The following is a 109,790-nucleotide window of genomic DNA, read 5'->3' on the forward strand; positions in this document are numbered from 1 at the left end:
CGGCGGGCGCCGGGGGGGGGCCGGGGGGGGGGGCGGGGCCGGCCCCCCCCCGGGCCCCCCCCCCGCGCCCGTGGCCGGCTTCTGCGGCCGGTTACGCTCCGGCCGGTGCCGGACCTACCCGGCGGGGACGGCTGAGCAGCGCCGCCCCGGCCAGTCCCGCACTGACGATCGCCAGGGCCACCGCCAGCATTTCGGGCCACATCCCGGTCTCGCCGAGACCGCTGCCCAGGGGGGTCAGCACGCCCGCCCGGGACAGCGCGTGCAGCGCGATGATGACCATGGCCGCGGCGGCACTGACCGTCCAGACCAGAGCGGTGTCCCGCATCGCCAGCCAGCCGGCCAGCAGCAGGTACACCACGGCGATGGCCATCGACAGCCCGGCGGCCGCCTGGGCGCCCTGCATGTGCCCGGCGTGCACCGGCAGGTGGCTCAGCCCGCACAGCGCCAGCGCGGCCGCGGCCGGCCAGCGCAGCACGGACCGCAGCACACCGGGGAACGCGTAGCCCGGCTGCCGGGGCTCGTCGTGCCCGGCGTGCTGCTGGGCCCACGCCGGCTGCCCGCCCTGCTGCTGGTTGGCGGCGGGGCGGGACCAGGGGGTGCGCTGCGGCGGCTGCTGGTGCGATGCGTTGTCGTACCGGCCGCCGGCGCCGGCCGGCTGGCCGGTGGGGCCGAGGGGGCGGACGTCCGGGTCGAGGAACGGCATGGCGGCGGTGGGCTCGGGCTCCCCCGGGCCGCCGCCCGGACCGCCGGAGCCGCCCGGACCGCCGGGACCGCCGGGGCCGCCGGGACCGCCGGGGCCGGGGTCCGACGGGAAGTGCGGGGGCATGCCGTACGGGTCGGTGCCGCCCGCCTTCGTCCGGTCGAACAGCTCGATGAGCTGCGCGACCTCCTCGACGGACCGGCCGACGGCCGCCGCGCGCAGCGCGTCGTGCCCGGCCTCCGCGGTGTGCGGGTCGGACCGGAGCAGGTCGAAGAGCTCCGCGACCTCGCTCACCGGACGGGAAACGACCGCCAGCCGGAGGGCTTCGTCGCCGGGATTGGGAACGTCGCCGCTCCGGCGGAGCAGTTCCACGAGGGCGGCGACTTCCTCCAAGGGCCGATGGGTGACTGCCTCCCACAGAATCGTGCGGGCCGAGTTCTTCTCAGGGGTGAGGGGCGGAATGTGCTCGCCGTGTTCTGTCGATGACAGTTCGGCGTCGCCCCCACAAATAGCTGGTTCGGATGTCATGGAGGACTCCACTGAACGATGGGAGCGTCAAACACCAGGAGCGCTGACACTCGGCGGACGTTGTGCTGCTGTGCTTCAGCCAACGTCCCTCTTCGGCGCGGTCGCCATTCAGGAAGGCCATCCGGTGGAGACACGCCGGGACGCCCGGGCGCGCCGCGCCCGCGGGCCAAACCGCGGAGGGCGTCATGGCGGCCGGCCTTTCCGTCCGCGGGGGCGGCGGGATTTTCGAGGTGCCGTGGGCCGCCGGGCCTGATTCGCTGGTATCGGGCAGCTTCCCTACACAGTGCGAGGACAGACCATGGACGCAACCGGAGAATCCCGTGCACGCATTCAGCAGATGCGGGACAAGGCGAGGGAATTGCAGGAGACCGCGGAGCGCACCAATGATCCGGAGGAGCGGAAGCGGCTCCAGGAGAAGGCCCGCCGGCTGCAGTCGCAGAGCGAGCAGGAAAGCCTGATGCGGGGCGGTGACATCTACCCCTCGGAGTGAGCGGGACGGCAACGACGGGACGGGACGCGGCCGGCGGGCCGCGTCCCGTCCGTGTTTCCCCGGCAGGACGGCGGGGGCCGTCACACGGTGAACGGCTGCTGCTCCAGGAATGCCGGGTCGGGATTTCCGGTCGTGTAGAGATTGGGGCTCTGGGTGGGCGGCATACCGCGCTGGATGTCGCGGTGGAACGTGCGGTAGCCGCCGCGGAAGGTGCCGCCGTTCCAGACGTCCAGGAGGGTCCCGGTGAATTTCCCGTTGGTGTCGCCGTCGGAGGCCAGCTGATTGTCCTGGCAGGCGGCGAGGAGCACGGCGTCGGCGGCCGGTTCGCGGCTCTTGCGGGCGCCGAGTTCCCGCTGGATCTCCTGGAAGAATTCCCGGTCGCGCCGGTAGATCTCGTACTGCCGGTCGGGCGGCATCAGCCGGGCGGCGTATTCACCGTCGCCCTGGTCCGGCACTTCCACGGCGGTGCCGCTGTGGCAGCAGTCGAGGACGACGAGGAGGCGGACGCCGCGGGCGAACCGGCCGAATTCCCGGTGCAGCTCGTCGTCGAGGAATTCCCGGTCGTACAGCACCAGCGTTTCGTCGAACCGGTCCGCCTCGGCGTCGCCTCCGGTGGTGTTGGGGACCTGGCCGCCGTGCCCGGAGTAGGTGAGCAGCAGGATGTCGCCGCTCTTGAGCGTCTTGGCGGCCTTGCGCAGTTCGGCGGTGACCCGCTCGACGGTGCCGTCGGTGGTGAGCAGGGTCGTCGGGGCGAAGCCGGCGCCGCGGGCCAGCGCGGCCATGTCGTGGGCGTCGTTCTCGCAGGCGACGAGCCGGCCGTCCCAGCCGCCGTACCGGGCGGGATCGACCTGGTTGAGTCCGACGTGGAGGGAGAGGCCGATGGGCATCGCGGGCTCCTTGGCAGCGGCGGGGGTCGGGGCAACGCCTGGATGCGTTCCGTGGCCGGCCGGCCGGTGAACTCGCCGGCCCGCCCAACCGCCTGAACGGTCCCCTGCGCGCACGCCGGCGGCCGCCGCGGGCCGGTGCGGGCGGCTGTTGGAGTGGCTTCGCCGGGGACGCCGGTCGGCGGACCGTACCACCGGGAAGCGGTTGTCATATGACCACATCCGACGCGTCCCGGGCCGGCCGTGCCACCACCGGCCCGGCGTCCGGGGACGCCCTGGCGGGCCGCGCGGGCTACGACGAGCACTTCCTCGGCGTGCCCGTGCCGCTGCCGGTGCCGGCCGTCCCCGGGACGGAGACCGTGGTCCTGCCGTACACCCACTTCACGGTCCTGCTGCGCCCGGACCGGCGGCTGGCGGCGGCCACCGGCGTCTGCGTCGACGGCCGGCTGCTGCGGGAGCACGTACCGCGGGAGGGCGGCTGGCAGTTCGACCCCCGGCTGCCCGAGGACCTGCAGGCCGGCGACGCGGTCTACCGCGACAACTCCCTGGACAAGGGCCATCTGGTGCGCCGCCTCGACCCGGTGTGGGGCGACGTCGCGGAGGCCGGCCGGGCCAATGCCGACACCTTCCACTACACCAACGCCGCCCCGCAGGCCGATGTGTTCAACCAGGGCAGACGGCTCTGGGCCGGGCTGGAGGATTTCCTGCTCGACCACGCCGCCGCCCACGACCGCAAACTGGCCGTGCTGACCGGGCCGGTGCTGCACGACTCAGACCCGCCCTACCGGGGCATCCAGGTGCCGCTGCGCTTCTGGAAGGTGGCCGCGTTCGTCCAGGACGGTGCGCTCGCGGCCACCGCGTACGTCCTGGACCAGAGCCCGGACCTGACCCGGGACGCCGACCGGGCGCTGGCCGGCGCGGTGCCGGGCGCACCGCCGCCGCTGGGCGCCTACCGCACGTTCCAGGTGCCGGTGTCGGACGTCGCCGAGCTGACCTCACTGGACCTGGGCCCGCTGCCGGCCGCCGATCTGATGCCGGTGACGCGCGCCCCGAAGGAACGCTGGAAACGACTCACGTCGCACGACGACATCGTGCTGCGGCGCGACTGAACGGCGAGGGAACACACCATGCGACCGAGCGTCGTCTACGTCCACGGCAACGGCAACAAGGTCCGCCCGGACCTGCTCAAGTCCCAATGGGACACCGCCCTGTTCGGCCGGGACATGGGCGCGGCGTCGCGGATGGCCTACTGGGCGCCGGTGCGCTACCCCGCCCCGCTGCCCGACCACCGGCCGGACCCGCTGGACGGCGGCCCGCAGCCGGCCAAGGGCTCCCCGGCCGGCCTTCAGGAGCGCGCCACGAACTCCTCGGCCGCCGTCCCGCCCCCCGACGAGTTCGTGGCACGGACCCTCGACGAGGCCCGGCAGGAGGCCGGCGGCACCACACCGGAGCGGCGGGCGCGCCCCGACGAGGACGCCCTGGCCGACTGGCTGCGGGACATGACCTACCTCGCGGACACCCTCGCGCACACCGAGGCCGCCCCGGAGCCCGGGCCGGCCGACGCACTGCCGCTGGAGGTCGTGCCGTTGCCCCGGCCCGGCCGCACCGCGCTGTTCCGGGCGCTGGTGCAGCACGCGTTCAAGGACGTGTACGCGTACTTCTTCGGCGGTGCGGGGCCGGCGATGCGCGCCGTGATGCAGGAGGCGCTGGACGGCCTGGACGGCGGCCCGCTGGTCGTGGTCGGGCACAGCCTGGGCACGGTCATCGCCTACGAGGTGCTGCGGGAGCAGCAGCGCGACGTCGCGCTGCTGGTCACCGTCGGCTCACCGCTGGCGATCACCGAGATCCAGGACCGGCTGGCCCGCCCGCCGGCCGTACCGGACGGCGTGGCGGCCTGGCGCAACGCCTCCGACCTGCGGGACCTGGTGGCGCTGGACCACACCCTGCGCCCCGAGTACGCGCCCGAGGACCGGGTCACCGACGTGCTGGTCACCAACGACAGCCGCAACCACCACAGCATCGACGCGTACCTGTCGCAGCACCCGGTGCGCGAGCCGGTGCTGCGCATCTTCGGCGACGGTCCGGGGTAGGCCGGGCATGCCGCTGACCGAAACCGAGTGGGACCTGGTCACCACCTGGGTGCAGAACCATCTGGTCGACACCACCGAGCCGCACGACCGGCTCGCCGAGTACGGATTCCCCGAGGACTTCGTCGCCGCGCTGCCGCTGACCCACATCAGCTCCGACAACGCCCGGACCCTCGTGCACCGCTCGCGCACGGACATCGAGCGGCAGCTGCGGCTGATGGAGGCGCTCACCACGGTCGACGAACTGGCCGTGCTGCCCGACATCGTGAAGGTCCGGGAGTTCCGCGACCGGCTGCGGGAGGACTGCCGCGCGCACGCCGCGCAGGACACCTTCCGCACCTGCGTGCTGAAGAACGGCGCCGAGGCCTTCATCGACCGGCAGGGCCTGCGGGAGACGCTGCGCCGGTTCATCGCCGACCCCGACAAGTGCATCCTGCTGGTCGACGGCGAGCCGGACAGCGGCCGCTCGTACACCTACACCTTCCTGCGCCACATCGGCCAGCACAGCGGTTTCCGTCCCGTCCGGGTCACCCTGTCGCGGACCTCCACCGCGGCGAAGGTCGTCCGGCGGCTGGCCGACTTCGTCGCCGAACCGGGCACCGGCCCCGCCCCGCTCAACCCCACCGGCCTCAACGACCCGCTGCCGTCCGTCGAGGAGGCCGCGCACTGGGTCGCCGGCCGCGCCACCGCCGCCGAGGAGCGGCTCTGGCTGGTGCTCGACGAGTGCGACCGGCTCGACCCCAGCTCCGACGTGTGGGACTTCATCGGGCAGCTCGCCACGGCCGTCTACGAGCACTCCGCGGTCCACGGCGACCAGGCACCCCGGCTGGTGCTGCTCGGCTACGGGCGGGCGATGCGCCAGCTCCCGTACGACCTGCGCGGCAGCGTGTCCTGGGACACCGCGCGGATCGTCGAACCGGGCGATCTGCGGTCCTTCTTCCACCAGGTCTTCCACGAATCACCGCCACCGGCGCTGGCGGCCGGCGACCCGCGCGGGTCCGCCATCGACGAACTCGTCGAGGTCGCCGTGGAAGAGGTGCTCTACGCCGCGGAATCCGGCGGCGGGGCCGGCGAGAGCTATATGCGCCGGGTCAGTACGGCGGTGGAGGGAGCGGTCCGTGTCTACCGGTCCCTCTGAGCGTCCGGCCCCGTCGGGCCTGCGGGAGGTGTTCGCGGCCCGCCTGCGCGAGGCGCTGCACACCGGCGGGGAGCGCCGCGGCGGCGTCTCCCCCACCCGCCGCGCCTACCGGGAGGCGGCCTGTCTGCTGGCCCGTTTCGACCCCCGCGAGCTGCGGCTGCCCGACGAGAAGCACGCCACCGGCCGGGCGGTCCTGGAACTCGTCGACGACTGCACGACCCTGGGCATGCAGGACCAGGCCGGCTGGGCGCTGAAGGCCGAGGTCCGGGAGGAGGCGCTGGTCGGGCTGGCCGGGCCCGAGGCCGCCCGGCGGCTGCTCGCCGCCAACATCGGCCAGCTGCCGGCCGAGCCCGGGCCCGAACGGTTCGCGCTGGCCCAGCTGTTCGGCACACCGCTGGCGATCGACCGGCTGACCGCCGGTGAACTGGCCGACGCGCTGCAGGCGGTGCTGTGGCTGTCCCGGGTGCCGGGCATGACCGGTCTGCCGGACACCGGCCGGCTGCAGCGCGCCCTGGAGCGGGCCCGGCTGCTGGAGCCGCTGGAACGCCTGGTCCGCCGCCCGTTCCAGGGCCGGGCCGCCGAACTCGCCGAGCTGCACGCCTACGTCGCGCTGCCCAGGGCCGCCGCACCGCCCGGGCCGCCGGCGGCCCCTCCCGGCGGCGGTCCCGGGCCGGTCCCCGCGATGGTCATCCACGGGCCCGGCGGCATGGGCAAGAGCACCCTGCTCGCCAAGTTCCTGCTCGACAGCGTCCACGACCCGGCCGGCGGCATCCCGTTCGCCTACATCGACTTCGAGCGGCCCACTCTCTCCGTCCACGAGCCGATCACGCTGATCGCCGAGGCGGCCCGACAGCTCGGCATCCAGTACCCCGCCCACCGCGCCGAGCTGGACGCGCTGGCCGAGGAGTGCCAGCAGGTCGCCCGCAGCCAGCGCGAGGGGCAGGAGCGGGTGACCCAGCTGCACGAACTCGCCGCCACCCGGGCGGTCCTCGGGCGCAGCTACTCGCAGCAGTTCCAGTCGGCGGCCATCGGCCGGGAGACCGGGCTGGTCCGGCGGGTCGGCGAGGTCCTGACGCGGGCGGTCGCGGAGGCGAAGTCCCGCCCGGACGACCCGGATCCGCCGTTCGTGGTGGCCCTGGACACCTTCGAGGAGGCGCAGTACCGCGGCTCACCGGCCCTGGGCCGGATGGTGGCGGTCTACATGGCGTTCCAGAGCGCCTATCCGCGGCTGCGGTTCGTGGTCTCCGGGCGCGCACCGGTCGAACACCCGGCGAAGCAGGTGAAGTCGCTCGACATCGAACTCGGCGAACTCGACCCGGAGGCGGCGGTGGGCCTGCTCGCGTCCTGCGGCGTGGACGACCCCGAGGTGGCCCGGGAGCTGGCCGCCCGGGTCGGCGGGCATCCGCTCAGCCTGAAGCTGGCGGCGCGGGCCGCGACCCTCGCGGGCCTGGCGGGCGAACCGACCGGTGAGCTGATCCGCAGCCTGCCCGAACGCCGGCGGGAGGTCTTCCGCCGGGTCGACCAGCTCCTGGTGCAGGGCATCCTCTACGACCGGATCCTCAGCCACATCGCCGACGAGGACATCCGCCGGCTCGCCCACCCCGGCCTGGTGCTGCGGGTCATCACCCCGGAGATCATCCAGGACGTGCTCGCCGGGCCGTGCGGCCTCGACGTGCCGGGCCCGGAGCGGGCCCGGGAGCTGTTCGACGAGCTGAGCCGGCTGGACATGGTCGAGCCGGCCGCTCCCGACGCGGTGCGCTACCGCGGCGACGTCCGGGCCATCATGCTGCGGCTGCCCGGCGGCGACCGCACCGCGGTGATGCGGGAGGTCGAACGGCGCGCGGTGGCGCACTACGCGGCCCGCGACGGACTGGAGGCGCGCGCCGAGGAGATCTACCACCGGCTGCGGCTGGACGAGAACCCGCGCTCGGTGGAGGAGCGCTGGCTGCCGGGCGTCGAACGGTTCCTCGCCGGGGCCGGGCAGGAGATGTCGCCGCGGGCCGCGGGGCTGCTCACCGCCCGGCTCGGCGGCGGTGCCCCCGACCACGTGGCGGCCGGCGCGGACCAGGAGGACTGGGAGCGGATCGCCGCCCGGGAGGCCGAGGACCTGCTGGCGCAGGGCTTCGCCACGGCGGCCCTGGAGCGGATCGGCCGGCGCCGCCCCTGGACCCCGTGCAGTCCGCTGCACGCGCTGTACGCCGAGGCGCTCAGCCGCGTCGGGCGGCGGGACGAGGCCCGGCGGGCGGTCGCGGACGCCCTGGTCCCGGCCGGGCGCGCGGGATGCGGGGAGCGCCGGCTGGAGCTGCTGCTGCTCTCCGCGCGGCTCGCGCAGGAGGACGGCGATCCGGTGCACGCCGACCGCGCGCTGCGGGCCGCGGAGGACGTCGCGGTGGGCCTCGGGCAGGACCTGGAGGCGATGGGCGCACTGCTGGCCCGGGCCCGGCTGACCGCCGACGAGGGGCGCGCGGAGCCGGCCACCGGCCGGCAACTCGCCGAGCGGCTGCGGAAGTTGCCCGACGACGTGCTGACCGAGCAGCCGGTGCTGGTGCGCGCGGTCGCCTCGCAGATCTACACCCAGGCCCCCGGCGCGCTGGAACACGCCGTGGAGGTGGTGGGGCTGCCGTCCGACGACGAGACGCTGGACGCGCTGGGCGCGGCGATGCGCCGGGCGACCCGCCGGCAGCCGGCCCTGCTGGGCAAGGTGATGGAGATCCTGGACGAGGCCGCCGGGCCGTCCCGCCCGGAGCCCGGGGCCGCACCGACCAGCATCGCCGGGATCCTGCGGCTGGCCCGGGACCGCGGCACCCTCGACGCGCTGGCCCGGCGCCTGCTGGCCGTACCGGACCGCAGCGGGGAGATCGTCGCCGGAGTGGCCGCGGCGATGGGAGTGGGCAGCGGCGCACGGACCACCACCGGCGAGCACGTCCGCGCCGCCCCGGCCCCCGAGCAACGACACGCGCGCGAAAGGCGTGATGACCGGTGAACGGCTACCTCTCGCCGGACGAGATCCGGGCGGTGCTCGACGCCGCGGTGGAGACCGGGCTCGCCGACCCGTCGGTGCGGCCGCTGCTGATGGACGGGATCATGCCCCGCTACCGGGGCACGCTGCCGCTGCACCCCGCGCCGGGCCGCCAGGTGCACTCCGACCTCAGCCAGATGAACCGGGTGGAGCGGCTGGTCGACGGCTCGGTGCCGCTGGAGATCTGGCTGCGCAACGCCGTCGCCGAGACCACCGAGGCCGAGCCGCTCACCGTCTTCCAGCGGGCCCTGGACGACGTGGCGCGGCAGGCGGGCGGCGAGCCGGACGTCCTGGCCACCATGCCCGCCCCCGGGGAGATCAAGGAGGAGATCGTCCACCGGGACGACACCGTGCCGATCGGGTTCCTGCGCGGCGGGGAACTGGCCGGCGGGGCGGTGGCGCGCCTCAAAGTGCCGCCGTACCAAGGCGGTGCGCCGCTGCAGCCGAACGGCTTCCCGCACTCCGGCACCGGCTGGCTGATCGCCCCCGACCTGCTCGTCACCAATCACCACGTGGTCAACGCCCGGGCCGGGACCGGCGCCGGACGGCCGGTGGCCGACCCGGAGGACCTGCACCTGCAGGCCCGGCACACCCGCGCCCGGTTCGACTACGACACCGACGACATCGAGACCGAGGAGGCCGCGGTCGCCGAACTCGTCGCGGCGGACGCGGCGTTGGACTACGCGCTGCTGCGGCTGGCCGAGGCGCCGGCCCGGCCGGTGCTGCGGCTGGCGGAACGGCCGCTGACGGTCGGCCGGGGCGACTACGTGGCGGTCAACATCATCCAGCACCCCGGCGGCCTGCCGAAGCGGGTCGCGCTGCGCAACAACCTCGTCTACGAGGCGGACGAGAACGACGTGCGCTACTTCACCGACACCCGCGGCGGGTCCTCGGGCTCACCGGTCCTCACGGACGACTGGAAGGTGGTGGCCCTCCACCGGGGCACCCGGCGCGTGGAGAACGTGCTGTTCCAGGGCCGGACCACGGCGTTCGTCAACGTCGGCACCCAGATGCGCAGCGTGCTGCGCCATCTGGAAACCACCAGTCCCGGCATCCATGCCGAGATCCAGGCGGCACAAGCGGCGCCGTAGCGCGAGGCGACGGCACCATCGAGGAGGCAAGATGCCAAGGCGGAACAGATCACCGGTCGCGGCCGGCCCGGAGCAGGTCTTCTCGGACCTGCACGAGGTCGCGGCGCGGGTGCGGGACGGACTGTCGTCCGAGATCCCCGAATCCCTGGAGGAGCTGCCGGCGGAGCAGCAACCCGCCGGCCAGATCGCGCAGTTCGCGCAGGCCGAGCGGGCCCGGGTGCTGACCGCGGGCGCGATCGGCCTGGAGAAGCTCGCCGAGGGGCGCACCGACGAGATCAGCGACGACGAGTCCTTCGGCATGGAGGCGATCGTCCTGCTGGAGGGCCGGCCGGCGATCCTCGTCCAGAACCACGACTTCGCGCCGCAGCAGGGCGACTGGGCGGTGCTCGACGGGCACCGGGCGGCGATCCGGGAGTCGTTCGCGCGGGTCGGCCGGGTCGAACTGTCCGGCCACATCAGCCTGGACTGGCTGGGGACCGCGTTCCTGGTCGGCCCGGACACCGTCCTGACGAACCGTCATGTGGCGCAGGAGTTCGCCCGCGGCGACGGCCGCGGCTGGACCTTCCAGCAGGGCATCAGCGCCAACGTCGACACCGGCGAGGAGTACGTCGACCCGGTACTCGCCGGCGGCGGCCCGGCACCCGGCGCGGCGAGCCCCTCGTTCGACGTCGTCGAGGTGGTGGGCGTCCACGAGGACGTCGACCTGGCCCTGCTGCGGGTCGCCCCGCCGCCCGGCGGCAGCGCGCTGCCCCCTCCCCTGGCGGTGGCCGCGGACGCCCCGGCCGACCTGCCCGGCCGCCCGGTGTACTGCGTGGGCTACCCGGCGTACGACGGCCGGCGCAACGAACCCGAGTCGATGCGCCGGATCTTCATGGACATCTACAACGTCAAACGGCTGCAGCCCGGCACCACCACGGGGCTGGTGCCGGACCGGAACGTCATCGGGCACGACTGCTCGACGCTGGGCGGCAACAGCGGCTCCCCCGTCATCGACCTCACCGACCACCGGGTGCTCGGCCTGCACTTCGGCGGCCGCTACGGCCTCGGCAACTACGCCGTGCCGCTGTGGCAGCTGGTCGAGGATCCGCTGCTGGCCCGGGCGGAGATCAACTTCGTCTGAGTCCGGCCCGGGCCGCGCCCTGCCCGCGGGTCAGCCGCCGTTCTTGACGAACTCGGTGGTGTAGGTCTTCTTCAGATCCACCGACGCGTTCTTGAGGTTCGGGTTGAAGGACTTCAGCACCCGCTCCACGGTCGCCGGGCCGTCGGCCGGCATCACACCGTCCTTGGTGAACATCGGCAGGGTGTCCTTGATCGCCTGCACATAGAGTTCCTTGCCGCCCTGCGCGTAGTCGGCCGGCATCTTGTCGGCGATCTGCTCGGGCGTGTGCGTGGACATCCACTTCAGGGTCTTCACGAAGGCCTTGGCGAGCTTGCGCACGGTGTCCTTGTGGCTGTTCACCCAGTCGGTGTTCATGTAGAGGCTGGACGACGGGTACGGGCCGCCGAGCGCCTCCTTCGACCCCTCCGGCGTGCGCATGTCGATGAGCACCTTGCCCAGGTTCTTGTCGAGGACCTGCGCGACGGTCGGGTCGGTGGTCATCCCGCCGTCGATCGAACCCTGCTTCATCGCCGAGAGGAAGGTCTGCCCGGCGCCCACCGCCACCGGGGTGAACTCGCTGGTCTGCACCCCGTTCTTCACCGCGAGGTACTTGGTCAGGAAGTCGGTGGACGAGCCGAGCCCGGTGACGCCGAGCTTCTTGCCCTTGAAGTCCTTGGCCGAGGTGAGGCCTCCGGCCGCCTTGGTGGAGACCACCTCCACCTCGCCGGGAGCGTGCGCGAACTGCACCACCGACTCCACCTGCTTGCCCTTCACCTGCAGGTCGAGGGTGTGGTCGTAGAAGCCCACGACGCCCTGGACGTCACCGGCGAGGAGCGAGGTGGTGGCCTGCACACCGGCCGGTTCGGTGAGCAGCGTGACGTGCACGCCCTCGTCCTCGAAGTAGCCCAGCTGCTGGGTGAGTCTGGCCGGCAGGTAGATGACCTTGTCGAGACCACCCACCATGATCTTGATCTTGCCGTTGTCGCCGCCGGCCGCGGCGTCCTGGGATCCGTTGTCACCACAGGCCGTGAGGGTGGTGAGGGCGAGCAGGGCGGAGGCCGCCGCGGCGGTCAGCTTGACGGACGTACGCATGATCAAATCCTTGAATTCATGAGTGGGTTGACGGGAAAGGGAGCACGGCCGGTCAGCGGCCGTCCGAGGCGTCGGCCGGCTTCCAGCGGAACAGCCGCTTCTCCAGGAACGCCAGCAGCCCCTCGGCGACCAGGGCGACCAGGGCGAGGATCGCCATGGCGGCATACACACCGGCCGCGTTGAACGTGCCCTGGGACGCCGCGACCAGCAGGCCGAGGCCCTTGGTCGCGCCGATGTACTCGCCGACGATCGCGCCGATCAGCGCGAAACCGAAGCTGACGTGCAGGCTCGTGAAGATCCACGAGGTGGCCGACGGGATCACCACCTGCAGGGTCACCTGACGGTTGCTCGCCCCCAGGATCCGGGAATTGGCCACCAGATTGCGGTCCACCTCCCGCGCGCCCTGGAACGCGTTGAAGAACACCGGGAAGAACACCAGGACCACGGCGGACGCCACCTTGGACGCCGGGCCCAGGCCGAACCAGATCAGGAAGATCGGCGCCAGCACGATCCGCGGCAGCGCATTGAGCACCTTGATGTACGGGCCGAGCACATCGGCCAGGAAACGCACCCGGCCCAGCGCGATGCCCAGCACCACCCCGGTGAGCACACCGATGACCCAGCCGAGCAGCGCCTCGTAGAGCGTGTACCAGATCTGCTCCCACAACGGGCCCTGCGGAGTGCCGTTCAGCGCCCACTGGCTCATCTGGTCCCAGATCCTCGACGGCATCGAGAAGTTGAACGGATCGATGACCGCGGCCCGGGCCAGCCCCTCCCACAGCCCGAGCAGCCCGACGAGCAACAGCACCCGGGTGCCGTACACCAGCAGCCGGCGCCGGCGCGCGGCCCGCGCCCGCTCCCGCGAACGGTCCGCACGGGCACCGGACTTGACCACCGCGACGGGCGCGTGGACGGTCTCAGGCGGCATCGACGGCACCCCTCTCGCGGGTGATGCGGACCTCTTCGCCGAGCGAGGACCAGATCTCCCGGTAGATCTCGATGAACCGCGGCTCCAGCCGCACCGACTCGACCCGCCGGGGCCGCGGCAGATCGATCTCGAAGACCTCCTTGACGGTCGCCGGCCCGGCCGTCATCACCACCACCTTGTCGGCGAGCGCGATCGACTCCTCCAGGTCGTGCGTGACGAACACGACGGAGGCACCGGTGCCCGACCACAGCTCCAGCAGCTCGTCCGACATCAGCGCCCGGGTCTGCACATCGAGCGCCGAGAACGGCTCGTCCATCAGCAGGATCCCCGGATCGTTGACGAACGTCGCGGCCAGCGCGACCCGTTTGCGCTGGCCACCGGAGAGCTGATGCGGATAGCGGTCCTCGAAGGCCGCCAGCCCGACCCGGGCCAGCCACTCCCGCGCCCGCGCTCTGGCCTCCGCCTTAGGCACACCGCGGAACCGCGGCCCGGCCATCACGTTCGACAGCACGGTGCGCCAGGGGAAGACCGCGTCCTGCTGGAACACGAAGCCGACCGAGTCGCCGATGCCGCGGACCGGCTCCCCGGCCACCAACACCTCGCCCCGGGTGGGCTCCTCCAGCCCGCTGATCAGGGTGAGCGTGGTGGACTTCCCGCATCCCGTGGGGCCGACCACGGCGACGAACTCACCGCGCCCGACCACCAGATCCAGATCCCGTACGGCGGTGTGCAAGCCCCCCGACGGGGTCCGGAACGTCTTGCTGGTGCCCCGTAGTTCGATGGCGGGGCTCAGGTGGCTGTTCATGGGCCCGGACGCTAGGTGTGATCCGGCACACCGACACGCTTCTGGCCACAACCCGCCTTTGTGCGCGCAAACCCTGTTGTGCTCGTTTTGCTCACGCTAGAACAACAACAACATCACCAGGGGGTGCGCGGATGCTCACGCACGGCATACCGTTGCGAGCATCACGCGTAAAGAGAATGTGTCGGTTCCGCGCACACGCGGCAGGGGCCAAGGACGAGGAGAGCATGCGGATCCACTGGCCCCGGCGCGTCTTCGCCCAGGTGCTGACCGCCCAACTCACCCTCACCACCGGTGTGATGGTGCTCGCCACCAGCCTGTTCCTCGCCCCGCTCAGCTCCGAACTCGACGACCAGGCGATGCGCCGGGCCCAGTCCATCGCCCAGACCACCGCGGCCGACCCCGACCTCCCCCGCGACATCACCACCACCCCGCCCGACCGGCACGGACCGGTTCAGACCGCCGCGGAGCGCATCCGCCGGGCCACCGGCGCCCTGTACGTCGTCGTCATGGACACCCGCGGAGTGCGCTGGTCACACACCAACCCCGCCGAAATAGGCCGGCACGTCTCCACCGACCCCAGCCGCACCCTCGCCGGACGCGAGGTACGCCAGATCGACACCGGCACCCTCGGACGATCGGCCCGCGCCAAGGTCCCGCTGCGCGACCCCCGCGGCCGCATCGTCGGCGCCGTCTCCGTCGGCATCGCCTACGACAGCGTCCACAGCCGCCTGATCGGCACCCTCCCCGGCGTACTGCGCTACGCGGCCGCCGCGCTCGCCGTCGGCGTCCTGGCCGCGGTCGCCCTCGCCCGCCGGCTCCGCCGCCGTACCCACGGCGTCGCGTTCACCGACATCTCCGCACTGCTCGACGAACGCGAGGCGATGCTGCACGGCATCCGCGAAGGCGTGGTCGCCTTCGACCGGCACGGCCGGATCCGGCTGGTCAACGACGAGGCCGGACGACTGCTCGGACTCGACGCCGGGGCCGCCGGACGCCCCCTGGAGGAGGTGCTGCCGCCGGGCCGGACCACGGAAGTCCTGGCCGGGCGGGTGGCGGGCACGGACCTGCTGGCCGTCTGCAGCGGCCGGGTGCTGGTCGCCAACCGCGTACCCACCCGGGACGGCGGCGCCGTGGTCACCCTCCGGGACCGCACCGAACTCGAACTGCTCGGCCGCGAACTCGACGGCACCCAGGGCCTGTTGGACGCCCTCCGCGCCCAGGACCACGAACACGCCAACCAACTGCACACGGTACGCGGCCTGCTCGAACTCGGCCGGTACGACAAGGCCGTCGAATTCGTCACCGAAGTGGCCAGCGCCCACCGGGCCTCCGCGGAACAGATCGCCGAGCGGGTGCACGACCCGCTGCTGTCCGCACTGCTCGTCGGCAAGGCCGCCATCGCCGCCGAACGCGGGGTGTCCCTGCGGATCTCCGACGCCACACTGCTGCCGCACGCCGTGGTCGACCCGCGCGACCTGGTGACCGTCCTCGGCAACCTGATCGACAACGCACTCGACGCCACCGCCGAACGCCACCGCCGACAACCCTTCGTCGAGGTCGAGTTGCGGGCCGAACACCGCACCGTCGTCCTACGCGTCGCCGACACCGGCCCCGGAGTCCCGCCCGCCCTGCGCGAGCAGATCTTCGCCGAGGGCTGGTCCACCAAGACCCCCCGCCCACCGGCCACCGGACGGCCGTCCACGGCCCCCGTGACCTTCCACCGCGGCCGCGGCATCGGCCTGGCACTGGTGCGCCGGCTCGCCGAACGCTACGGCGGAATGGCCCGCGTCACCGCCCGCGCCGGCGGCGGCGCGGTCTTCACCGTCGTCCTGCCCGAAGCACTCCAGGAAGAACGCCCCACCACATCGCCCACCACCTCACCCAGCACCTCACCCCTGCCCACGCCCACCACGTCGCCCACCACGTCGATCGGAGAATCACGATGACCGCCGGAGCGGACGATGGATGATCGGCGGAGCGTCGCGACGGATGGCCGTCGGAGCGTCGCAATGGACGACCGTCTGTGCCTCCCGATGAACGACCGTCGGAGCGGCGCGATGGAGGATCGGCGGTGCGTCCCGATGAGCGACCGTCTGTGCCTCCCGATGAACGACCGGCGGTACCTCCCGATGAACGACCGTCGGAGCGGCGCGATGGATGACCGTCGGTGCGTCCCGGTCACCGACGGTTGGAGCGTCCCCCTGACCGGAGGCCCCCGGTGATCGACGTACTCGTCGTGGACGACGACTTCCACGTCGCCGAGATCAACGCCGCCTACGTCTCCCAGGTGCCCGGCTTCCGGGTCGCCGGCTGCGCCCACACCGCCGCCCAGGCACTCGCCGCCCTGGAACGCACCCACGCCGACCTGGTGCTGCTCGACCACTACCTGCCGGACGAGAACGGGCTGTCACTGCTCCGGCGGCTGCGGCAACTCGGCCACCGCACCGATGTGATCATGGTGACCGCGGCCCGCGACGTGACGACCATCCAGGACGCGATGCGGTCCGGCGCGCTGCAGTACCTCGTCAAACCGTTCGGCTTCTCCGGACTGCGCGCCAAGCTCGACGGCTATGTCGCGCTGCGCCGCACCGTCGAGGGGGTGAGCGGCCGCGGCGAGGCCGGCCAGGAACAGGTCGACCGGATCTTCGGCGCCTTCCGCACCGCCGAATCCCCGCACACCGAACTCCCCAAGGGCCACTCCGCGGCCACCGTCGGGCTGATCCGCCGCGTCCTGGATGCGGCCCGGGTACCACTGTCCGCCCACGAGGTCGCCACCCGCGCCGGCGTCAGCCGCTCCACCGCCCAGCGCTACCTCAAACACCTGGAACGCAGCGGTCACATCATCCTGACCCTCAAATACGGCGACACCGGCCGCCCGGAACACCGCTACCGCTGGGCGGCGGCGGGCTGACCCGAGCCCCCAGCGCCCCTGGCTGCCGGAAACACCTCCCCCGCCGGACGGCCACGTGCCGGCCCGGGACCACGCCCCACCGGGCAGCCACGGGCCGGGCCGAGACCACGTCCCACCGACCGCCAACGGCCCACCGGCCGGCCGCCTCCCACGTCGCACCGCCCGGCCACCCGGAACACTCCCACCGCCGGGCGGCTACGGGCCGGCCCGAGACCACGTCCCACCGATCATCCCGAAACCTGGCGAAACCGTAGTCCAACCCCGGGCGGCTACGGGCTTCGCTTCCCCGGTCCGGATCGCCTCCCTGGGCATTTCTCCCGTCCGGGCCCCGGCGGGGAGACGCACCTCCTAGCCTCCCAATCATGGACATCTCGACGACCGGCAGGGGTGACACGGACCCGACCCCCGCCCTCCTCGACGCAGCGCAACTGACCGCCGACCCGGACTTGGCGGCCCGCTTCCCCGCCGAGGCCCACCGCGTGCTGGCCGACCTCGTACGCGCCGGCGCGCCCCTCGGCTGGGACGACCCGCCTGCGCCGGACGAGGTGGCCGACCTCATCGCCCGGGTCCTGCGAGCCGCACGGCACGGCGATGCGGCACTGCGCGCCGCCTACCTCGGCCGCCGGCTGGTCGGGCTGGGGTACTGGCTGCGCTACACCCAGGCGACCAACCGCCAGCACGCCGATCTGGTCAAGATCGCGGTGTCCGCCGAGGCACACGGCCGCGGCATCGGCAGGTCGCTGACCAGCACTTTGGTCGCCGATGCCCGCAAGGCGAAGATCGAGGTCCTCACCCTCGACGCCCGCGCCGACAACACCCGCGCACTCCGCCTCTACCGCTCCCTCGGCTTCCGCGAGTACGGCCGCCTGCCCGCCTTCGTCGCCATGGGCGGCCGCCGCTACGACAAGGTCTTCTACATGCTCGACCTCCGCACGTACACGCTCGACCTCCGCACGGAAAACCCCGCCGACCACCCTCCGCCTCCCCCCGCGCCTTGACATCCCCTCCCGCAGGACTCAGGATCCCTCCGTGACGTCCAACCTGTCAGACAGCCAGACAGCCTCCACCGGTCCCGGCGCTTCCGGCGGTCCCGGCGCCGGTGGTCCCGGCGCTACCGGCGCTCCCGCCGGCGCCTCCGTCGCCTCCGCCTCTTCCAGCACGTCCGTCACTTCCGTCACTACCGGCGGTGTGCCCCGCCGCGTCAGCGCGATGGAAGCGGTCCTGCACCATCTGCGCGGCGCCATCGAACGGGGCGAGTACGCGGTCGGCGACAAGCTGCCCTCGGAGGCGGAACTCTGCCGCCGCCTGGAGGTGAGCCGACCCGTACTCCGCGAGGCCCTGCGCGCCCTACAGACCATGGGGCTCACCGTCTCGCGCACCGGCAAGGGCACCTTCGTCGTCTCGGACGGAGCGGTGGCCGACCCCACCTTCGGCGACTACGCGGCGAGCGACCTCCTGGAGGTCCGCCGCCACGTGGAGATCCCGGTCGCCGGGTACGCGGCGCAGCGCCGTACCCCGGAGGACCTCGACCACCTCACCCACCTGCTGGAGCGGATGGAACGGGAGACCGACACCACCGCCTGGGTGGCCATGGACACCCTCTTCCACCTGGCGGTCGCCCAGGCCGCCCGCAACCCGGTCTTCCGCCGCGTCATCGAGGAGATCCGCGACGCCCTGGCCCGCCAGTCCGCGTTCCTCAACGAGCTCGGCGGCCGCCGCGAACAGTCCAACCGCGAGCACCGCGCCATCGTCGAGGCCCTCATCGACAATTCCGCACCCGACGCCGAACAAGCCATGGCCCACCACCTCACCCGCGTGGAAACCACCCTCACCCAAATCGTCGCCGCCGCCCCCGGCCCCTCCCCCGCCCCCGGCGCGGCCCCCACCCCGAATCCCGAGCCCCAGCCGTGACCAAGCACCCCCTCCACCAGCCGTCCCCTACCGGCAACCCCTCGCAGGAACACCACCTGCCCACCACCCCCTCCCCCGCCGGTTCCGCACCCGTCCCCCTCTCACCCGCCGGTTCCTCATCCATCAGCGAACCGTCACCCTCCGGCGACATGGCGCCGCCGATGGAGGCAATGAGGTCGATGACGGCAAGGAACGCAATGAGAGACAGCGCGGTCCCCACCCCGCCCGAGATGTCGACCCCGCCCGAGATATCGACCTCACCCGAGATGTCGACCCCGCCTGAGGTGTCGAACCCGCCCCAGGCGTCGGTCCCGCCTGAGGTGCCGAACCCGGCAGAGGTGCCGAACCCGGCAGAGGTGTCGAACCCGCTCCAGGTGTCGACGCCGCCCGAGATCCGCGAACCCGCCCACGCCCCTCTCGCCCACGTGGTGCGCGGCGGCATCATCGAGGGCGTCCACCACGGCTCGGTCGTGGTGCTGGCCGCCGACGGGAGCGTGCAGTTCCAGGCCGGCGACATCGAGGCCGCCTTCTACCCGCGCTCGGCCCTCAAGCCGCTCCAGGCCGTCGGCCTGCTCCGCGCGGGCCTGCCGCCCCTGGACGACGAGGCACTGGCCCTCGCCGCCGCCAGCCACTCCGGCGACGAACGCCACCTGGCCACCGCCCGTCGCATGCTCGCCACCGCCGGCCTGACCGACGACGCCCTGCGCAACGTCCCCGACCTGCCGTACGGGCCCGCCGAACGCGACGAGTGGCTCCGCCGCGGCCTGGGCCCCACCCGCCTCACCCAGAACTGCTCGGGCAAGCACGCCGCAATGCTGTTGACGACCCTGGCCCGCGGCTGGCGACCGGACACCTACCTCGACCCGGACCACCCGCTACAGCGGGAGATCGCCGCGACGGTCGAGGACCTCACCGGCCAGCGCATCGCCCGCGTCACCGTCGACGGCTGCGGCGCCCCGCTCTTCGCGGTCTCCCTGCATGGCCTGACCCGGGCCGCCACCCGGCTCGGGACGGCCGCCCCCGACACCCACGAGGGCCGGGTCGCGCACGCCATGCGTACCCACCCCGAGATGGTCTCCGGTGCCGACCGGGACACCGCCCGACTGGTGCGCGCGGTCCCCGGGCTGCTCGCCAAGGACGGCTTCGAGGGCGTTCAGATCGCGGCACTACCGGACGGGCGGGCCGTCGGCGTGAAGATAGCCGACGGCGCCGACCGCGCCCGGATGCCCGTGACGGCGGCTGCCTTGGCGCGCTGCGGTGTCGACCCGGACGTCCTCGCCGACTTCGCGGCCACACCGGTCATCGGGGGCGGCGCACCGGTCGGGGCGCTGCGGGCGGCGGGGGCCCTGTCCATGCCCGCTTCGCCCATGCCCACCTAGCCCATGCACGCTTCGGCTTCCGCTCCGGCTTCCACTTTCCCCTCCACCTCCATCTCCGCTTCTACCTCCGCTTCCTAGACCTTGTCCGCTGTCCCTGCACCCCCTGTCCCATTGGTGCCCGCTCTCTGGCTGTCTCCTGCTGCGCCTGCCTGCGCCCGCCTGCTCCTGCCTCCTGACGCCTCCTCATACCCCGGCAACGATTACGGAGCGTGATTCGTTCCCGAATCGGTCACTCTCTGTGATGAAATCCTCCCCCGGTCCTGCCTGGTTTACGCCCGCGGCGGCCTGGGTCCGTACATCCCTGCTTCCCTACTCCACTCCGCCCTGCTCCCCTGCTCCACTCCGCCGAAGGACGTTTTTTCGTGACTGCCGTGACTGCTGCTACTGATCACCGTTGGGAACACGATCTGTTGGGGGATCGGGAGATACCTGTTGAGGCCTACTGGGGTGTGCATACGTTGCGGGCCGTGGAGAACTTTCCGATCAGTGGGATGGCGATCTCTGCCTATCCGCATCTGATCAATGCGCTGGCTGCCGTCAAGGAGGCTGCGGCGCGGGCCAACCAGGATCTGGGGCTGCTCGATCGGGAGCGGGCGGAGGCGATTGTGGCTGCCTGCCGCGAGATTCGGGTGGAGGGGCGGCTGCATGAGCAGTTCGTGGTTGACGTGGTGCAGGGGGGTGCCGGGACCTCGACGAACATGAACGCCAATGAGGTGATCGCCAATCGGGCGTTGGAGATCCTCGGTCATGCGAAGGGCGATTACGCCCGGCTGCACCCGAACGAGCATGTCAATCTTGGGCAGTCGACGAACGATGTGTACCCGACCGCGGTCAAGGTCGCCACGATCATGGCGGTGCGGGAGCTGGTCGATGCGATGGGTGTGTTGCGGGCGAGCTTTGCCGCCAAGGCGGACGAGTTCCGCGAGGTGCTGAAGATGGGGCGGACGCAGCTCCAGGATGCGGTGCCGATGACGCTGGGGCAGGAGTTCTCCGCGTACGCGGTGATGCTGGAGGAGGACCAGAGCCGGCTGGCGGAGGCCGTGCTGCTCATCCACGAGATCAATCTCGGTGCGACGGCCATCGGTACCGGCCTCAATGCGCCCCGGGGGTACGCCGAGGCGGCTCGCGGGCACCTTTCGGCCATTACCGGGCTGCCGCTGGTGACCGCGGCCAATCTCGTGGAGGCGACGCAGGACTGCGGGGCGTTCGTCCATCTCTCCGGCGTGCTGAAGCGGATCGCCGTCAAGCTCTCCAAGAGCTGCAACGACCTGCGGCTGCTGTCGTCCGGGCCGCGGGCGGGCCTGGCGGAGATCAACCTCCCGCCGGTACAGGCCGGTTCGAGCATCATGCCGGGCAAGGTCAACCCGGTGATCCCGGAGGTCGTCAACCAGGTCGCCTTCGAGGTGATCGGGAACGACGTCACCATCACGATGGCCGCCGAGGCCGGGCAGCTCCAGCTCAACGCCTTCGAGCCGATCATCCTGCACTCGCTCTCCGAAAGCATCACCCACCTCGGGGCCGCCTGCCGGACGCTGGCCGAACGGTGCGTGGACGGGATCACCGCGAACACCGAAACGCTCCGGGCGAGCGTGGAGAATTCGATCGGGCTGGTCACCGCGCTCAACCCGCACATCGGGTACACGGCGGCGACCGCGATCGCCCAGGAAGCCCTCGCCACCGGGCGCGGGGTTGCCGAACTCGTACTGGAGCAGGGCCTGTTGCCCGCCGAGCGGCTCGCCGCTCTGCTGCGGCCGGAGGAAGTGGCGGGCACGGGACGGCTGTGAGGCGCAGCCCCCGTCGACGGCGATGACGACGGCGACAGCGACAGCCACAGCGATTGTGAGGGTGACGGTGACCAGCGCGTCCGGCCCAGCCTGACCTGGCCCAGCCTGACCTGGCCCGGCCCGGCTCCGGCCCGGCATCGTCGGCGACGCCCGTACGGTCGCCCGCCGGCCGCGGCCCCATTGCGGGCTGCAGCCACATCACCCGCGCGGCCACATCACCCGCTCGGCCACCTCACGGCCGGCCCGCCCGGCACCCGGAACCCCACCCCGGAATCACCCCGTACCCGGAAGAACCCCGTCCCGGAGCCGCGCTCCCCGGGTGCGTGGATCAGAATCGTGTACAGGGGTCCTGCGGGGCTCCGTACACGAGATGCTTCGGAGAGTCGGAGAGAGGGATCGCATGCGTATCGCGCTGTGCCAGATGACGGCGTCCACCGAGCCGAAGGAGAACCTCGCGGCCGTGCAGGACCACGTGCGGCGGGCGGCGCGGGAGGGGGCGCGGCTGGCGGTGTTGCCCGAGGCGTCCATGGTGCGGTTCGGGGTGCCGTTGGGGCCGGTGGCGGAGCCGCTGGACGGGCCGTGGGCCGAGGGCGTGCGTGCGGTGGCCCGGGAGACGGGGGTGACGGTGGTGGTGGGCATGTTCACCCCGGCGCCTGAGGGGCGGGTCGCCAATACGCTGCTGGCGACCGGGCCCGGGGTCGAGGAGTCGTACGACAAGATCCATCTGTATGACGCGTTCGGGTTCCGGGAGTCCGACACGGTGGCTGCGGGCAGTCGGGTGGTGACCATCGACGTGGAGGGCGTCCGGGTGGGTCTGGCGACCTGCTACGACCTGCGGTTCCCGGAGCTGTTCCGGGCGCATGCGGATGCCGGGGCGACGGTGTCGGTGCTGCCCGCTTCCTGGGGTGCGGGTCCCGGCAAGCGTGCGCAGTGGGATCTGCTGGTACGGGCCCGCGCGCTGGATGCGACGGTGTGGCTGGCGGCGGTCGGCCAGGCCGCGCCCGACCCGCAGGCCGACCCCGAGGTGCCGACGAAGGTGCCGACCGGTGTCGGGCGCAGTGCGCTGGTCGGTCCGGACGGTACGGTGCGGGCCCAACTGGGCGGTGCGCCCGAGCTGTTGGTGGCGCAGCTGGACACGGAGGAGACGGCGCGGGTGCGGCGTGCGGTCGCGGTGCTGGACAACCGCCGGCTGTAGCGGGGGTCGGTAGCAGATCCGTAGCAGGTTCGTAGCAGTCGGTGGCAGGTCGGTAGCAGGCCCGTAGCCGTCGGTAGGTGTGGCAGCCGCCTCCCACCCGCTCGCCGGGGGGCGGCTGTCAGGCCGAAGGCCCACGGCCGCGGCCCCCTCCTCCTCTTGGCCCGCACCCCTCGCCCCGCACGCGCACCCCGGACCCGCACCCCGCCCCCGTACGCCCTCGCCCGTCCCGGCTCGGGCCCGGGCGGACCCCCCTCCGTTCACCCGAAAGGTCGGGCCCATCTCCTCATCGCACAATGGCAGTTGACGGGCCGTCACGCAGCCCCAGTCGGAGGTGTTCGACGTGGTAGAGGGCTTGGTCGAGGAGTTCGGCGACGTGGTGGTCGTAGAGGGCGTAGACGATGGAGCGGCCGTTGCGTTCGCCGGTGACGAGGCCGAGGTTGCGGAGCAGGCGGAGTTGGTGGGAGCAGGCGGACTGTTCCATGCCGACGGCGGTGGCGAGGTCGCCGACGGCGCAGGGGCCTTCCTGGAGGCGGGCGAGGATGCGTAGCCGGGAGGGGGTGGAGAGGGCCTGGAGGGTGGCGGCGACGTCGGCGGCGCCTACGGCGTCGAGTCGTTCGCGGGTGGTTGTGGTGCTTTTGTCGTCCATTCCGTGACCCATGGGGTCATCCTAGCGATGAGACATGAAGACCTCTTCATTCGTTTCTGGTGGCCGGCACGAGGTTCAGCCCGCGTCCTCCCGCACCATGTCCGCGCACTTCTCGCCGATCATCATGGTGGTGATGCAGGGGTTGACGGTGACGAGTTCGGGCATGACCGAGCCGTCCGCGACCCTGAGGCCGGTGACGCCCTTGACCCGCAGTCGGGCGTCGAGGGGTGCCGTGGTGTCGTCGGCGGCGCCCATCTTCACCGTGCAGGAGGGGTGGTAGACGGTGTTGTGGGTGGTGCGGATGTAGTCGAGGAGTTCGTCGTCGGTGCGGACGTCGGGGCCGGGGGCGAGTTCGGCGCCGGTCCAGTCGGCGAGTGCGGGGCGGGCGGCGATCTCCCGGGCCAGCCGCAGGCCGTGGGTCATGACCCGGATGTCGTGTTCGTGGGTGAAGTAGCGCGGGTCGACCCGGGGCTTGTCGCGGAAGTCGCGGGTGCGGAGCCGGACGGTGCCGCGGGAGCGGGCGCGGGTGACGTTCGGGGTGAGGCAGAAGGCGTTCTCGGAGGTCGGGTAGCCGTGCCGGGCGGTGTTCAGGTCGAAGGGCACCGAGCCGTAGTGGAACATCAGGTCCGGGCGGTCGAGGCCGGGTTCGGTGTCGGCGAAGATGCCGATCTCCCACCACTGGTTGGAGGCGGTGACCATGGGCTGCTGTGCCTGCCACATGATGACGCCCTCGGGGTGGTCCTGGAGGTTCTCGCCGACGCCGGGTGAGTGGACGCGGACGTCGATGCCGAGGTCGCGGAGGTGGTCGGCGGGGCCGATGCCGGAGAGCATCAGCAGTTTGGGGGTGTCGATGGAGCCGCAGGAGACGATGGTTTCGCGGCGGGCGCGGACCGTGCGGGTGTGGATCAGGTCGGGGTCGAGGTAGGCGACGCCGGTGCAGCGCCGGTCGTCGTCGATGAGGAGGTGCTTGGCGCGGATGCCGGTGCGTACGGTGAGGTTGGGGCGGTTGCCCATGACGGGGTGCAGGTAGGCGACCGAGGAGGACTGGCGGATGTTGTTCTCGTCGGAGTTGATCTGGAACCAGTGGGCGCCGCGGAGGACGGTCCGGCCGGTGTTGAAGGGGGTGGTGGGGATGCCGCTCTGGGCGCAGGCTTCGAGGAGGGCGGTGCCGCAGGGGTCGGTGGGTTTGATGGTGCGCAGGGTGACGGGGCCGGTGCGGCCGTGGTGGTCGCCGGGTGCGTCCTTGTTCTCCAGGCGCCGGTAGAGCGGGAAGGTGTCGCGGGCGCCCCAGCCGGTGCATCCGTTCGCCTCCCAGCCGTCGAGGTCCTCGGCGGGGGCCCAGAAGGCGATGCAGGAGTTGTGCGAGGAGCAGCCGCCGAGGACCTTGGCGCGGGCGTGCCGCATGAAGCTGTTGCCGTTCTCCTGGGGTTCGACCGGGTAGTCCCAGTCGTAGCCGGATTCCAGCAGTGCCATCCAGCGTTCCAGGCGCAGGATGTTGTCGTCGCCGACGTCGCTGGGGCCGGCCTCCAGGACGCAGACGGTGACGGTGGGGTCCTCGCTGAGGCGGGCGGCGACGACGTTTCCCGCGGTGCCGCCGCCGACGACGACGTAGTCGAACTCCGCGTTTTCCATGGGGTGTTGTCCTCCCGGGGCAGGGCGGTCAGTCGGTGGCGGTGACGGTGAGGTGGGGGTCGGTGGCGTCGGTGGTGCCGGTCGCGGTGCGGTCGGTGGTGGCGGCGTGTTCGGCGAGGACGCCGGTGCGGTGGCGTTGGACGCCCCAGTAGTAGGCGAAGCCGCCGACGGCGACGGCGCCGACGAACAGCACGGCTCCGTAGCGCAGGTACCAGTGGTGCGGCGGGGTGGCGTTGTAGACGGCGTCGCGGGGCCAGGCGAGGTTGACGATCATGCCGGCGCCCCAGAGGACGGCGAGGACGTTGACCGGCAGGCCCCAGCGGCCGAGGGTGAACCGTCCGCCGCCGGCCGGTGTCCAGCGGCCGCGGAGTCTGGCGATCAGCATCGGGCCGGTGACCAGCAGATAGGCCAGGTAGATCATGATGATGCCGATGCTGGTGACGACGGAGAAGATCTGCGGCTGGCGGATGTTGAGGAGCAGTACGCCGAGGGAGAGCACCCCGACGATGACCGCGGGCAGGACCGGTGTCCGGAAGCGTGGGCTGACCTTGGCCATGAGGGAGGCGGCGGGGAGGTTGTTGTCGCGGGCCATGGCGAACGCCAGCCGGATGGCGGCGGTGTGCACGGCGAGCGCGCAGACGGTGACCGCGATGAGGACGCACCACAGCATGGCCTTGCCGCCGGTGTCGCCCAGGACGTCGAGGACGACGTACTGGAGCCCGTCGGTGGTCAGTCCCTTACCGTTCAGGCTGCTCACGCTCATCATGGCGAGCAGCAGGATGAGTCCGCCGAGTACGAACGAGGCGATCAGGGCGCGGAGGATGGCGCGGGGGGCGTTGCGGGACGGGTCGAGTGATTCCTCGCCGAGTGAGGCGGCGGTGTCGAAGCCGTACATGACGTAGGCGGAGGCCAGCGAGGCGGTGAGGAAGGCGCCGAGGTAGCCGAGGGGCTGGCCGGCGCCGGCGTGGTGGGTCTGGAGGACGACGTCCGGGCCGCGGACGACGTGGACGGCGAACAGCACGATCAGCACGACGGTGGCGATGAGTTCGATGAAGACGCCGGCGGTGTTGATGCGGGCCATGAGTTTGACGCCGAAGGCGTTGACGAGGGTGGTGAAGAGGATCAGTACGGCGGCGAGGAGGACGCCGTTGGTGGCGGTGTCGTAGGTGCCGGTGCCGTCGCCGATGAACTGGAAGGCGGCGGAGATCTTCGGCAGGGTGAGCTGGTAGGCGAGTGCCACGGCGGAGAGCGAGACGATGGAGGCGACCAGCATCATCCAGCCGGCCAGCCAGCCGATGTGCGGGTTGCCGAGTTTCTTCGCCCAGTTGTAGACGGAGCCGGCGACGGGGTGGCGGGCGGCGAGTTCGGCGAAGGACAGGGCGATCATCAGCTGGCCGGCGAAGACGAGGGGCCAGGACCACCAGTAGGCGGGTCCGCCGATGCCGTAGCCGAAGTAGAAGAGCTGGAAGGTGCCGGTGAGGATGGAGATGTAGCTGATGCCGGCGGCGAAGGTGTGGAAGTTGCCGAGGGTGCGTTGGAGTTCGGGGCGGTAGCCGAATTCGGTGAGTCCGGTGTCGTCCGGTTCGGTGCCGGTGGCCTGCGGTGCGGTTTGCGGCTGTGCGGTGGTTCTTGCGGATGGTGCGTCGGGTGAGCTCAAGGGCCTTCCTCCTCAGTCGAACCAGTGCGCCGGCGCGGGTGCCGTGTTGCGCCAGATGTGTTTGGTTTCCCGGTACTCCGCCAGGCCGCCGGGGCCGAGTTCGCGGCCGGTGCCGGACTGTTTGAAGCCGCCCCATTCCGCCTGCGGGAGGTAGGGGTGGTAGTCGTTGATCCATACGGTGCCGAGGCGCAGGGCGGCGGCGACGCGGTCGGCGCGGGCCTGGTCGGTGGTCCAGACGGCGCCGGCGAGTCCGTAGACGGTGTCGTTGGCGAGCCGTACCGCTTCGTCCTCGTCGGTGAAGCGTTCGACGGTCAGCACGGGGCCGAAGGACTCCTCGCGGACCACGGTCATGGCGGACCGGCAGTCGTCGAGGACGGTGGGCAGGTAGTAGTGGCCGTCGGCGAGGTGGGGGTCGTCGGGGCGGGTGCCGCCGCAGCGGAGCACCGCGCCTTCGGCGATTCCGGTGGCGACGTAGGCCTCGACCTTGGCGCGGTGGGCGGCGGAGATCAGCGGTCCGGTGCGGGCGTGGGTGTCGAAGGGGCCGCCGGGGCGGATCAGCCGGGCGCGGCGCACGATCTCGTCGACGAAGCGGTCGTGCAGGGTGTCCTCGACGAGCAGCCGGGCGCCCGCCGAGCAGACCTGTCCGGAGTGCAGGAAGACGGCTGTCAGGGCGTGGTCGACGGCGGTGTCGAAGTCGGCGTCGGCGAAGACGATGTTGGGGTTCTTGCCGCCGAGTTCGAGGGCGACGCGTTTGACGGTGCCGGCCGCGGCGGCCATGATCCGCCGGCCGGTGAGCAGTCCGCCGGTGAAGGAGACCATGTCGACGTCGGGGTGGTCGGTGAGCGGGGCGCCGGCTTCGGGGCCGGTGCCCAGGACGAGGTTGGCGACGCCGTCGGGGAGGCCGGCCTCCTGGAGCAGCCGCATCAGGTGGAGGGCGGTGTGCGGGGTGAGTTCGCTGGGTTTCAGTACGAAGGTGTTGCCGGCGGCCAGGGCGGGTGCGACCTTCCAACCCGTCTGCAGCAGGGGGTAGTTCCAGGGGGTGATCAGGGCGCAGACGCCGATGGGTTCGTGGACGATGCGGCTGTCGATGCCGGGGGTGCCGGGGTCGGGCAGCCGGCCGTCCTCGGTGCCGGCCAGCCGTCCGAAGTAGCGGAAGCAGGCGGCGACGTCGTCGATGTCGGTTTCGCTCTCGGCCAGGCGTTTTCCGGTGTCGAGGGATTCGGCGCGGGCGAGCGCGGCCCGGTCGCGTTCGAGGTGGCCGGCGACGCGGAGCAGCAGGTCGCCGCGGGTGGCGGCCGGGGTGGTGGGCCAGGGGCCGTGGTCGAAGGCGTGGCGGGCGGCGGCGATCGCGTCGGCGGTGTCCTTGCCGCCGCCCTCGTCGACGACGGCGACGAGGCTGCCGTCGGCGGGGCAGCGGATCTCGCGGGTCCGCTCGTCCCGGGGGGTGGTCCAGCGGCCGCCGATGAACAGGTCAGGCACCGTCGGCCCCCAACTGCTCAAGGAGCCAGCTGTGGAAGATGCCGATGTGGTGTTCGGTGGGGACGAGGACGCCGCCGGAGCGGTAGGCGCGGGACGACATGGCGGGCTGGGTGCGTTCGCAGGCGGCGAAGTCCTGGGCGTTGACGCGGTGGAAGAGTTCGACGGACCGGGACACGTCGGCGCCGGAGGCGATGACGTCGGGTGCGTAGAGCCAGTCGCATTCGACGACCGTGCGGTCCTCGGCGAGCGGGAACATGCGGTGCACGATGACGTGGTCGGGCACGAGGTTCACGAAGACCGTGGGTTTGACGGTGAGGGCGTAGTAGCGGCGGTCCTGGTCGTCGGGGACGTCGGGGAGTTTGCCGAAGCCCTCGCTGCCGTCGACGGTGAAGCCCTTGACGCCGTCGCCGAACTCGGCGCCGTGGCCGACGTAGTACTGGGCGGCGTAGCCGTCGGCGAACTCCGGGAGGACTTCGGTGAGTTCGGGGTGGATGGTGGCGCAGTGGTAGCACTCCATGAAGTTCTCGACGATGAGTTTCCAGTTGGCCCGTACGTCGTAGGTGAGGCGTTTGCCGAGGGCGAGGCGTTCGGTGCCGTAGTGGTCGATGGCGGCCACCTCGCCGAGCCGTTCGACGGCCGCGCCGATCACGGTGTCCTCGAAGGAGGGGGGTTCGTCGGCCAGGCACACCCAGGCGTAGCCGAGCCATTCGCGCAGGGCGACCGTGACGAGGCCGTAGGTGGTGCGGTCGACGTCGGGCATCTTGGTGAGGTTGGGGGCGGCGATCAGCTTGCCGTCGAGGTCGTAGGTCCAGGCGTGGTAGGGGCATTGGAGGGTGCGGCGGACCTGGCCTTCGGTTTCGGTGCAGAGGCGGGCGCCGCGGTGCCGGCAGACGTTGAGGAAGGCGCGCAGTCGGCCGGTGCGGGAGCGGGTGATCAGGACGTTCTCGCGGCCGACCTGGACGGTGCGGAACGCTCCGGGCCGGTCGAGGTCGGCGGAGCGGACGGCGCAGAACCACATGCGCTCGAAGATCCGCTCCTGTTCGGTGCGGAAGAGCGCGGGGTCGGTGTAGTAGTGGCCGGGGAGCGTGGCGATGAGGCTCGGTGGCAGGGGGAGCGTCGTCACGGGCGGACTCCTCAGACGGCGGGCGCGGCGGGATGGCGGCGCGGGTCGAACGGCTCGGTGGGGTTCGTGGTGGTGCGGTCGAGGACGCGGGCGTGGTGTGTGGGAGACGCTGCGGGCAGCGGTGTCTGCTAGCGGCGGATGCGGGTCATCTTCGGGTCGAACAGCGGTTCGTCGGCGACGGTGGCGGGGAGCTTCTCGCCGAAGTACTCGATGTGTACGCCGGTGCCGGTGGTGAGGTGGGCGGGGAGCCAGGCGTAGGCGACGCAGCGGCCGAGGGTGTGGCCGTAGGCGGCGCTGGTGACGTAGCCGGCGGGTGTGCCGTCGACGAGGACGGGTTCCTTGCCGAGGACGACGGCGGCCGGGTCGTCGAGGAGCAGGGCGGTCAATGTCCGTTGTGGGGGCGGGAGTTGTTCGAGGGCGGTGCGGCCGAGGAAGTCGCCGCGGTCCATCCGGACGGCGAAGCCGAGGCCGGCTTCGTACGGGGTGTGCTCCTCGGTCATGTCGTGGCCCCAGGAGCGGTAGCCCTTCTCCAGGCGCAGGCTGTTGAACGCCGCCCGGCCGGCCGCGATGACGCCGTGCTGCGCTCCGGCTTCCCAGAGGGTGTCCCAGAGGCGGAGGCCGAGGTCGGCGGTGGTGTAGAGCTCCCAGCCGAGTTCGCCGACGTAGCTGAGGCGCAGGGCGGTGACCGGGACGTGGCCGAGGTAGGTCTCCTTGGCGCGGAAGTAGCCGAACGCCTCGTGGGAGAAGTCGTCGCGGGTCAGCGGCTGGACCAGGTCGCGGGCGAGCGGGCCCCATACGCCGATGCAGCAGGTGCCGGAGGTGATGTCACGCAGGTGCACGTCGGCGGGTGCGTGGCGCTGCAACCAGGCGAGGTCGGCGGGTGAGTTGGCGCCGACCTGGAAGCGGTCGGGGGCGAGCCGGGCGACGGTGAGGTCCGAGCGGATGCCGGCCTTCTCGTCGAGGAGCAGGGTGTAGGTCACCGCGCCCGGCTTCTTCGCGAGGTTGTTGGTGGTCATGCGCTGGAGGAAGGCGAGCGCGCCGGGGCCGGTGACCTCCAGGCGGCGCAGCGGGGTCATGTCGTACAGGGCGACCCGCTCGCGGGTCGCCCTGGCCTCGGCGGCGGCGATGGGTGACCAGTGGCGGGCCGACCAGGGGTCGCGTTCGGGGGTGTCGGTGACGAGGTGGGCGTTGGCGTGGAACCAGTGCGGGCGTTCCCAGCCGCCGCCTTCGAGGAAGTGTGCGCCGAGTTCCTGCTGGCGGGTGTGGAAGGGGCTGACGCGCAGCGGGCGCGGCTGCTCCATGGGCTGGAGGGGGTGGATGACGTCGTAGACCTCGATGAACTGCCGGGAGCCGCGGTCGTGGACGTAGGCGGGGGAACGCTGGGCGTCCTCGAAGCGGTGCAGGTCGCATTCGTGCAGGTCGGTCGTGGCGTGGCCGTCGACCATCCATTCGGCGACCGCTTTGGCGACGCCGGCGGAGTGGGTCACCCAGACCGCTTCGGCGAGCCAGAAGCCGCCGAGTGTGCCGGCTTCGCCCAGGAGCGGCATGCCGTCGGGGGTGAAGGAGAAGACGCCGTTGAAGCCCTTTTCGATGTCGGTGTGGCGCAGGGCGGGCATCAGCCGGCGGCTGTCCTCCCAGCTCGGGGCCCAGTCGTCCGTGGTGAACGGGAACGAGGACGGCATGTCCATGTTGCGGGCGCGTGCCTCGTCGTAGGGGAGGACGGTGAACGGGTCGACGGGCAAGGGTCGGTGGGCGTAGCTGCCGATGCCGATGCGGTCGGTGTGCTCGCGGAAGTACAGGTCGCGGTCCTGGAAGCGGAGGATGGGCTTCGAGGCTTCGGTGCGGGGGTCGTTGGCGCCGGCGAGTTCCGGCAGCGGCTTGGTCCTCGCGTACTGGTGGGCGAGCGGGAGGAGGGGGACGTCGACGCCGGCCATGCGGCCGATCACCGGGCCCCAGAAGCCGGCCGCGGAGACGACGTGGGTGGCGGGGAAGGTGCCGCGGTCCGTGATCACGCCGGTGACGCGGCCGTCGGCCTGTTCGATGCCGGTGACGGTGTGGCGGTCGAGGAAGCGGGCGCCGCGCTGCTGTGCGCGGTCCATCTGGGCGCGGGCGGCGAGGACGGCGCGGGCCAGGCCGTCGTCGGGTGTGTGGAAGCCGCCGAGGATCATGGCTTCGTCGAGGAGGGGCCAGAGTTCCTTGCAGCGGCGTGGGGAGACCAGTTCGCCGTGTACGCCCCAGGAGGCGGCCCAGCCGGCCTTGCGGTGCAGGTCGGCCCAGCGTTCGGGGGTGGTGGCGAGTTCCAGGCCGCCGACCGGGTTGAAGCAGGACAGGCCGTCCACCTGTAGGGCGGAGAACTTCTCGACGGTGTAGCGGGCGAAGGTGGTCAGGGTCTTGGAGGGGCTGGTCTGGAAGACCAGGCCGGGGGCGTGGGAGGTGGAGCCGCCGGGGGCGGGCAGCGGGCCCTGGTCGAGGACGGTGACGTCGGTCCAGCCGCGGGCGGTGAGTTCGTCGGCGAGGGAGCAGCCGACGATGCCGGCGCCGATGATGACGACGCGGGCGTCGGTGGTGGGGTGGGCCGGGGTCACAGGATCACCACCGATCGCAGGACCTCGCCGCGGTGCATCTTCTCGAAGGCGGACTCGACCTCGTCGAGGGTGATCCGCTCGGTGACGAAGGCGTCGAGGTCGAGGCGTCCGCCGAGGTGGCGGTCGATGAGGACGGGGAAGTCGCGGCTGGGCAGGCAGTCGCCGTACCAGGAGGACTTCAGGGCGCCGCCGCGGCCGAAGAGGTCGATGAGCGGCAGTTCGATCGTCATGTCCGGTGTGGGGACGCCGACCTGGACCAGGGTGCCGGCCAGGTCGCGCATGTAGAAGGCCTGCCGGTAGGTCTCGGGGCGGCCGACGGCGTCGATCACGACGTCCGCGCCGTGGCCGCCGGTGAGTTCCCGTACGGCCTCGACGGGGTCGGTGCGGCGGGAGTTGACGGTGTGGGTGGCGCCGAAGCGGGTGGCGCCGTCGAGTTTGCGTTCGTCGATGTCGACGGCGATGACCCGGCGGGCTCCGGCGATCGAGGCGCCGGCGATCGCGGCGTTGCCGACGCCGCCGCAGCCGATGACGGCGACGGTGTCGCCGCTGCCCACCTGCCCGGTGTGGACGGCGGCGCCGTAGCCGGCCATCACGCCGCAGCCGATGAGTCCGGCCGCTTCGGGCCGGGCGGCGGGGTCGACCTTGACCGCCTGTCCGGCGGCGACCAGGGTCTTCTCGGCGAAGGCGCCGATGCCGAGGGCGGGGCTGAGCGGGGTCCCGTCCACCAGGGTCATGGGCTGGGTGGCGTTGCGGGAGTCGAAGCAGTACCAGGGGCGGCCGCGGCGGCAGGACCGGCAGGTGCCGCAGGGGGCGCGCCAGGCGAGTACGACGAAGTCGCCCGGGGCAAGATCGGTGACGCCGGGGCCGACGGCTTCGACGATTCCGGCGGCCTCGTGGCCCAGGAGGAAGGGGAATGCGTCGTTGATCGCGCCGTCCCGGTAGTGCAGGTCGGTGTGGCAGACTCCGCAGGCCTGTACGGCGACGAGTGCCTCGCCGGGGCCGGGATCCGGCACCAGGATCGTCCGGAGCTCGACGGGTGCGCCTTGTTTCGCCGCGACGACGGCATGGACTTCGTGTGGCATGCCCTACCCCTCAGTGTTGCGCAGTGCACGACTGGTTGCGCGATGAGAGACATAGTGGGAACGCCGTCTCGGCACCGTCAAGGGGTGCGGGCCAGCTGTTCGTAAAAGGCTCCTCAGGCGTCCGGAAACGGCGGCGGGGCCGGAGCTGTGCGCTCCGGCCCCGCCGCCGTCCGCTGCCCGTCAGCGGCTCAACAGGCGTATCCCATACGGCGGGAGAGCTCCTCGGCCGCGGAGACGGTGCCCTTGACGACCTCGGGCAGCCGCTCCTCGTCCAGCCGGTACGCGGGCACGGACACGCTGATCGCCCCGATCACCGAGCCGTCGTGCGCGCGCACCGGTGCCGCGACCGCGCGCAGTCCCAGCTCCAGCTCCTCGACCGCCGTCGCGAACCCGCGCTCGACGACCTCCTTGAGCTGGCGGCGCAGTTCCTCGGGCGAGGTGACCGTGCGCTCGGTGAGCCGGGGCAGTTTCCGGCCCAGGACGGCGTCCTGGACCGGTGCCGGCTGGTAGGCCAGCAGCGCCTTGCCGCTGGAGGTGGCGTGCAGCGGGGTGCGCCGGCCGAGCCAGTTCTGCGCGGTGACCGAGGCCGGGCCGCGCGCCTGCATGATGTTCACCGCGGCATCGCTCTCCAGCACCGCGATGTTGACGGTCTCCCCGAGCTCGTCGGCCAGTTGCCGGCAGACCGCGGCGCCCTCCTGGGAGATGTCCAGCCGGACGGCGGCCGCGCCGGCCAGCCGCAGCACCCCGGCCGCGAGGAAGTACTTGCCGCGCTCCTGCTCCTGGCCGACCAGGCCGCGGCTCTCCAGCACGCCGAGCAGCCGGAACGCGGTCGATTTGTGGACGCCCAGTTCGTCGGCGACCTCGGTCACCCCGGCCTCGCCGTGCCGGGCGAGGATCTCCAGAACGGTCACCGCGCGGTCCACCGACTGCACGGCGCTGGCGGGTCCCTTCGACGGCTTGCCGTCCGTCAGCCCCTCCACGATGTCCGTCATGTGTTGGTTCTCACCACCTGGCCACCCGGTCGCGGGTCCGAAATTGAACGGTCGGCAATTCCGGGGAGCGCTTGACGCGCCCGTCCCCGGTCTGGATTCTGTTGCGCATAGCGCTCCATCGTGCGCAACACGAAACTCGATGATACCGAAGAGTAACAGGGGGGTCCTGTGATTCCTGTCTGCCACCTTGCCGACCTGCCCGCAGGCGAGTCCGTACGCATCGACACCGCACCTCCGATCGCCGTCTTCAACGCCGACGGGCAGCTGTACGCCATCGACGACACCTGCACCCACCAGGACGCCTCGCTCGCCGACGGCTGGCTGGAGGGGTGTCTGGTCGAATGCCCGCTGCACGCCGCTTCATTCGATCTCCGCACCGGTGCGCCCACCTGCCTGCCCGCCCGCCGGGCCGTACGGACCCATCCGGTCACCGTCGAGGACGGCATGATCTACGTGCACCACGTCGCCGAGGAGGGCACCGCCGCATGAAGTCGGTCGCTGTCATCGGGGCCTCGCTGGCGGGTCTGTACACCGCCCGGGCCCTGCGCGCCGAGGGGTTCGACGGTCGGCTGGTCATCGTCGGGGACGAGCACCACCGCCCCTACGACCGGCCGCCGCTGTCCAAGGACTTCCTCACCGGCACCACCGGCCAGGACCAACTCGCCCTGACCGACGCCGAGGAGAGCGCCGAACTCGACGCCGAGTGGCTGCTCGGCACCCGGGCCACCGGCCTGGACACCGCCGCCGGCGCGGTGCTGCTGGACCACGGCCGGCCGCTGACCACCGACGGCGTGGTCCTGGCCACCGGCGCCGCCCCGCGCCGCCTCCCCGGCCCGGCGCCCGCCGGAACCCACACCCTGCGCACCCTCGACGACGCCCGCGCGCTGCGCGCCGACCTGACCCGGGGCCCGGTCCGCGTCGTCGTCATCGGCGCCGGATTCATCGGGGCCGAGGTCGCCTCCTCCTGCGCCGCCCTCGGCCATGACGTCACCGTGGTCGAGGCCGCCCCGCTCCCGCTCCTGCCGCAACTCGGCGCGGAGATGGCCCGGCTCTGCACCGCACTGCACGCGGACCACGGCGTCACCCTGCTGACCGGTACGGGCGTGGCCGGGCTGCCCGGTGCCGGCGCCGGCCCCCGCGTCACGTCGGTCGAGCTGTCCGACGGCCGCCGGCTGCCCGCCGACGTGGTGGTGGTCGGCATCGGCGTCCGACCGCACACCGACTGGCTCGCCTCGTCCACATTGCCCCTCGACGACGGCGTGGTCTGCGACGCCGGCTGCGTCACCGCACTGCCCAACGTCGTCGCGGTCGGCGACGTCGCCAGGGTGGCCGGCGTCCGGGCCGAGCACTGGACCAGCGCGACCGAACAGGCCACGGTCGCCGCCCGCAACCTCCTCGCCGGCCGCACGGTCACCACCCACCGGGCCCTCCCCTACTTCTGGTCCGACCAGTACGGCGTCCGCCTCCAGTTCGCCGGCCGCCGCGGACCCCAGGACACCCCGCGGATCCTCGAAGGCTCCCCCGACGACCGCAGCTTCCTCGCCTGCTACGAACGCGACGGCCGCACCACCGCGGTGCTCGCCCTCAACCGCCCGCGGCCCTTCATGCGACACCGCGGCGAACTCGCCCGCGCCGCCCAGCCGCTGTGACACCGGCGCGAACTCCCTGGTCGCGCTGGTGCGCCTGTGGCGCACGAGGTTAGGTTTCCCCTACCAACCGTGACGTATGGAGGAGCAGGCCTGTGATCGCGCACGACGAGGTGTTCATCCAAGGACGCTGGCGACCTGCCGTCGGGACGGATTCCATCGAGGTCGTCAACCCCGCCGACGAACAGGTCATCGGGACCGTTCCGGCCGGTTCCGCGGCCGACGTCGACGCCGCGGTCGACGCCGCCCGTTCGGCCCTTCCCGGGTGGGCGGCCACCGCCCCCGCCCGACGTGCCGCCTTACTGACGGCGCTGTCCGACGAACTGGCCGCCCGGCAGGACGACATGGCCGCGCTCATCACCGCTGAAGTGGGCACCACCATCGGCTTCTCGCGGAGGGTGCAGGCCGGTCTTCCCGTCACCGTGACGCGCCTGCACGCCGAGCTCGTGGCCGGCTTCGCCTTCGAGGAGCAGGTGGGCAACTCCCTGGTGCTGCTGGAGCCCGTCGGGGTCGTCGGCGCCATCACCCCGTGGAACTACCCGCTGCACCAGATCGTCTGCAAGGTCGTGCCCGCCCTCGCCGCCGGCTGCACGGTCGTGCTGAAACCCGCGGAACTCACCCCGCTGTCGGCCCAGATGTTCACCGAGTGCGTCGCGGCCGCGGGCTTCCCCGAGGGGGTTTTCAACCTCGTCACCGGCACGGGGACGGACGCCGGGGAGGCACTGGTGCGCCACCCCGGGGTCGACATGGTGTCGTTCACCGGTTCCACCGCTGTCGGCAGGCACATCGGGTCCGTCGCCGGCGCCGCGGTGAAACCCGTCGCCCTTGAGCTCGGCGGGAAGTCCGCCAATGTCATCCTCCCCGGAGCCGACCTCGCCCAGGCCGTCCGCGCCAACGTCGCCGACGTCATGCGCAACGCCGGGCAGTCCTGCAACGCCCTGACGCGCACGCTGGTGTGCGCCGAGGACTACGAAGAGGCGGTGCGCATCGCCGTCAAGGAAATCGCCGCCTACCGTCCCGGTGATCCGGCCGATCCCGATTGCCGCCTGGGTCCGGTGGTGAGCGGCGCCCAGCGGGAAAGGGTTCGCGACCACATCCGCAGGGGCCTGGCGGAAGGCGCCCGACTTGTCGCGGGTGGCCCTGAGGCTCCCGAAGACCTCGACCAGGGTTTCTACGTCCGTCCCACCGTCTTCGCCGACGTCACTCCCGAGATGAGCCTCGCGCGGGAAGAGATCTTCGGCCCCGTGCTCTCGTTCATGAAGTACGAGGACGAGGAGGAGGCCCTGCGCATCGCCGATGACTCCGACTACGGCCTCGCGGGGTCCGTCTGGGCGGCCGATCAGCAGCAGGCGATCGCCTTCGCGCGCGCGATGCAGTGTGGCCAGGTGACCGTCAACGGCGGCGCGTACAACCCCCTCGCCCCCTTCGGCGGATACCGGCAATCGGGCATCGGCCGAGAACTCGGCACGCACGGCCTGCGGGAATTCCTGCAGACGAAGTCGCTCCAGCTCTGAAACCGTTGACCGGGCGAACGCCTGCCTCGTACGGCGCACGGAGCGCCGTGGGCGACTGCGAGGCAGGCGGTTCGGAGGGGCCACCTCCGGCCGGGCGGACCGGCCCCCGGGAGGTTCCCGCGGTCAGGCGTCCTTGAGCTGGCGGGTGGCGGCGTCGACGGTCTGGGTGAGGAGGGTGGCGATGGTCATGGGGCCGACGCCGCCGGGGACCGGGGTGATCAGGGAGGCGCGGGTGGCGGCCGAGTCGAAGTCGACGTCGCCGATGTTGCCGGGGTTGTAGCCGGCGTCGATGACGACCGCGCCGGGCTTGATGTGGTCGGCGGTGAGGAGGCGGGGCCGGCCGACCGCGGCGATCAGGACGTCGGCCTGGCGGGTGAGGGCGGCGAGGTCGGTGGTGCGGGAGTGGCAGTACGTGACGGTGGCGTTGCGGCCGAGCAGCAGCATCCCGACCGGCTTGCCGAGGATCGCGCTGCGGCCGACCACGACGGCGTGCTTGCCGGCCAGTTCGACGCCGTAGTGGTCGAGCAGCCGGAGGATCCCGCCGGGCGTGCAGGAGGCGAAGCCCTCGGCGCCGAAGCTCATGGTGGCGAAGGAGTGGTAGGTGACGCCGTCGACGTCCTTCTCGGGGGCGATGGCCTCGAAGGCGGCGCGCTCGTCGATGTGCGGGCCGACCGGGTGCTGGAGGAGGATGCCGTGCACCTCGGGGTCCTGGGAGAGCGCGGTGAGGGTGTCGACCAGTTCGCCGGTCGTGGTGGTGGCCGGCAGGGCCACGTGCCGGGAGCGGATGCCGGCCTTCTCGCAGCGGTTGCGCTTCATCCGGACGTACGTCACCGAGGCGGGGTCCTCCCCCACCAGGACGGTCGCCAGGCACGGGGTCCGGCCGGTCTGCTCGGTGAGGGCGGCGGCGCGCTCGGCGGCCTGCTCGACGATCCGGCGGGCCGGCGCGGTGCCGTCCATGAGGCGGGCGGTCGGGGACATCGGGTACTCCTGGGCGTCGTCGTGGATCGCCCAGGCGCGCGGCAGTGGCCGTGACGGCCGGGCCGCTCCCCGGTGGTACTCCACCCAAGCGCCAGTCACGGCCCGCCGTCCACTCTAGACGACGTCCCACCCGTACGGGTGAGGAGCCGCGGGGGGCCGAGGCTCGGCGGGTCAGGTGGCTCCGTGTCCCGGGGCGGACAGGGGCGGGGTGGTGGGCGTGGTGGCCTCCCACTGGCTGAGGATGCCGTCCCAGTCGTGCTGGGCGGCGGTGATGGCGTTGGCGTCCCAGGTGGGGGGCGCGGAGGACGCCGGCGGGGGCTCGTACCCGGGGTACTCCTGGACGTCCTGGTATCCGGTGTAGTGCTCGTGCCCGTGCTGGAGCTGCTGACCGTGCTGACCGTGCTGGAGGGTCTGAACGGTCTGGGTGGTCTGGGTGTCGTGCGGGTGCTGGTGGGCCTGGTGGCCGTGGTGATTCTGGTGGGGCTGGTGGGTGGGGTACTGGTGGTAGCCGGTGGACGTGCCCGGGGCGGCGTACTGGGCGGGGTGGGGGTGGGCCGTCGCGTAGGACTGGTACTGCTGGTACGGCTGCTGTTTCCAGGTGTCGTGTTCGTACTGCTCCCACGCGGGCCGGTCGGCGCGTTCGCGCCAGGCGGTCGGGCCGGTATCGGTCGGCGGGGAGGGCTGGAGGGTGGCCATTCTCCGGTGCCGGCCGGTGCGGTCGGGCGGCGCGGCCGGGGCGGGGCGGGTCTCCGTGGACAGTTGCTGGGCGCGGGCGACCAGGAGCCGTACGTCCAGGCCGAGTTCGGTGGCGAGCGCGGTGAGGTCGACCCCGGTGTGCCAGCTGGTCATCAGGACCGCGTCGAGGGCCGGCGCCCAGGCCGGGTCGTGGGTGACCGGGGACGCGCCGGTCTGTCCGGCGGTGGTGCCGGGCGTGGTCCCGGTGGGTGCGGGCCGGTCCGCCGCGGGCCGGTCCGTGGCGGCCTGCGCCGGGGCGGGGCGGGTGGCGGTCGGCGCGGCGGCCGGCTGGGCGGGGGACGGCTCGCGTACCGTGGTCTGCTCCCGCGCCGGGGTCTGTTCGGCGAGCAGGCTCTTGGCGACCGCGCGGGCGTCGTCCTTGCCCACCGTGCGGCGGGCCAGCCGCACTTCGCGCTCGTCCAGGCCGAGCAGGTCCGCCACCACCGCGTCGCTGCCGACGGTCACGGCGAAGGCGGCCAGGGTCCGGGACCGGCGGGCCTCGGCCTCGTCGAGGAGTCCCTGCGTCCGGCGGACCTCGTCATCGCTGCTGCAAAACGCCTGTGCGAGTACCGCGTGGCGCTCCCACAACTCCCTCGGTTCCATGACAGCGACAACGTTTTTTCGTCCGGATTGGACCGCTTCCCGGCCATAGATCACTGCATGAGGTGATATTCGCGGGGTTTAACCCCATGCCTGCGGGACTCCTGTGCGGGCAGCCGCAAAAATACGCAGTGACCCCAGGCCGGAAGAATCGTTTCTACGGCCATGAGCGCACCCACCTCCGGCACCGTCGCAGGTCACGGTCACACGTTCCTCCCCCGTCCCGCGGCCACGCCACGCTGGATCACCGCGGAAATCGCCCGGCAGACCCCCGTCTACGCCTCGCTGGTGCGCCTGTGGACGGAGCGCGCGGCCACGGTACCCGGAGTCGCCGATCCGGAGTGGCAGCGGCTGATCTCCTACCGGGCCCTGATGGAGGAGACCGAGACCGCGCTCACCGCGCTGCGGCCGCACCGTGCGCCCGACGTGCTGCCGCCCCGGCGGTCGGTGCCGGCGGCCCGGCCCGCGCACCAGGACGCCTGAGCCACCGCGGGCGGGACGCCGGGCGGGCGGAGAGCGCGTGCGATCCGCGGTGTTGACGCCGGATCCCGCGCGGCCGCCGGGCCTCACCGCAGGGTGTAGCCCCCGTCCGGGTAGAGCGTCGAGCCGGTCATGTAGCGGTTGGTGAAGAGGAACAGCACCGCGTGCGCGATCTCGTCCTCGGTGCCGAGCCGGTGCAGCAGGGTGTCCCTGGTGTACTGCGCGAAGGCGGCCTCGCGGTCCTGGGCCGGGCGCCCGGCCCAGAGATTGCCGTCGACGGTGCCGGGCGAGACGACGTTGACGCGGACCGGGGCGAGTTCGACGGCCAGGCCACGGGCGAGTCCCTCGATCGCGGCGTTGCACGCGGCGTAGGCGGGCGCGGGCGCCGGGGGCCGGGCGCCCGCGGCGCCGGACATCAGCACCACCGAGCCGTCCTGGGACAGCAGCGGTGCCGCGTGCTTGGCGACGTGGTACTGGCCCCAGAACTTGGAGGTGAAGGGGCTCGCCGCGTCCTCGTCGCTGAGCTCGCGCATCGGGCCGACGCGGTAGTCCGCGGCGGTGGTGAAGACGTGGTCGACGCGGTCGAGCGGGCCGAAGAAGGCGGCGACGGAACCGGGGTCGGTCACCTCGACCGGGTGCCAGTCGGCGGCGTCGCCGAGCGCGTCGGCCGCGGCGGCGAGCTTGTCGGGCGTACGGCCGCCGAGGACGACCCGGGCGCCGGCCGCGACGGCCCGGTGGGCGACGCGCAGTCCGATGCCGCTTGCGCCGCCTATGAGGACGACGACCCGGCCGCGCAGCTCGTCGCCCCGTGGCGGCTCGCCCGGGGGCGGCGGTGCGGCGCCGGGGGTGGTGGACGGGAGCGGCATGGGCGGTCCTTTCCTCATCGGGTCCGGGGCCGGACCGGGCAGACGCATGATCAGGAATCCGAACGCCGCCCGCCTCCGGAACATTCCGCTCCGCTCACGTCATGATTCCGCCAGGAGCCGGAGCGCCGCTGCACGGCGTCCGGGACGGCAGCCACCACGAACTGATGAGGGCTTGAGATGTCGAAACCACCGCTTCCCGCTTCCGCCACCACGATGCTGGCCAAGCGCAACCCGTCGGTGATCACCACCCTGCGGTCCGACGGCCAGCCGGTGTCCACCGCGACCTGGTACCTCTGGGACGACGGCCGGGTGCTGGTCAACATGGACGAGGGCCGCAGGCGGCTCCAGCACCTGCGCGACGATCCGCGGGTGACGCTGACCGTGCTCGACGAGGGCAACTGGTACACCCATCTGACCCTGATCGGGCGGGTGGCCGAGCTCCGCGACGACGAGCAGCTGACCGACATCGACCGGCTGGCACAGCGCTATCTGGGCAAGCCGTATCCGCAGCGGGACCGGCGCCGGGTCAGTGCCTGGATCGAGGTCGAGCGCTGGCACGGCTGGGGCAGTCTGAAGGACAGCAGTCAGGCCGGTTGAGGGCGCGGCCGGTCGGCCGGCCCGGTGGGTCCGGCCGTCAGCCGGTGCGCTGCTCCTGGAGCCGGGCGGCGACGGTGGCGACGTCGTCGGCGATGGCCAGGACGCCGTTGATGTCCGGTGCCGAGGCGCCGTTGACACCGGCGAAGAAGACGTCGAACCGGCCCTTGCCGCGGTCCAGATAGCCGGCGACGGTCTCGGCCCCCACGGCGATCCGGTCGTTGAGGTCGTCGGCGCCGGCCACGGTCCCGGTCTTGGCGAAGACCTTGCCGCGGGCGGGGCAGTGCCGGCAGTTGTCCGCGAGGGAGCCGTCGACGCCCAGGACGGGCAGCGCCTCGCGGAAGCGCCGCGCCTCGGAGGTGCGCTGCCAGTACGTCAGGATCTGGGCCAGGGCACGGGGGGTGGTCCGGTCGGCCGGGTTGCCGCCCCGGCCGTCGGCGAGCTGGACGGCCCGGCGGTCGACCCCGGCCCGGTCGAGGAACGCGGCGAGCACGGGGAACCCGTCCTGGCAGTCGGTGCTCCCCTTGTGGATGGCCATCAGGCAGATCGCGAGGTTCGCGCCGAGGTTGTGGCTGACCTTGAGGATGAGTTCGGCGTACTCGGCGTAGGGCGGGGAGGTGTAGCGGGCCACCGCGGTGGCGCCCCGGTAGGAACGGGGCAGCCGGGCGGCCGGGTTGGGGCCGACGGACGGAGCGGTGACCTGGACACCGGCCCGGGCCAGCGCCTCGATCAGGGCGGTGCGGCCGAAGGCGTCGGGGTCCTTGACGGGGGCGATGCGCAGGACGGGCGCGGAGCCGGCGGGGATGGTGCCGGTCAGCCGGATGCGGGTGCCGTCGGGGGAGGTCGTGACGGTGATGTCGGCGGGCCGGCCGGCCGCGACGGTGCGGACGGCGGAGGTGACCCGGTAGGGCGCGACCTTGGGGCGCACCTCCAGGCCGGCGGGGGCGCCCGGGCCGCTGCCGGGAGTGGTGAGCAGGTCGATGACGTTGTCGTTGACGATGAGCGGGGTGGGCACGGGGTCGAGTGCGGGGTCGGGGCGGAACAGCCGCGGGTCGACGACCACATCGCCGACGACCCGCCGGATGCCCGCCGCCCGTACCTGCCGGGCGAGTTGGTCGAGGCCGGCCAGCGGGTTCTGCGGGGTGAGGGTGGCTCCGGGGATGTCGTTGGCGTAGGTGTGGTCGATGGTGGTGTAGGCGACGGTGCCGTTCCTGCGGGTCCGGCCGCCGAGGGTCAGATCACCCTGGGCGACCAGGTCGAGGTCGCCCCGGAGGGTGCCGTTGCGGCGCTGTCCGACGGCGTACACCGGGGTGACGAAGCGGTGGCCGCTGCCGAGGGTGTGCCAGGCGCCGCTGACACTGAAGAGCTTCGCGGTGGATCCGGGCAGGAAGAACTGGTCGGCGTAGCGGGACCGGATCACCTTGCCGGTGCGCGGGTTCTGCTGGAACAGGCCCCACCGGGCGTGCCGGTAGGGGGGTTTGCGCAGGACGGCGGCGCTGCGCGGGTCGAGTCCGCCCTGGTCGGCGGGGGCGCGGGTGACGGCGCCGGTGGGCCTGCCCGTGGGCGTCGGCGGTGTCTCCCGGACGAGACCGGTGAGGACGATGCCGGCGGACAGCAGGAGGGCGGTGGCGACGAGGGTGCGCCGGCGGTTCCTGCTGCGGATGGCGGATGGTGACATGCAGACTCCGTGGACAGGGGCGCGGACCGCCGCCGGTTGGGCATGCAGGAGGCCCGGGAGGTGTGTTTCCCGGGCCTCCTGCGCGTGACTGCCTGAGGGGGGTCAGAGGAGCCCGAGCAGGCCGAGGCCCAGCAGGCCGCCGCGGCCGTAGCCGTCGCGGCCGTAACCGTCGCGGCCGTAACCGTCGCGGCCGTAGCCACGGTCGAAGCCGTCGTATCCGTCGTTGCGGCCGTAGCCGTAGCCGTCGCGGCGGCCGTCGCGGCCGAAACCGTCGTAGCCGTCGTGGCCACCGTGCCCGAGGCGGCCCTTGCCCTTGTGCGCGCCCTTGTGGACGCCCTTGTGCCCGCCGTGGTGTCGGTTGTGGTGCCGGTTGTGGTGCCGGTTGCCGTGGTGGCCCTCCTCGCAGCGCTGCGGGGAGCACAGGGGGCTCTGGGCGCTGCTGGGGGGCGCGGTCATGGCGGTGGCGGCGCCGGCCGTCGGTACCACGAGGGCAGCCGCGGTCAGGCCGGCCACTGCGAGGCCGCGAGGGATCGAACGGAGCATGTTTCCACCTTCACTCGACTCTGCAGAAAATGAATATTCTCTGCATACGCGACGATAAGGAGGGTTTTGCCCCTTGACCTGCGACTCGCCGAGGAATCACCGGAACGCCGTACAAAATGGGTCAAACGGTACGACCAACTTCGGGTGCATTCCGGGCGCGCCCCCTCGCATCCACGCCCTCGCGACCGACCCCTCCGCGCGCCGCTCCCGTCAGCCCGTCGCCCGTCAGCCCGTCGCCCGTCAGCCCGTCACCCCGGCAGTCCGTGGCCCGTCAGTCCGTCACCCCGTCAACCCGTCGTCCCGTCAGCCGGCAGGTGCTCCAGCAGGTGTCGCAGTGCTCCGGCGGTGAGCGTGCAGACCGTGTCGGGGTCGGCGCTCGCCAGCGGCTCCTTGCCGACCACCACCCGCATCAGACCGATGCCCAGCAGCCAGGACAGCGCCAGATCGCCGCGCAGTCCGCCGTCGTCGGACGCCGAGAGGGTGGCCAGCACCTCGGCGTACTCCTCCCCCAGGCCACGCAGCGCGTCCGCGATCTCGTCGCTGCCGCCGATGGAGCGCAGGCACACCTCCAGGGAGCGGTCGGCGCCCGGCCCGCCGCCGCCGGCGAGCATGCCGCGCAGCGCGACCTCGAACAGCCGGTCGGCGGGGGTGGTCCGCAGCTGCTCCTGTCCGCCGCGCGCCATCACCTCACCGAACAGCGCCTTCTTCGTGCCGAAGTAACGGAACAGCAGGGCCTGGTTGGCACCCGCGCGGGCCGCGATGTCCCGTACCGTCGCCCGCTCGTACCCCCGCTCCGCGAACAGCTCCGCCGCGGCGTCCAGCAGTCGCCGCCGGGTGCCCTGAGCATCCCGGCGGCAGGTGCCGTCCGTGCCGTGCTGGGAGGTCTCCCCCATCGTCGCGTCACGCTCCTTTCCGTCGGCCCGTCACGATGACGGCGCCGATGCGTCGTTGACCGCTCCGGGGGAGCGGCATACCTTGTGTAAGCAGGTGCTTACACAAGGGAGGCCACCTTGACCACAGCCGACACAGCACCCCTTTCCTACCCCTTCAATGTCGCCGAGAGCCTCGACCTCTCGGACGTGTACGAGCAGGTCCGCGACCGCCCGGGGCTGCTGAAGGTGCAGCTGGCCCACGGCGAGCCGGCCTGGCTCGTCACCCGTTACGCGGAGGCCCGGTTCGTCCTCGGCGACCAGCGTTTCAGCCGTGCGGAGAGCGCCAAGCACGACGAGCCCCGGCAGTCCGAGGGCCGCCGGGACAGCGGGATCCTGGGCATGGACCCGCCGGACCACACCCGGCTGCGCACCCTGGTCGCGAAGGCCTTCACGGTCCGTCAGGTCGAGAAACTCCGGCCGCAGGTCAAGCAGTTGACCGGCGAACTGCTCGACGAGCTGGAGGCCGCCGGGCCGCCGGCCGACCTCGTGGACCGCTATGCGCTGCCCCTTCCCGTCGCGGTGATCTGCCGCCTGCTCGGCGTACCGGAGCAGGACCGCCCGAAGTTCCGGGTGTGGAGCGATGCCGCGCTGTCGACCAGCTCGCTGACGACCGAGGAGTTCGACGCCAATCAGGAGGAACTGCGTGCCTATATGCGGCAGTTGGTCGAGGAGCACCGGCGCGCTCCGCAGGACGACCTGATGACCGCGCTGATCGACGCCCGGGACACCGGCGACCGGCTCTCGGAGCTGGAACTCGTCGACCTGTGCATCGGGATCCTGGTCGCCGGGCACGAGACCACCGCCACCCAGATCCCCAACTTCGTGCTGACGCTGCTGGACCACCCGGACCAGCTGGCGCTGCTGCGCGAGCGGCCCGAGCTGATCGGCGGCGCCGTCGAGGAGTTACTGCGGTTCGTCCCGCTCGGCAGCGGCGCCGGCCAGGCCCGCTACGCGACGGAGGACATCGATGTCGGCGGCACGCTGGTGCGGGCCGGTACACCCGTGCTGGTCGCGGTCGGCGCCGCAAACCGCGACGCGCTGCGCTTCGACGCGCCCGGCACGCTGAACATCACCCGGACCGGCAACCAGCACCTCGGCTTCGGGCACGGCGTCCACCACTGCCTCGGCGCCCCGCTGGCCCGGCTGGAACTCCAGGAAGCGATCGGTGCCCTGATCACCCGCTTCCCCGGGCTCCATGTGGCCGGCGATGTCGAGTGGAAGACCCAGATGCTGGTGCGCGGCCCCCGGGTCCTGCCGGTGGGGTGGTGAGTGCGCCGATGACGTGGGAGATCGAGATCGATCCGCAGCTGTGCATGGCGTCGGGCTCGTGCGCCGCCATCGCACCGGACCTCTTCGCCCTCGACGGTGCGCACGCCCGGCCGCTGCGCGACCGGATCGAGGAGGACGAACGCGCCCTCGACGCGGCCGACGTCTGCCCCGCCATGGCGATCACCGTACGGACCCAAGGAAAGGTCCTCGGACCGCGCCCCTGAGGCGGTGGCCGCCGCACGGCACCGGTGGGGCACGGCCGGCTGCCATGCCCCACCGGTGCCGCACGGACGATGCCTCAGCCGGCCGGCGTCCACGTCGTCTCGATCCGGGCTATCTGCCCGGTTTCCAGGGCCACATAGAGCGCACCGTCGGGGCCGAACGCCAGGCCGTGCGGCTCGGCCTTGCGGTCCGGCAGGTCGTACTCCTCGATGCGGCCGTCCGGGGTGAGGTGGCCGATGCGGCCGGCGGCCCATTCGGTGAACCAGCAGCCGCCCGCGGGGCCGGCGGTGAGGGCATGCGGCCGGGCCGCGCGGTCCGGGAGGGGGAACTCGTCGATCCTGCCGTCCGTCGTGATGCGGCCGATCTGCCCCGCGCCGATCTCGACGAACCAGAGGGCGCCGTCCGTACCGCAGGTGATGCCGACCGGTCCGGCGGCCTCGGTCGGCAGCGGGTGGAGGGTGATCGCACCGTCGAGGCCGATCCGGCCGATGGCGTTGGCCTGGTGGAGCGTGAACCACAGCGCCTCGTCCGGCCCGGCGGCGAGCGCCGACGGGAACGCCCCGGTCACCGGCAGCGGGAACTCGGTCACCCGGCCGTCGCCCGGGGTCAGGCGGCCTATGCGGTCGCTGTGCATCTGCGTGAACCACAGCGCGCCGTCGGACCCGGCCGCGATGCCGAACGGGCCGCTGTCCGGGGTGGGTACGGCGAACGACGTGGCCTCGCCGGTGACCGTGATCCGCCCGATCCGGTGGTCCCGGGCCCGGGTGAACCACAGGGCGCCGTCGGGTCCGGGCGTGATGAGCGACGGCCCGCAGTCCGGCGCGTCGAGGGCGTACTCGTCGAGCCGGCCGTCGAGCGCCAGCCGCCCGATCCGGCCCGCGTGGACCAGCGTGAACCACAGCGCACCGTCGGGGCCGGCGGTGATCGCGTACGGACCGGCGGTGGCGTCGGAGACGGAGGCGACGACCGAGATGCGAGTGAGGGAGGGGGCGGGGAGGTGAGGGCTGGGGGTGGAAGGTCGGGGCACAGGTCTCCTGTTGTTGCTCATTGCTGCATGACCGCCTGGCAGTTACTGCTACTTCAGTTGCGTTAACAGCAGGATGTCATGAAGCAGCCCGCCCGGCAAGGCATTTCGAGAACCGGCCCCGGTCGCCAGTTCTGACGACCCGTCATAACGCTGACCCAGGCGTTCCCTGTCGAAGGCGGGGTGCGACGATGGGCCCGTCATGGTTGCGGGGCAGGTACTCAGGGGGCTTCGGGCCGCGGTGTTCGCCGTGGTCTGTGTGCTGCTCGCCGCGCTGGGTCACTCGGTGATGTCCGGTACGGCGGTGCCCGGGTGGATGCTGCTCACCGCCGGCGCGGCCACCACGGCCGGCGCCTGGTGCGTCGCGGGCCGGGAACGCGGGCCGCTGCTCGTCGGCCTGCTGACCGTCGGCACCCAGGCCGCCCTGCACAGTGCCTTCTCCTTCGGCCAGGCGATGGCCGGTTCGGGCGCGGGGCAGCTGCCGCTGGTCCGGCAGTGGGCGGACAGCCTGCTGTGCGGCGCCGAGGAACTGCCGGTCTCCGGGGGCGATACCGCGGAGATGATGCGGCTGATGCACCGCCAGATGGCCGCGGTGCCCGGGACGTCCGGCGGCACGCACGACATGGCCGGGATGGCGGGCATGCCGGGGATGCCGGGCATGGCGGGGATGGCGCATCCGGACGGGGCGGGGCACGGCAGCGCGGCCGGCATGCTGGCGGCCCACCTCCTCGTGGCGCTGCTCAGCGCCTGGTGGCTGTGGGGCGGTGAGCGGGCCGCCTTCCGTCTCGTCCGGAGCGTGTCGGCCCGTGTGTTCGCGCCACTGGCGCTGGTGCTGCGGATCGTGCTGCCCGACGCGCCGCCCGCCGTACGTGCCGTCCGTCAGGAGCCGCGCCGGGCCGTGCGCACGCTCCTGCTGGCCCACGTGATGTCGCTGCGGGGCCCGCCGCATGAGCCGGCTGTCCGCTGACAGCACGGTCGAATTCCCGAGCCGGGGACGGGCGCCGGGCGCTCAGGTCCCCGCTCCGACTTCACCGGTCACCGCCGCGTTGCGGTGACCGGGTCATGCGAAGGACTCCAGATGATCAATCGTGTCCGGATGCCGGTGGCGACGCCGCCCGTGTCCATGGCCGTCGCACGGGGCGCCCAGGCGGCCTCAGCCCGCGGCCGCTCCTCCGTCACTCCCCTCCTGGTGGGCGCGTGCGGCCCCGCCCGGCCGTACGGGCCGCGACCGCAGCCCGGCGAGCAGCGCCTCGACGGTCGCCGGGTCGCCCCCGGCCGCCGCGCTCGCGTGCGCGACCCGCACCGACAGGGCACGCGCCTGTGCCTCGAAGCGCCGGCAGTCGGCGCAGCCGGCGAGATGCTCGTCGAGCAGGCGTGGCGTCAGGCCGGGTGGCAGCTCCTCCCCGTCGAGACGGGCGGAGAGGGCCGTACGGAGGGGCGCGCAGTGCATACCGCCATCCTCTCCGACGCGCGGACCGGCGGCGAGGGGCGGTCGCGGAATGCGGGATGACGAGGCGGTGACCGGCTGGGCGCTGGCCGCCCGGACCGGTGACGAGCGGGCCGTCGAGCAGTTCGTCCGGGCCACCCAGCTCGACGTGCGGCGCTATGTGACGCATCTCAGCGGCGATCCACAGGCCACCGACGACCTGGTACAGGACACCTATGTGCGGGCGCTGCGCAGTCTGCCGCGGTTCGAGGGCCGGTCGTCGGCCCGGACCTGGCTGTTGACCATCGCCCGGCGGGTGGTGGCGGACCGGTTCCGGTCGCATGCGGTGCGGCCCCGGCTGGCCGCGACCGACGACTGGCAGGCGGCGGCCGAGCGGGTGCAGCCGCGCGGGGTGCCCGGCTTCGACGAGGGCATCGCGCTGACCGGGCTGCTGGCGGCGCTGGCACCGGAGCGGCGGGAGGCGTTCCTGCTCACCCAGGTGCTGGGCCTGCCGTATGCGGCGGCCGCCGGGGTGATGGGCTGTCCGGTCGGGACCGTGCGGTCCCGGGTGGCGCGGGCCCGGGAGACGCTGGTGGCGCTGCTGGCGGAGGCGGAAATGCCGGAGCCGGCCGAACGACCGGGGGCGCTCGCGGGCGCGGTGGCCTGAGGCCGGGCCGCGCCCGCCACGCCGAGGGGGCTCAGGGACGGGCGCGGCCGGTCCCCGGGCCCCCTTCCGTGCGGAGTTCACCGGGGCGTACGGCGGTGGCCCGTACGGTCCGTGGGGGGCTGTCGCGGAAGTGCAGGGTGAGGGTGAGCCGGTCGCCGGGGGTGAGCCGCGGCGGCGGGCTGATCATGATGTCCAGGGTGGTCGGCGTCATCCGCAGGGTGCCGCCGGCCGGGACGGCGGCGGTGGGGACCATGGCCATGCTGCGGGCGTTGTGGCCGATGTCGACGGAGCGGCCGAGCATCGCCCGGTGCCCCTCGGGGCCGGTGACGCCGGTCAGTACGTCGTCCGCGCCGCCGGTGTTGCGGACGGTGACGAACGCGGCGGTGGCCTCGGGGCCGGACGGGACCAGCACCCGGCCGTCGGTGACCGTCAGCCGGGCCGGGGTGCCGGCCCGGCCCGCCGCCGTCCAGGCGGTGAGGGCGCCGAGGGTCGCCAGGCAGGTGAGCAGCGGTACGGCGACGGTGGCCGCGGGCAGCCGTGTCATGCGGTCTCCCGGTGTGCGGTGGGGGTGCGGCGGCCGGTGCCGCCGGGGCCCGGCCGGGCCGGGCCGCCGCCGGGCTGCCAGGCGCGCAGCCGGAGGCTGTTGCCGACGACGAGCAGCGAGCTGGCGGACATCGCGGCGGCGGCGAGCATCGGGTTGAGCAGGCCGACGGCGGCGAGCGGCACGGTGACCAGGTTGTAGCCGAAGGCCCAGACGAGGTTGGCCCGGATGGTGCCCAGGGTGCGCCGGGCCAGGCGTACCGCGTCGGCGACGGCCTGGAGGTCCTCGCGGACGAGGGTGACGTCCGCGGCGCCGATCGCGGCGTCGGTGCCGCTGCCCATGGCGATGCCGAGGTCGGCGAGTGCCAGGGCGGCCGCGTCGTTGACGCCGTCGCCGACCACCGCGACCCGGGCGCCCTGCTGCTGGAGGGTGGTGACGAGGGCGGCCTTGTCCTCGGGCGTCACGTCGGCGTGCAGTTCGGTGATGGCGAGGTGGCCGGCGACCGCGCGGGCGGTGGCGGCGCGGTCGCCGGTGGCCAGGACCGGGCGCAGGCCCAGCCGGCGCAGGTGGTCGACGGCGCGGTAGCTGTCGGGGCGCAGGGCGTCGCCGACCGCGAGGACGGCCTCGGGGGTGCCGTCGACGGTGACCAGGACGGCGGTGTGACCGGCGGTTCCGGCGTCGCGCACCGCGTCCGCGAGCGGGGCCGGCAGGCCGGCCGGGTCGCCGGGCCGGGCGACCTCGACCCGGTGCCCGTCCGTGGTGCCGCGTACGCCGTGGCCGGGCAGGGCGGTGAACTCGCGGACGGCGGGCAGGGGTTGGCCGGGGTCCCGGTCGTGGGCGCAGGCGGTGACGGCGCGGGCCAGCGGGTGTTCCGAGCCCTGTTCGACGCCGGCCGCCAGGCGCAGGGCGGTGTCCGGGCCGAGTCCGTCGGTGCGGGCGGTGACGGCGGTGACGGTCATCCGGCCGGTGGTCAGGGTGCCGGTCTTGTCGAGGACGACGGTGTCGATCCGGCGCAGCCGTTCCAGCGCCTGCGGGCCGCGGACCAGGATGCCGAGCTGGGCGCCGCGGCCGGTGGCCGCGAGCAGGGCGGTCGGGGTGGCCAGGCCCAGGGCGCACGGGCAGGCCACGACGAGGACGGCGACCGCGGCGGTGACCGCGGCCTGCGGGTCGGCCCCGGCGCCGAGCCAGAAGCCCAGGACGCTGACCGAGACGGTCAGCACCGCGGGGACGAAGACCGCGGCCACCGCGTCGGCCAGCCGCTGGATCCGGGTCTTGCCGGTCTGGGCGTCCTCGACGAGCCGGGTGATCCGGGCGAGTTGGGTGTCGGCACCGACCGCGTCGGCCCGTACCTCCAGCAGGCCGCCGGAGTTGACCGCGCCGCCGACCACCGTCGAGCCCGGGCCGACCTCGACCGGGCGGCTCTCGCCGGTGATCAGGGCCAGGTCCAGGGCGGAACCGCCCTCGACGACGGTGCCGTCGGTGGCGACCCGCTCCCCGGGCCGGACCAGGAAGTGGTCGCCGGCCCGCAGTTGCTCCACCGGGATGCGGCGCTCCTCCCCCGCCACCCGTACCGCGACGTCCTTGGCGGCGAGTTCGGCCAGCGCCCGCAGCGCGGCGCCGGTGCCGCGCCGGGCCCTGGCCTCCATGTGCCGCCCGGCCAGCACGAACAGCGGTACGCCGACGGCGGCTTCGAGGTAGAGGTGGGCTTGGCCGTCACCCGCGGCGGGCAGCAGGCTGAACGGCATCGTCATGCCGGGGGCGCCCGCCCCGCCGAGGAACAGCGCCCACGCCGACCAGCCGAAGGACGCGGCGACGCCGAGCGAGACCAGGGTGTCCATGGTGGCGGCGCCGTGCCGCAGTCCGCGCAGCGCACGGGCGTGGAAGGGGGCGGCGCCCCATACGGCGACCGGGGCGGCGAGCACGAAGCACAGCCACTGCCAGTGGCGGAACTGCCAGCCGGGCACCATCGACAGGACGAGAACGGGCAGCGAGAGCACGGCGGTGACCAGCAGCCGGTGGCGGGCACCGGGGGCGTCGGCGTCCGGCGGGGTCGGCCGGTGCTCGCCGTCCGGGGGTTGCGGCAGCTCCGGTTCCGGTGGCTGCGCGGTGAAACCGGCCGCCTCGACGGTGGTGATGAGGTCGCCGACGGACACCGCTTCCGGGTGCTGGACGGTGGCCCGGCCGGTCGCCAGGTTGACCGAGGCCGCGACGCCGTCCAGCCGGCCGAGTTTCCGCTCGACCCGGCCCACGCAGGCGGCGCAGGTCATCCCGCCGATGGTGAGGGTGGTCGTACGGGCGGTCATCGCGGTGCCCCCACGATGAGCGGGCGGGGCGCGGGGGCGCCCATCCCGGGCATACCGCCCATGTCTCCGTGGTCGGCGGGAGGCTGGTCGCCGCCGCGGGTGCCGCCGGCCGGGTGCAGGCCCGGGGCGACCGGGCCGGCGAGCGTACCGGCCGCGTAGGACAGGGCGAAGAGGACGGCCAGCAGGGCGATGAATCCGAGCACCGGCCGGGCGGGCAGCGAACGGGCGGCGGCGGTGCGGTGCGGGGGCCGACGGCGGTCGGCCGGAGAACGGGACATCGCGTCATCGTGGCAGGTGGACGCGGCGTGCAGCGGCCGATCGGGGGGCCTTTGGCACGTGAGGTTCGTCCTGTCCCGGCACCGGAACCCGGTGGTGTCGCCGGCCGACTAACTGGGTTTGCGCGCACCCCCGTTCGCCCTCCGCCGCTCCCCGCTTCCGCCGGATTCGTCGGCGTACGACGGGAACTCGACGCGTCCGGCGACCGACCTCTCCCACGCCGTGCCGTTCGCGCACGGCGGTCACCGGTCAGTGCCGTGGAGGAAACACCCATGTCCAGATTGCCCGAGCCCGTCGAGCTCTACGGGGCGGACCACACCCGAGATCCGTATCCGCTCTACGCCGAGCTGCGGGAGCGCGGCCCGGTGCACCGGGTGCGGTTCCCCAGCGGGGTGTGCGCCTGGCTCGTCACCGGGTACGAGGCCGCCCATCAGGCGCTGACCGACCCGCGGTTGGGCAAACACCACTCCCGGGGCAACGCGGCCTGGCGGGCCCGCGCCTCGATCATGCCCGAGCCGCAGCACTCCCAGCTCCAGGTGCATCTGCTGCACCAGGACCCGCCCCGGCACACCGCGCTGCGCCGGCTGCTCACCGACACCTTCGCCCCGTCGCGCGTCGAGGCGCTCCGGCCCCGGTTCCAGGAGCGGGCCGAGGCCCTGCTCGACGGGCTGCCGGAGAGCGGCACCACGGACCTCGTCGAGACCTTCGCGGCCCGCTTCCCCTTCCAGGACCTCGCCGAAGTGATCGGCCTGCCGGAGGAGTTGGCGAACGGCTTCGACCGGGACTGGGGGAAGGTGGTCCAGCCGGTGGGGCCCACGGACCCGGGCCGGCCGGCGTACGAGGCGCGGCTGCGCGGGCTGCAGCGGTACATCGCCGGCCTGGTCGCGCACAAGCGCCGGGAGCGGGGCACGGATCTGCTGTCCCGGCTGGTGGCCGCGTGCGACGACGGCCGGATCGAGCCGGCGGAGCTGGATTCGATGATCTTCCAGCTGCTGGTGGCCGGGCAGGAACCGGTCACGAACCAGATCAGCACGGCCCTGGTCGCCCTGCTGCGCCATCCGCGGCAGCTCGCCGAGCTGGCCGCCCGTCCGGAGCTGCTGCCGCGTGCGGTCGAGGAACTGCTGCGGTACGACAGTGCCTTCGAGCTGACGACCTGGCGGTTCTTCGCCGAGGACGCCGATCTGCACGGGACCCGGGTGCCGGCCGGCGACTCGGTCATCGTGTCGCTGTGCGCGGCGAACCGGGACCCGCGCCGGTTCGCCGACGCCGACCGCCTCGATCTCGGCCGCTCCCCCCGGTCGCATCTGGCCTTCGGCCACGGCATCCACTTCTGCCCCGGTGCCGCGCTCGCCCGGATCGAGCTCGGGATCGCCCTGGAGACGCTGCTGCGACGGCTGCCCGGGCTCCGGCTCGCCACCTCGGACGACCAACTGGCCTGGATCCCGGCGGTGTTGGCGCGGGGCGTCGACCGGCTGCCGGTGGCGTACGGGGCCGGCGAGGACACCGGCGGGGCGGCCTCCGGGGGCGGTTGCCCGTTCACCGCGGGGCGGTTCGCGGGCGGGGCGGCCGCCGCGTGCTGACCCACCCCGAGGGTGTGCTGCCCGCCCGGCCCGACGCCGCCCCGCCGCCCGCCGACCCCGGGGCGGTGTGCGCGGCGGTGCTCACGGTTCTCCTGCCGTACCGGCGGATGCTGGACCCCGCGGGCGGGGACCGGCCGGAGGCGTTCCCCGAGCAGCACCGGCAGCTCATGGGCCCGGTGGCGGCGGGCCGGCCGATCGTGTTCACGCTCCCGGGCTTCCCCTGCAAGTCGCCGAACCCGGCCAAGGTGCTCGGCCCGCTCCCCGACGAGGGCGAGCGGCTGGCCCTGCGCTTCCTGGACGCGCTCTGCGCCCGGATCGAGGCCGTCCACCCGCCCGGCGCGCGGGTGATCATCTGCTCCGACGGGCATGTCTTCAGCGACCTCGTCCACGTCCCCGACCGCACCGTCGACGCCTACGGTGACGCGCTGCGCGCCCTGATCCGGGCCGAGGGACTGACCCGGCTGGACGTGTTCGACCTGCGGGCGGTGTACGGCCCGGGGCTGTCGTACGACGCCCTGCGGGCGCTGGTCGACGAACGGCACGCCCCCACGCTGGAGGCGCTGCGCGCGCAGACCCGCAGCCACGAGCCGACCCGCCGGCTGTACCAGGGCACCACCCGGTTCCTCTTCGAGGACACCGCCGCGTTCGCCGGCACCCGTTCGGCCCTGCAGCGCGACTGCCGCCGGCGCGCGTACGGCGTGATGCGGCGCAGCCGGGCCTGGGGCGAGCTGGTCGGCCGCCATCACCCGGGCGCGGTCCGGCTGTCGATCCATCCGCAGCCGCGCGGCTCGGCGAAGTTCGGGATCCGGCTGCTGGCGGCGCCGGACGTCTGGCTGACGCCCTGGCACTCGTGCGTGCTGGAACACCCGGACGGCAGGCGGGAGTTGCGGCACCGGGTGGAGGCCGAGCGGCTCGGGCGGCCGGTGCTCCGGGACGGCCGGCCGAGCCACTTCGTGGCGGCGGGGTGAGGGGAGGGGAGGGCGGTCGGTGCGACCTCCCTCCCCCGTCTGTTGCCCCTGCCCCGTCAGCCGCACTCCGCGGGCAGCGGCGCCCGGTGGTCGTAGGCGATCAACGGGTCGCCGGTGAGGGGGTGTTCGGTCACCGCGGCGCGTACGCCGAAGACCTCGGCCAGCAGGTCCGGGGTGAGCACCTCGCGCGGGGTGCCGGAGGCCACCACCCGGCCGCCGTGCAGCACGTGCAGCCGGTCGCAGAGGGCGGCGGCGGCATTGAGGTCGTGCAGCGAGATCAGCGTGGTGCGGCGGCGGTCGCGCAGCAGGGTGAGCAGTTCGACCTGGTGGTGGATGTCGAGGTGGTTGGTGGGTTCGTCCAGCACCAGCACCTCCGGGTCCTGGGCGAACGCCCGGGCCAGCAGGGCGCGTTGGCGTTCACCGCCGGAGAGGGCGGAGAACCTCCGGGCCTCCTGCCCGGCGAGTCCGACGGCGGCCAGCGCCTGCGCCACCCGTTCCCGGTCCGCGCCGTCGTCCCCGGCGAAGGCCCGCTTGTAGGGGGTCCGTCCCATCATCACGACCTCGCGGACGGTCAGTTCGAAGTCGCTGCCGCGTTCCTGGGGCAGCGCGGCGACCTGCCGTGCGGCCCGGCCGGGCGTGAGCGTGCGCAGGTCGGTGCCGGCCAGCAGGACGCGTCCGGCGGTGGGCCGCAGATGGCGGTAGACGGTCCGCAGGACGGTGGACTTGCCGCTGCCGTTGGGGCCGACGAGCCCGGCGATCTCGCCGGCGGCGGCCATCAGGTGCACTCCGGCGACGACGTCGCGGCCCGCGTAGCCGACGTGCAGGTCCTCGATCGCGACGTTCACCGGTCGGCCGCCGTCCGCCGGTCCAGCACGAACAGCAGGGCGGGCGCGCCGATCAGCGCGGTGACCACCCCGACCGGCAGTTCCTGGGTGTCCATGGCCGTACGGCACACCAGGTCCACCACGACCAGCAGCAGCGCCCCGGTCAGCGCGGACAGCGGCAGCAGCCGGCGGTGGTCGCCGCCGATGACCAGCCGGCACAGGTGCGGCACCATCAGGCCGACGAAGCCGACGGCGCCGGAGACCGCGACCAGGACGCCGGTCAGCAGGCTGGTGACCACGAACAACTCGCGGCGCAGCCGGGTCACCGGCACGCCCACGCCGGCGGCGGTCTCGTCGCCCATGAGCAGGGCGTTCATGGCGCGGGCCCGGGCCTGGAGGGCCAGCATCCCGGCCGCGACGGCGAGCAGCGGCAGCCCCAGCAGGCTCCAGGTGGCGCCGCTGAGGCTGCCCATCAGCCAGAACAGCACGCTGCGGGTCTGCTGCTCGTCGCCGGCCTGCAGGACCAGGTAGCTGGTGAACCCGGAGAGGAACTGGCCGACGCCCACTCCGGCCAGCACCAGCCGCAGCGGCGAGAATCCGCCGCCGCGCCGGGCCAGGCACCACACCAGCGCGAACGCGGCCAGTGCGCCGGCGAAGGCGGCCGCGGACAGCCCCAGGCCGAGCAGTCCGCCGGTGCCCGCGCCCAGCACGATCGCGGCGACCGCGCCGAGCGAGGCGCCGTTGGAGATGCCCAGCAGGTACGGGTCGGCCAGCGGGTTGCGGACCAGCGCCTGGGTCGCGGTTCCCACCAGGCCGAGGCCAGCGCCCACCAGGGCGGCCAACAGGGCGCGGGGGACGCGGAGTTGCCAGACGATGAGGTCGTCGGTGCCCGGCCTGGGCGGCGCGCCGCCCAGCCGTCGCAGGACGACCGACCAGACCTCCGCGGGCGGGATGGCGGTGGCGCCTACGGAGACCGCGGCGGTCAGGGCCGCCAGCAGCGTGACGCCCAGGGCGAGGGCGAGCAGCCCGGCGCGCGGGGTCCGGCGCGCGGTCCGGTCGTCCGCCTCCGTGCGGCCGGGGGCGTCGGTGAGGGCGGGTGTCACCGGCGGGCCCCCTGGAACCGTTCCGGGTAGAGCGTGTGCGCGATCTCCTGGACCGTGTCGGCGGTGCCGACCCCGGCGATCGTGGTCCGCTCCGAACCGATCCGCAGGAAGTGCCCCTTCTTCACCGCGGTCAGTCCCTTGGTGGCGGGGAAGCTCTTCAGGAACGCCGCCGCGTCGTCGAAGGCGCGGGAGGTGGCCGCGGCGTCGCCCCGGTTGCGCACCCCGAGCTGGATCCAGTCCGGGTCCTTGGCGACCACGTCCTCCCAGGAGACCGGCCGGAAGTCGCCGTCGCAGCCGGCGAAGACGTTGCGGGCGCCGGCCTGGGTGAGGACGGCGTGGGCGACCTGCTTGCGGCAGACCGCGAGGGGCTGTTTGGTGCCGGCGTCGTAGTCGAAGAAGAAGTACGTCGGCCGCTGCTGCTCGGGGACGGTGCCGACGGCCTTCCGCACGGCGGCGACCTTGGCCCGCATGCCCGCGACGAGCTGCTCGGCCCGGTCGGCGGTACCGGTGACCGCGCCGAGCCGCCGGATGTCGCCCTCCACCCCGGTAAGGTCCCGCTGCGGCTGCTTCGCCATGGGCGCGCAGGCGGTGGAGGCGAGGTAGAGGTGCTTGATGCCGGCCGCCGCGAACTCGTCGTCGGTGGGTGCGTCACCGGCGCCGCCCATGTGGCCCATCGAGGCGAAGGTGTCGATGTAGAGGTCGGCTCCCGAGCCGAGCAGTTTCTCCTTGGGGATGAGGTGCTTGCCGAGGACGGGCACCTTGCGGGCGCGGGCGTCGAGGTCCGCGGGCAGGGTGCCCTTGCCCGGGGGGAAGCCGGTGCCGATGACGCGGTCGCCGGCGCCCAGCCGGAGCAGCATCTCCAGGGCGGAGGCGTTGCTGGTGACGATTCTGCGCGGCGGGGCGGTGAAGGTGGTCTTCGTGCCCTTGCAGTCGGCGATCCGCACCGGGAATCCGGCGCCGCCGCGGCCGGCGGCGTCCGGGCGGGTGTCCGCTCCCCCGCCGCCGCACGCGGTGGCGGTCAGTGCCACCACCACGGCCAGACCGCACAACTTCCCAGGACGCATGGTGCTTCTCCCCTACGCTTTTGCGGCCGGTCCGCCCGGCCGGGGCGCCGTGGACACGGCCCGGCACAGGTAGTCGGCCGGTTCCGGGGTGCGGTTCCGGGGCGCGGGGCTTTTCGCGTGGAGGGTGGGTGCGTTTCGCGCGGCCCGGCCCGTTCAGTCGTCGAAGCCGCTGCCCTGGGGGCCGTAGAGGTCGAGCAGCCGGGTGCGGGTGCCGTGCAGCCGGCGGGAGACGGTCTCGGCGACGTAGCGGTACACCGCGCGGCCGAGGACCGGGTCGCGGTCGCACAGCTCGCGGACCGCCGCGGCGTCGAACTCGACCGCCTCCACCGGGCCGACGGTCCGTGCGCCGAGGTGCCACAGGTAGGGCGGGAACAGCCAGGACCAGCCGAGCAGTTCGTCCCGGCCGAGGGTTTCCACGACGGCCGGCTGGCGGCCGGGTACGTGCTGGTCGAGCGCGACCTGGCCGCTGCGGACGATCCAGAACCGGTCCGCCCGCCGGCCCTCCTCGAAGATCCGGGTCGCGCGGGGCAGCGCCACCTCGCGGGCGAGCTCGGTCAGCATCCGCCGCTGCTCGGGGGGCATCGCGTCGAACAGGTTGCGCGCCGTGGCCATCTCATCCTCCGTCCGATGCCTGGCACGATATGCGGTGGACGGCGGGGAGAGCGGGAACGGCTCGTCCGGCGGTGCGGCCGTTCCCGGACCGGCGGTGCGGTCCCGGGTCGGGTCAGGTCAGCTGGCGGCGCACCAGGTCGTGCAGATGGCCGCCGGTGTCGGCGAGGAGTGCGGCCGGGGCGCCCTGCTCGACGATCCGGCCGTCCGCCATGACGATCACCCGGTCGGCGTCCATGACGGTGGAGAGCCGGTGGGCGATCACCAGACGGCTGGCGCTGAGCTTGCGGGTGCTGTCGATGACGATGCGCTGGGTCTCGTTGTCCAGGGCGCTGGTGGCCTCGTCGAAGAAGAGGATCCGCGGCCGCCGGACCAGGGCCTGGGCGATCATCAGGCGCTGCCGCTGTCCGCCGGAGATCGCGCCGCCGCCGGAGATCATGGTGTGCAGGCCCATCGGCATCCGCTTGATGTCCTCGGCCAGGCCCGCCATCTCGGCGGCCGCCCAGGCCTCCTCCTGGGTGAAGGACTCGGCACCGCAGATGCAGTCCAGGATGGAGCCGGTGAGCGGCTGGGCGTTCTGCAGGACGACGCCGCACTGGCGGCGGACCGCGGCCTGGTCCAGGGCGCCGAGGTCCTGGCCGTCGTAGAGGACGCTGCCGGAGGTGGGTCTGTCGAAGCCGATCAGCAGCCGCAGCAGGGTGGACTTGCCGCAGCCGCTGGGGCCGACGACGGCGACGAATTCGCCGGGGCGGACCTGGAGGGAGATGTCGTCGAGGACCAGCGGTCCGTCGTCGGTGTAGCGGAAGGAGAGCTTCTTGGCCTCGATGGCGCCGGTGAGGGTGCCGGGCTGGGCGCTGGCGCCGCGTACCTCCGGTGCCTCGTCCAGCACCGGCCGGATCTCTTCGAACATCGGCAGGGCGGCGGCGGCCGAGACGAAGGCGCCGGTGATCTGGGTGACCGAGGTCAGCAGCATGGTGACCGAGGTGTTGAAGGTGAGGAACGAGCCGGCCGACATGGTGCCGCGGGCCGGGCCGGCCAGCAGCATGAACAGGGTCAGCGAGCACAGCGGCAGGTAGACGGCGTTGAGGACGGTGGTGAGGTTCTTGATCCGGCCGGCCTTCTGCTGGAGCTCCCGGGACCGGGCGAACTCCCGGGCCCAGGCGGCGTAGGCGAAGCTCTCGGCCGCGGCGACCCGCAGCTTGGGCAGTCCGCGCAGGGTCTGGAACGCCTGGTTGTTGAGCTTGTTGGACAGCTTGATCAGCCGCCGTTGCCAGCGCAGCTCCCACAGCCCCATGGTGAGGAACACCGCCCCGATGACGAGCAGCATGCCGAGCGCGGCGAGCGCCAGCGGCACGCTGTAGACGAGGAGCAGGACGTAGTTCATCGCGCCGATGGTCGTGGACTGCACGGCCACCGGGCCGATGCCGGACAGCACCCGGCGGATGGCGCTGATGCCCATCGCGGCACTGGCCAGTTCGCCGGTGGAGCGTTCGGTGAAGAACCTGGTCGGCAGGCGCAGCAGCCGGTCCCAGACGGCCGGTTGCAGGGCGCTCTCGATGCGGCCCTCCATGCGCAGCACGGTGAGGCTCTGCAGCAGCATGAAGGCGGCGGAGACCACGCTGCTGATGATGACGGCCAGCGCCACCTGCACGATCAGGCCCTTGTCGGCGGCCGGGACGTACACCCCGAGGACCTTGCCGGTGGCGATCGGGACGAGGGCGCCGAGGGCGACCGTCACCAGTCCGCTGAGGGCCAGGTTGCGTACGTCGGTGCGGGTGCCGCGCAGGCTGAAGCGCATCAGCCGCCACATGGTCATCGGCCGCTCGGGCAGCGGGCGGTAGAACATCACGGCGCGGGCCTCGAACTCGTCGGCGTTGTCCTTGCCGATCCGCATCCGCAGGCCGGAGACGGGGTTGACCGCCTCGTAGCGTCCGCGGCGCCACAGCAGCGCCACGGGGGCGCCGGACTTGGCGCGGTGGCCGACCAGGGGGCCGGTGTCGGTCCGCCACCAGGTGCCGGTGAGCCGGACCGCGCGGGTGCGGACCCGGGAGCTGACCGCGATCCGTTCGACGGGGCTGATGCGGTCGTTGACGGCGCCGCCCCTGGGGGGTTCGGTCAGGGTGATCCCGGCGGCCTCGGCGACCGTGCGGCAGACCGCGAAGGTGGTGTCGTCGCCGGCCCGGTCCGTCCCGGCGCCGCCCCGCCCGGCGCGGTCCTGGCGGCCGATGGAGGCCAGCAGTGCCTGGTCGGCGCGTTCGCGGACGGCCTCACCGGCCTTGATGCCGGCCGCCGTACGGTCCTCGTGGGCGCGCTCCAGCTGTTCGATCCAGCGGTCGACGGCGGACAGCAGCCGGTACTGCTGGTTGACCATCCGCTGCCACAGCTCGGGGTCGACGAGCAGGTCCGCGGCGGCCTCCGCACTGTAGGAGGCGCCGTACTGGACGCTGCCGGGCGGGACCGGCATCCACAGGACGTCGTCGTCGGCCACCGCCTCGTCACCGGGCCGGCCGTCCAGCGGGGCCTCGAAGAGCACGCCCAGGCTGCGGGCCGTGCCCAGCGCGAAGGCGTGCTCCAGCGGGCCGTAGGCCGCGGGGTGGCCGTAGCCGCCGGGCGCGCCGTACAGGGGCTGCGCGCCGGTGTCGGTCTGCTCGCCGTACCCGCCGTAGTCCCAACGGGGCAGCTCGCGCAGCGGTATCCGGCGTACCGCGCAGTCCTGCGAGGGGCGGCCGAGCAGGGTGTGCTGGGGGCCGTCGACCGGGCCGAGGAGCAGGGCGCCGGGTTCGAGCCGGCCGAGGAAGTGCCAGTGGCCCTCGGCCGCGGCGTCGACCGCGAACAGGTCGAGCGCGCCGGCGGTGACCAGCCACAGCACGTGCGGCCCTTCGAGGGGGACGCTGCGCAGTCCGGCGCAGTCGACGTGCGTGCCGAGGCCGCCCAGGGCCTGCGTCACCGCGTCGGTCTCGCCGGGTCCCGCGTGCGGGAACGGGGGCAGGGCTGACACCTCAGTGCTCCTTGACCAGCTCGGCGTACGCGCCTCCGGCGGCGACCAGGTCCTCGTGCCGGCCGCGTTCGACGACCACGCCGTGGTCGAGGACGACGATCTCGTCGCTGTCGCGGACGGTGCTGAGCCGGTGGGCGATGACGACGCAGGCGCAGCCGCGCCGCCGCAGGTTGTCCATGATGATCTGTTCGGTCTGCGCGTCGAGGGCGCTGGTGACCTCGTCGAGGACGAGGATGCTGGGGCGCCGGACCAGGGCGCGGGCGATCTCCAGGCGCTGCCGCTGGCCGCCGGAGAAGTTGCGGCCGTCCTGTTCGACCCGGCTGTGGATGCCGTCCGGGCGGCGGGCGATGACGTCGTCGTAGAGGGCGGCGTCCTTGAGGGCGGTGATGACGGCGTCGTCGGGGATGGAGGGGTCCCACAGCGCCACGTTGTCCCGGACCGTTCCCTCGAAGAGGAAGACGTCCTGGTCGACGAAGGAGACGGAGCCGGCGAGCGCGCTGCGGGAGAGGTCCTCCAGGCGCTGTCCGTCGATGCGGATGGTGCCTTCCCAGGGGCTGTAGAGGCCGGATATCAGCCGGGAGACGGTGGACTTGCCGCTGCCGGAGCCGCCGACCAGGGCGACCTGGCGGCCCGGGCCGACGGCCAGGGAGAAGCCGGTGAGCAGCGGTTTGTCCAGCGGGCTGTAGCCGAAGGTGATGTTCTCCAGCGTCACATGGCCCTTGAGCCGGCGGGTGTCGCCGTCCGGGCCGGAGCGGGTGTAGAGGCTGTCGGCGGGGAAGGACTCGACGTCCTTGAGGCGGGCCACGTCGGCGGCGAAGTCCTGGATGCGGCCGGCGACGCCGTTGAGGCGGGTGATGGGCGCGGTGAAGCGGGTGACCAGTGCCTGGAAGGCGACCAGCAGGCCGATGGAGATGTGGCCCTCGACGGCCCGCAGTCCGCCGATCCAGAGGATCAGGGCGCTGTTGAGGGTGGCGAGGGTGGGCGCGACGACGGCCAGCCAGGCGCTGGGGACGCCGAGCCGCTGCTGTTCCTCCAGGGTGGCGGCGTGCTGGCCGGCCCAGCGGCGGAAGTAGCCGTTCTCCCCGCCGGTGGCCTTCATGGTCTCGATGAGCTGCAGGCCGGTGTAGGCGGTGTTGGTGAGCCGGGCGGTGTCGGCGCGGAGTTTGGCGGTGTGGGTGGCGCGCAGCCGGATCACGATCCGCATGGCGACGACGTTGAGCAGCGCGATGCCGACGCCGATGACGGTGAGCTGGGGGTCGTAGGTCCACAGCAGCACGGCGTAGAGGACGACGACGATGCCGTCCACGCCGGCGGCGGCGAGGTCGCGGGCGAGGGTTTCGGCGACCGCGTCGTTGGACTGCAGGCGCTGGACCAGGTCGGCCGGGCTGCGCTGGGCGAAGAAGGTGACCGGGAGCCGGAGCAGATGGCGCAGGAAGCGGGCGCTGGTGAGGGTGGAGGAGATGATCCGGCCGCGCAGCAGGTTGGCCTGTTGCAGGCCGGTGAGGACGGCGGTGAGCGCGACCATCGCGGCCATCGACGCGAAGAGCGGCCCGAGCAGCGAGGTCTGGTTGCCGATCAGGAACATGTCGATGTACGTGCGGCTCAGCGCGGGTACCGCGGCGCCGACCGCGACCAGCAGCAGGCTGGCGAGCAGGGCGGCCAGCAGGGTGCCGGTGGTGCCGCGCATCCGGGCGGGCACGGCGCCGAGGACGCCGGGCTTGCGGCCGCCCTTGCGGAAGGACTCGGACGGTTCGAAGACCAGGGCGACGCCGGTGAAGCTGGTGTCGAAGTCCTCCGTGGGCACGAAGCGGCGGCCCTTGTCGGGGTCGTTGATGTGCACGCCGCGGCGGCCCATCCGGCGGCCCATGCCGTCGTAGACGACGTAGTGGTTGAACTCCCAGAAGAGGATGGCCGGGGCCTGGACCTCGGCGAGCGCGGCGGTTTCCATCTGCATGCCCTTGGCCTGCAGGCCGTAACTGCGGGCGGCCTTGAGCAGGTTGCTGGCGCGGGAGCCGTCGCGGGAGACGCCGCAGGCGATCCGCAGCTCCTCCAGGGGGACGTGGCGTCCGTAGTGGGCGAGCACCATCGCCAGGGAGGCGGCGCCGCATTCCACGGCCTCCATCTGGAGGACGGTGGGGGTGCGGACGGCCTTGACCTTCTTGGCCGGCGGGGGCGGGGCGGCGCGGCGGCGGCGCGCGCCGGGTGCGGCCTCGGGGCGGTGCCGGCCGCGGCCGGGCGGCGGCAGCCGGTCCTGCGGGGGTGCGGAGTCCTGGGATGCGGTCACGGCAGCAGCCAATCGATCGGGTGCTGCGCGGCGAGGTGGACGGCGCCGCTGGCCAGCGTCATGGAGTCGACGGTGTAGGGCGGGCCGTCGGAGGTGGACCAGGCGTAGCCGGACCTGTTCCGGGGGGCGCGGTCGAGCTGTACCAGGACGGCGACCGGCGGGCCGGTTTTGGAGAACTGCTCGCCGAGCTGGCTGTTGCCCAGGTAGGCGCCGATCCGCTGGCGGGTCTGGGCGGTCCGGCCGACGGCCTTGACCCGGCCGCGCAGCACGCCGTACTGCTGGTTCGGCACGGACTGGACGGTGAGGTCGACGGAGGCGCCGACGGGGACGCTCGCGCCGTTCTCGGCCGGTACGTACAGCGTGGCCGTCAGGGGGTCCCCGGCGTGTGCCACGCGTTCGACGGAGGCCACGTCCGCGCCCGTGGTGACGACCGAGCCGATGGTGGCGACCATCGAGGTCAGCCGGCCGGCCGCGATCGCGCGGACGACGGCGGTGCCGCGGGCGGTGCGCACCTTGAGGACCGGGGCGCCCGCGGCCACCTGCCGGCCTTCCTGGGCGAGTACGGCGGTGACCTGTCCCGCCACGGGGCTCTGCAGGACGTAGCTGCCCTGGCCGTGGGTGAGGATCCCGGGTGCGGTGAGGGTGGAGGAGACGGTGCCGGTGACCGCCCATACGGCGGCGGCGAGCACGCAGAGGACCGTGACGATCAGGACCAGCAGTCCCTGGGGCCGGGCGAAGCGCACCGGCAGATCGATTTCCTCGGGCGACTGCAGCTTGGAAAGGGCCTGTTGGCGGAACTGCACGACACTCTTCCCTCAACTGCAAAGGACTGTCAGGACGTAACGGACACGGCCGCTCGTCGGGGCCGCCGCGGTGGGGCCGAGCGTACGGTGTCCGGTCCGGGGCTCGGCAGCCGGGTGCCCCGGAACCCGGCGAAGGCCTGGCGGTTCCGGGGCATCCGGCCGGCATGTCGGCAAGGAGGGGACGCCGACCTGCCGTGCGGTCTCAGAGACCGGCGACGAGGCCCGTGACCTGGCCGGTGTTGACGCCGGTCAGACCCTCGACGGTGCCGGTGACGGTGCCCAGGGTGCCGCCGACGTTGAGGCCCGTGGCGCCGTCAACGGTGGAGGTGGCGGTGCCGGCCAGGCTGCCCACGAGGCCACCGGCCACGTTGTCGAGCTCGCTGTCGGCGATTTCCTGGGTCTGAATCTCGCGCATGATGATTCCTTTCGGATGCATATCTCAAATAGCTGCGGCCGAGCCGTCCGCAGGGCGGTCCGGCCGCGGTAGCGGTCGCCGGGGCCCTCGAAATCGAGAACCTCTGCGCGACTTCCGCAGTGCGAAGGATCAAAGCATGCAGGTGGGTTGTGCTGCTAATCGAACTACGGCCGATCCGGACCGCTTCGAACCTCTCAATTACCTGACGTGGACGCACGTCCATGATTTAGTGGCAGCTTCTTCACAACGTCTGCGGTTTGCGTTCCCCCAGCCTGTCGACGGCCCGTCAGGCGAACGGGACATTCCCCCATCAAACCGCTTACGTGCAGGTCAGCGCCGGGGAGGACAGCGGGAGGCGGTGTGCCGGCTGCGCCGTCGGTGTGCAGATTCCTTGGAGACACACAGTTTTTACGGCACCGATCGGCGGGCGCCCGCAGAACTCCGGCGAGCACCCGAGGAACCCTCTGCCGAATGTTGCGCAAGCTTTAACGGCGCCCGATTTACCCGGAGTTACGGGGGTGGTATCGCGCCCGTTGAACACTGTGCACGGATTCTTCGGCACTATCCGTACGGCATTCCCATGGAATCGGATCGACCACCCCGAGAACGGACATAACCGCATAACGGCACGCCGTCCGACTCGGCGGGAATGGGCGATTTACCGCCTAACCGCCCCCGGGCGGCGGCCCGGCCGGCGGGCCCGGTGGCAGCCGGTGTCCGGTTGCGGCACCGTGAAAGGGACCCGTGGGGAGCGGCGCACCCGGAAGGAGCCGTACGTGGAGCCCGTCGACGCGCTGGAGCGGATCGCGTTCCTGCTGGAACGGCAGGGCGCGGCGACCTACCGGGTACAGGCGTTCCGCGGGGCGGCGGCCGCCCTCGGCGCGCTGGCGGACGACGAGGTGCGCGAGCGGGCGCGGCAGGGCACGCTGGTCCGCCTCAAGGGGCTGGGGCCCAAGACCACCCGGGTGGTCGAAGAGGCGCTGGCGGGCGTGCGGCCCACCTATCTGGCGCACCTGGAGGACGAGGCCGGCGCCCCGCTGGTCGAGGGGGAGCAGGGGCAGCGGCTGCGGCGGGCCCTGCGCGGCGACTGCCATCTGCACTCGGACTGGTCGGACGGCGGCAGCCCGGTGGAGGTGATGGCCCGGGCCGCCCGCGACCTGGGGCACGAGTGGTGCGTGCTGACCGACCACTCCCCCCGGCTCACCGTCGCCCGCGGGCTGTCCCCGCAACGGCTGCGGGAGCAGCTGGAGCTGGTGGCACAGGTGAACGCGCAGCTGGCGCCGTTCCGGCTGCTGACCGGGATCGAGTGCGACGTCCTCGACGACGGCTCCCTGGACCAGGAACCGGAGCTGCTGGAGCGGCTCGACGTGGTGGTGGCCTCGGTGCATTCCAAGCTCCGGATGGACAAGGCGCCGATGACCCGGCGGATGGTGGCCGCGGTGCGCAACCCCCTGGTGGACGTCCTCGGGCACTGCACCGGGCGGCTGCTGACCGGGCGGGGCCGCCCGGAGTCGGAGTTCGACGCGGACGAGGTCTTCGCGGCCTGCGCCGAACACCGCACCGCGGTGGAGATCAACTGCCGCCCCGAGCGGCTGGATCCGCCGCGCCGACTGCTGCGCCGGGCGGTTGCGGCCGGCACGCTGTTCTCCGTCGACACCGACGCGCACGCTCCGGGCCAGCTGGACTGGCAGATCTACGGCTGCGCCCGCGCCGAGGAGTGCGGCGTACCGGCGGACCGGGTCATCAACACCTGGACGGAGCGCCAGTTGGCCACCTGGACGACCACCGGAGGCACCCCGCGCTGAACGGCCCGCCCCTCAGGCCGCCGACGGCGCCGGGGCGGTGCGGCCGGGCGCGGCGGGGGCCGGGGTGAGTCGCAGCGTCACCACGTAACCGACCACGACGGCGACGATCACCAGCGGCATCACGGTGAGTCCGCTGCGGCCCATCAGCAGCGTCGCCATCAGCACCGATGTCATCGGCAGCCGGAGCATGGCCACCGCCATCGCCCCGACGCCCATCGCGAACGCCGGGGTGAGCGACAGGCCCGGCAGGTGCGACAGCACCACCCCGCCGGCCGCGCCGAGGAACAGCGCCGGGAAGATCGGGCCGCCCCGGAAGGCGCTCAGCGACACGCAGTACGCCAGGCCCTTGCCCAGGAGCAGCAACAGCAGTGCCGCCATCGAGTATCCGGCGCTGTCATGGAACAGCGTCCCCAGCGCCGACTGGCCCGAGAAGAGCAGCTCTTGGGCGGGCTTGCCGGTGGCGGCGGAGAAGCCCACCGCCAGCGCGGCCACCACCAGCCCCATCAGCACCGTGGCCGGTACCCGGTGGCGGGCCACCCGCTCCTTGAGCCGGAGCGCCAGCCGCCGGACCCCGGTGCCGGCGAACGCGGCGGCCACCCCGAGGACCAGGGCCCAGCCGAATTCCGGGAGGGTGGGCCCGGCGGCCCGGGGGACGTCGTGCAGCGCGAGGGAGTACGTACCGAGCCCGGTCCAGTCCCCCAGCCCGGTGAAGACCAGCGCCCCGATGCCCGACGCGAGCAGGCCGGGCACCAGCATCATGCCCAGCATCGGGCCGGCCAGCCCGGAGACCTCCATCAGCAGGAACGCGCCCAGCAGCGGCGACCCGAGCAGCGCGCTGATCGCGGCGAAGCTGCCGGCCGCGCCCACCGCGGCCACCGTCCCGGCATCCGTCCGCCGCCCGGTCAGCCGGGCGGCGCCCGCGGCCAGCCCGCCGCCCAAGGCGATCAGCGGTGCCTCCGGGCCGAGCACCGCGCCGAACGCGAGCGAGGCAAGGGCGGCGAGCGCGACGCCGGGCAGTGCGGACAGGGTGGGCGGGCCGCCGAGCGCCAGTCCGTCGGCCGGTTCGTGGCCGCCGTTGCCGGGCAGGTGGCGGACGGCCAGCCCGGTCACCAGCCCGGCGACCGCGAGCAGCGGCAGCGGCCACCACAGCGGTGTACCGGCGAAGCCCAGCGCCCGCGGCAGGTCGTCGTAGAGCAGCGGTTCCAGGGCGTGGACGACGGCGAGGAAACCGAACGCGACCAGGCAGACCGGGAACCCGATCACCGTCGCGGTCAGCAGCAGCTTCGGATAGCCGCGGGTGCGCACCGGTGCGTAGGGATCGGGGGGCGCGGCGGCCGGCGGTGTGCCGCCCGGGCCGGTGGAGCCGCCCGGGCCGGTGGAGCCGCCCGGGCCGGTGGAGCCGCCCGGGCCGGTGGAGCCGCCCGGGCCGGTGGAGCCGCCCGGGCCGGTGGGGCCGACCGACATCGCCTCGCCTCCTCGCCGCAGCCGGGACGAGCCTGCCACGGCCGGGCCGGGCGGCCCGGAAGGACGCCGTCCGGAGCAGCCCGAAGCACCCGAACGCCGGTCAGCCCTGCGCGGCCGCCGCCTCCCGCAGCGCGGTCAGGACGGGGCGGAACAGGGGATGGTCCTCGGCCCCGCGGCGTACCGCGGCGAAGACCCGGCGGGTGGGGGCGACATCGTCGAGGGGGCGGACGACGACGCCGGTCAGGTCCATGTCGCGCAGCGCCGAGCGGGGCACGAGCGCCACCCCGGCCGCGGCCGAGGCGAGCGCGACCACCGCCCGGAAGTCGTCGGAGGAGTGTTCCAGCCGGGGCTGGAAACCGGCGTACTCGCAGGCCAGGACGACCACGTCGTGGCAGGGGTTGCCGGGGTAGGGGCCGATCCAGGGGTCGCCGGCGAGGTCGGCGACCGCGACCCGGTCGGCCTCGGCGAGGCGGTGGCCGGGCGGGAGGACCGCGTCGAAGGGTTCGGCGTAGAGCGGGAGCCGGGTGAGCCGGGGATCGTCCGCGCGGGGCGCGCCCCGGTATTCGACTGCCACCGCGACGTCGACCTGCCGGTCGAGGACCATCCGCAGGCTGGCGTCGCCCTCGGCGTCCTGGACGCGGACCCGTATGCCCGGTGCGCAGCCGGCCAGTGCGGTCAGCGCGGGCGCGACGACCAGGCCGATGCCGGTGGCGAAGGACGCGACGGTGACCGTGCCGGCCTCGCCCGAGCCGTACGCTGCGAGTTCGGACTCGGCGCGCTCCAGCTGGGCGAGGACGGCGTTGGCGTGGCTGAGCAGGATGTCGCCCGCGGGGGTCAGCCGGACGCCGCGGGCACTGCGCTCCACCAGGCGGTGGCCGGTCTCCTGCTCCAGCGCGGCCAGTTGCTGGGACACCGCCGAGGGCGTGAGGTAGAGCGCGGCGGCCGCGGCGGTGACCGTGCGGTGGTCGGCCACCGCACGGAGGATGTGCAGCCGGCGTGCTTCGATCATGCGGTCAATTATCCCAAGCCGGACGCGCCGGTCAGGACTCCAGTTCCGCCCGGGCGGCCACGAAGGCCTCCACCGCGCGGTGGACGTCCTCGGTGGAGTGCGCGGCGGACAGCTGGACGCGGATCCGGGCCTGGCCCTGCGGCACGACCGGGTACGAGAAGCCGATCACGTACACCCCGCGCTCCAGCAGCAGCTCCGCCAGCCGGGCCGCCCGGGCCGCGTCGCCGATCATGACGGGCGCGATGGCGTGGTCGCCGGGGAGGACGTCGAAGCCCTCCTCGGTCATCCGGGAGCGGAACAGCGCGGTGTTGGCGTGCAGCCGCTCGCGCAGGTCACCGGCCGACTCCAGCAGGTCGAGCACCTTGAGCGAGGCCGCGGCGATCACCGGGGCGAGCGAGTTGGAGAAGAGGTACGGCCGCGAGCGCTGGCGCAGCAGGGCGACGATCTCCGCGCGGGCCGCGACGTAACCGCCGGAGGCGCCGCCCAGCGCCTTGCCGAGGGTGCCGGTGATGATGTCGACGCGGTCCATGACCCCGTGGAGTTCGGGGGTGCCGCGGCCGCCGGCGCCGACGAAGCCGACCGCGTGCGAGTCGTCGACCATCACCATCGCGTCGTAGGCGTCGGCCAGGTCGCAGATCTCGCGCAGCGGCGCCACATAGCCGTCCATGGAGAAGACGCCGTCGGTGACGATCAGCTTGCGGCCCGCACCGCCCTCGGTGGCCTCCTTCAACTGCCGTTCCAGATCGGCCAGATCACGGTTGGCGTAGCGGAAGCGGCGGGCCTTGCACAGCCGGATGCCGTCGATGATGGAGGCGTGGTTGAGGGCGTCGGAGATGACCGCGTCGTCCGGGCCGAGCAGGGTCTCGAAGACGCCGCCGTTGGCGTCGAAGCAGGAGGAGTACAGGATGGTGTCCTCCTGGCCGAGGAACGCGGACAGCCGCGCCTCCAGCTCCTTGTGCACCTCCTGCGTGCCGCAGATGAAGCGCACGGACGCCATGCCGTAGCCCCAGCGGTCCAGCGCCTCGTGGGCGGCCGCGACGACCTCGGGGTGGTCGGCGAGACCGAGGTAGTTGTTGGCGCAGAAGTTGAGGACCTCACCGGGGTTGCCTCCGGCGGTGACGCCGACGGTCGCCGACTGGGGCGTGCCGATCACCCGCTCGGGCTTGTGCAGGCCGGCGGCGACGATCTCGTCGAGGGTGCCGCGCAGTTCGTCGCGTACGGAGTGGAACATCAGGGGTTCTCCAGGAGGGTGGGGGTGGTGACGGGGCGGGGCGGGCGCGGTGCGGCCGTGATCAGGCGGTCCAGTCCAGGATGATCTTGCCGCTGCGGCCGCTCGCGGCGTCGTCGAAGGCGGCCTCGAAGTCGGTGTACGCGTACCGGCCGGTGATCACGGGGGCGAGGTCCAGCCCGCCTTCGAGCAGGACGGACATCGCGTACCAGGTCTCGAACATCTCCCGGCCGTAGATGCCCTTGATCGTGATCATGGAGGTGACGATCCGCGACCAGTCGACGGGGAAGTCCTGGGCGGGCAGGCCGAGCATGGCGATCCGGCCGCCGTGCGTCATGTTGGCGATCATGTCGCGCACCGCCTCGGGCCGCCCGGACATCTCCAGCCCGATGTCGAAGCCCTCGCGCAGACCGAGCGCGCGCTGCCCGTCGGCGATGTCCGCCTCGGCGACGTTGAGCGCCAGGCTGACGCCGATCTTGCGGGCGAGGGCCAGCCGTTCCTCGCTGACGTCGGTGATCATGACGTTGCGGGCGCCGGCGTGCCGGGCCACCGCCGCCGCCATCAGGCCGATCGGCCCCGCGCCGGTGATCAGGACGTCCTCGCCGACCAGCGGGAACGACAGTGCGGTGTGCACGGCGTTGCCGAACGGGTCGAAGACCGCGGCGATGTCGAGGTCCACCGGGACGCGGTGCACCCACACGTTCGTCGCGGGCAGTGCCACGTACTCGGCGAAGGCGCCGTCCCGGCCGACGCCGAGCCCGACCGTGGCGCGGCACAGGTGGCGGCGCCCGGCGAGGCAGTTGCGGCACTTGCCGCAGACCAGGTGGCCCTCGCCGCTGACCAGGTCGCCGGCCGCGATGTCGGCCACGTCGCGGCCGGTGGCGACCACCTCGCCGACGAATTCGTGGCCGATCGTCAGCGGGGTGGCGAGCGCCTGCTGCGCCCAGCCGTCCCAGGCGCGGATGTGCAGGTCGGTGCCGCAGATGCCGGTGCGGAGCACCTTGATCAGTACGTCGCCCGGGCCGATGGCCGGTTCCGGCACCTCCGTGAGCCAGAGCCCCGGCTCCGCCTTCTGCTTGACCAGTGCCTTCACCGCGACGGCTCCCGTACGTAAGAGTGCATGACGTGTCGGGGGCAGTGATGTTCCGGCCACCCGATCTCCGCCGGAAAATCTTCCGTACGACGGGCGCCGGGTCCATCGAGGTTTTCTTAAGCGCGGTGACAGCTGATCTTCACGCCCCGCCGCGGGCCCGCGGCGGGGCGGGCGGGCCGGGCCCGGGTCAGGAGAAGATCGCGTGGACCTGGTCGACCGCCTCGGGCCCGTACCCGACCGTGCCGACCGGGACCGCGCCGTCGATCGCGTCGATGATCCGGCCGGCCCAGACCGGCCCGAAACCGCCGCACAGCTCGATCAGTTGGACCCCGTCGGCCACCAGCTTGCGGGCGGCCTCGACGCCCTCCTCGGGCTTGGTCACCCCGATGAACACGCTGCGGCAGGCGCCGGTGTCCACGACGTTGACCTCGCCGCCGGCGGCGCTGCCGGCCGCCGTGTAGATGAACCCCCAGTGGGTGAGTGCCATGCCGGGACCTCCCGTGGTCGTGGCGATCGCCCGGTCGTGGTGATCGCCGAGGGCACCAGCCAAGCAGAGCCGGGGCGCCGAGGGCACGGATTCGGTCACGCCCCGCCGGTCCCGCCCCGCCGGTCCCGCGCGGGCCGGGCGCGGGAGTGTAGGGCGCCGGGGAGGCGGCCGGCGGAATTCATCACAGGTTGAGCGGGCCTGAGCCGGGGGTGCGGCGGACTCCGTAGGACTGGATGCAACCACACACGGGGCGCGCCGCGCCGCACCACGGCGCTCCGTGTGCTCCGTTCCTGTGCGGCCCCTGGAGGTCAGTGAAGTGAGCCACCGACATGTGAACAAGCGGACCGGCGTCGTCATCGGCGCCGCCGCGGCCGCCGTCATGGGCGCGGCGATCCTGCTCCCCAACGCCAACGCGAGCACGGACCGGCCGCCGGCCCCGCACACCTTCAGCGCCTCCGCGGCGACCCGGCTGGCGACGGCCCTGAAGTCGGACCTCGGCGGTGACAACGCCGGCTGGTACCTGGACGGCGCCAACGGACACCTGGTGATGAACGTGCTGTCGCAGGACGCCGCCGAGCGGGTGCAGGCCAAGGGGGCGGTCGCCAGGGTCGTGCACAACAGCATGACCGCGCTGAAGGCGGGGACGAAGACGCTGCGCGAGACCGCCTCGGTCCCCGGCACCGCCTGGTCGATCGACCCGCGGACCAACAAGATCGTGGTGGTCGCCGACAAGACGGTCACCGGCGCGAAGATGGCCACGCTCACGAAGGCCACCCGCGGGATGGGCGCGGGCATGGTCACCGTCAAGCGGTCGCAGGGCGAGTTCCGGCGGTTCGACGGCGGGGGGACGGGCGAGGACCCGGGGACCCCGCCGGGCGGCGACGGACAGAACGGGGGCCAGGGGGCCAACGGCGGCCAAGGAGCCAACGGCGGCCAGGCGAACGGCGGACAGCAGAGCGGCGGCCAGGGCAACGGCGGTCAGGGCGGTGGGCAGGGCGACGGCGGACAGGGCAACGGCGGGCAGCAGGGCGGCGGTTCGGCCGCGGGGCCGATCGGCGGCAGTGCCATCTTCGGTGGTAACGCCCGCTGTTCGCTGGGGTTCAACGTCACGGTGAAGGGCGCGCCCGCCTTCCTGACGGCGGGCCACTGCGGCAACGACTCCCCCACCTGGTCCGCGGACCAGGGCGGCAGCCAGCCGCTCGGCAGCGTGCAGGACTCGCAGTTCCCCAAGACCGACTTCGCGATCGTCACCTACGACGACAAGAGCGCCCAGCCGCAGAGCGCGGTGGACCTGGGCAACGGCTCCACCCAGCAGATCACCAAGGCCGCGGAGGCCGCCGTCGGCATGAAGGTGCAGCGCTCCGGGTCCACCACCGGGGTGCACGACGGCACCGTCACCGGGCTTGACGCCACGGTCAACTACGGCAACGGCGACATCGTCAACGGCCTCATACAGACGGACGTCTGCGCCGAGCCGGGCGACAGCGGCGGCTCCATGTTCGCCGGTGACGCCGCCGTCGGACTGACCTCGGGCGGCAGCGGCGACTGCACCCAGGGCGGCGAGACCTTCTTCCAGCCGGTCACCGACGCGCTCCAGGCCACCGGCGCGGAGATCGGCGCCGGCGGAGGCGACGGCAGCGGAGGCGCCGCGGGCGGTGCGGGCGGCGCCGGTGGCGACCAGGGCGCGGGTGGTGACCAGAGCGCCGGTGGCGATCAGGGGGCCGGAGGTGACCAAAGCGCTGGAGGCGACCAGAGCGCCGGCGGGGACCAGAGCGCCGGCGGGGACCAGAGTGCGGGTGCCGACCAGGGTGCCGGCAGTGCTCAAAGTGCCGGGGGTGATTCGCTGACCGATTCGCTGAACTGACCACGACGTCCGGCCAGGACGTCCGGCAACAACACCCGAGAGCACCGTCCGACAAGGACGTCCGACAACGACATCCGACAGCAACGTCCGACGGCAACATCCCACAGTGACGGCGCAGATGACGCCCCGCCCGCCCCCATCCCCAGGGCGGGCGGGGACGTTGGTGGCGACGGGATCCCTGAGTGCGGCGGAACCATAGCGACCGCCTGGGGCGCGGTGTCAGAATACCGGCCCTACTCCGACCCGTCCTCAGGGGCACCATGGCGTCGAACGAACTCGATTCCCAGATCCCCGTCTTCCGCGGAGCAGGCCATCTGCTCCGTCTGATCGCCGACCTGACCCGCAGGCCACGCCGGCGGGAGTGTCCGGAACCGGTGCGGCACCGCGGCGTGGCGCAGGGCCGGGAGGGCCTGCCGGTGCTCTGCCTGGTGGCCGGTCCGGACCACACCGCACTCGCCAAGGGCATCGGCTACTTCCTCAGCCACGCCGATCCGCGCCGGGTGCCGCACGTGCTCCACGACCTCGCGGCCGGCGCGCCGCGGTCCGAGCCGGAGTCCGTCGAGGCGGTGCGGCGGACCCTGGAACGGCTGGCGCAGGGCTTCGCCCGAAGCGTCAACGGCAGTGACGGCCGGGTCCGCTTCCGCCGGTTCGGCCTGGTCAACTGGCTGACCCAGGTGGGCACCGGCAATCGCCCGGACGACCTGGGCGACATGGAGGGCACCGACCACACGCTGTTACAGGGGCTGCGGGAGCGGGAGTTCCGGCGGCGGCGGTTGTTCGGGCTGCTGCGCTCCCCGGAGACCGAGCTGGCGGTCGACGGCAAGGTGCCCTGGTGGGTGTGGCTGTTCGCGGTGCACGTCTTCCCGCTCGCCTGGTTCCGGGTCCGCCGCGGGCTGGGCCGGGAGTACCGCTGGCTGCTCAACCAGCCCTACCTCGCGCCGCGCGACCCGGGCACCTTCATCGGCTTCGCCGAGCGGCTGACCGCACCGCACAACCAGGTCGAGGACCCGGAGCAGTTGCGCAAGCTGATGGTCAACGCGTTCCTGGAGGATCTGCGGGTCGCCTTCCGCCGCCGTCCGTGGCGGCCCCGTACGGCCCGGCGCACCGCGTACTGCGTCGCGCTGCTCGACGGGGTGGGCCCGGACACCTGCGGTCATGCGCTGCTCCAGGCCGTCATCGACGTCCGCAACGAGACCGGCGCCTTCGACCCGCTGCTGATCATCGCCTGCGGGGCCGAGCCGCCTGCCGAGGGCAGCCGGGCCCGGGCGGACTGGGGCCGCAGCGAGCTGTGGGAGCTGACCGACCGGCTCTACGGCGGCTGGCGGGACACCTTCCTGCACCAGGGCCGGGCCCGCAACCGCGCCCCCTGGTACCTGCCGGTCAGCGTGCCGCGGCTGATGCCGCCGTCCGAGGAGAGCTATGAGCTGACCCGGCGGCTGGAGGTGGCGCAGGACGCCCGGCTGCGGATCCCCGAACCGCCGTTGTGGGCGCGCCGGGCGGTGTCCGTCGTGGCGGTCTGCGCGGTCACCGTCGCCCTCCTGGGCGCGGGCGGTCTGGTGCTGGGCGCGGAGCGCCGGTACCGGCAGGCGCACTGCGGTCTCGGCCGGTTCAACGCCGACGCGGAGACCCTGCGCACCGCGGAGACCGGCGAGTGCATCGGGGTGGCCCGGCACGGTTTCACCTTCCACTCCCCCGATCCGTCGCTGGACCGGACCCTGCAGAAGATCTACGACCAGAACGCCCTCGCCGAGCAGGCGCATGCGGCGTCCCCGGAGCGGCCCTTCGTCACCCTGGTGCATCTGTCCGCGCTGCTCAGCGTCTCGGGCAAGCTCACCGGTCAACTCGCCTACGGGCGCGAGGCGTTGCAGGGGGCGGCGAGCGCGCAGTCCCGGCAGCTGCGCAGCAGCGGGGCCACCGAGCCGATCCTGCGGATCTTCCCCGCGAACGCCGGGTCGGGGATGCGGTTCGGCACGCGGGTGGTGGAGATCCTGGACCGCCTCAAGCAGCAGGACGCGTCCCTGGTGGGGGTCACCGGGCTCGACCAGAGCCGGGAGGCGACCAACCGGACGATCCGGAAGCTGACCGCGGTGGGGCTGCCGATGGTGGCGACGACGCTGTCCGCGGACTCGCTGGTGCGCCAGTCCCCGATGTACTTCCAGGTGTCGCCGCAGAACACCCGGGAGGCGGAGGTCGCCGCGGCCTACGCCGACCACGTGGTGCGGACCGGTGCGGGCAGACCGGCCCGGCGGGTGCGGATCATCGCGTCCGCCGATCCCAGCGACACCTACAGCCGGACGCTCAGCGACGACGTCGAACGGCGTTTCCGGGCGCGGGGGTTCGCGGTGGAGCGGACGTCGTTCACGCCGCCCCCGCCGCCGGGCAAGGAGCCCTCGTCGGACGCCCCGGGCCCCGGCACGGTGGGGCAGCGGAGCTGTTCGTACCCGGGGGTGGTGTTCTTCGCGGGGCGTTCGGAGGACTTCGAGTCGCTGCTCGGCGGGATCAACGAGTCCTGCAACTCCGCTCCGCCGGTGCTGATCGGCGGTGACGACGTGGCCCGGCTGGCGGCGGACGCGGACCGCCGGGGGCACTATCCGGGGATCCCGTACGACTTCCTGGACTTCACGCTCGGATCGGCACACTGCGACGGCACCAGCGAGCTGTACGCGGAGCTGAGCCGGCTGTTCCCCGAGGACTGCGCGAAGGTCCCCAACTCCTCGCTCGACGGGCATGCCGCGCTCGGGTTCGACGCGGTGAAGCTGTACGTCAACGCGGTCAAGCAGCTGCGGGAGGAGGCCGCGCAGATGCCGCTGACGCCGCCCGCGGTGTGGCATGCGATCAGCGGGGTGCACGGGGACGAGGCGCTCGACGGGGCGAGCGGGATCATCAGCTTCGGCGGTGAGGTGGACCGCCAGGTCCCGCTGGACAAGCTGCTGTCGGTGCAACGCATCGACAAGAGCGGACGGCCGGTCCAGGCGGGGTTCTGCGGCCGGGTCGGCGGGCGGAAGCAGGCGGCGTGGTGTCCCGCACTGGAACCGGAGGCGGGCTGACGCACCGGCCGGCCGCCCGCGAGCGCGGTCCGGCAGCGGGTCAGGGGGCTTCGGACGAGGTGACGGTGAACAGGCCGCCGTCGGGGTCGCGGACGACGGCCTGGCTGCCGTTGCCGTCGGCGGTCGCGGTCACCGGGGTGACGGTCCCGCCGGCGGCGACCGCGGCGGCGGTCACCTTCTCGATGTCGTCGACCGGGAAGTGCACGTGCCAGCGCGGCCGCACCCGCGGGTCCGGGGCGGCCTCCACCCCGCCGCCGCGCAGGGTGGCCACGGTGTGGGTGCCGTCGTGCACGACGACCTGGTCGTGTTCGTAGGTGACCTCGCAGCCGCCGGGCCGGCCGGAGGCCCATTCGAAGACCTCGGCGTAGAAGATGGCGGCCTCGAAGGCGTCGCGGGTGCGCAGTTCCAGGCAGGCGGGGGCGCGGCCATGCCCGACCGACCAGGCGAGCGTCTGGCCCTCCCAGAAGCCGAAGGTGGCGCCGTCCCGGTCGGCGGCCAGCGCGGCCCGTCCGGGGCCGAGCTTGAGCGGGCCGACGGCGACGGTCGCGCCGCGCTCGCGGATCCGGTCGGCGGTCACATCGGCGTCCTCCACCGCGAAGTACGACGTCCAGGCCACCGCGACCTGGAAGCTCTGGGCGAGGGCGCCCATGCCGGCCACCGGCTGCCCGTCGGCCATCGCGACGGAGAACTCCTGGCCGAGGCTGGCCGGGCGGAACCGCCAGCCGAGGACGGCGGAGTAGAACTCCTGCGCCGATTCGAGATCGCGGGCCATCAGGCTCACCCAGCACGGAGCCCCGCGCACGGGGGTCGTGGGGCCATGGGCCGACATGACATCTGCCTCCTGTCGCTTCGCACCCCCACCGGACCCCCTCCCACTGTGCCAGCGACGCAGCGGGGCCGCACCGGGGCGGCCCGCGCGGGGCAGCGCAGTTGTGCCGGTCTTGATCAGGCTCGATGCTGTAGGTACGAACCGGGCTGGGTTGATGCCATGAACGCATGGAACGCGGCGGAGATCGCCGACTTCCGTGGTCCCCTCGACGTCACCAGGGCGGCCACAGCGGTGCTCGACGCCCAGGACCTGGTCATCGGGTGGAGTCCGGCGGCCCAGCGGCTGCTCGGCTACCGGCCGGAGGAAGTCATCGGGCGCCCCCGCGAGACGTTCTTCCCGGCCGCCGAGGCGGCCGGTGGCGCATGGTCCGGGCAGTCGGCCCCCACCTCGCTGAGCAGCGGCCGGCCGGGGGCGGCACGGCACCGGGACGGCCGGCTGCTGCGGGTGGCGGTCACCACCTGTGCGCTGGAGACCGCGCCCGGCGGCTCCGCGCCGGGCGCGCCGGCCTGCATCCTGGTGGCGACCGCCCTGGACGCGCAGCAGGAGTGGGAGTCCCGCCAGGCGATGCTGCACGGACTGGCCACCCAGTCGCCGGTGGGGCTGGGCATCTACGACACCGATCTGCGGGTGACCTGGGGGAACTCCGCGTTCGTGCGGGAGATCGGGCTGCCGCTGCGGGAGTTCCTCGGCACCCGGGCCGAGGCGCTGTACCCGGGCGGCGAGTTCGTGACGGAGGGGTACCCGCGCACGCTGGACGCGGTGATGCAGCAGGTCCTGGACACCGGGGAGCCGGTCCTCGACCTGCACTTCGTCGGCCAGCAGCCGTCCGAGCCGGGCCCGGACCACGTGTGGTCGTGCTCCTACTACCGGCTGCACGACGCCCACGGGCAGGTCCTCGGGGTGTGCGAGGACGCCTTCGACATCACCGACCGCTACCAGGCGCAGCGCCGGCTGAACCTGCTGGTGGCGGCCGGCACCCGGATCGGGACGACGCTCGACATGACGGTCACGGCCCGGGAGATCACCGAGGTCGCGGTGCCGGACTTCGCGCGGACGGTCACCGTGGACCTGGTGCGCCCGGTGCTGGAGGGCGAGGAGCCGGCGCCGGGGGACGGTACGGTGCCGCCGCTGGTGCGGGTGGCCACCCGCAGCGCCGGTGACCCGCCGGACGCGGTGCCGCACGGCCCGTACGGCATCGAGTATCCGCCGGGGTCGCTGCCGTACCGCAGTCTGTCCTCCGGGGGGATGGTGCGGGCGGAGAACTCCATGGTCGTGCCGCTGCGGGCGGGTGGCGCGCCGATGGGGCTGGTCACGTTCACGCGGGGTGCGCATCCGTCGGTGTTCGACAAGGGCGAGATCGAGCTCGCCGACGAGCTGGTCACCCGGACGGCGGTGTGCCTGGACAACGCCCGCCGCTTCACCCGGGAGCACGCCGCCGCGCTGGCCCTGCAGCGCAACCTGCTGCCGCAGCACGTGCCGGAGCAGTCCGCGGTCGACGTGGCGTACCGCTATCTGCCCAGTGACGACCGGGCCGGGGTGGGCGGCGACTGGTTCGATGTGATCGGGCTGTCCGGCACCCGGGTCGGGCTGGTGGTGGGGGACGTGGTGGGCCACGGCCTGGAGGCGGCGGCGACCATGGGGCGGCTGCGGACGACGGTCCGCGCGCTGGCCCAGCTGGACCTGTCGCCCGACGAGCTGCTGAGCCGGCTGGACGACCTGGTGGGGCAGCCCGCGGAGGAGGGTGCGGGCCAGGTCGGCACGCACACCGGCCCGGACGACGTGGCCACCGGCGTGACCTGCCTCTACGCGGTCTACGACCCGGTGTCGCGGCGCTGCACCATGGCCCGGGCCGGTCATCTGCCGCCGGCCGTGGTCGACCCGTCGGGCACGATGTTCTTCCCCGAACTGCCGGCCGGTCCGCCGTTGGGCGTGGGCGGGCTGCCGTTCGAGTCGCTGGATCTCGAACTGCCGCCGGGCAGTCTGGTCGCGCTGTTCACGGACGGGCTGGTGGAGACGCCGCACCGGGACGTCGACGAGGGGCTGGAGGTCCTGGGCCGGGTGCTGGGCGAGCACCACCGGCCGCTGGAGGAGCTGTGCGACCGGGCGATGGCCGAGCTGCTGCCGGACGGGCCGGCCGCCGACGACTCGGCGCTGCTGCTGGTGCGCACCCGGGAGCTGGACGCGCGGCAGGTGGCGGCCTGGGAGCTGCCGGCCGAGCCGGCCGCGGTGGGCGCGGCCCGGGAGCTGGCGACCGCGCAGCTGCGGGAGTGGGGCCTGGAGGAGCTGTCGTACGCGACCGAGCTGGCGGTCAGCGAGCTGGTCACCAATGCGGTGCGGCACGCCTCGGGGCCGCTGCACCTGCGGCTGCTGCGCGATCTGACGCTGCTGACCGAGGTGTCCGACACCGGGCACACCTCGCCGCACCTGCGCCACGCGGCCAGTGAGGACGAGGGCGGGCGGGGGCTGTTCATCGTCGCGCAGCTGGTGCAGCGCTGGGGTACCCGGTACACGCCGTACGGCAAGACCATCTGGACCGAGCAGGCCTTCCCGGCGCGGTATCCCGGGGCGCCGCGGCCGGTGGCCTGAGCGGGCGCGAGGGCCGCGGCCCGGCGTCGTCGTGCGGGTGTTCGGTACCCGCCCCATCATGGAACCAAGCGAGGTCCCGGCGACCCGGCGGGCGCGGACGAAGGAGGACCTGTGACGACCAACGGCAAGGAGCAGCCGGCCGAGCACCGGCCGGCCGAGCTGTACACCGGCAGCGAGCGGCCCTACGACCCGGAGGACCTGGTACGGGCGTCCGGGCGCGAGCCGACCCCGTCGAGCCTGGCATGGGCCAGGCGGCTGATGGACGAGGAGGGGCCGGGCGTCATCGAGCGGTATCTGCCGTGACGGCCGCGCGCTCCGGGGGACGCTCCTGAGGGTCTTCTTCCGGATCTCCCCGACGACCCCGCGCCGGCGGCTGCTGCTGCGGCGCGGGATTGCGGAGGCGCAGGGATGGACATCGAGATCCTGGCGGCCGGTGCGCTCGGCGGTGTCCGGGCCGAGCGCTGGGCGCGGGCGCTGTCCGCGCCCGGCCGTCCGGCACATCCCGTGCTGTCCCCGGACTTCGCGCGGGCGGTCGGCGGGATCCGGCCGGCCGCCCGGGTGGCGGTGCTGGAGAGCGACGGGCGGTGCGGCTGGCTGGGCTTCGAGGAGCGCGGGCACGGCGTCGGCGAGGTCATCGGCAAGGGCTTCACGGACGTGGGCGGGCTGCTCTGCGAGCCCGGGCTGCCGCGGCCCGACTACCGTGCCGTGCTGGCCGCCTGCGGGCTGGCGGTGTGGCGGTTCGTGCAGGCCGAGCCGGCCGGTCCGCCGCTGGGCGGGGCGGGTACCGCGGTGCCGCCCGGGGTCCGGCTGCTGGGCCGGGTGCCCAGTCCGCTGGCCGATCTGAGCGAGGGCTACGAGGCCCACCGCGCGGCCGTCCGGCGGCGTTCGCCCGCCTCGGCGAAGACCCTGCGCAAGCACGAGAACCGGCTGGCGCGCGGCGAGGTGCCGGTGCGGTACGTCTTCGACGAGCGCGATCCGCGGCTGCTGGGGACGATGCTGCGGTGGAAGTCGGCGCAGTACCGGGCGAGCGGCTGGTCCGATCCGCTGGCCGCGGAGCGCGGTACGGAACTGGCGCGGGTCCTGGCGGGGCTGCGCACACCGACGTGCACGGGCGCGCTGTCCGTGCTGTACCTCGGCGACGAGCCGGCGGCGATGCAGCTCACGCTGCGTTCGGCGACCGTGCTGACCTGTTGCGTCACCGCCTTCGACCACCGGTACGCGGCGCATTCGCCGGGGACGGTGCTGCTCGGCCGGGTGATCGCGACCGCGGCGGAACTGGGGGTGACCACCGTCGACCTGGGCACCGGCGACTCGGAGTACAAGCAGGCGTTCACCACCGAGGAACGCACCCTGCCCCAGGGCCTGTTGTGGCGGCCGACGCTGGTGGCGGGCGGCGCTCTGCTGCACGACGCGGCCGAGCGCACGGCGCGGGACTTCATCACCGCCCGGCCGTGGCTGCGGTCCCGGGTGCGGGGCGCACTGCGGCGCTACGGGGCACTGCGTGGCTGAACGGGCAAGCGTCCGGGGAGAGTTCGCCGGGCGCCGGGCGGGTCATGCGGCGACGGCGGCGTCCTCGGACAGCAGGAACGCCGTGTTCACCAGCGCGACATGGGTGAACGCCTGCGGGGTGTTGCCCAGTTGGCGGCGTTGCGCGGGATCCCATTCCTCGGAGAGCAGTCCGACGTCGTTGGCCGCCGACAGCACCCGGGTGAAGAGTTCCCGGGCGGCGTCCCGGCGGCCGGTCGCGGCCAGCGCGTCGGCGAGCCACAACGAGCAGGCCAGGAAGGCGCCCTCGGTGCCGGGCAGTCCGTCGACCGCGGTCCGTCCCACGTAGCGGCGGAGGAAACCGGCGTCGTCGAGGCCGTCGCGCACCGCGTCGACGGTGCGCACGACCCGGGGGTCGTCGGGCGGCAGGAAGCCGGTCTTGACGATGAACAGGGTGGCCGCGTCCAGTTCCCGGCTGCCGTAGTGCTGGACGAACACCCCGCGTTCCCGGTCGTAACCGTGCGCGCAGACGTCGGTGTGCACCGCGTCGCGCATCGCCCGCCAGCGGTCGACGGGGGCCGGGAGGCCGGTCAGCCGCGCCATCCGGACCGCCCGGTCCGCGGCGACCCACGACATGACCTTGGAGTGCACCCAGTGCCGGCGGCCGCCGCGGCCCTCCCACAGACCCTCGTCCGGGTCCTTCCAGTGCGCCTCGATGAAGGACATCAAGGTCCGCAGCAGGCCCCAGACATGGCGTTCCATCGGGATGCCGGCCCCCAGCGCCAGGTAGAGGGTGTCGACGACCTCGCCGTAGACGTCGAGCTGGAGCTGGTCGACGGCGGCGTTGCCGAAGCGGACCGGGGCGGAGTGCTCGTAGCCGGGCAGCCAGGCGGCGGTGGTCTCGGGCAGCCGCCGTTCACCGGCGACGCCGTAGACGCTCTGCAGGTCCCGCGGGTCGCCGGCGATGGCCCGTACCAGCCACTGCCGCCAGGCGGCCGCCTCCTCGCGGAAGCCGCCGCGCAGCAGGGCGGACAGCGTCATGCTGGAGTCGCGCAGCCAGCAGAAGCGGTAGTCCCAGTTGCGGACGCCGCCGAGGTGTTCGGGCAGGGAGGCGGTGGCGGCGGCGACGATCCCGCCGGTCGGCCGGTAGGCGAGTGCCTTGAGGGTGATCAGCGAGCGCAGGACGGCCCCGCGCCAGGCGCCGTCGTAGCGGCAGCCGGCCGTCCAGCGCCGCCAGGCGTCGGTGGTCTCGCGCAGGGCCCGGTCCGGGTCGATCCGGTGCGCGTTGGGCAGGTGGGAGGGCTGCCAGGTCAGGACGAACGGCACCCGCTCGCCGGCCCGTACGGTGAACTCCGAGCGGGTGCTGGTGTCATGGCCGTAGGTGTGCACGCCGGGGGCGAGCCGCAGCCAGGCGGAGTCCGGGCCGGCGACCGCGATGCGGTGGTGCTCGGTGCGCCGCACCCAGGGCGCGATCCGGCCGTAGTTGAAGCGGAGCCGCAGGTCGCCGCGCATGTCGACGCTGCCGCGCAGGCCCTCGACGAGGCGGACCAGGCGCGGTGACTGGTCGCGCTGCGGCATGAAGTCGACGACCCGGACGGCGCCGTCCGGGGTCCGCCAGGTGCTCTCCAGAACCAGGGTGTCGCCGCGGTAGGCGCGGCCGTCGCACGGTCCGCCGGACACCGGGGCGATCCGCCAGTGGCCCTGCCGCTCGTCGCCGAGGAGGGCGGCGAAGCAGCTGGGCGAGTCGAAGCGGGGCAGGCACATCCAGTCGATCGAGCCGTCCCGTCCGACCAGGGCGGCGGTCTGCAGGTCGCCCAGCAGGGCGTAGTCCTCGATGCGTCCGGGCATGGCGTCCCCTCGGAGGTTTCCATTCTGCGCGCGACGGCGGCGGGGCGCGCGGTCCGCCCGTGCGGCGTACACCGCACGGTGCCCGATTGGCCCGCTTGCGGCGCATATGAGATCGTAGGAGGCTTTTTTCTGCAGCGTGGGATCCCTCTCGTGCGGGAGGAGGGACGCTCGATGACGCGGCGACGGTGGGTGCCCGAAGGCACCGACCAGGACGTTCCGAACGTCGCCCGGGTCTACGACTGCTACCTGGGCGGTTCGCACAACTTCGCGGCGGACCGGGAGCTGGCCCGGGAGGCCGTCGAGATGTGGCCGGACCTGCCGCTGATCATGCGCGCGAACCGGGCCTTCATGCGACGGGCCGTGCAGTTCCTCGCCGGGGAGGGCATCACCCGCTTCCTGGACATCGGCTCCGGACTCCCCACGTTCGGCCCGGTCCACGAGGTGGCGCGGGTCGTGCAGCCGAAGGCGCGGGTGGTGTACGTGGACATCGATCCGGTGGCCGTGCAGCACAGCAGACTGCTGGTGGCCGATGACCCGCTGTGTGCGGTGGTCGAGGCCGACATGCGGGATCCCGCGGGGCTGCTGGGGCGGCCCCCGGTGGCGGAACTGCTGCGTCCGCGCGAGCCGGTGGCGGCGCTGCTGCTGGCCGTGCTCCACTTCGTGACGGACGAGGAGGACCCGGCGCGGATCGTCCGGGAGCTGACCGCCGCGCTGCCGCCGGGCAGCGCACTGGCGCTGTCGCACGGCTCGCGGGAGGGCCGGCCCGATCTGGTGGAGAAGCACGAGGACCTCTACGCACGGGCGTCGGCGCCGCTGACCATGCGTACGCGGGAGCAGATCGTGGCGCTGTTCGAGGGATTCCGGCTGCTGGATCCCGGGGTGGTCTACCTGCCCGAGTGGCGTCCGCAGGATCCCGCCTCGGTGGGACCGCATCCGGAGCTGTTCAGCGGCCTGGCGGGAGTGGGGCTGAAGCCGTGAGTTTCCTGGCCGGGGGGCGCATGGACGCCGCCGCGGTCCGCTTCCGCGACTCCTGGTCCCGACTGTTGCGGCAGGGCCACGGCGCCGCGGTGAGCCCGGGGGTCCTGGGCCCGCTGGTGTACCGCACGGCCGAGCTGCTCAGCCGGGCCCACGGGGAGGAGCCGTTCGATCCGGGGCCGGCCGAGCGGGCCGGGGCGCTGCTGGTGGAGGCCCAGTTCACCGATCCCGTGGTGCTCGCCAACGCCGTCGAGCTGCTCCAGGAGTGGCCGGCGTCGGACGGCCGGGGGCCCGCGCTGACCGGGGCGTTCGCGGCGGGCTGGTCGGCCGCGCTGCGTGACCGGACGCTGCGTGAGCAGGAGGCGATCCGGCGCGCGGTGGACCTGGCGCGGCGGGACGCGGAGCGGGCGCTGTACGCGTCGGAGACCCGGTTCCGGGCGATGTTCGAGCGCGCGGCGATCGGCATCGGCTTCGCGGACCTGGACGGGAAGCTCATCGCGGTGAACGGCGCGCTGCAGGAGATGTTCGCGGCCACCGCCGAGGACATGCGCGGGCTCAACGTCGAGTCGCTGGTCCACCCCGACGACTCGGCCGGTGTCTGGGAGACCTACCACGCGCTGGTCAGGGGCGAGCGGGAGCACTTCCAGTGCGACAAGCCGTACTACCGGCGGGACGGCGAGGTGATCTGGACGCATCTGACGGTCTCGCTGATCCGCGACGAACAGGGCACGCCCCGTTACCAGGTGGCGATGCTGGAGGACATCACCGACCAGCACCGGCTGCAGGAACGGCTGCGCCATCAGGCCACGCACGATCCGCTGACCGGGCTGCCGAACCGGACGGCCTTCTTCGAGCGGCTGGAGGCGCTGTTCGACGATCCGGGGCCGGGGGCGCGGTTCGGGCTGTGCTCGTTGGACCTGGACGGCTTCAAGAACATCAACGACAGCCTGGGCCATGACGCGGGCGACCAGCTGCTGGGGGCGGTCGCGGACCGGCTGCACTCCGGGGTGGCGCCGCTGGGTCACCTGGTGGCACGGCTGGGCGGGGACGAGTTCGCGGTCCTGATGGAGGGGAGCCAGGGGCCGCAGGACGGCATCGCGGTGGCCCAGCGGGTGCTGGGGTCGCTGGCGCCGCCCTTCCTGATCGGCGATCAGCAGCTGGTGGTCAGGGCCAGCATGGGGGTGGTGGAGCAGCCGGTCTCCGCGACGACGGCGAGCGCCGCGATGCGCAGCGTGGACCTGACGCTGTACCGGGCGAAGAAGGAGGGCCGCGGCCGCTGGACGCTGTTCGATCCGCAGCGCAACGCGGTGGCGGTGAGTCAGTACGCGATGTCGGTGCGGATTCCGATGGCGCTGGACCGCGGGGAGTTCTTCCTCGACTACCAGCCGCTGTGCGCGCTGGACGACGGGGCGATGGTGGCGGTGGAGGCGTTGGTGCGCTGGCGCCATCCGGAGCTGGGGGTGCTGGGGCCGGACGAGTTCATCACCACGGCCGAGGACAGCGGGCTGATCATCCCGCTGGGCCGCTGGGTGCTGCTGCACGCCTGTGAGCAGGCGGCGCGCTGGGCGGCGCGGTTCGGTGACGCGGCGCCGCGGATGAACGTCAATCTGGCGGTGCGGCAGGCCCGTAACGCCGGGCTGATCGCGGACATCGACCGGATCCTGCGGTCGAGCGATCTTGATCCGGGCCGGCTGCAGCTGGAGATCACCGAGAGCGCGATGCTCGGCCCACGGGACCCTGCGCTGCAGGCGCTGCACGAGCTGGTCGGCATGGGGGTGTCGCTGACCGTGGACGACTTCGGCACCGGCTGGTCGAACCTGGCGTACCTGCGGGACCTGCCGGTCTCCGGGCTGAAGATCGACGGATCGTTCGTGTCCGAACTGCACGCGTCCGGAGAGGATCCGGTGGGCTGGCGGATCATCGGCGGCATGGTGTCGCTGGCGCATTCGCTGGGTCTGTCGGTGACGGCGGAGGGCGTGGAGACGGCCGCGGACGCACAGCGGCTGCGGTCGATCGGCTGTGACTGCGCGCAGGGCTGGTACTACGGCCGGCCGGTGCGGCCCGGGGAGATCACCCGGCGGATCGTCGAGGCGGCGGGCGGCACCCGCGGCGACGGGGAGGGCTGAACGGCCCCGCGAACCCCCGAAGATAATTTCTCCGGCATTTTGGACATATCCCCTTGACGCGGTGCCGCGGACCTGCCCATGATGGGGCCCTGGCACCCCCGTAGGCAGCGCGGGCAACGCCCCGCAAGCCCCAACGGACAGCACATTCGCCAGTTGTGGTGGTCGACGCTTCCAGCGTCCGAGAACGACCGGCGCCTCATCGCCCGGGCACAGCGACCGAGTTCCTCCGCGAGGCACTCCTGCGTCGCGTCCCCGCAGCTCGTTCTCCTTCGGTTCGCGGGTGTACCGCGCCTTCTCGAACAGGCCCCGGCGGCCGCGCCGCCGGTGTACGCCCCTCATCTTCCGGTACGTCCTGCGGCTTTCCGGCCCGGGCGTCCGTTGCCGCTTCGTGAGGCACGCTCATGAGTACCACCCTGCCCTCGGGCATGATCCAGCGCACCGTCGACGGCGGGCGTCCGCTGCGCCGCTCCAGCGACCGCATCACCAGTCCGCTCCCGATGCGGCGCGACAGCGACCTCCCACCGATCTCACACACCGTCAGTTTGGTGATCCCGGCGCACAACGAGGCCCGCAACGTCCCGTGGGTGTTCAACCAGATCCCGCCCTCCGTCGACGAGGTGATCCTGGTCGACGGCGCGTCCGACGACGCGACCGTGCGGATGGCCGCGCACTGCCTGCCGTCCGTCCACGTGGTCCAGCAGACCGGCCACGGCAAGGGTGACGCACTGCGCACCGGCTTCCTGGCCGCGACCTGCGAATACATCGTCATGATGGACGCCGACGGCAGCATGTGGCCCGGCGAGATCCCGCACTACGTGCACTTCCTCGACAACGGCTTCGACTTCGTCAAGGGCTCCCGCTTCATCGCCGGCGGCGGCTCGCTCGACCTGACCCCGGTGCGCTCGCTGGGCAACCGTGCGCTGCTCACCGTCGTCAACCGGGTCTACCACGCCACCCTGACCGACCTGTGCTACGGCTTCTGCGCCTTCCGCCGCACCTTCCTCGACGACCTGCACCCGCAGGCGCCCGGGTTCGAGATCGAGGCGGAACTGATCGCCCACGCACTGCGGCTGGGACTCCGCATCGCCGAAGTGCCCAGCCTGGAACTTCCCCGCCGCAGCGGGCGCTCGCATCTGCACGCGGTCTCCGACGGCCGCCGGGTGCTGCGGACGCTGCTCGCCGAACGCCCCGGTGGCCGGCGCTGCGCACCCCTGGGAGCGGGGAAGCGATGAACGGCCTCGGCCCGCGCACCGCAGCGGCCTGCCCCGGTCTCGCCGCCCACGATTCGCTCTACACCCCCGCTCATGTCGTCGAGCTGGACCTGGCGGCGCCCGGTGAGCTGCGCTCACCCGGCGGCGCACCGGCCGCCGCCCCGGGTGGACGCGTGTTGGCGTTGGTGCGGCTGCAAGGACACCCGCTCGGCATGGTCAGCGCCCACGGTGTGCTCGGGGACACCACCGGCCTGTACCACGCGCTGGCCGAAGCCGCGCATCGCCAACTGACCACCACGGTTGCCCCGGAGGCAGCCCGGACCGGTCCCGGTCGTCCGGTCCGGGCCCCGGGAGCGGCCGCACCGCCCGTGGTCACCGTCATCGTCGCCACCCACAACCGTCCCGGGATGCTGCGCCAGTGCCTGGACTCGCTGCTGCGGAGCCGGCACCCCTCGTACGAGATCGTGGTGGTCGACAACGCGCCGCGCGACGACGCCGCCGAGCGGCTGGTGCGTGACAGTTATCCGTCCCGGGTCAGGTATGTGAGGGAATCCATGGCGGGCCTGGCCCGGGCGCACAACCGCGGACTGCGGGCCGCCCGCGGCCGGATCTGCGCCTTCACCGACGACGACACCCTGGCCGACCCCGGCTGGCTGGACGCCCTGGAGCACGCCTTCGACGACGGCGGGGCACGCGACGGCGGGGCAGGGGTCGGCTGCGTCACCGGGCTGATCGTGCCCGCCGAGCTCGCGACCGCGGCGCAGTCCGCGCTGGAGTTCCACGGCGGCTTCGGCAAGGGATTCGCCCCGCGCAGCTGGTCGCTGGCCGACCCGCCCGCCGATCCGCTCTTCCCGTTCACCGCCGGGCAGTTCGGCTCCGGCGCCAACATGGCCTTCCGCACCGACGTGCTGCGGGAGCTGGGCGGCTTCGACCCGTCGACCGGCACCGGCACCCCGGCGCACGGCGGCGACGACCTGCTGGCGTTCTTCCTCGTCCTGGCCGCCGGGCACCGCATCGTCTACCAGCCGGACGCCGTCATCTGGCACCGGCACCGCCGCGAGGCGGCCGCCCTGCCGGCCCAGGCGTTCGGCTACGGCGCCGGGTTCGGCGCCTTCCTGGCCGCCGCGCTGCGGCACCGCCCCGGGGCGCTGCCCGCCCTGCTGCGCCGGCTGCCGGGCGGCATCCGGCACGCCGTCGGCCGGGCCCAGGACCGTTCGGCGCCGGCCGGCGCCTGGCCGGCCCGGCTGTCCCTGCTGGAACTGCGCGGCATGCTCTACGGACCGGTCGGCTATCTGCGCAGCGTCCGCGCCACCCACCGTGCCGCGACCGCCGGAACGGGACCGTCATGACCCCGCACACCGCTCCCCCGGGCGTCGCGGACCTGCCCGCCGCGCCCTACCTGGTCGTGCTGCGCCGGCGGGTCGGCCAGACGCTCCACTACGAGCCGCTGCTGCGCAACGGCCATGTGCTGGTGGCCAGTTCGCTGATGACGGCCGCGGTCGGCGCGTTCTACTGGGTGCTCGCCACGTCCTGGTACCGCCCGGAGACCGTCGGCCGCTCGTACGCCGTGATCTCCGCGGTGACCCTGCTCGCCGGCTTCGGGCAGCTCAACCTCTCCGACGTGCTGGTGCGGTTCGTCCCGTCGGCCGGCCGGCACACCCGGCGGCTGCTGCTGCGCAGCTACGCCGCGGCAGGACTGTGCGCCGGGCTGCTGGCCGGCGCCTTCCTCGTCCTGGTGCCGCTGATCGCACCCGGACTGGGCTTCCTGCGCGGCCCGTTGGTCGCCCCGTTCTTCGTGGCGGGCACGATGGGCTATGCGCTGTTCATCGTGCAGGACGGGGCGCTGACCGGCGTCCGCCGGGCCCACTGGGTGCTCGGCGAGAACGCGGTGTTCGCGGTGGTCAAGGTCCTGGTGCTGACGCTGGCCGCGGGCTGGGCGGTCAGCTCCGGCATCCTGCTGTCGTGGGCCGGGGCGCTGGCCGTCTCGCTCCTGGTCGCCAACTACGTGCTGCTGCGGCGGGCGGTGCCGGCCCACGAACGGGCGCACGCCGACGGGCGGATGCCGCCCCGGCTGCTCGGCTACGCCGCCACCGACTACGGCGGCGCCCTCTTCCGGCTGTCCGCCTACAACATCGTGCCGCTGATCGTGCTGGACACCCTGGGCGGCGCCCGCAACGCCTACTTCTCCCTGTCGTGGGTGATCGCGTACACCCTCTACCTGGCGACCTACAACATGGGCAGTTCGCTGCTGGTCGAGGCCGCGCACGACCCCGCCCGGATCAGCGAGCTGGGCCGCCGGGTGCTGCGGCACACCGGTCCGCCGCTGGCCGCCGCGGTCCTCGCCCTCGTCGTCATCGCCCCCTGGCTGCTGTCGGTGTTCGGCGCCGAGTACGCCGACCAGGCCACCGGCGTGCTGCGGCTGCTGGCCCTGTCCGCCCTGCCCAACCTGCTGCTCAACGTGGCCATCGACGTGGCGCGCGCCCGCCGCCGGCTGGCCTGGGCCGTCGCGCTCCAGGCGGCACTGTGCGCCCTGGTACTGGGCCTGACCGTCCGGCTGATCCCGCCCTTCGGCATCACCGGGGTCGGCGCCGCCTGGCTGCTGGCCGAATGCGCACTCGCCCTGCCGCTGCTGATCACGCTGCCGCGCTGGCTGCCGTCCCCCGCAAGGAGCCCGCGATGAACGCGATCGGCTTCCGCCTCGTCGTCTCCGGTCTGCTCCAGGCGGTCCGCTTCGTGCTCGGCACGCTGTGCGGCCACGCGCCGGCGACCGTGCCCGCGGGCGGGGAGCGGACCGCGGAGGCGGCCCGCGCCGGACCGAGCCTGACCGTCGTCATCTGCGCCTACACCCTGGGGCGCTGGGAGCAACTGCTGGACGCGGTCCACTCGGTGCAGCTCCAGCACCACCCGGCCGACGAGATCCTGCTGGTCGTCGACCACTGCCCCGAGCTGGCCCGGCGGGCCGAGCCCGCACTGCCCGGCGTACGGGTGCTGCCCAACGCCGAGGCACAGGGGCTCTCCGGTGGCCGCAACACCGGGGTCGGGGCCGCGCACGGCGACATCGTGGCCTTCCTCGACGACGACGCGGCGGCCGACCCGGAGTGGACCGCCCGGCTGCTCGCCGCCTACCACGACCCGCGGGTGCTCGGCGTCGGCGGGCTGGTCCGCCCGCTGTGGGAGACCGGCCGGCCCGCCTGGTTCCCCCACGAGTTCGACTGGGTGGTCGGCTGCTCCTACCAGGGGCTGCCCGAACACCGCGCGCCGGTACGGAACTTCATCGGCGCCAACATGTCCTTCCGGCGCGCCGAGATCGTGGCCGCCGGCGGCTTCCGCACCGACCTGGGCCGGATCGGCACCCGCCCGCTGGGCTGCGAGGAGACCGAACTGTGCCTGCGGGTCGCGGCCCGCAACCCCGACGGGAAGCTGCTGTACGAGCCGGCCGCCGGGGTCCGCCACCACGTGCCCGCCGCCCGCACCACCCGCGCGTACTTCCGGGCCCGGTGCTACGCGGAGGGCCTGTCGAAGGCGGCCGTCGCCCGGCACGCCGGTGCCGGCCCGGCGCTGGCCAGCGAACGCACCTACCTGCGCCGCACCCTCCCGGCCGCGGTCGCCGACGGGCTGCGGCCGGGCGGCGGGGCACCGCCGCGCACCGTGCCGGCGCTGGCGACCGGGGTGACCGCCACGGTCCTCGGCTACGCCGTCGGCCGGCTGCGCCGCCCCGTGGAACGCACCCGCGCCCAGGCCGCCCTGCGCGCCCTGGCGCTGCTCGCGCTGCCCGCCGCGCTGCTGCTGTGGCTGTTCTCCCTGCGCGGGGTGGACCTCGGCGCGATGAGCGACCTGGGTCTGGTGCAGGTCCTGCCGGTCACCTACTGGGCCGGGCTGGTGCTGCTCGGCCTCGGCTTCTGCGCCGCGCTGTCCGACCGGCGCACCCGCGCCCTGCACCACGCCGGTTACGTGCTGGCGCTGATCACCTTCCTGCACGCCACCCCGCTCGTGCTCTACCCCGAACTGCGCTACTCCTGGGCCTGGAAGCACGTCGCGGTCACCGACGTCCTGCTGGACACCGGCACCCTGCCCACGGCGGCCGGCCGGCTGTCCATCTACGCCCGCTGGCCCGGCTTCTTCTGGGCCAACGACCTCTTCGTCAGCCACATCGGCCTCAAGTCGCCCGGCTCCTACGCCAGTTGGTTCCCGCTGCTGATCAATGTGGCGCTGGTGGTCCCGCTGGTGGCGCTGTACCGCTCCTTCACCCGCAGCCGGCGGCTGGTCTGGGGCGGCGTCTTCCTCTTCTTCAGCTGCTCATGGGTGGGCCAGGACTACTTCTCACCGCAGGCGTTCGCCTTCCTGCTGTACGTCTGCGTCATCGCGGCCGTCGTCCACCGCCTCCCACGGCCCGGCCGGGCGCGACCGGGCCGGCCACCGCTCGGCTGGGCGGTGCTGGTGCTGCTCGCGATCGTCACCATCGTGGTGTCGCATCCGCTCACCCCGGTGATGCTGATCGGCTCGCTGCTCCTGCTGTCCCTGCCCCGCCGCAACCGCCGGGTGGCGCTGCCGGTGCTGCTGGTCGCGCTGACGCTGACGCTGGCCTGGGACATGACCGCGGCCCGGCCGTATCTGGAGGAGAACCTCCACAACCTGATCAGCGGCCTGACCACGCCCGAGTCGAACGCCGGGTCCGGGTTGATCGGCCTCTCCGGGGCCACCAGCGGCCAGGTGATGGTCGCCTGGGCCGACCGGATCCTGTCCGCGGTGGTCTTCGTGTTCGCCGGGCTGGCGGTGCTGGTGCGGCCCTCGTTGCGGCGCACCGCCCTGCCGTGGCTCGCGGTGGCGCCGCTACCCTGGGCCGTGGCCAACAGCTACGGCGGCGAGATGATCTTCCGGGTGTACCTGTTCGCGCTGCCCGCGACCGCGTTCGGCGCCGCGGCGCTGCTGCTGCCCCCGCTGCTGAGCCCGTCCCGCGGCCGCGGCCTGCGCCGCGCGCTGCGGCGGGTACGGGCCGCGGCGGTGCCGGTGGTGCTGGTGGCGCTGTTCGGCGCGCTCTCCCTGGCGTACTTCGGCAAGGAGAACGTCAACTACTTCACCACCTCGGAGACCTCGGCCGCCAAGTGGCTCGCCACGCACGCCCCGGAGGGCTCGCTGATCATCGGCGCCTCGGACAACTTCCCGTACGCCTACCACGATTACGAGTACCACGACCGGATCTGGCTGTCCGAGGCGGCGCCCGGCGACCAGTGGCAGGTGCGCGACGACCCCGCGGGCGAGCTGCACGTGCTGGCCGGGGCGGGACCGCCGCGCCCGGCCTACCTGATCCTCAACCGGGCCCAGGAGGCCCAGGTCACGGCCACGGGAGCGCTGCCGCCGAGCACCCTGGCCCATCTGCGGAGCGCACTGGCGCACCGCTCCGACTACCCCGTCATCCACCGCACCGCCGACGCGGTCATCTACCGCATCCTGCCGGAGCGCACTGCAGGAGGTTCCTGAGAGCACTTCCGGATCCACACGGGGGTCCCGAAAGGACACCGGTCATGAGCGCCGTGCCCGTCTTCCTCTACCACTCGGTGACCAGCGATCCGCCGCCCTGGATCGCGCCGTACACGGTCACCCCGCGGGCCTTCACCGAGCAGCTCGACCGCATCGCGGACGCCGGGCTCACCGTGGTCCCGTTGCGCCGGCTGGTCGCGGCGATCCGCGGCGGGCCCGCGCTGCCCGCCCGCTGCGCGGTGCTGACCTTCGACGACGGCTTCGCGGACTTCTACTGGTCGGTGGCACCGCTGCTCACCGAACGTGCCCTGCCCGCAACGGTGTTCATCACCACCGGTGCCGTACATCCGCCCGGCGGCGCCCCGGAGGGCAGTCTGCTGCCGCCCGCCGCCATGCTGAGCTGGCGGCAGATCGCCACCCTGGACGCGCTCGGCATCGAGATCGGCGGCCACACCGTCACCCACCCCCAGCTGGACGCCGTGCCCGCGCAGCGCGTCTGGCACGAGGTCGTCGACTGCAAGCGGCGGCTGGAGGACGCGCTCAGCCACCCCGTCTATGCCTTCGCCTATCCGCACGGCTACTCCAGCAGTGGGGTCCGCCGCACGGTACGGGAGGCGGGCTGGACCTCGTCCTGCGCGGTGCGCAACGCCCTCGCCACGGCCGACCGCGACCCGATGCGCATCCCCCGCCTGATGGTCCGGGCGGACACCCGGCCGGAGCAGTTCACCCAGTGGGTGCACGGCGGCGGCGCGCCGGTGAATCCCGCCGGGGAGTCCTTCCGTACGACGGGCTGGCGGCTGTACCGCCGTACCCGCGCCCTGCTCGGCCGGCCGGTCGGCGGGCCGTCGGAATCCGGCACCCTGCGGCGGGAAACGGCATGACACCTGAGGGGTGACGTACCTCACATAGTCCAAAGTGGATGATTGCCTCCCCGCGGAGCGTGTTCAGCGGTTGGCTGGAGCCGACATCGTCGCCCGGCCCTCCGGGCCCCGCACGGGAAGTGTTTTCATGTCACGTCACTTACGCGCGTTACGCGCCCTCGGCCTCGCCCTCCTCCTGGCCACCCTGTCCCTCGTCACCGCCCCGTCCGCGAGCGCGGACACCCGTACGGCCGTCGGGGGCGGCACCGGCATCATCTTCCGGCTGCAGCCGACCCCGCAGGAGCCCACCGGCTTCTACGTCTGCACGCTCACCGCGGTCGGCCGGGACGCGGCCGGCAATCTCGTGGCCCTGACCAACGCCCACTGCTTCATCGACGAGGCGGGCAACAAACTGGTCGGCGAGAAGGTCTACCGGGACCGCTCCCCCGCCGGGACGGCCTTCTCCCCCGCGCCGCTCGCCGACAGCCGCCCCGACCTGGACACCGGCGTCATCGGCACGGTGACCTACGTCAGCACCCCCAACAACCTGCTCAACTCCGGCCCCAAGGGCCTGGACTACGCGGTGATCAAGCTGGACGAGAGCCGGGTCGCGCCGGCCAGCACGGTCGGCGGCGTCACCATCACCTCCCTCGGCGCCCCGCCCGCCAACGGCACCCGGATGTGCAAGGAAGGCCACCGCACCGGCCTGACCTGCGGCATCAAGCTGGGCACCCACGACATCTGGTTCACCCACCTCATCTGGACCGACGGCGGTGACTCCGGTTCCCCCGTCGTCGACGGCCACACGCTGGTCGGCAACGCCTGGGGCGCCCAGCACAGTTCGCCGATCCTGGGCATCCTCGACGAGATGAACGCCCACGGCGGCGTCGGCGCCGGTTTCCACCTCGCCACCTGAGTCCGTCCGAAGCGCACGGGCCCGCCCGGCAGGTGTCGTGGGTCCGGGCCCGTGCCGCCACCGGCTCAGTGCTGCCAGACCCGCACCCAGTCCACCGACATCCGGGCCAGGTGCACGTCCGGCGGCGGGAGCTCGGGAAACCCGACCGCGAGGGTGAGGAGCAGCTCCATCGGCACATGCGGGATCTTCGCGGGATCGGTCACCCGGAACCTGAGCTCACCGTCGATATACCAGCTGAGCGCGTCACGTTCCCAGTTCAGCGCGAACACATGGTGACCGGCCGGGAAGTCCACCGGCCCGAAACTCCCCGCGGTCGCCCGTTCCCCGCCGTCCGGCCCCCGCCAGTGCACCGTCATGTCGATCCGCCGGGGCGTCTGCAGCACCTCTGCGATGTCGATCTCGGGGGGTGTGAACCGCGAGGCCGGCATCAGCCAGAAGGCCGGCAGCATCCCGCCCTGCCCCGGGATGCGCACCGAGGCCTCGAAGTAGCCGTAGGTGAAGACGGCGCGCGGGCGGGCGTTCCAGGAGCTGCGGCCGGTGGAGACCATGCCGGAGGTCCAGGGGTAGTCACGGCCGTCCGTCCCCCGGGTCGTCCGCCGCCGGGCGGTCAGGGTGAGCCGGCCGCCGCCGACCGAGACCTGCCCGGGTCGGTACCACTCCAGCTCGTCGTTGCCGCGGTTGGTGCACCCGCCCCGGTTCCAGTCGTAACACGTGGTCCACCTGGCCGGGTTGAGCCGGTCGCCGCTGAAGTCGTCGGCGAAGACCCGGCGCCAGGGCCCGGGGCCCCGCGGGCCCGGCGGCGGGGCGGACGTCTCGCCGTCCTGGGCGCAGCCCGCGGCGGCGGCGAGCACCAGAAAAAGGCTTGCGGCGGCCCGCACCACTCGGGAAGATCCCATCGGCCGCCTCCCCGGCGCGCTACGGAGCACTCACGAAGATCGTCCCCCAGACCGGGACGGTCCGCTACTTTCCCGCTCCGCCGCCCGGAGGCTCACCTCGCCTCCCCCTCCTGACGCCTCCCGAAGGACCGGCATGACCACCGAACGCATCTCCCCGCCCGTACGCGCCGGCGAGCGGGAGACCCTGCGCGCCTTCCTCGACTTCCACCGCGCGACCCTCGCCATGAAGGCCGAGGGCCTGTCCGACGAGGACCTGCGCCGCCGCTCGATGCCGCCCTCCACGCTGACGCTGCTCGGCCTGGTACGCCATATGGCCGAGGTGGAGCGGACCTGGTTCCGCCGGGTGATCAACGGCGAGGACCTCCCGCTCGTCTGGTCCGACGAGGGCGACTACCAGGCGGCCTACGACCCGAACGGCTCCACCGGGGCCGAGGCGTTCGCCGCCTGGCAGGAGGAGGTGGCGCACGCCCGCCACATCGAGCAGCAGGCCCCGTCCCTCGACGTCACGGGCTACCAGCCCCGCTGGGACGACCATGTCTCGCTCCGTCTGGTCATGCTCCACCTCATCCACGAATACGCCCGCCACAACGGCCACGCGGACTTCCTCCGTGAGGGCATCGACGGGACCGTGGGCGCCTGAACCGTCCGGGCGTCCCTGGGCCGTCCGTCCACCGGGCGCTCGGCCCGGGCGGCGCCCGGTGGACGGTCAGCCCAGTTCCAGGCTCGTTACGCCGTACGTGCGGTGCTGGTCCGTCGGGGGGACCGGACCGGTGTACATGCGGACGGTGTGGGAGCGGGGGATCAGGCCGCGGCCGGTGGCCAGGGCATGGGCGCCGGCCCGGGGGCCGGGGATGTCGAGGAAGACCTCGTCGGTGGGGGCGAGGGTGGCCACCAGGGCATCGAAGAGCGCCTCGGCGACCCGGTCGGTGTCGGCGAAGAGCGGGCCGATGCGGTGACCGGTGCGGGCCGGGCGCAGCACCCCGTAGCCGGCGATCTCACCGTCGCGCAGATACGCCCGGGCGGTGTGGCCGGGGGCGGTCAGCCAGCGGGTGACGAAGCGGCGCCGGTCGGCGGGGAAGCAGCGCAGGTCGTAGGCGGCGAGCGCGTCGAGGTGGGAGCCGGTGACGGGGACGACCTCGGGCGGCGGGGTGCCGTCGCGGTCGGGCCGCCCGCCGTAGCGGACGGTCTCGTATGCGGGGGTGAATCCGGCGCGCCGGTAGGTGTCCTGCTGGGCCGGGACGGCATCGAGGCCGACGGTCCGGGTCCCGGCGTGCGGGACGGCGGCGCGCCAGGTCGCCAGGCCGACACCCTGTCCGCGCAGGTCGGGGTGGACGAGGTAGTAGCCGAGGAAGGCGTAGGACGCGGAGTAGTTGACGACGGAGACCGCGGAGACCGGCCGGTTGCCGCGGCGGCCCAGGAAGAAGCCGTCCGGGTCGGTGGGGTGGAAGCACGCGGTGTCGTCGCGGCCGGGGTTCCACTCCTCGTCGGCGGCCCACTGCACCACCTGCTGCCAGTCGTCCGGCGTGGCGGTGGTGACGGTGAGTTCATCGGTGGCGGGCATGACGGGTGATCGGGTCCCTTCCGGTGGGGGCAGCGGGAGACGGGGGCGACAGGGGAACAGGTCCCTGGTGTCCTAGATGAGGTCCATCGCGGCGACCTCGTCCGGGCGGCCGTAGCTGACCGGGCCCTGGAAGCGCCGGCGGGCGGTGGCGAACCACCAGACGGTGGCGATGAGGAGCACCACGGCCAGGGCGAGCGGCGCGTAGTTGAAGGAGTCGGGGGTGATCGGGGACGCCTGCGGCAGCATGAACAGCACGTTGCTGATCAGGATCCAGATCACCGCGATCGCCGCGACCGGCCTGCCGTACCGGCCCAGGTGCCACGGCCCGGCCTGGAAGTCGTCCAGCCGCAGCCGCAGGAAGATCGGCACGGCGTAGGCGAGGAAGAGCCCGACGACGTTGACGCTCACCACCGCGGTGAAGGCGGTGTGCGACCACCAGCCGGGCACCACCAGCACCAGCGGGCAGGCCGCCGCGAGCCAGACCGCCTTGACGGGCGTCCGGGTGCGGGCGGAGACCGAATGCCACCAGCGGGAGCCCGGCATCGCCCCGTCCCGGGAGAACGCGAAGATCTGCCGGGTATTGCTGGTCATGTTGGCGAGCCCGCAGAACAGCATCGCGCCGATGACGATCAACAGCAGGAACTTGGCGGTGCTTTGGCCGAGCGCGTCGATGAGAATCTGCACCGGCGGCGCCTCGGCGCCCGCCGCGTGGCCGTAGTCGCGAATCGCATAGACCAGGGCGAGCATGAGGATCAGCCCGGTGATCGCGGAGCAGGTGATGGACCGCATGATGCCGCGGGGCGCGTTGACCGTCGCCTTCACGGTTTCTTCGGACATGTGGAAACTGCCGTCGAAACCGGTGAAGGTCCAGCTGGTGACGAGCAGTCCCAGCATTCCGCCGTACATCGCGTTGGTGAAGCCGGTGTTGTTGACGAAGTGGGTGGCGAACGCGGGCGATTGGTGATGGTCCGGAACAAAGGTGAGCGCAACGACGATCACCACCATGCCGATCAGCAGCCACCAGACGGAAATCCGGTTCACCAGTGCAACGAGCCGGACGGTATACGTGTTCGCGAGCGCCTGGACGAGCAGGATGGCGGCGGTGATGAGCACGGTCTGCTGCGGCGTCGGCGTGTAGGACGGCCACTGCATCGCGAGGAACGCCTGGATGAAGGTGGCGGCCGCGAAGTTGGTGGCCGCGGTGCCGCCGACCTGGCCGACGAAGTTCAGCCAGCCGGTGTACCAGGACCAGGCGCCCTGGTGCCGCTTGGCCAGCTTGCCGGCCGAGAAGTAGAGCGCGCCGCTGGTCGGGTAGGCGGAGGCGATCTCGGCCATCGCGGCGCCGACGAACAGCACCATGACCGACACACCGATCCAGCCGAAGATGAGGATCCGCGGACCGCCCGCGTTCATGCCGAATCCGAAGGACGAGAAGATCCCGGAGATGATGTTGATGATGGTGAACGAGATGGCGAAATTGTCGAACGCGCGGAATCTCCGGGTGAGTTTCCGCGGATAGCCCATGGCGTGCAGTGTGGCGTCATCGTCGAGGGTGGCCGGGTCGGCCGGGCGGGGGGATTTCGAGCGGGTTATTGACGTGCGCTCGGACACAACCGCAACCTTTCTGGGGGGAATTTTCTGCGTCAGGTGTCGTGCGGTACCGGGAGACCGCAGGAACGTCTGGCTTTCGACAATTGCTCCGCCGGATCGCCGAATGCGCTCCAGGGCATGCGGGAGGCGTACGGCCCCATCGCCGTGAGGACCTCGCGCGCCTCGAATTCGTGTTTCGCCATGTACAACGCGTGTGCCAGGTAGGCGAGATCGAGTACCGGAGTGAAACGGTAGCCGGGCACCTCCGGCAGCCAATTGCGGTAGCTGCTCAGCGCCGCGCTGATCCACTGGGGCTGTTCCCAGGCGTGGTCGGCGAGCGGCGCCGCGGGGTTGTAGTCCTCGACCAGGGCCACCAGCGGCAGCAGCCGCAGCGCCGAGGCGGCCGGCGCCCGCTGGCTGAGGAACGCGGCCACGTCCCAGCTCGCGCTGGACGAACCGCCGTACCGGGGGAAGAAGAAGGACAGGAAGCGGTGGTGCGCCTCGCGGTGCCAGGGGTCGAGCCGGAGGATGTGGGCGAAGAGGTACCAGGGGCCGGCCGGTGCGGTCAGCAGTCCTTGTGGCGCGGGGTCCAGCGGGCGGTCGAGGCGGGTCAGCGCCAGCTGGGCGACCCAGGGGGTGGGGTCCTCGGGCAGCAGTTTCGCGGCCCGGTCGCACGCCGTCCGGGCGATCCGCGCCAGCGCGCCCTGCCGTCGGTCGCCGGCGCCGGCATCGGCCATCCGCAGCGCCCGCAGCATGGCCACCCGGGCCCAGAGCAGGGCGGCCTCCGGCCCGGGCTCCTCGGCCAGCCAGCGTTCGGCGAGGTCCGAGTCGGCGGCGACGGAGGCCAGGACGAGCGAGCGGTGGGCGCGGACCTCGAAATCGTCGCGGGTTTCCTTCAGGACGTCGTGGGCGCTCAGGTACCGCCCGGCGGTGACGTCCATGCATGCCCGGGCCAGCGCCCGGTCGTCGGCCGCCGGACTCCACACGTACTGCCCCTCGAAAGAGCCGGCCGCCATGGTCCCCTCCCGGTCACGAAGGCGTCATCCGCCACACCGCATTCCAGCCGCGCCGAATTCAGCTGGCCCTGCCACCGGTCGAGCAGCAGCGGGCCACACCCTACTCATCATCAACTCGCCAGGAAAACAGTCGCCTGGAATATCTGGTTCCGCACCCTTTTGCTCTGGCTCCGGAGAAAGAGATTGAAGAGGAAACCACTTTCCGGCCAACTTACCGAAGCCCGCTTCACTTTGACCGCCGCCCGGCCGCAGCGCATTTAATTGGCATATTCAGGCGTTCACCCACCCTCCACAAGTGGAGGCCGTCGACGCCCTACCCCTCCGTATCGCGCCCGACTCCCCCGTTCGACGCCCCGCGACGACCGCCGATCCGCCGGACCGGACCTGCCCGCGCGGCAACACCCCCCGCCTCTCGGCCAGTTCGCCCGCGATTTCCGGCCATGCCGGACGGGAACCCGCTCCCGGACCGAGAAGTCGGCGTGAGCGCGGCACGGGCACCGCTCCGGGCGTCTTCGCGGCGTACTTCCAGGCGCAAACGACTCCCACACTGATGACGACCCCTCAGGTTGCGGCGTTTTCTCGCACCTTCGTTGAACGAAACGACGTCCCGGGCCGGTCACAACCCACGCTTTCGCCAAGGGAGTTGGCGCACCGCAAGCATGGATTCGACCCAAGAGCAACCGAAATTAGCGGAAGCTACTTTCCGGAAGCGCGCGATCACATGTAGCGTTCGTTCCGACCGGAGGCCGTGGTCACGCACCACGCCATGGCCGACTACGGGCATGGGCGCGAACGTTCTCGTGGCACGGACGGAGCGATTGCCCCCGTTGGGCGCAGACGCCTCCCACGTGCCTGTTCGCCACCACGCCCCACCCCCGGATCAACGTCGCGATGGCTGCACAGCACCTCAGCACCCTTCGAACGTCGAGCACCGCCATGTCTGTCCGTACACGCCTGCTTTGCAAGAGGAATGGGCCCAGATCATGTTTATGAACTCCTCGACGACCCCGCTTGCGTTGCGACCGGACGCCGATTTCGGCCGCCCGGTGACGGCCGGGCCCGGCGAAGGGCCACCCCTGGCGGTCGACCGGCTCCCGGACGGCACCTGGCAACTGACCCTGCACTCCCTGGAGCCCGTCTCGGTGCACCGGCTGCCCTCGGACGAGGTCCACATCATCCTGGCCCCGCCGGGTGAGAACCCGCCCCGCCCCGAGGAGCCGGCGGCCGGGCCGGCCCACCGCCCGGAGCCGATCCAGATCGACAACGCGGCCCGCACGGTCTTCATCAAGGGCCGCCAACTCGGCCTGCCCAAGCTCGAATTCGACCTGCTCGCGCACCTCGTGCGGCATCCCCAGCGGGCCTTCACCCGGGAACAGCTGATGGCCGCGGTCTGGCCGAGCTACCAGTCGAGCACCCGTACCGTCGACGTGCACATCGCCCGGCTGCGCCGCCGCCTCGGGCCGGGCCTGCGCGATTCGATCCGCACGGTCTTCGGCATCGGATACAAGTACCAGCCCGCTCCCACTCCCTGACGACGGCCGGCACCCCTGCGCCGTACCTCAAACCCCCGCGGGGACGGTGGGGTTGAGATGCGCCGGGGTGCCGTCCGCCGGCTCCTTGCGGACGAACGCCCGGCGCAGGGCGTGGTACGGCTGGCCCGGGTCGAAGAAGATCCGGTGCATACGGGCGAGTTCGTGCTCCCGGTAGGCGGCGAGCGGCCGCTTCGCCTCGTCCCGTTCCCGGGTGTCCTTCTTGGCGGCGATCCGCGACTGGACCGCCGGCGAGGCCGCCAGCCGCCGCGCCAGTTCGGTGGTCCGGGCCGTGAAGTCCTGCGCGGCGCAGTCGACGATCCGGTCCACCAGGCCGAGCCGCTGCCCGGTCGTGGCGGTGACCGGCAGGGCGCGCGTGGTGAGCCGTTCGGCCGCCTCGCGCCCGGCCCGGCGGGGCAGGGTGTAGGTCCAGTACTCCGAGCCGTAGAGCCCCATCAGCCGGTAGTGCGGGTTGAGCACCGCGGCCGAGCGGCACCACACCTCGTCGGCGGCGAGCGCCAGCATCACCCCGCCGGCCGCGGCATTGCCGCCGAGCGCGGCGACCACCAGCCGGTCGGTGGTGGTCAGCACGGCCTCCACGAGGTCGTCCATGGCGTGGATGTTGGCCCAGGACTCCTCGGCGGGGTCGGCCGCGGCCTCGATCACGCCCAGGTGGATGCCGTTGGAGAAGAAGTCCCGGCGGCCGCCGAGGACCAGCACGGACGTGGGCCGGGTGCAGGCGTGGCGGTAGGCCGCGAGCAGCCGCCGGCAGTGGTCGGTGCTCATCGCCCCGCCGGGGAAGGAGAAGGTGAGGAAACCGGCCGGTCCCTCCTCGCGGTAGCGGATGTCGCTCCAGGTACGGGGCGCGTCGCCCGGGTCGAGCGGGGCCGGGACCTCGGGGAGCGCCGGGAGACGGTCGCCGAGGGCGAGGGTGGCGGGGAGCTTGACGGTGCCGGGCTCCCCCGGCCGACGCGGCGCCCGGAGTTCGGGGATCCACACCGCGCCGTCGGCCGTCGCCCGGCAGAGCGCGCCGGCGCGGGTGGCGAGAAGTTCACCCGGCCGTCCGCGCAAGGTGTCCTCGGGATGGCCCCCGTGCAACATCCAGGTGGAGCCGAGGAGTTCGTCCCGTACGCCGGGCCGGGAGTCGGCGGCGCGGAGCTTGCGTACGACGGTGGCGGTGGGCTCGGCGCGCCAGTCGATCCGGCGCAGGTCCTGGCGGAACGGCGGCCGGGGGCGGCCGGTGCGCGCGCCGGTGGGCAGGGTGGCCTGGGGCTGCGGGCGGTGGGTGCCGGAGGCGACGCGCTCGACGGCGGTGAGCACCGCCTCGACGGCCGCGTCGGCGATCTCGTTGCGGTACAGGTCGCTCTTGCCCACCTCGGGGACCGGGCAGCTCGCCGAGGCCCAGATGTCGCCGGCGTCCATCTCGTCGTTGGCCTGCAGGACGGTCACGCCCCAGGAGTCCGCGCCCAGGTGCACCGCCCAGTCCAGGGAGGACGGGCCGCGGTCGCCGACCGGGCCGGGGTGCACGATCAGACAGGTGTGGGCCGACCACACCTCCCGGGGGACGGCGGTGGTGAGCATGGGCGCCACGATCAGGTCGGGGGCGTGGCGGCGTACGACGTCGGACAGCGGGGTCCGCGCAGTCACCAGTTCCACACCCATCCGGTGGCCGCGGTCGCCGAGTTCGGCATGGACGCGCTGGGTCAGGCTGTTGAAGGCGCCGGCGATGAGCAGAATGTGCACAGCTTCACTCCCCTGGTGCGGCAACCGGTGTGCGGTGGGCCGGGGTGGCCGGTGGTGAGCGTTCCCCGGGCACGGCCACGGACCGCGCGCCCGCCCGGCAGGTCCCCCGATCGGCGACGGCCGGATGGCGCAACGCACCGGCCGGAACCCCTCCCCCGTCCGCGCGGGCCGGTTCCGCCCGAGCGAGCGGGACCGACCGAACGACCGGAAATGACAGACCGTCAAGTAGTTCCGGTCCGGCGGCCGGCTCGGCGGTATCCCGCCAAAGTTGGCGCGCCGCAGCCGCTTCACAGCACCCCGCCATTGCCTTTCATTGACATTTACTTGGCCAGTCTTTTACTTTCGGTGTGCGGCATCGGCGCAGGTCAGCGCCGTTGCCGGACCGTCTTCCGCACTCTCACGGAGGTTCCCATGGAGCAGCTCATCAAGAAGATGGCCCAGGACGACGTGTGGCGCAGCTGGCTCGCCGCCAACTCCGCCTCGCAGGCGGCGAAGGAAGGCTGCATCAGCGCCGCACCCAAGGCCGGCTGCATCAGCGCCGCGCCGAAGGCCGGCTGTATCTCCTGACCCGTCCCGGCACTCCCCGGCGCCCGGGAGCGGGCCACGGCCGCGGCACTTCCCCCGCCGCCGGCCCGCTCCCGGGCGCCGCACCCGTGCGGCCGGGGGCGCACCCCGTTCTTCGCCGTTCTTCGCCGTTCTTCGCCGTTCTTCTCCGTTCTTCTCCGTCTTTCTCCGTTCTTCTCCGAGCCATGACGAGGGTTCCATGGATGGTCAGCCGACCGCCGAGGTCATCGAGCAGATCCGCGACATCCCGCTCTACCGCGCATCGCTGGCGAAGGGCTATTTCCCGGTCCTCGACAAACCGGATATCGCCCGCGGCTTCCCCGAGAACTGGATGACCCCCCGGCTGGCCGCGGCCCTGGAGGCCGGTGAGGCGGAATACGTGCTCTCCACGGGCACCAACCACGCCCGGATGCAGCTGATCCGGCCCCCGTACTTCCTGCTGCACTCCTACTACCGGCTGTGGAGCGAGCACCCGGACCTCGCCGGGACCTGGGAGTCGGGCTGCCGGCGGGTCTCGCTCACCACCGTGCTGGCGACCGAGCACGTGGCCCGGGTCGGCGCGGCCCGGCGCGGCGTCCCGCCGGCGCAGGTGCCCTCCTTCGAGGAGCGGTGGCTGGACGACCGCACCTGCTACGTCAACCTGCGGCTCGACCCCGCGCGGTGGGAGCGCGACGAGGTGGTGCGGATGCTCCGGGAGATCGAGGCGGCCCGGCAGTCGCATCCGCAGGGCCACTACCACCTCGACTGTTCCGGGTACCACCTGGCGCATCTGCTGCGGAAGGTCGGGGAGTGGGGGCTGTGGGACGACTTCCCGCCGCCCGCCAGCATCGTCCACGCCTACGAGTACACCCCGGTCAACGTCCGGCGCTTCCTGGCTCAGCACTTCGACTGCCCGGTCATCGACCTCTTCGGCAGCACCGAGCTGGGCTACCTCTACTTCAGCGACCGGCGCGGCAGATACCGGCCGTACCTCGACGGCATGAGCGTGGAGCTCCATCCGGTCGCCCCGGGAAGCACGATCCACGAACTCGTCGTCTCCAGCGTGCGCAATCCCTTCATGCCGCTGATCCGCTACCGCTCGGGCGACTGTGTGCGCACCCTGGACGGCACGCCGGACCCGGGCCGGATCGCCCAATTCTGCGGCCGCCGGAAGGAGTTGCTGCCGACCCCGAACGGGCCGGTCGCCCAGGGCGACCTCGACCGGTGCCTAGGTGAGCTGGCCCCGGACGTGTTCCTGCACCAACTCCAGCTGACCGGTCCCGGCGAGGCCCTGCTGGCGTACACCACCTTCCACGGCGCCCCGCTCGGGGCCGACGGGTCCGCCGCGCTGGCGGACGCCGTCGGCGAGCTCACCGGGCGGCGCTGCCGGCCGGTGCACCACGCCCACCTCCCCATCGGGAAATCCGGGAAGTACGCCTGGCTCGTCGACGCCGACTGATGCGCACCCCCGCCCACCTGCCCGTCCGCACCCGCACAGGAGCCCCATGACCAGCCGCCCGCCGATATCCGCCGACGCCCTCCGGGAGCTGCTCGGGGAGGCGCTGCACACCGAGGTCACCGACCATTTCGCCGCCCGCAGCGAGGCCCCGCGGGAGTTCGTGGCGCGGCAGGTCACGGAAGCCCTGCGCTACCTCTTCCTCGTCTCGCGGTACCGCGACCGGCTCGGCGGCCTCTTCCTCCCGGTCGAGCAGGACATCGACGAGATCTGGCACTACCTCATCCTGCAGACCCGGGAATACCGCGCCCTGTGCGAGGAGCGACTGCCCGGGCGGTACTTCATCGAGCACCGCAGCATCGCCTACGAGGACTACCAGCAGGAGCCGGGCCGCGAGCAGGTCCTCGAAGAGGCGCTGCGCTGGATCCCGTTGTACTGCGCGGAGTTCGGGCCGTTCGACGAGGGGGCGCTGCCGCACTGGACGATCGTGCGCTTCCTCCACGAGCAGCTGGGGATGACGCTCGCGGACATCTCGGCGCTGAAGCCGCCGGCACCGGTATAGGGGACCGCGGGTCATGCGCGAAAGACCGGAACAACGGCGCATCCTGGCCGTCCTGGTGGTGGCCCAGGTCCTCAGCGGGGCCGGGCTCGCCGCGGGCATCACCGTCGGGGCGCTCCTCGCCGAGGAGATGTTCGGCTCGACCGGGCTGGCGGGTGTGCCCAGTGCGCTGTTCACCGCGGGAGCCGCGGGCGGCGCGGCCGGGATCGGCCGGCTGTGCCGCCGCTGGGGCCGGCGCCCCGGCCTCGCCCTCGGCTACGGCACCGGGGCGCTGGGCAGCCTCGGGGTGGTCGTGGCGTCCGCCGTCGGGAACCCCGTGCTGCTGTGCGGGTCCCTGCTGGTCTACGGGGCCGGTACCGCGACCAATCTGATGGCGCGTTACGCGGGCGCCGATCTGGCCTCGCCCGCGCGGCGCGGGCGGGCGGTGAGCACGGTGCTGTTCGCCACCACGCTCGGCGCGGTGGCCGGGCCCAACCTGGTGACATGGACCGGTGACCTCGCACGGTCCTGGGGCATCCCCCGGCTGGCCGGGCCGTTCCTGCTGGCCTGCGTGGCGTTCGCCGCGGCGGCGCTGGTACTGGCCGTGCTGCTGCGGCCCGACCCGCTCCGGCTGGCCGCACGCCTGGCCGCCGCGCCGGAGCGGGCGGACGCCGCACCGGCCGCTCCGGCGAGCGGTCATCCCTGGGGCGATGCCCAACGTCGCGGCCTGGTGGCCGGCACCGCGGTCATGGTCCTCACCCAGCTGGTGATGATCGCGGTGATGACGATGACGCCGGTCCACATGCTGGCGCACGGGTCGGACCCGCAGGCCGCCGGGCTGGTCATCGCGCTGCACGTGGCGGCTATGTTCCTGCCCTCGCCGCTCACCGGGCTGCTCGTCGACCGGTACGGCCGGCGGTGGATCGCCGCCGCGTCGGGTCCGCTGCTGCTGGCGGCCGGTGTGCTCGCCGCGACGGCGCCGCCGCATGCGGTTCCCCTGCTCGCCACGGCCCTGGTGCTGCTCGGCCTGGGCTGGAACGCCGGGCTGGTCAGCGGCACGGCCCTGGTCACCGACGCCCTGCCGCCCGAGCGGCGGGCCGCGGTCCAGGGCCTGGTCGACGTCGGCATCGCGGGCGCCGGTGCGGCCGGCGGACTGTCGTCGGGGCTGGTCGTGGCGGCGGGCGGTTACCCGGCCCTGGCGCTGGCCGGCGGGGTGCTGGCGCTGGCCGTCGTGCCCGCCGTGGGCTGGTCGGCCCGGGTGCCGCGCACCGTCCGCGCGGCGCCGGCGGCCGCCGGTACGGAAGCGGAGCGGTCGTGAACTCCCGTACGCGCGGCGGGTGGTGCGCGGGTGCAACGGGGGAAACCTCGAAACATGGCGTCATTTCTCGTTTTCATGCCGGAAACCTGGATGCTGCACTGTGAGGGAAGGCTGTAGGCGTATGGACCTGCGACGGGGGGCGAGGATGCGGAAGGACCGCGGCACACCCGGCATACCGGTGCGCCTGCTCCGGGTCCCGCTGCTCGCCGTCGCCGTGGTGCTGGCGTTCCTGCTGGGCGCGGCGGCCGCCGGCGCCGGTGCGACCGCCACCTTCGCCGCCCCCGCCACGAAGCCCGCGGGCGCCCCGCCCGCCGTCAAGCCCGGTTCCGACTCCGACGAGGAGAAGACCAAACAGGACGCCGAGCGCGGCGCCCCCCGAGGGACCGCGCGCAGCTCCGTCGGCGTGCCGCGGCACGCCGGCCGTCCGCTGCCGCCGTCCGGGCCCGGCGGCCCGGCGCTGCCGTCCGCCGGCGGGTCCGACGGCCCGGCCGCGGGCACCTCCACCCGGGCCGCATCGAGACCGGCCCCGTTCCCCGTCCTGCACTGCGTCTTCCGCTGCTGAGCGCGGCCGTGGTGGCTTGCTCCACCAGCCGCATCCCGCACGTTCCCGCCACCACCCCACAGTGGCACCACTCATCAGCAGGAGACCTCCTCGTGGAGACCTTCATCCAGCATGCCCGGGGCCTGACGGCCCGTATCGCCGAGCGGCGGGAGGAGCAGGAGACCTACGGCCGGCTGGCGGCCGGCCAGTCCCCCCTCGCCCTCTTCATCACCTGCTCCGACTCCCGGGTCGTACCGTCCCTGATCACCGGGGCCCGCCCGGGCGAACTCTTCGAACTGCGCACCGCCGGCAACGCCGTGCCCGTCTACCGCGAGGACATGGCGGCCTGCGCGGAGGCCGCCACCATCGAGTACGCGATGCGGGTCCTGCGGGTCGCCGACATCGTGGTCTGCGGTCATTCGCACTGCGGCGCGGTCGGCGCCAAGGCCCGCGGCGAGGACCTGACCGGCGCGCCGGCGGTGCGCGACTGGCTGGCCCAGGCACTCTCCGACGAACTGCCCGAGGACCCCGAGCCGACGGTGGCCGCCGCCGTGCAGCAGCACGTGCGCCAGCAGCTCGACCGGCTGCGCGGGTACCCCTGCGTACAGGAGCGGCTGGCGGTCGGCGAGGTGAATCTGCACGGCTGGTTCTACGAAGTGCACACCGGCCTGGTCGTGGCCCACCACCCGGCCTCCGACCTGTTCCTTCCGCTGTGAGCGCGGGGGTGACGACGATGAAGCGACTGCTCTCCTCCCGTGCGGGGGCCTTCCGGGCCGACTTCACCGCCTCCCTGGTGGTCTTCCTGGTGGCCGTCCCGCTGTGCGTCGGGGTGGCCGTCGCCTCCGGCGTACCGGCCGAACTCGGCCTGGTCACCGGTGTCGTCGGCGGTCTGCTCACCGGCCTCCTCCCCGGCAGCAGCCTGCAGGTCAGCGGCCCGGCCGCGGGCCTGACGGTGCTGGTCTTCGAGGCCGTCGAGGAGTACGGCCTCGGGGCGCTGGGCGCCCTGGTGCTGGCGGCCGGCGTACTCCAACTGGCCATGGGCGCCCTGAAGTTGGGGCGCTGGTTCCGGGCGATCTCGGTCGCCGTCGTGCAGGGCATGCTGGCGGGCATCGGCCTGGTGCTGATCGCCGGTCAGCTCTACGCCCTCACGGACGCCAAGGCGCCGGGCAGCGGACTGGCCAACATCGGCGGCGTACCGGCGCTGGCCGCCGCCACGGTCGGCTCGGGGACCGCGTTGTCCGCACTCGCGGTCGGCGCCGGGACCGTCGCCGTGCTGGTCCTGTGGCCGCGCTGGCGGCGCGGTGCCCGGGTGCTCCCGGCGCCGCTGGTCGCGGTGGCGCTCGCCACCACCGCGGTCCAGGCGCTCGACCTGCCGGTCGCCCGGGTCCGGGTCAGCGGCCTGCTGGACGCGATCCAGCCACCGGGCATGTCGGACCTGGGCCGGCTCACCGACGTCGGTGTGCTGGGCACGGTCCTCGCCTTCGCACTGATCGCCTCGGCCGAATCGCTGTTCAGCGCGGCGGCGGTGGACCGGCTGCACGACGGGCCGAAGACCGACTACGACAAGGA

92 protein-coding genes and 1 riboswitch are annotated in these 109,790 nt (G+C 73.1%); of the genes, 48 read left to right on the top strand and 44 right to left on the bottom strand.

Going from position 1 to position 109,790, the window contains the following annotated elements; all coding sequences use genetic code 11:
• Positions 1-91 precede the first annotated feature (91 nt).
• Complete coding sequence (locus AB0E02_RS23620; protein ID WP_362142349.1) at positions 92-1,228, bottom strand: hypothetical protein; 1,137 nt, start codon at positions 1,226-1,228, stop codon at positions 92-94.
• Between the two features lie 298 nt (positions 1,229-1,526).
• Here AB0E02_RS23620 and AB0E02_RS23625 point away from each other — a divergent pair, with 298 nt between their 5' ends.
• On the top strand, positions 1,527-1,718 hold the full coding sequence (locus tag AB0E02_RS23625; RefSeq protein WP_362142351.1) for a DUF6381 family protein: 192 nt from the start codon (positions 1,527-1,529) through the stop codon (positions 1,716-1,718).
• Between the two features lie 80 nt (positions 1,719-1,798).
• Here the strand turns inward: AB0E02_RS23625 and AB0E02_RS23630 are convergent, their stop codons facing one another.
• Positions 1,799-2,605, bottom strand: a complete 807-nt coding sequence (locus AB0E02_RS23630) for a caspase family protein (RefSeq protein ID WP_362142353.1) — start codon at positions 2,603-2,605, stop codon at positions 1,799-1,801.
• Between the two features lie 209 nt (positions 2,606-2,814).
• Here AB0E02_RS23630 and AB0E02_RS23635 point away from each other — a divergent pair, with 209 nt between their 5' ends.
• Genes AB0E02_RS23635 through AB0E02_RS23660 form a run of 6 tightly spaced genes read left to right on the top strand, consistent with a single transcriptional unit; the run spans position 2,815 to position 11,057 of the window.
• Positions 2,815-3,711, top strand: a complete 897-nt coding sequence (locus tag AB0E02_RS23635) for a DNA/RNA non-specific endonuclease (protein ID WP_362142355.1) — start codon at positions 2,815-2,817, stop codon at positions 3,709-3,711.
• 18 nt (positions 3,712-3,729) lie between these two features.
• On the top strand, positions 3,730-4,692 hold the full coding sequence (locus AB0E02_RS23640) for an alpha/beta fold hydrolase (protein WP_362142357.1): 963 nt from the start codon (positions 3,730-3,732) through the stop codon (positions 4,690-4,692).
• Positions 4,693-4,699: 7 nt separating this feature from the next.
• The gene (locus AB0E02_RS23645) at positions 4,700-5,827 is read left to right on the top strand and encodes a hypothetical protein (RefSeq protein ID WP_362142359.1); all 1,128 of its coding nucleotides are present in this window, start codon (positions 4,700-4,702) and stop codon (positions 5,825-5,827) included.
• Complete coding sequence (locus AB0E02_RS23650; RefSeq protein WP_362142361.1) at positions 5,808-8,810, top strand: ATP-binding protein; 3,003 nt, start codon at positions 5,808-5,810, stop codon at positions 8,808-8,810. The genes AB0E02_RS23645 and AB0E02_RS23650 overlap by 20 nt, the downstream gene beginning before the upstream one ends.
• The gene (locus tag AB0E02_RS23655) at positions 8,807-9,937 is read left to right on the top strand and encodes a trypsin-like peptidase domain-containing protein (RefSeq protein ID WP_362142363.1); all 1,131 of its coding nucleotides are present in this window, start codon (positions 8,807-8,809) and stop codon (positions 9,935-9,937) included. Before AB0E02_RS23650 ends, AB0E02_RS23655 begins: the two co-directional genes overlap by 4 nt.
• Before the next feature lie 31 nt (positions 9,938-9,968).
• Positions 9,969-11,057 carry a serine protease gene (locus tag AB0E02_RS23660; protein WP_362142365.1) on the top strand — a complete coding sequence of 363 codons (1,089 nt, stop codon included), beginning with the start codon at positions 9,969-9,971 and terminating at the stop codon, positions 11,055-11,057.
• A 30-nt stretch (positions 11,058-11,087) separates the two neighbouring features.
• On the opposite strand, the gene AB0E02_RS23665 is transcribed toward AB0E02_RS23660, so the two are convergent.
• From AB0E02_RS23665 to AB0E02_RS23675, 3 genes are read right to left on the bottom strand one after another with little or no spacing between them, the layout of a single operon-like run.
• Entirely contained in the window at positions 11,088-12,128 is a 1,041-nt protein-coding gene (locus AB0E02_RS23665) for an ABC transporter substrate-binding protein (RefSeq protein ID WP_362142366.1), read from the bottom strand.
• Positions 12,129-12,180: 52 nt separating this feature from the next.
• The gene (locus AB0E02_RS23670; protein WP_362142368.1) at positions 12,181-13,056 is read right to left on the bottom strand and encodes an ABC transporter permease; all 876 of its coding nucleotides are present in this window, start codon (positions 13,054-13,056) and stop codon (positions 12,181-12,183) included.
• A complete protein-coding gene (locus AB0E02_RS23675; RefSeq protein WP_362142370.1) occupies positions 13,046-13,861 on the bottom strand; it encodes an ABC transporter ATP-binding protein in 816 nt (271 codons plus the stop codon). Before AB0E02_RS23675 ends, AB0E02_RS23670 begins: the two co-directional genes overlap by 11 nt.
• Positions 13,862-14,085: 224 nt before the next feature.
• Here AB0E02_RS23675 and AB0E02_RS23680 point away from each other — a divergent pair, with 224 nt between their 5' ends.
• The 7 genes from AB0E02_RS23680 to AB0E02_RS23710 all read left to right on the top strand — a co-directional run bounded on the left by AB0E02_RS23680 (position 14,086) and on the right by AB0E02_RS23710 (position 23,041).
• A complete protein-coding gene (locus AB0E02_RS23680; RefSeq protein WP_362142372.1) occupies positions 14,086-15,807 on the top strand; it encodes a sensor histidine kinase in 1,722 nt (573 codons plus the stop codon).
• Positions 15,808-16,079: 272 nt separating this feature from the next.
• Positions 16,080-16,772, top strand: coding sequence for a response regulator (locus AB0E02_RS23685; protein WP_362142374.1), 693 nt, complete (start codon positions 16,080-16,082; stop codon positions 16,770-16,772).
• Positions 16,773-17,134: 362 nt separating this feature from the next.
• The gene (locus tag AB0E02_RS23690; protein ID WP_362142376.1) at positions 17,135-17,770 is read left to right on the top strand and encodes a GNAT family N-acetyltransferase; all 636 of its coding nucleotides are present in this window, start codon (positions 17,135-17,137) and stop codon (positions 17,768-17,770) included.
• Between the two features lie 211 nt (positions 17,771-17,981).
• Complete coding sequence (locus AB0E02_RS23695) at positions 17,982-18,683, top strand: FadR/GntR family transcriptional regulator (RefSeq protein ID WP_362142500.1); 702 nt, start codon at positions 17,982-17,984, stop codon at positions 18,681-18,683.
• A 197-nt stretch (positions 18,684-18,880) separates the two neighbouring features.
• Positions 18,881-20,062: an asparaginase gene (locus AB0E02_RS23700; RefSeq protein WP_362142378.1), complete on the top strand. Its 1,182-nt coding sequence runs from the start codon at positions 18,881-18,883 to the stop codon at positions 20,060-20,062.
• Positions 20,063-20,433: 371 nt separating this feature from the next.
• A complete protein-coding gene (gene aspA / locus AB0E02_RS23705) occupies positions 20,434-21,846 on the top strand; it encodes an aspartate ammonia-lyase (protein ID WP_362142501.1) in 1,413 nt (470 codons plus the stop codon).
• 400 nt (positions 21,847-22,246) lie between these two features.
• Positions 22,247-23,041 carry a carbon-nitrogen hydrolase family protein gene (locus AB0E02_RS23710; RefSeq protein WP_362142380.1) on the top strand — a complete coding sequence of 265 codons (795 nt, stop codon included), beginning with the start codon at positions 22,247-22,249 and terminating at the stop codon, positions 23,039-23,041.
• Positions 23,042-23,324: 283 nt separating this feature from the next.
• On the opposite strand, the gene AB0E02_RS23715 is transcribed toward AB0E02_RS23710, so the two are convergent.
• The 8 genes from AB0E02_RS23715 to AB0E02_RS23750 all read right to left on the bottom strand — a co-directional run bounded on the left by AB0E02_RS23715 (position 23,325) and on the right by AB0E02_RS23750 (position 34,237).
• Complete coding sequence (locus AB0E02_RS23715) at positions 23,325-23,699, bottom strand: metalloregulator ArsR/SmtB family transcription factor (RefSeq protein ID WP_362142382.1); 375 nt, start codon at positions 23,697-23,699, stop codon at positions 23,325-23,327.
• A gap of 63 nt (positions 23,700-23,762) precedes the next feature.
• Positions 23,763-25,319, bottom strand: a complete 1,557-nt coding sequence (locus tag AB0E02_RS23720; RefSeq protein WP_362142384.1) for a GMC family oxidoreductase N-terminal domain-containing protein — start codon at positions 25,317-25,319, stop codon at positions 23,763-23,765.
• Between the two features lie 28 nt (positions 25,320-25,347).
• The gene (locus AB0E02_RS23725) at positions 25,348-26,976 is read right to left on the bottom strand and encodes an amino acid permease (protein ID WP_362142385.1); all 1,629 of its coding nucleotides are present in this window, start codon (positions 26,974-26,976) and stop codon (positions 25,348-25,350) included.
• Positions 26,977-26,988: 12 nt separating this feature from the next.
• Positions 26,989-28,455 carry an aldehyde dehydrogenase family protein gene (locus AB0E02_RS23730; protein ID WP_362142387.1) on the bottom strand — a complete coding sequence of 489 codons (1,467 nt, stop codon included), beginning with the start codon at positions 28,453-28,455 and terminating at the stop codon, positions 26,989-26,991.
• Positions 28,448-29,578: an aromatic ring-hydroxylating dioxygenase subunit alpha gene (locus AB0E02_RS23735; protein ID WP_362142389.1), complete on the bottom strand. Its 1,131-nt coding sequence runs from the start codon at positions 29,576-29,578 to the stop codon at positions 28,448-28,450. The genes AB0E02_RS23730 and AB0E02_RS23735 overlap by 8 nt, the downstream gene beginning before the upstream one ends.
• A gap of 128 nt (positions 29,579-29,706) precedes the next feature.
• Positions 29,707-32,163, bottom strand: coding sequence for an FAD-dependent oxidoreductase (locus tag AB0E02_RS23740; protein WP_362142391.1), 2,457 nt, complete (start codon positions 32,161-32,163; stop codon positions 29,707-29,709).
• Entirely contained in the window at positions 32,160-33,245 is a 1,086-nt protein-coding gene (locus tag AB0E02_RS23745; protein ID WP_362142392.1) for an S-(hydroxymethyl)mycothiol dehydrogenase, read from the bottom strand. The genes AB0E02_RS23740 and AB0E02_RS23745 overlap by 4 nt, the downstream gene beginning before the upstream one ends.
• A 188-nt stretch (positions 33,246-33,433) precedes the next feature.
• Positions 33,434-34,237 carry an IclR family transcriptional regulator gene (locus AB0E02_RS23750; RefSeq protein ID WP_362142394.1) on the bottom strand — a complete coding sequence of 268 codons (804 nt, stop codon included), beginning with the start codon at positions 34,235-34,237 and terminating at the stop codon, positions 33,434-33,436.
• A gap of 168 nt (positions 34,238-34,405) precedes the next feature.
• Between AB0E02_RS23750 and AB0E02_RS23755 the strand changes: the two genes are divergently transcribed.
• From AB0E02_RS23755 to AB0E02_RS23765, 3 genes are all read left to right on the top strand, one after another.
• Positions 34,406-34,726, top strand: coding sequence for a bifunctional 3-phenylpropionate/cinnamic acid dioxygenase ferredoxin subunit (locus tag AB0E02_RS23755; RefSeq protein ID WP_030411057.1), 321 nt, complete (start codon positions 34,406-34,408; stop codon positions 34,724-34,726).
• Entirely contained in the window at positions 34,723-35,886 is a 1,164-nt protein-coding gene (locus AB0E02_RS23760) for an FAD-dependent oxidoreductase (protein WP_362142396.1), read from the top strand. The genes AB0E02_RS23755 and AB0E02_RS23760 overlap by 4 nt, the downstream gene beginning before the upstream one ends.
• A gap of 92 nt (positions 35,887-35,978) precedes the next feature.
• Complete coding sequence (locus tag AB0E02_RS23765) at positions 35,979-37,397, top strand: aldehyde dehydrogenase family protein (RefSeq protein ID WP_362142398.1); 1,419 nt, start codon at positions 35,979-35,981, stop codon at positions 37,395-37,397.
• A 123-nt stretch (positions 37,398-37,520) separates the two neighbouring features.
• On the opposite strand, the gene AB0E02_RS23770 is transcribed toward AB0E02_RS23765, so the two are convergent.
• Both AB0E02_RS23770 and AB0E02_RS23775 read right to left on the bottom strand, forming a co-directional pair.
• The gene (locus AB0E02_RS23770) at positions 37,521-38,375 is read right to left on the bottom strand and encodes a tetrahydrofolate dehydrogenase/cyclohydrolase catalytic domain-containing protein (protein ID WP_362142400.1); all 855 of its coding nucleotides are present in this window, start codon (positions 38,373-38,375) and stop codon (positions 37,521-37,523) included.
• 21 nt (positions 38,376-38,396) lie between these two features.
• A riboswitch (ZMP/ZTP riboswitch) is annotated at positions 38,397-38,484 on the bottom strand.
• Positions 38,485-38,546: 62 nt separating this feature from the next.
• Entirely contained in the window at positions 38,547-39,713 is a 1,167-nt protein-coding gene (locus AB0E02_RS23775; protein WP_362142402.1) for a hypothetical protein, read from the bottom strand.
• A 162-nt stretch (positions 39,714-39,875) separates the two neighbouring features.
• Here AB0E02_RS23775 and AB0E02_RS23780 point away from each other — a divergent pair, with 162 nt between their 5' ends.
• Entirely contained in the window at positions 39,876-40,193 is a 318-nt protein-coding gene (locus AB0E02_RS23780) for a hypothetical protein (protein WP_362142404.1), read from the top strand.
• Between the two features lie 83 nt (positions 40,194-40,276).
• Here the strand turns inward: AB0E02_RS23780 and AB0E02_RS23785 are convergent, their stop codons facing one another.
• Positions 40,277-41,056: an SDR family oxidoreductase gene (locus AB0E02_RS23785; RefSeq protein WP_362142406.1), complete on the bottom strand. Its 780-nt coding sequence runs from the start codon at positions 41,054-41,056 to the stop codon at positions 40,277-40,279.
• A 177-nt stretch (positions 41,057-41,233) separates the two neighbouring features.
• On the opposite strand from AB0E02_RS23785, the gene AB0E02_RS23790 reads away from it, so the two are divergent.
• On the top strand, positions 41,234-41,653 hold the full coding sequence (locus AB0E02_RS23790; RefSeq protein ID WP_362142408.1) for a PPOX class F420-dependent oxidoreductase: 420 nt from the start codon (positions 41,234-41,236) through the stop codon (positions 41,651-41,653).
• A gap of 37 nt (positions 41,654-41,690) precedes the next feature.
• Here AB0E02_RS23790 and dacB read toward each other — a convergent pair whose 3' ends face one another.
• The 3 genes from dacB to AB0E02_RS23805 form a co-directional block, all read right to left on the bottom strand.
• Positions 41,691-43,328 (bottom strand): D-alanyl-D-alanine carboxypeptidase/D-alanyl-D-alanine-endopeptidase, encoded by a 1,638-nt coding sequence (dacB, locus tag AB0E02_RS23795; protein WP_362142410.1) that lies wholly within the window; start codon positions 43,326-43,328, stop codon positions 41,691-41,693.
• A gap of 102 nt (positions 43,329-43,430) precedes the next feature.
• Positions 43,431-43,871 (bottom strand): hypothetical protein, encoded by a 441-nt coding sequence (locus AB0E02_RS23800; protein WP_362142412.1) that lies wholly within the window; start codon positions 43,869-43,871, stop codon positions 43,431-43,433.
• Positions 43,872-44,158: 287 nt separating this feature from the next.
• The gene (locus AB0E02_RS23805; RefSeq protein WP_362142414.1) at positions 44,159-44,764 is read right to left on the bottom strand and encodes a TetR family transcriptional regulator; all 606 of its coding nucleotides are present in this window, start codon (positions 44,762-44,764) and stop codon (positions 44,159-44,161) included.
• A gap of 117 nt (positions 44,765-44,881) precedes the next feature.
• Here AB0E02_RS23805 and AB0E02_RS23810 point away from each other — a divergent pair, with 117 nt between their 5' ends.
• Both AB0E02_RS23810 and AB0E02_RS23815 read left to right on the top strand, forming a co-directional pair.
• Entirely contained in the window at positions 44,882-46,072 is a 1,191-nt protein-coding gene (locus tag AB0E02_RS23810) for a cytochrome P450 (protein WP_362142416.1), read from the top strand.
• 8 nt (positions 46,073-46,080) lie between these two features.
• On the top strand, positions 46,081-46,296 hold the full coding sequence (locus AB0E02_RS23815) for a ferredoxin (RefSeq protein WP_362142418.1): 216 nt from the start codon (positions 46,081-46,083) through the stop codon (positions 46,294-46,296).
• Positions 46,297-46,370: 74 nt separating this feature from the next.
• Here AB0E02_RS23815 and AB0E02_RS23820 read toward each other — a convergent pair whose 3' ends face one another.
• Positions 46,371-47,267: a virginiamycin B lyase gene (locus AB0E02_RS23820; protein ID WP_362142503.1), complete on the bottom strand. Its 897-nt coding sequence runs from the start codon at positions 47,265-47,267 to the stop codon at positions 46,371-46,373.
• Positions 47,268-47,520: 253 nt separating this feature from the next.
• Here AB0E02_RS23820 and AB0E02_RS23825 point away from each other — a divergent pair, with 253 nt between their 5' ends.
• Complete coding sequence (locus tag AB0E02_RS23825) at positions 47,521-48,285, top strand: PE-PGRS family protein (protein WP_362142420.1); 765 nt, start codon at positions 47,521-47,523, stop codon at positions 48,283-48,285.
• A gap of 186 nt (positions 48,286-48,471) precedes the next feature.
• Here AB0E02_RS23825 and AB0E02_RS23830 read toward each other — a convergent pair whose 3' ends face one another.
• A complete protein-coding gene (locus AB0E02_RS23830) occupies positions 48,472-48,768 on the bottom strand; it encodes a zf-HC2 domain-containing protein (RefSeq protein ID WP_362142422.1) in 297 nt (98 codons plus the stop codon).
• Positions 48,769-48,817: 49 nt separating this feature from the next.
• Between AB0E02_RS23830 and AB0E02_RS23835 the strand changes: the two genes are divergently transcribed.
• Positions 48,818-49,411, top strand: a complete 594-nt coding sequence (locus AB0E02_RS23835) for a sigma-70 family RNA polymerase sigma factor (protein ID WP_362142424.1) — start codon at positions 48,818-48,820, stop codon at positions 49,409-49,411.
• A 31-nt stretch (positions 49,412-49,442) separates the two neighbouring features.
• Here AB0E02_RS23835 and AB0E02_RS23840 read toward each other — a convergent pair whose 3' ends face one another.
• The 3 genes from AB0E02_RS23840 to AB0E02_RS23850 are packed head-to-tail and all read right to left on the bottom strand — an operon-like array spanning position 49,443 to position 52,533.
• On the bottom strand, positions 49,443-49,955 hold the full coding sequence (locus AB0E02_RS23840) for a copper chaperone PCu(A)C (protein WP_362142426.1): 513 nt from the start codon (positions 49,953-49,955) through the stop codon (positions 49,443-49,445).
• Positions 49,952-52,255 (bottom strand): heavy metal translocating P-type ATPase, encoded by a 2,304-nt coding sequence (locus AB0E02_RS23845; protein ID WP_362142428.1) that lies wholly within the window; start codon positions 52,253-52,255, stop codon positions 49,952-49,954. The genes AB0E02_RS23840 and AB0E02_RS23845 overlap by 4 nt, the downstream gene beginning before the upstream one ends.
• Entirely contained in the window at positions 52,252-52,533 is a 282-nt protein-coding gene (locus tag AB0E02_RS23850; RefSeq protein ID WP_362142430.1) for a hypothetical protein, read from the bottom strand. The genes AB0E02_RS23845 and AB0E02_RS23850 overlap by 4 nt, the downstream gene beginning before the upstream one ends.
• Positions 52,534-52,803: 270 nt before the next feature.
• Here AB0E02_RS23850 and AB0E02_RS23855 point away from each other — a divergent pair, with 270 nt between their 5' ends.
• Together AB0E02_RS23855 and AB0E02_RS23860 are read left to right on the top strand one after the other, a co-directional pair.
• On the top strand, positions 52,804-54,111 hold the full coding sequence (locus AB0E02_RS23855) for a cytochrome P450 (protein WP_362142432.1): 1,308 nt from the start codon (positions 52,804-52,806) through the stop codon (positions 54,109-54,111).
• Entirely contained in the window at positions 54,105-55,079 is a 975-nt protein-coding gene (locus tag AB0E02_RS23860) for an isocyanide synthase family protein (RefSeq protein ID WP_362142434.1), read from the top strand. The genes AB0E02_RS23855 and AB0E02_RS23860 overlap by 7 nt, the downstream gene beginning before the upstream one ends.
• A 56-nt stretch (positions 55,080-55,135) precedes the next feature.
• Here the strand turns inward: AB0E02_RS23860 and AB0E02_RS23865 are convergent, their stop codons facing one another.
• The 8 genes from AB0E02_RS23865 to AB0E02_RS23900 form a co-directional block, all read right to left on the bottom strand.
• Complete coding sequence (locus AB0E02_RS23865) at positions 55,136-55,924, bottom strand: ABC transporter ATP-binding protein (RefSeq protein WP_362142436.1); 789 nt, start codon at positions 55,922-55,924, stop codon at positions 55,136-55,138.
• Complete coding sequence (locus AB0E02_RS23870) at positions 55,921-57,006, bottom strand: iron ABC transporter permease (RefSeq protein WP_362142438.1); 1,086 nt, start codon at positions 57,004-57,006, stop codon at positions 55,921-55,923. Before AB0E02_RS23870 ends, AB0E02_RS23865 begins: the two co-directional genes overlap by 4 nt.
• Positions 57,003-58,070 carry an ABC transporter substrate-binding protein gene (locus AB0E02_RS23875; RefSeq protein WP_362142439.1) on the bottom strand — a complete coding sequence of 356 codons (1,068 nt, stop codon included), beginning with the start codon at positions 58,068-58,070 and terminating at the stop codon, positions 57,003-57,005. The genes AB0E02_RS23870 and AB0E02_RS23875 overlap by 4 nt, the downstream gene beginning before the upstream one ends.
• A 153-nt stretch (positions 58,071-58,223) precedes the next feature.
• Positions 58,224-58,682, bottom strand: a complete 459-nt coding sequence (locus AB0E02_RS23880) for a cyclic nucleotide-binding domain-containing protein (protein ID WP_362142440.1) — start codon at positions 58,680-58,682, stop codon at positions 58,224-58,226.
• Between the two features lie 112 nt (positions 58,683-58,794).
• The gene (locus tag AB0E02_RS23885; protein WP_362142442.1) at positions 58,795-61,677 is read right to left on the bottom strand and encodes an NHLP bacteriocin export ABC transporter permease/ATPase subunit; all 2,883 of its coding nucleotides are present in this window, start codon (positions 61,675-61,677) and stop codon (positions 58,795-58,797) included.
• Between the two features lies 1 nt (position 61,678).
• Positions 61,679-63,961: an NHLP family bacteriocin export ABC transporter peptidase/permease/ATPase subunit gene (locus AB0E02_RS23890; protein WP_362142444.1), complete on the bottom strand. Its 2,283-nt coding sequence runs from the start codon at positions 63,959-63,961 to the stop codon at positions 61,679-61,681.
• Entirely contained in the window at positions 63,958-64,764 is an 807-nt protein-coding gene (locus AB0E02_RS23895) for an HlyD family efflux transporter periplasmic adaptor subunit (protein WP_362142446.1), read from the bottom strand. The genes AB0E02_RS23890 and AB0E02_RS23895 overlap by 4 nt, the downstream gene beginning before the upstream one ends.
• Positions 64,765-64,966: 202 nt before the next feature.
• Positions 64,967-65,179, bottom strand: coding sequence for a hypothetical protein (locus tag AB0E02_RS23900; RefSeq protein ID WP_030800074.1), 213 nt, complete (start codon positions 65,177-65,179; stop codon positions 64,967-64,969).
• 776 nt (positions 65,180-65,955) lie between these two features.
• Here AB0E02_RS23900 and AB0E02_RS23905 point away from each other — a divergent pair.
• Entirely contained in the window at positions 65,956-66,984 is a 1,029-nt protein-coding gene (locus AB0E02_RS23905) for a PHP domain-containing protein (protein WP_362142448.1), read from the top strand.
• A gap of 12 nt (positions 66,985-66,996) precedes the next feature.
• Here AB0E02_RS23905 and AB0E02_RS23910 read toward each other — a convergent pair whose 3' ends face one another.
• The 5 genes from AB0E02_RS23910 to AB0E02_RS23930 form a co-directional block, all read right to left on the bottom strand.
• The gene (locus tag AB0E02_RS23910; RefSeq protein ID WP_362142450.1) at positions 66,997-68,448 is read right to left on the bottom strand and encodes a chloride channel protein; all 1,452 of its coding nucleotides are present in this window, start codon (positions 68,446-68,448) and stop codon (positions 66,997-66,999) included.
• Between the two features lie 100 nt (positions 68,449-68,548).
• Positions 68,549-69,457, bottom strand: a complete 909-nt coding sequence (locus AB0E02_RS23915) for a LysR family transcriptional regulator (protein ID WP_030800067.1) — start codon at positions 69,455-69,457, stop codon at positions 68,549-68,551.
• A gap of 31 nt (positions 69,458-69,488) precedes the next feature.
• Positions 69,489-70,688 carry a glycine C-acetyltransferase gene (locus tag AB0E02_RS23920; protein WP_030800065.1) on the bottom strand — a complete coding sequence of 400 codons (1,200 nt, stop codon included), beginning with the start codon at positions 70,686-70,688 and terminating at the stop codon, positions 69,489-69,491.
• 61 nt (positions 70,689-70,749) lie between these two features.
• Positions 70,750-71,778, bottom strand: coding sequence for an L-threonine 3-dehydrogenase (tdh, locus tag AB0E02_RS23925; protein ID WP_030411091.1), 1,029 nt, complete (start codon positions 71,776-71,778; stop codon positions 70,750-70,752).
• A gap of 187 nt (positions 71,779-71,965) precedes the next feature.
• On the bottom strand, positions 71,966-72,265 hold the full coding sequence (locus tag AB0E02_RS23930) for a DUF6506 family protein (protein WP_030411092.1): 300 nt from the start codon (positions 72,263-72,265) through the stop codon (positions 71,966-71,968).
• 379 nt (positions 72,266-72,644) lie between these two features.
• Here AB0E02_RS23930 and AB0E02_RS23935 point away from each other — a divergent pair, with 379 nt between their 5' ends.
• Together AB0E02_RS23935 and AB0E02_RS23940 are read left to right on the top strand one after the other, a co-directional pair.
• On the top strand, positions 72,645-74,129 hold the full coding sequence (locus AB0E02_RS23935) for a S1 family peptidase (RefSeq protein WP_362142505.1): 1,485 nt from the start codon (positions 72,645-72,647) through the stop codon (positions 74,127-74,129).
• 260 nt (positions 74,130-74,389) lie between these two features.
• Positions 74,390-77,176: a hypothetical protein gene (locus tag AB0E02_RS23940; protein ID WP_362142454.1), complete on the top strand. Its 2,787-nt coding sequence runs from the start codon at positions 74,390-74,392 to the stop codon at positions 77,174-77,176.
• A 40-nt stretch (positions 77,177-77,216) separates the two neighbouring features.
• Here the strand turns inward: AB0E02_RS23940 and AB0E02_RS23945 are convergent, their stop codons facing one another.
• Positions 77,217-77,948 (bottom strand): VOC family protein, encoded by a 732-nt coding sequence (locus AB0E02_RS23945; RefSeq protein WP_362142456.1) that lies wholly within the window; start codon positions 77,946-77,948, stop codon positions 77,217-77,219.
• A 216-nt stretch (positions 77,949-78,164) separates the two neighbouring features.
• Between AB0E02_RS23945 and AB0E02_RS23950 the strand changes: the two genes are divergently transcribed.
• From AB0E02_RS23950 to AB0E02_RS23960, 3 genes are all read left to right on the top strand, one after another.
• The gene (locus AB0E02_RS23950) at positions 78,165-80,591 is read left to right on the top strand and encodes a SpoIIE family protein phosphatase (RefSeq protein WP_362142458.1); all 2,427 of its coding nucleotides are present in this window, start codon (positions 78,165-78,167) and stop codon (positions 80,589-80,591) included.
• Positions 80,592-80,702: 111 nt separating this feature from the next.
• Entirely contained in the window at positions 80,703-80,894 is a 192-nt protein-coding gene (locus tag AB0E02_RS23955; RefSeq protein ID WP_030411097.1) for a hypothetical protein, read from the top strand.
• Between the two features lie 105 nt (positions 80,895-80,999).
• A complete protein-coding gene (locus tag AB0E02_RS23960) occupies positions 81,000-82,100 on the top strand; it encodes a GNAT family N-acetyltransferase (RefSeq protein WP_362142460.1) in 1,101 nt (366 codons plus the stop codon).
• Positions 82,101-82,142: 42 nt separating this feature from the next.
• On the opposite strand, the gene AB0E02_RS23965 is transcribed toward AB0E02_RS23960, so the two are convergent.
• Entirely contained in the window at positions 82,143-83,924 is a 1,782-nt protein-coding gene (locus AB0E02_RS23965) for a glycoside hydrolase family 15 protein (protein ID WP_362142462.1), read from the bottom strand.
• A gap of 171 nt (positions 83,925-84,095) precedes the next feature.
• Here AB0E02_RS23965 and AB0E02_RS23970 point away from each other — a divergent pair, with 171 nt between their 5' ends.
• The 8 genes from AB0E02_RS23970 to AB0E02_RS24005 all read left to right on the top strand — a co-directional run bounded on the left by AB0E02_RS23970 (position 84,096) and on the right by AB0E02_RS24005 (position 95,490).
• Entirely contained in the window at positions 84,096-84,902 is an 807-nt protein-coding gene (locus tag AB0E02_RS23970) for an SAM-dependent methyltransferase (RefSeq protein ID WP_362142464.1), read from the top strand.
• A gap of 20 nt (positions 84,903-84,922) precedes the next feature.
• Positions 84,923-87,025 carry an EAL domain-containing protein gene (locus AB0E02_RS23975; RefSeq protein ID WP_362142466.1) on the top strand — a complete coding sequence of 701 codons (2,103 nt, stop codon included), beginning with the start codon at positions 84,923-84,925 and terminating at the stop codon, positions 87,023-87,025.
• A 401-nt stretch (positions 87,026-87,426) separates the two neighbouring features.
• Positions 87,427-88,257 carry a glycosyltransferase family 2 protein gene (locus tag AB0E02_RS23980; RefSeq protein ID WP_362142468.1) on the top strand — a complete coding sequence of 277 codons (831 nt, stop codon included), beginning with the start codon at positions 87,427-87,429 and terminating at the stop codon, positions 88,255-88,257.
• Positions 88,254-89,585 (top strand): glycosyltransferase, encoded by a 1,332-nt coding sequence (locus tag AB0E02_RS23985; RefSeq protein WP_362142470.1) that lies wholly within the window; start codon positions 88,254-88,256, stop codon positions 89,583-89,585. Before AB0E02_RS23980 ends, AB0E02_RS23985 begins: the two co-directional genes overlap by 4 nt.
• A complete protein-coding gene (locus AB0E02_RS23990; protein ID WP_362142471.1) occupies positions 89,582-90,916 on the top strand; it encodes a teichoic acid transporter in 1,335 nt (444 codons plus the stop codon). Before AB0E02_RS23985 ends, AB0E02_RS23990 begins: the two co-directional genes overlap by 4 nt.
• Positions 90,913-93,714 (top strand): glycosyltransferase family 2 protein, encoded by a 2,802-nt coding sequence (locus AB0E02_RS23995; RefSeq protein WP_362142473.1) that lies wholly within the window; start codon positions 90,913-90,915, stop codon positions 93,712-93,714. Before AB0E02_RS23990 ends, AB0E02_RS23995 begins: the two co-directional genes overlap by 4 nt.
• Positions 93,715-93,758: 44 nt before the next feature.
• Positions 93,759-94,595: a polysaccharide deacetylase family protein gene (locus AB0E02_RS24000; protein WP_362142475.1), complete on the top strand. Its 837-nt coding sequence runs from the start codon at positions 93,759-93,761 to the stop codon at positions 94,593-94,595.
• Positions 94,596-94,722: 127 nt separating this feature from the next.
• Positions 94,723-95,490 (top strand): trypsin-like peptidase domain-containing protein, encoded by a 768-nt coding sequence (locus tag AB0E02_RS24005; protein ID WP_362142477.1) that lies wholly within the window; start codon positions 94,723-94,725, stop codon positions 95,488-95,490.
• 65 nt (positions 95,491-95,555) lie between these two features.
• Here AB0E02_RS24005 and AB0E02_RS24010 read toward each other — a convergent pair whose 3' ends face one another.
• The gene (locus AB0E02_RS24010) at positions 95,556-96,386 is read right to left on the bottom strand and encodes a glycoside hydrolase family 16 protein (protein WP_362142479.1); all 831 of its coding nucleotides are present in this window, start codon (positions 96,384-96,386) and stop codon (positions 95,556-95,558) included.
• A 133-nt stretch (positions 96,387-96,519) separates the two neighbouring features.
• Here AB0E02_RS24010 and AB0E02_RS24015 point away from each other — a divergent pair, with 133 nt between their 5' ends.
• The gene (locus AB0E02_RS24015) at positions 96,520-97,026 is read left to right on the top strand and encodes a DinB family protein (protein ID WP_362142481.1); all 507 of its coding nucleotides are present in this window, start codon (positions 96,520-96,522) and stop codon (positions 97,024-97,026) included.
• A gap of 66 nt (positions 97,027-97,092) precedes the next feature.
• Here the strand turns inward: AB0E02_RS24015 and AB0E02_RS24020 are convergent, their stop codons facing one another.
• The 3 genes from AB0E02_RS24020 to AB0E02_RS24030 form a co-directional block, all read right to left on the bottom strand.
• Complete coding sequence (locus AB0E02_RS24020) at positions 97,093-97,947, bottom strand: GNAT family N-acetyltransferase (RefSeq protein ID WP_362142483.1); 855 nt, start codon at positions 97,945-97,947, stop codon at positions 97,093-97,095.
• Between the two features lie 72 nt (positions 97,948-98,019).
• Complete coding sequence (locus AB0E02_RS24025; protein ID WP_362142507.1) at positions 98,020-99,471, bottom strand: amino acid permease; 1,452 nt, start codon at positions 99,469-99,471, stop codon at positions 98,020-98,022.
• A 119-nt stretch (positions 99,472-99,590) separates the two neighbouring features.
• Positions 99,591-100,553, bottom strand: coding sequence for a hypothetical protein (locus AB0E02_RS24030; RefSeq protein WP_362142485.1), 963 nt, complete (start codon positions 100,551-100,553; stop codon positions 99,591-99,593).
• A gap of 989 nt (positions 100,554-101,542) precedes the next feature.
• Between AB0E02_RS24030 and AB0E02_RS24035 the strand changes: the two genes are divergently transcribed.
• Entirely contained in the window at positions 101,543-102,085 is a 543-nt protein-coding gene (locus AB0E02_RS24035) for a winged helix-turn-helix domain-containing protein (RefSeq protein ID WP_362142487.1), read from the top strand.
• A gap of 27 nt (positions 102,086-102,112) precedes the next feature.
• Here AB0E02_RS24035 and AB0E02_RS24040 read toward each other — a convergent pair whose 3' ends face one another.
• Entirely contained in the window at positions 102,113-103,825 is a 1,713-nt protein-coding gene (locus AB0E02_RS24040) for a hydrogenase maturation protein (protein WP_362142488.1), read from the bottom strand.
• A gap of 411 nt (positions 103,826-104,236) precedes the next feature.
• On the opposite strand from AB0E02_RS24040, the gene AB0E02_RS24045 reads away from it, so the two are divergent.
• From AB0E02_RS24045 to AB0E02_RS24075, 7 genes are all read left to right on the top strand, one after another.
• Positions 104,237-104,392 carry a hypothetical protein gene (locus AB0E02_RS24045; RefSeq protein WP_199816252.1) on the top strand — a complete coding sequence of 52 codons (156 nt, stop codon included), beginning with the start codon at positions 104,237-104,239 and terminating at the stop codon, positions 104,390-104,392.
• A 196-nt stretch (positions 104,393-104,588) separates the two neighbouring features.
• Positions 104,589-105,827 (top strand): hypothetical protein, encoded by a 1,239-nt coding sequence (locus AB0E02_RS24050; RefSeq protein WP_362142490.1) that lies wholly within the window; start codon positions 104,589-104,591, stop codon positions 105,825-105,827.
• 46 nt (positions 105,828-105,873) lie between these two features.
• Positions 105,874-106,386: a hypothetical protein gene (locus AB0E02_RS24055; RefSeq protein ID WP_362142492.1), complete on the top strand. Its 513-nt coding sequence runs from the start codon at positions 105,874-105,876 to the stop codon at positions 106,384-106,386.
• 13 nt (positions 106,387-106,399) lie between these two features.
• Positions 106,400-107,680, top strand: a complete 1,281-nt coding sequence (locus tag AB0E02_RS24060; RefSeq protein ID WP_362142493.1) for an MFS transporter — start codon at positions 106,400-106,402, stop codon at positions 107,678-107,680.
• Positions 107,681-107,825: 145 nt separating this feature from the next.
• Positions 107,826-108,242 carry a hypothetical protein gene (locus AB0E02_RS24065; protein WP_362142494.1) on the top strand — a complete coding sequence of 139 codons (417 nt, stop codon included), beginning with the start codon at positions 107,826-107,828 and terminating at the stop codon, positions 108,240-108,242.
• A 92-nt stretch (positions 108,243-108,334) separates the two neighbouring features.
• Positions 108,335-108,937, top strand: a complete 603-nt coding sequence (locus AB0E02_RS24070; protein ID WP_362142496.1) for a carbonic anhydrase — start codon at positions 108,335-108,337, stop codon at positions 108,935-108,937.
• 17 nt (positions 108,938-108,954) lie between these two features.
• On the top strand, positions 108,955-109,790 hold an 836-nt coding region (locus AB0E02_RS24075; RefSeq protein WP_362142498.1), incomplete at its 3' end, for a SulP family inorganic anion transporter.

It is taken from the genome of Streptomyces sp. NPDC048196, assembly GCF_040652715.1.
Classification (GTDB): Bacteria; Actinomycetota; Actinomycetes; order Streptomycetales; family Streptomycetaceae; genus Streptomyces; species Streptomyces siderophoricus.

What these genes read in the sequence shown, in the direction of transcription:
- AB0E02_RS24060 (WP_362142493.1), top strand. Translation starts at nt 106,400, where the DNA reads ATGCGCGAAAGACCGGAACAACGGCGCATCCTGGCCGTCCTGGTGGTG.
- AB0E02_RS23970 (WP_362142464.1), top strand. Translation starts at nt 84,096, where the DNA reads ATGACGCGGCGACGGTGGGTGCCCGAAGGCACCGACCAGGACGTTCCG.
- AB0E02_RS23920 (WP_030800065.1), bottom strand. Translation starts at nt 70,688, where the DNA reads ATGTTCCACTCCGTACGCGACGAACTGCGCGGCACCCTCGACGAGATC.
- AB0E02_RS23965 (WP_362142462.1), bottom strand. Translation starts at nt 83,924, where the DNA reads ATGCCCGGACGCATCGAGGACTACGCCCTGCTGGGCGACCTGCAGACC.
- AB0E02_RS23760 (WP_362142396.1), top strand. Translation starts at nt 34,723, where the DNA reads ATGAAGTCGGTCGCTGTCATCGGGGCCTCGCTGGCGGGTCTGTACACC.
- AB0E02_RS24010 (WP_362142479.1), bottom strand. Translation starts at nt 96,386, where the DNA reads ATGGGATCTTCCCGAGTGGTGCGGGCCGCCGCAAGCCTTTTTCTGGTG.
- AB0E02_RS23825 (WP_362142420.1), top strand. Translation starts at nt 47,521, where the DNA reads ATGGTTGCGGGGCAGGTACTCAGGGGGCTTCGGGCCGCGGTGTTCGCC.
- AB0E02_RS24005 (WP_362142477.1), top strand. Translation starts at nt 94,723, where the DNA reads ATGTCACGTCACTTACGCGCGTTACGCGCCCTCGGCCTCGCCCTCCTC.
- AB0E02_RS23665 (WP_362142366.1), bottom strand. Translation starts at nt 12,128, where the DNA reads ATGCGTACGTCCGTCAAGCTGACCGCCGCGGCGGCCTCCGCCCTGCTC.
- AB0E02_RS23960 (WP_362142460.1), top strand. Translation starts at nt 81,000, where the DNA reads ATGGACATCGAGATCCTGGCGGCCGGTGCGCTCGGCGGTGTCCGGGCC.
- AB0E02_RS23945 (WP_362142456.1), bottom strand. Translation starts at nt 77,948, where the DNA reads ATGGCCCGCGATCTCGAATCGGCGCAGGAGTTCTACTCCGCCGTCCTC.
- AB0E02_RS23625 (WP_362142351.1), top strand. Translation starts at nt 1,527, where the DNA reads ATGGACGCAACCGGAGAATCCCGTGCACGCATTCAGCAGATGCGGGAC.
- AB0E02_RS23830 (WP_362142422.1), bottom strand. Translation starts at nt 48,768, where the DNA reads ATGCACTGCGCGCCCCTCCGTACGGCCCTCTCCGCCCGTCTCGACGGG.
- AB0E02_RS24065 (WP_362142494.1), top strand. Translation starts at nt 107,826, where the DNA reads ATGCGGAAGGACCGCGGCACACCCGGCATACCGGTGCGCCTGCTCCGG.
- AB0E02_RS23680 (WP_362142372.1), top strand. Translation starts at nt 14,086, where the DNA reads ATGCGGATCCACTGGCCCCGGCGCGTCTTCGCCCAGGTGCTGACCGCC.
- AB0E02_RS24035 (WP_362142487.1), top strand. Translation starts at nt 101,543, where the DNA reads ATGAACTCCTCGACGACCCCGCTTGCGTTGCGACCGGACGCCGATTTC.
- AB0E02_RS23690 (WP_362142376.1), top strand. Translation starts at nt 17,135, where the DNA reads ATGGACATCTCGACGACCGGCAGGGGTGACACGGACCCGACCCCCGCC.
- AB0E02_RS23710 (WP_362142380.1), top strand. Translation starts at nt 22,247, where the DNA reads ATGCGTATCGCGCTGTGCCAGATGACGGCGTCCACCGAGCCGAAGGAG.
- AB0E02_RS23975 (WP_362142466.1), top strand. Translation starts at nt 84,923, where the DNA reads ATGGACGCCGCCGCGGTCCGCTTCCGCGACTCCTGGTCCCGACTGTTG.
- AB0E02_RS23750 (WP_362142394.1), bottom strand. Translation starts at nt 34,237, where the DNA reads ATGACGGACATCGTGGAGGGGCTGACGGACGGCAAGCCGTCGAAGGGA.
- dacB (WP_362142410.1), bottom strand. Translation starts at nt 43,328, where the DNA reads ATGTCACCATCCGCCATCCGCAGCAGGAACCGCCGGCGCACCCTCGTC.
- AB0E02_RS23915 (WP_030800067.1), bottom strand. Translation starts at nt 69,457, where the DNA reads ATGATCGAAGCACGCCGGCTGCACATCCTCCGTGCGGTGGCCGACCAC.
- AB0E02_RS23640 (WP_362142357.1), top strand. Translation starts at nt 3,730, where the DNA reads ATGCGACCGAGCGTCGTCTACGTCCACGGCAACGGCAACAAGGTCCGC.
- AB0E02_RS23985 (WP_362142470.1), top strand. Translation starts at nt 88,254, where the DNA reads ATGAACGGCCTCGGCCCGCGCACCGCAGCGGCCTGCCCCGGTCTCGCC.
- AB0E02_RS23645 (WP_362142359.1), top strand. Translation starts at nt 4,700, where the DNA reads ATGCCGCTGACCGAAACCGAGTGGGACCTGGTCACCACCTGGGTGCAG.
- AB0E02_RS23815 (WP_362142418.1), top strand. Translation starts at nt 46,081, where the DNA reads ATGACGTGGGAGATCGAGATCGATCCGCAGCTGTGCATGGCGTCGGGC.
- AB0E02_RS23775 (WP_362142402.1), bottom strand. Translation starts at nt 39,713, where the DNA reads ATGGAACCGAGGGAGTTGTGGGAGCGCCACGCGGTACTCGCACAGGCG.
- AB0E02_RS23990 (WP_362142471.1), top strand. Translation starts at nt 89,582, where the DNA reads ATGACCCCGCACACCGCTCCCCCGGGCGTCGCGGACCTGCCCGCCGCG.
- AB0E02_RS24045 (WP_199816252.1), top strand. Translation starts at nt 104,237, where the DNA reads ATGGAGCAGCTCATCAAGAAGATGGCCCAGGACGACGTGTGGCGCAGC.
- AB0E02_RS23620 (WP_362142349.1), bottom strand. Translation starts at nt 1,228, where the DNA reads ATGACATCCGAACCAGCTATTTGTGGGGGCGACGCCGAACTGTCATCG.
- AB0E02_RS23700 (WP_362142378.1), top strand. Translation starts at nt 18,881, where the DNA reads ATGAGAGACAGCGCGGTCCCCACCCCGCCCGAGATGTCGACCCCGCCC.
- AB0E02_RS23995 (WP_362142473.1), top strand. Translation starts at nt 90,913, where the DNA reads ATGAACGCGATCGGCTTCCGCCTCGTCGTCTCCGGTCTGCTCCAGGCG.
- AB0E02_RS23780 (WP_362142404.1), top strand. Translation starts at nt 39,876, where the DNA reads ATGAGCGCACCCACCTCCGGCACCGTCGCAGGTCACGGTCACACGTTC.
- AB0E02_RS23770 (WP_362142400.1), bottom strand. Translation starts at nt 38,375, where the DNA reads ATGTCCCCGACCGCCCGCCTCATGGACGGCACCGCGCCGGCCCGCCGG.
- AB0E02_RS24055 (WP_362142492.1), top strand. Translation starts at nt 105,874, where the DNA reads ATGACCAGCCGCCCGCCGATATCCGCCGACGCCCTCCGGGAGCTGCTC.
- AB0E02_RS23630 (WP_362142353.1), bottom strand. Translation starts at nt 2,605, where the DNA reads ATGCCCATCGGCCTCTCCCTCCACGTCGGACTCAACCAGGTCGATCCC.
- AB0E02_RS23800 (WP_362142412.1), bottom strand. Translation starts at nt 43,871, where the DNA reads ATGCTCCGTTCGATCCCTCGCGGCCTCGCAGTGGCCGGCCTGACCGCG.
- AB0E02_RS23745 (WP_362142392.1), bottom strand. Translation starts at nt 33,245, where the DNA reads ATGCCACACGAAGTCCATGCCGTCGTCGCGGCGAAACAAGGCGCACCC.
- AB0E02_RS23880 (WP_362142440.1), bottom strand. Translation starts at nt 58,682, where the DNA reads ATGGCCACGGCGCGCAACCTGTTCGACGCGATGCCCCCCGAGCAGCGG.
- AB0E02_RS23940 (WP_362142454.1), top strand. Translation starts at nt 74,390, where the DNA reads ATGGCGTCGAACGAACTCGATTCCCAGATCCCCGTCTTCCGCGGAGCA.
- AB0E02_RS23790 (WP_362142408.1), top strand. Translation starts at nt 41,234, where the DNA reads ATGTCGAAACCACCGCTTCCCGCTTCCGCCACCACGATGCTGGCCAAG.
- AB0E02_RS23805 (WP_362142414.1), bottom strand. Translation starts at nt 44,764, where the DNA reads ATGGGGGAGACCTCCCAGCACGGCACGGACGGCACCTGCCGCCGGGAT.
- AB0E02_RS23785 (WP_362142406.1), bottom strand. Translation starts at nt 41,056, where the DNA reads ATGCCGCTCCCGTCCACCACCCCCGGCGCCGCACCGCCGCCCCCGGGC.
- AB0E02_RS23980 (WP_362142468.1), top strand. Translation starts at nt 87,427, where the DNA reads ATGAGTACCACCCTGCCCTCGGGCATGATCCAGCGCACCGTCGACGGC.
- AB0E02_RS23675 (WP_362142370.1), bottom strand. Translation starts at nt 13,861, where the DNA reads ATGAACAGCCACCTGAGCCCCGCCATCGAACTACGGGGCACCAGCAAG.
- AB0E02_RS24025 (WP_362142507.1), bottom strand. Translation starts at nt 99,471, where the DNA reads ATGGGCTATCCGCGGAAACTCACCCGGAGATTCCGCGCGTTCGACAAT.
- AB0E02_RS24030 (WP_362142485.1), bottom strand. Translation starts at nt 100,553, where the DNA reads ATGGCGGCCGGCTCTTTCGAGGGGCAGTACGTGTGGAGTCCGGCGGCC.
- AB0E02_RS24000 (WP_362142475.1), top strand. Translation starts at nt 93,759, where the DNA reads ATGAGCGCCGTGCCCGTCTTCCTCTACCACTCGGTGACCAGCGATCCG.
- AB0E02_RS24050 (WP_362142490.1), top strand. Translation starts at nt 104,589, where the DNA reads ATGGATGGTCAGCCGACCGCCGAGGTCATCGAGCAGATCCGCGACATC.
- AB0E02_RS23845 (WP_362142428.1), bottom strand. Translation starts at nt 52,255, where the DNA reads ATGACCGCCCGTACGACCACCCTCACCATCGGCGGGATGACCTGCGCC.
- AB0E02_RS23635 (WP_362142355.1), top strand. Translation starts at nt 2,815, where the DNA reads ATGACCACATCCGACGCGTCCCGGGCCGGCCGTGCCACCACCGGCCCG.
- AB0E02_RS23720 (WP_362142384.1), bottom strand. Translation starts at nt 25,319, where the DNA reads ATGGAAAACGCGGAGTTCGACTACGTCGTCGTCGGCGGCGGCACCGCG.
- AB0E02_RS23930 (WP_030411092.1), bottom strand. Translation starts at nt 72,265, where the DNA reads ATGGCACTCACCCACTGGGGGTTCATCTACACGGCGGCCGGCAGCGCC.
- AB0E02_RS23950 (WP_362142458.1), top strand. Translation starts at nt 78,165, where the DNA reads ATGAACGCATGGAACGCGGCGGAGATCGCCGACTTCCGTGGTCCCCTC.
- AB0E02_RS23715 (WP_362142382.1), bottom strand. Translation starts at nt 23,699, where the DNA reads ATGGGTCACGGAATGGACGACAAAAGCACCACAACCACCCGCGAACGA.
- AB0E02_RS23855 (WP_362142432.1), top strand. Translation starts at nt 52,804, where the DNA reads ATGTCCAGATTGCCCGAGCCCGTCGAGCTCTACGGGGCGGACCACACC.
- AB0E02_RS23670 (WP_362142368.1), bottom strand. Translation starts at nt 13,056, where the DNA reads ATGCCGCCTGAGACCGTCCACGCGCCCGTCGCGGTGGTCAAGTCCGGT.
- AB0E02_RS23900 (WP_030800074.1), bottom strand. Translation starts at nt 65,179, where the DNA reads ATGCGCGAGATTCAGACCCAGGAAATCGCCGACAGCGAGCTCGACAAC.
- AB0E02_RS24020 (WP_362142483.1), bottom strand. Translation starts at nt 97,947, where the DNA reads ATGCCCGCCACCGATGAACTCACCGTCACCACCGCCACGCCGGACGAC.
- AB0E02_RS23660 (WP_362142365.1), top strand. Translation starts at nt 9,969, where the DNA reads ATGCCAAGGCGGAACAGATCACCGGTCGCGGCCGGCCCGGAGCAGGTC.
- AB0E02_RS23910 (WP_362142450.1), bottom strand. Translation starts at nt 68,448, where the DNA reads ATGTCGGTCGGCCCCACCGGCCCGGGCGGCTCCACCGGCCCGGGCGGC.
- AB0E02_RS23840 (WP_362142426.1), bottom strand. Translation starts at nt 49,955, where the DNA reads ATGACACGGCTGCCCGCGGCCACCGTCGCCGTACCGCTGCTCACCTGC.
- AB0E02_RS24015 (WP_362142481.1), top strand. Translation starts at nt 96,520, where the DNA reads ATGACCACCGAACGCATCTCCCCGCCCGTACGCGCCGGCGAGCGGGAG.
- AB0E02_RS23695 (WP_362142500.1), top strand. Translation starts at nt 17,982, where the DNA reads ATGGAAGCGGTCCTGCACCATCTGCGCGGCGCCATCGAACGGGGCGAG.
- AB0E02_RS23850 (WP_362142430.1), bottom strand. Translation starts at nt 52,533, where the DNA reads ATGTCCCGTTCTCCGGCCGACCGCCGTCGGCCCCCGCACCGCACCGCC.
- AB0E02_RS23935 (WP_362142505.1), top strand. Translation starts at nt 72,645, where the DNA reads ATGGGCGCGGCGATCCTGCTCCCCAACGCCAACGCGAGCACGGACCGG.
- AB0E02_RS23835 (WP_362142424.1), top strand. Translation starts at nt 48,818, where the DNA reads ATGCGGGATGACGAGGCGGTGACCGGCTGGGCGCTGGCCGCCCGGACC.
- AB0E02_RS23875 (WP_362142439.1), bottom strand. Translation starts at nt 58,070, where the DNA reads ATGCGTCCTGGGAAGTTGTGCGGTCTGGCCGTGGTGGTGGCACTGACC.